Genomic DNA, 113532 nt, shown 5'->3' with positions numbered 1-113532 from the left:
GAACCACGTTCACCACGCCTTCCGGCAGGATGTCGGAGAGCACCTTGGCGAGCTTCAGGGCGGTGAGCGGCGTCTGTTCCGAGGGCTTGAAGACGACCGTGTTGCCGGCGCCGATGGCCGGGGCGAGCTTCCAGGCCATCATCATCAGCGGATAGTTCCAGGGTGCGATGGAGCCGATGATGCCGATCGGGTCGCGACGGATCATCGAGGTGTGGCCGGGCAGGTATTCGCCGGCAACGGGGCCGTGCATCGAGCGGATCGCGCCGGCGAAAAAGCGCCAGCAATCCACGATGGCCGGGATTTCGTCGTTCTTCACCGCATTGATCGGCTTGCCGCAGTTCAGGGCTTCGAGGGCTGCAAAGCCGTCCGCATCCTTCTCGATCGCGTCGGCGATCTGCAGGAGATAGGCCGAGCGCTGGGCGGGCGTGGTTTGGGACCAGCTTTCGAAGGCCTTTTCCGCCGCATCCACCGCCAGATCCAGCTGGGAGATGGAGGCTTCGGCGATTTTCAGGATCGTCTCGCCCGTCTTCGGATTGAAGATCTGTTCTTCGGTCTCCGTGCCGGCTTCGAAGCGGGAACCGATCAGCATTTGGGTGTCCATGATATTCTCCCTTGGCATTAAGCGGATTCGTATCTTATTTGCCGCCACCGGCGATCTGGTCGCCGTCGCGGGTGAGGTAGTAGGCTGCGAGGATGGGCAGGAAGGTGGCGAGCACCACGATCATGGCCACCACGTTGGTCACGGGACGCTGACGCGGACGGATCAGCTCTTCCAGCATCCAGATGGGCAGGGTCGATTGCTGGCCACCGGTAAAGGTCGTCACGATCACCTCGTCGAAGGAGAGCGCGAAGGCGAGCATGCCGCCGGCCAGCAGGGCCGTCGCGATGTTCGGCAGGATCACATGGCGGAAGGTCTGGAAACCATCCGCGCCGAGATCGTAGGAGGCCTCGATCAGCGAACCGGAGGTCCGCCGGAAGCGGGCAACGGCATTGTTGTAGACGACCACGATGCAGAAGGTCGCGTGGCCGAGAATGATCGTCCACATCGAGAAGGGAATGTCGAGGAGCGAGAAAGCCGAGCGCAGCGCAATACCGGTGATGATGCCCGGAAGCGCAATGGGCAGGATGACCAGCAGGGAAATCGCTTCCCGCCCGAAGAATTTCGAGCGCGAGACGGCGGCCGCCGCGAGCGTGCCGAGCACGAGGGCGATGGCGGTCGCGATCAGGCCAACCTTCAGCGACAGCGTCAGGGCTTCCCAGACATCGGGGCGCTCCCAGGCGACGCCGAACCATTTCAGCGTGAAGCCCGGCGGCGGCCACTGGTAGCTCTTCTCCTCGGTGGTGAAGGCATAGGCGAAGATCAGCAGGATGGGCAGGTGCAGGAAGAGCAACCCGCCAATGGCGGCAGCCTTCAGGGCAACCGATGCGGATTGACGGTCAGAGCGCATCGAAAGCTCCCTTCTTCTTGGCGATCCAGAGATAGACCGCCATGATCAGGATCGGCACCACGGAGAAGGCGGCGGCGAGCGGCACGTTGCCGGCCGTGCCCTGTTGCGTATAGACCGCCTGCCCGATGAAGAGGCGCGAGGAACCGACGATCTGCGGAATGATGTAATCGCCGAGCGTCAGCGAGAAGGTGAAGATCGAACCCGCGATGATGCCGGGCAGGGCGAGCGGCAGGATGACGGTGCGGAAGGTCTGCTGCGGCGTCGCGCCGAGATCGCCGGCCGCTTCCACCAGATTGCCGGGCACTCGCTCAAGGGCGGCCTGGGTGGGCAGGATCATGTAGGGCAGCCAGATATAGACGAAGACGATGAAGGTGCCGATATAGCTGACCGAAAGGGAATTGCCCCCGACGACCGGCAGCGACAGAATGCCTTCCAGCAGCCAGGTAAGGTGCAGCTTCTCGAAGCCCCAGGTGAGGATCCCTTCCTTGGCGAGGATCAGCTTCCAGGCATAGATCTTGACCAGATAGCTCGACCAGAGCGGCAGCATCACGCCGAGATAGAACAGCGCCTTCCATTTGCCATGGGCGTAGCGGGCCGCATAATAGGCGATGGGGAAGGCGATGACCGCGGATGTAATCGTGACGAGACCCGCCATCACCACGGTGCGCAGGATGATGTCGAAATTGGCGGCCAGCAGCAGTTGCCGGTAGGTGGAGAAGGTGAATTCGTAGAGAACGAGGCCGGAAAATTCATCGATCGAGAAGAAGCTCTGCGCCAGAAGCGCCAGCAGCGAGCCGATATAGACAACGCCGAGCCAGAGCAGCGGCGGTGCGAGCATGAGCAGGAGCAAGAGGCCCGGCCTGCGCCAGAAAAGGTCGGAGAGGCGGGCGGCCAGCCCCTGCCGTCTCTCGAGAAGAGCGGTGGTGGAGGGGTTCGTCATGCCGCACCATCCATGTAATGGACATCGGCAGGGTTCCATGAAAGCCGGATGGCTTCGCCCGGTTCCGGCACCCGTTCACCGGCGGGCAGCATGACATGCAGCTTCATGCCCTCGGCTTCGGCGCTGAGACGGGTGGTGGAGCCGAGGAAATTGGTGACGAGCGTGGTTGCGCTAATCCCGCCTGCGCTGACGACGCGGATGGCCTCCGGGCGGATGCTCGCCCATTTGGCTTCGCCGCCGAAGCGCTGCATGGTGTCCGGGGAAATCACATTCGAGGAGCCGACGAAATCGGCAACGAAGCGGGTCTGCGGGCGCTTGTAGATATCCTCCGGCGTGCCCGCCTGGACGATCCGGCCATTGTTGAAGACCGCGACGCGGTCGGCCATGGAGAGCGCCTCGCCCTGGTCGTGGGTGACGAAGATGAAGGTGATGCCAAGCGAGCGCTGCAGCGTCTTCAGCTCTTCCTGCATCTGCTCGCGCAGCTTGAGATCGAGTGCGCCGAGCGGCTCGTCAAGCAGGAGCACGCGCGGCTTGTTGACGAGCGCGCGGGCAAGCGCGACACGCTGGCGCTGGCCGCCGGAGAGCTGGCCGGGCTTGCGGCTGCCATAGCCGGGCAGTTTCACGAGGTCGAGCGCCTGTTCCGCTTCCCGGTAGCGGGTCTGCTTGTCGATGCCCTTGACCATCAGCCCGTAGGCGACATTGTCGAGGATCGTCATGTGCGGGAAGAGGGCATAGTCCTGGAAAACCGTGTTGACGTTGCGCCGGTAGGGCGGAACGCCGCCTGCGGGCTCGCCGAAAATCCGGATTTCGCCGCCCGTCGGTTGTTCAAAACCCGCAATCAGGCGCAGGCAGGTGGTCTTGCCGGAACCTGACGGGCCGAGCATGGCAAAGAATTCGCCGGGCTGAACGGCAAGGTTGACGTCATCGACGGCGCGGACAGCACCGAAATGGCGGGACGTATGGGAGAATTCGACGGCGGGGGTCATTGTTGCTCCAGACGGGGCGGCTTGCCCCTAGCCAAACAGGGCAAGCGGTTGGTTTCTTGCGGCAAGGCGACGCTGTTTCCGTGGAAGCGCGCTTTCACGGAGGGAATGAACGTAGGACAATTCGCTATCCTGCCCTGCGGCAGGCCGTGGCCCCCGGTGACCGGGGGCCTTGTTGCGCGGATCAGCGGCCGCCGATGACGCCGATATAGTCGGAGACCCAGCGATGGTAGGGCACGCACTCACCCTGGCTTTCGCACTGAGCCTTCGGCGTACGCCAGAACTTGATCTTGTCGAAGTGATCGAAGCCGTTGGTGTTGCAGCCTTCGTCCGTCAGGAGCGCATTGCCCTTGCAGGCTGCCGGAACCGACGGAACCGAACCGAACCAGGCGGAAACATCGCCCTGGACCTTCGGCTTCAGCGAATGTTCCATCCACATATAAGCGCAGTTCGGATGGGCGCTTTCGGCGTGAAGCATGGTCGTATCGGCCCAGCCGGTCACGCCTTCTTCCGGGAAGGTGGAGGCAACCTTGGCCTTTTCGCCGGCCAGCAGGTTGACCTGGAAGGGCCAGGAGCCGGTGGCGACCACGCCTTCGTTCTTGAAGTCGTCGATCTGGATCATGGCGTCGTGCCAGTAGCGGGAGACGAGCTGGCGCTGGCCGCGCAGCAGGTCCAGAGCCGCCTTGTACTGGTCTTCGTTCAGCTCGTAGGGGTCCTTGATGCCCAGTTCCGGCTTGTGGGCCATGAGGTAGAGGGCCGCATCGGCAATATAGATGGGGCCGTCATAGGCCTGCACGCGGCCCTTGTTGGACTTGCCGTCCGGCAGGTTCATTTCCTCGAAGACCACGTTCCAGCTCTTCGGAGCTTCGCCCTTGAAGGCGTCGGTATTGTACATCAGGACGTTCGGACCCCAGACATAGGGCGTGCCGTAATGAACGCCGTCGACCGTATGCCAGGGGGCGTTCTGCAGGCGCTCGTCAATGCTCTTCCAGCTCGGGATCAGATCGGTGTTGATCGGCTGGACCCGCTTGCCGGCGATCAGACGCAGCGAGGCGTCACCCGAGGCAGTCACGAGATCGAAGCCGCCTTCGTTCATCAGGGCGACCATTTCGTCCGAGGTGGCGGCGGTCTTCACCGAGACCTTGCAGCCGGTTTCCTTTTCGAAGTCGGTCACCCAGTCGTAATTCTTGTCGGTCTCCCCGCGCTCGATATAGCCCGCCCATGCAACGATGGAGAGTTCGCCTTCGCCCTTGCCCAGTTCCTTCAGCGCGTCGGCGGCAACAGCCTGAGTTGCCAGGCTCATGACCGCCACGAGGCCGGTGCATGCTTTCAACAGCTTCTTCATTCTTGTTCTCCCGGTTGGCATTCTTGTGTGAGTTCCGCTCGGTGACAGAGTGGCGAAAAAGTGGCGCGTTCGCAAATTCATTTATCAGAAAGGCGGTATCGGAAAAACCGATTGATGCAGTTCAGCGCTGCCGTCCGCTGCGGAGCGTTTCGGCAATCCCGACGAAATCGCGGGCTGCCTGCGGCAGGCTCGAGCCCTTGCGCCAGACAATGCCCACCTGAACCACCGGGAGCGAACCGGACACGTCCCGGCTTTCGATCCGGTCGCCTTCGAGCGACCAGGGGCGATAGACGAGGTCCGGCAGCAGGGCGATACCCGCGCCGGTCGCCACAAGGCTGCGCACCGCCTCGACGGAGCGGGTGCGGAAGGCGACATGGGGACGGGCGCCGAGCGCGGTCAGCAGCTTGCCGGTATTTTCCTCGATTTCATCGATGGTGAGCATGATCAGCGGCTCGCGGGCAATGTCCTGCACGCTGATGATTTCGGCGCTGACGAGCGGGTGGCCCAGGGGCAGCCACAGCCGGTAGGGCGAGGTTTCGAGAATTTCCGCCTGCAGCGCCATCCGATCGCGCAGGTTGGAGATGACCATGACGGCCACGTCCAGCTCTCCGCCGATCAGCAGGTGTTCGAGATAGCTGCCATTATCCTCAATGGCGGTCACTTCCACCTCCGGGCAGGCGCGGCGATAGCGCGCGAGCAGGTCCGAGAGCACGTAACCGGCAACCAGCGAGGTCACGCCGATGTTCAGCGTGCCGGTGGACTGGCTGCGCTCCGTCTGGAAACTGTTGCGGGCATCGGAGACGGTCGCGAGGATCTTCGTCGCATGCCGCAGAAACTGATGGCCGTTATGGGTGATGGAGAGGCCGCGGGAATGGCGCTCGAACAATTCGACGCCGAGATCGCTTTCCAGTTCGCGGATCGATTCCGTTACCGAGGACTGGGAGATGGACAGGCTGTGGGCGGCGCGGGTCACCGATCCCAGTTCCGCCACCGCGACGAAATATTGCAACTGTCTCAGGGTGAAGGCCATCGAACCCCTCCGGGCGGCGCGCGCCTCACGTCATCACCGGTTCCGGACCCGGCGGTATGCTCAACGGGTTCTTCGCCGCCTCGTCCATCAGCCACTGGCGGAACTTGACCGCATCCGGATTGGGGCGTCGCTTGCCTTCGGTCGTCAGCAGATAGTGTCCCTGCTCGATGCTGACGGTGCCCGGCAGGCACCGCACCAGGCGGCCGGAGGCAAGGGCGCTTTCGGCGAGACAGGAGAGCACCACGGCCGGCCCGACGCCGGCGGCGGCATATTCCAGGGCGGCAATGGACGTGTCCGTGTTGAGGCCTTCATTGTTCGGCGGGTTGATACCGAGCGGCTTCAGAAAACGATGCCAGAGGTTCTCGTAGCCCGTGACATGAATGAGCGGCATGCGCCGGATCAGCTGCTCGATGCCATCCCGGCTCGACATCTCGGGCAGGAGGTCGGGATGACAGACGGCAATCGAGGACGATTGCAGCAGGAGATAGGCGGTGTAGCCCGGCCAGACGCCATCGCCCAGCCGGATGTCGATATCCGTCGCCTCGTCCGGGTCCGTATGGGACCAGACGACCGACACAAGGCGGATCGAAATGCCGGGATGGGCAGCCAGAAAGCCCGGAATCCGGCGGGACAGCCAGAGACCGAGAAAGGAGATCGGCGCCCTTATGGTGAGTGTCCGTTTCGAGGAGGTGCCGAACAGGCCAGCCGTCGCGGCGGCCAGCTCTCCAAAGGAACGGCGGAGCGGGGGCAGATAGGCCGCACCCATTTCCGTCAGCCGGAGACTGCGCGGAAGCCGCTCGAACAGGGTGACGCCGAGATGCTTCTCCAGCGAGCGCACCTGATGACTGACGGCGGCCTGGGTAAGGTTCAGCTCCTCGGCCGCGGCGGTGAAGCTCGAATGCCGGGCGGCCGCCTCGAAGGCGCGCAGCCAGGGGAGCGGCGGTAGATGGTAGCCGGACGATGTGACGGAATCGGACATGAGAAACGGTGCTGACTGTTTTGTCGTCATCTTAATCACAATTGTCGGGCGAGGGGAAGCGAACCCTTCCCCCCATCATGTCCGGTCTTCGAGGATCATGTCGCCGGCCTTCGCACCGACCATGATCGCCGCCGCATTGGTATTGCCCGAAATGACCGCCGGGAAAATCGATGCATCGGCGATGCGAATTCCCTTCAGACCATGGACCCGCAACCGGTTGTCCACCACGGATTTGGAGGAATCGGGGCCCATGCGGCAGGTCCCGCACGGATGGTAGACCGTGCCGGAACGGCGACGATAATCCTCCATCAAGGCCGCATCCTCCTGCACCGCCGGGCCGGGCGCCAGTTCCTCGTCGATGATGGACGCGAGAGAGGGCTGGCTTGCCAGACGGCGCAGAAGCTTCACACCTTCCAGCATGTCCCTGCGGTCCTCTTCCGTGCCGAAGGCGTTGGGACGGATCGAAGGGGCTTCGAAGGGATCGGGCGAGCGGGCGAGGATCGTGCCGCGGCTCGTCGGCCGGCAGGAGGAGAGGCCGAGATTGAAGCCCGGAAAGGGATCGGGCGTGAGCAGCGGCCGGGTGCCGACCTTGCCGGTAAAGGTGCTGATCGCCTGCAGGTAAAGCTGGATGTTCGGCCGCGAAAGCTCCGGCCGCGATTTGACGAAACCGCCGCCCTGATTGAGGCTGAGGCTCAGGGGACCGCGCCCGCGCAGCAGAAAATCGGAGCCGACGGCCAGCTTGCCCCACCAGGACCGAAGCAGCGCATTCAGGCTCTCGCCCTTTGCCCGATAGCTGTAATTGATGCCGAGGTGATCCTGCAGATGGTGACCGACCGCCGGGCTTTCATGCTGCAGGGAAATGCCTGCGGCCCGAAGGTCCTCGCCCCGGCCGATGCCCGAAACCTGCAGCAGATGCGGCGAGTTGACGGCGCCGGCGGCGAGGATAACTTCGCCGGTGGCCTCGATCGTCGCGTCCTGGCCCTGGCGCTTCACCGCAATGCCGGTGACCCGGCCCTCGGAGAGGATGAGCCGCGTCACCATGGTTTTCGCAAAGAGCGCCAGATTGGGACGCTTCAGGGCCGGCCAGAGGAAGGCGCGCGCCGAAGAGCAGCGCCATCCGCCCTTCGTATTGATCTGATAGACGCCGACACCTTCCTGGGATTTCCCGTTGAAATCCTGGTTATAGGGGAAGCCGGCCTCGATGCCTGCGCGGATGAAGCGCTGGGCCAGCGGATGCAGCATGGCGGAGGGATCGGTGATATGGACCGGGCCGCCCCGGCCACGCCATTCGTCGTCGCCTGCCTCGCTGTCCTCGATTTCCTTGAAGGTCGGGAGCACGTCGGCGAAAGACCAGCCCGGATTGCCTTCGGCTGCCCAGTCGTCATAGTCGGCGGCGGCACCGCGGATCCAGACCATGGCGTTGATCGAGCCGGAACCGCCGATCACCTTGCCGCGCGGCCAGTAATCCGACTGGCCGGCAAGACCGGGATCGGGCTCTGCCCGGTAGCCCCAGTTCAGCCGCCGGTCGTAGAAGGTCTTGCCGTAGCCGAGCGGCATCTGCACGAAGAAGCGCCGGTCGCTGCCGCCGGCCTCCACCACCGCGACGCGGATTGCCGGATTGCGCGACAGCTTTTCGGCGAGCGCCGAGCCCGCAGAACCCGCACCGACAATGACGTAATCGAAGCGGCCGAGCGAGGGCGCTGCCTTCGTGCTTGCCATCCCCTCAGGCCTCCAGTTCCGCCGGGAAGCCGGGGGCGCGAAGGTCCGTTCCGGTGGCGTCTTCCAGCAGCTTCACCACCTGGCTCGACCAGGCATCGCCCCCATACATGGCCTTGGCCCGCACGAAGGTCTGTTCCACGAGGCCGGCCAGCTCCAGCGGCACACCGAATTCGCGACCGAAGCCCAGCGCGAAGCCCAGGTCCTTGAGCGCCAGATCCATGGTGAAGTTGATGTTGTAGGAACCGTTGAGGATGACCTGCCCCTCTGTCTCGTGGACGAAGGAATTGCCCGATGAAGCCGCGATGATGTGGAAGGCCTGGGTGAGATCGATGCCGCCCTTCTTGGCCAGCATCAGCGCTTCGCCCGTGGCGCAGAGATGAATGAAGGCGAGCATGTTGGTGATGACCTTGATGACCGCCGCCTTGCCGAGATCTCCTGCGTGGAAAATGCGCTTGCCCATGGCCTGAAAAGCGGGGCGGTGCAGGTCGAAGAGGTCCTGATCGCCCCCGGCGATCACGGTAATCTCGCCGCTGGCCGCCAGATGCACGCCACCGGTCACGGGGGCCTCCATCATGCGGATGCCGCCATCGGCGGCGATTTTGGAAAGGCGCGTGACCGCATCCGTATCGAGCGTCGACATTTCGATCCAGGTCGCGCCCTTCTTCAGGCCTGCCAGGATGCCGTCCGGTGCCGTCAGCACATGTTCGGATACCTTCGGCGAAGGCAGGCAGGTGATGACCGCGTCGACGCTTTCGGCCACCTCCTTCGCGGAAGCCGCCCAGAGGGCACCCTTCTCGATCAGCTTTTCGCCGTTCTTGCGGTCGATATCCGTGATGGTGACCTTGAAACCGTTGCGCAGCAAACTGCCTGCGAGATTGCGCCCGAGATTGCCGAGGCCGATAAATCCGTAGTGCATTGGTTTTCCCTTTTTCCAATGAGCGAGATGGCCGGGATTGGGTGTCTTGCGCCCGCTATCCCTGTCGTTGCCGAAGGGGATAGCCCCCCTCTGCCCGCCAGGTCAGAGGGGGGAAGGCTGCGGCCTGCGCTACCCCAAGCGCGGCCGCAGGAATGGTCCTACTCTCCCCGTCCGACCGGTCCGAAGGTGGGCACCAGATGCAGGGCCTTGCCATCATAGGGGTGGGCGAGCGCGACCTCCTCGTTCAGCTCGACGCCGAGGCCGGGCTCCGAAGGCGGAATGACGTAGCCGTCTTCCCACTGAATGGGTTTCTTCAACAGGCTGGCCTGGAAACCGTCCCAGCGCTCGATGCTTTCGAGGATGAGGAAATTCGGGCTGCAGGCGGAGATCTGGATATTGGCGGCGCCGACGACCGGCCCGCAATAGAGGTGCGGCGCAATCTGCGCATAATGGGCTTCCGCCATGCCGGCGATCTTCTTCGCCTCCAGAAGGCCGCCGACGCGGCCGAGATTCATCTGGATGATCGAGGCCGCACCGAGCTGCAGCACCCGCTGGAATTCGTATTTCGTGCAAAGCCGTTCGCCGGCGGAAATCGGGATGGAGACGGCTCTTGCCACTTCGGCCATCTGTTCCGGCATTTCCGGCGGTGTCGGTTCCTCGAACCAGAGCGGCAGATAGGGTTCCAGCACCTTGCCGAGGCGGATCGCGCCCGACGTGGTGAACTGGCCATGGGTGCCGAACAGAAGATCGCAGGACGTGCCGACCGCCTCGCGGATGCGGGCGCAGAACTTCCGGGAAATCTCGATGCGCTCGAGGCTCGGCTGGCGCGGGTCGAAGGTGGAATAGGCCCCTGCCGGATCGAACTTCACGGCGGTGAACCCCTGCTTCACATAATGGAGGGCGCGCTCGGCCGCGGTGTCCGGATCGCTATAGGCCTTGCTGTCGGAATAGGCGTGCTCGCCGGCGGCAAAGTCCGGATAGATATAGGTGTAGCTTCTGAGCCGCTCATGCACCTTGCCGCCGAGAAGCTCATAAACCGGCTTGCCCGTCGCCTTGCCGACAATGTCCCAAAGCGCCATTTCCAGACCGGAGATCACCCCCATCAGCGAAATGTCGGGTCGTTGGGAATAGCCCCGTCCATAGGCATTGCGCCAGAAGGTTTCGATGCGGAAGGGGTCCGTATCGATGAGGTGATATTCGAAGACATCCCGGACCATCGCCTCGATAACCCTCGGGCTGAAGCTTGCGGCATAGACCTCGCCAAGCCCTTCGATCCCCTGATCGGTCTCGATCTTCACGAAGATGAAATAGCGCCCGCCCGCAAAGGGGGAGGGATTGCCGACGATGAAGGTCTTCAGGCCGGTGATTTTCATGGGTTTCGCTCCTCCTGGAATAGCGAAAATCTGTGCCAGCCGGGGCTTTCATGACAAGATCACGAAATTTGACCTATGGGGCGGTTTTGTTTGTGCGTGCGGCCGATTTCGACGGCTGAGGCGAAGCCCACAAATGAATCGTGGCCTATGCCTCCATTTCCTTTGTTTGCGAGGGCCTCCGGTGAAAGGCCAGATTACGGGCCTCGGGAGTGGCCTGACGAGGCGCTTCGGGACCGCGATGCAGACGCTGCGGCGCGGTCTTCAATCTCTAGAGACAGGCGAAAAAGGGTGCGGGGCATGGCAAAGGCGGTACCGTCGAAGGCGCGGGTGGTCATCATCGGGGGCGGCGTTTCCGGCTGCTCGGTCGCCTATCATCTCTCCAAGCTCGGCTGGACGGATGTGGTGCTGCTGGAGCGCAAGCAGCTGACATGCGGCACCACCTGGCATGCGGCCGGCCTGATCGGCCAGCTGCGCGGCTCGCAGAACATGACCCGGCTGGCCAAATATTCCGCCGATCTCTACGTCAAGCTCGAGGCCGAGACGGGCATCGGCACCGGCATGCGCCAATGCGGATCGATTTCCGTGGCGCTGACCAGCGAACGCAAGGAAGAGCTCTTCCGCCAGGCCTCGCTCGCCCGCGCCTTCAACGTGGATGTGCGCGAGATTTCCCCGCAGGAGATCAAGGAGATGTATCCGCATCTCAACACGTCCGACGTGGTGGCGGGCGTGCATCTGCCGCTCGACGGACAGTGCGATCCGGCCAATATTGCCATGGCGCTTGCCAAGGGCGCGCGGCAGAACGGGGCGCAGGTCATCGAGGGCGTGAAGGTGACCTCGGTGACCCATAGGGATGGCCGCGTCACCGGCGTGACCTGCGTGCAGGAGGGCGAGACCTATACGATCGAGGCCGACCATGTGGTCAATTGCGCCGGCATGTGGGCGCGCGATCTCGCCGGAACCTCGGGCGTCACCGTGCCGCTACATGCCTGCGAGCATTTCTACATCGTCACCGAGCCGATCCCGGGGCTGACCCGCCTGCCGGTGCTGCGCGTGCCCGACGAGGCGACCTATTACAAGGAAGATGCCGGCAAGATGCTGATCGGCGCCTTCGAGCTGAAGGCCAAGCCCTGGGGCATGGAGGGCATCCGCGAGGATTTCTGCTTCGACCAGCTGCCCGACGATTTCGACCATTTCCAGCCGATCCTGGAAGATGCGATCAAGCGCATGCCCATGCTGGAAACGGCGGGCATCCACACCTTCTTCAACGGCCCGGAAAGCTTCACGCCTGATGACCGCTACTATCTCGGCGAAGTGCCGGAGCTGAAGAATTACTGGGTGGCGACCGGCTATAATTCCATCGGCATCGTGTCCTCGGGCGGCGCCGGCATGGCGCTTGCCCAGTGGATGAACGATGGCGAGCCGCCCTTCGACCTCTGGGAAGTGGATATCCGCCGCGCCCAGCCGTTCCAGAAGAACCGCCGCTATCTGAAGGAGCGGGTCACGGAAACGCTCGGTCTGCTCTATGCCGATCACTTCCCCTACCGCCAGATGGCGACCGCCCGTGGCGTGCGCCGGACGCCGCTGCACGAACACCTGAAGGCCCGCGGTGCGGTCTTCGGCGAGGTGGCGGGCTGGGAGCGCGCCAACTGGTTCGCAAAGCCCGGCCAGGAGCGGGAATATCGCTACAGCTGGCAGCGCCAGAACTGGTTCGAGAACCAGCGCGAGGAGCATCTGGCCGTCCGCAACGGCGTCGGCTTCTTCGACATGACCTCCTTCGGCAAGATCCGCGTGGAGGGGCGCGATGCGCTTGCCTTCCTGCAGCGGCTCTGCGCCGGCGAGATGGACGTGGCGACAGGCCGGATCGTCTATACCCAGATGCTGAACGAGCGCGGCGGCATCGAATGCGATCTCACCGTCACGCGGCTGTCGGAAACCGCCTTCCTGCTCGTGGTGCCGGGTGCCACGCTGCAGCGCGATCTCGCCTGGCTGCGCCGGCATATTGCGGACGAGTTCGTCGTCGTGACCGATATGACCGCGTCCGAATCCGTGCTCTGCATCATGGGGCCGAAGGCGCGTGAGCTGATGCAACGGGTCAGCCCGAACGACTTTTCCAATACGGGCCATCCCTTCGGAACGGCACGGCAGATCGAGGTGGGCATGGGCCTCGCCCGGGCACACCGCGTGACCTATGTGGGCGAGCTTGGCTGGGAACTCTATGTCTCCACGGACCAGACCGCTCATGTCTTCGAGGCGCTGGAGGAAGCAGGCGCCGATCTCGGCCTCAAGCTCTGCGGCATCCATACGCTCGACAGCTGCCGGATCGAAAAGGCCTTCCGCCATTTCGGCCATGACATCACCGACGAAGACCATGTGCTGGAGGCGGGCCTCGGCTTTGCCGTCAAGACCGCAAAGCCCGGCTTCATCGGCCGCGATGCGGTTCTGCGCAAGCAGGAGGCCGGGCTCGACCGACGCATGCTGCAATTCCGGTTGACCGATCCCGAGCCGCTGCTGTTCCACAACGAGGCCGTGGTGCGGGACGGCAAGATCGTCTCGATCGTGACGTCCGGCAATTACGGCCATCATCTCGGCGGCGCGATCGGCCTTGGCTACGTGCCCTGCAAGGGCGAAAGCGAGGCGGATGTGCTGGCCTCGTCCTACGAGATCGAGATCGCCGGCCGTCGGGTGAAGGCCGAAGCCTCGCTGAAACCCCTGTATGACCCACGCGCCGAACGCGTGCGCGCCTGACCCTGTTGACCATTGAGGCCGGCCATGGCCGGCGAGTGAGGAGAGTGACCCATGTCCCTGGCTGAAGCCGATAGCGCGCCGAAGCGCCGTTCCGGTGGCCGTGCCGGCCGTATCGCCGTCCGTTCCGCACCGCTTGCAGAGAATATCCGTCCCGTCCGCCCCGGTCTTTCCGGGGGGCAGTACCGGCCCCTGACGGACCAGCAGGTTCAGCGGATCCATCAGGCGGCCCTCGATGCGCTGGAGCAGATCGGGCTTGCCAATGCACCGAAATCGGGCGTCGAAATTCTGACCGGCGCCGGGGCCATTCTCGGCGATGACGGTCGTATCCGTTTTCCCCGGGCGCTGGTGGAAGACATGCTGGCCAAGGCGGCGCGCGACATTACCCTCTTTGCCCGCGATGAGAAGCATGACCTCCATCTTTCCGGCTCGAAGGTGCATTTCGGCACGGCGGGCGCTGCCGTGCATGTGGTGGATGTGGAGAAGCGCGAATATCGCGACTCCACCTCCAAGGACCTGTTGAACGCCGCCCGTCTGGTGCACCACCTCGACAATATCCACTTCTTCCAGCGCGCCATGGTGTGCCGCGACGTGACCGACAATTTCCTCATGGATGTCAACACGCTCTATGCCTGCTGCGCGGGCACGACCAAGCATGTGGGCACCAGCTTCTCCGATCCCTCCCATGTGGCCGGATGCTTCGAGATGCTGCACATGATTGCCGGCGGGGAGGACAAATGGCGGGAACGGCCCTTCGTTTCCAATTCCAACTGCTTCGTCGTGCCGCCGATGAAATTCGCGGAAGAAAGCTGCATTGCCATGGAACACTGCATCCGTGGCGGCATGCCGGTGCTGCTTCTCTCGGCCGGACAGGCGGGCGCCACGGCCCCGGCACCGCTTGGAACGGCCATCGTGCAGGCGGTGGCGGAATGCCTGGCGGGCGTGGTCTATGTGAATGCCATGAAGCCGGGCGCGCCGGCGATCTTCGGCACCTGGCCCTTCGTATCTGACCTTCGCACCGGCGCCATGTCTGGCGGTTCGGGCGAGCAGGCGCTGCTGACGGCCGGCTGCGCCCAGATGCATCATTTCTATAACCTGCCGGGCGGTGCCGCGGCGGGCATCGCCGACAGCAAGCTGCCCGACATGCAGGCCGGCTGGGAACAGGCCATCTCGAATGTCATGGCGGGTCTTTCCGGCCTCAATATGGTCTATGAGGCGGTCGGCATGCATGCCTCGCTGCTCGGCTTCTGCCTCGAAAGCCTGGTGCTCGGCGACGACATGCTGGGCCAGGTGCAGCGCTGCATTCGCGGCATCGATTTTACCGAAGACAGCCTCTCTGTCGAAACGATCCGCTCGGTCTGCCTCGAGGGCCCCGGTCATTATCTCGGCCATGAGGAAACGCTGAGCGTAATGCAGACGGAATATATCTATCCCGCCGTCGCCAATCGTTCGAGCCCGAAGGAATGGGTGGAACTCGGTCGGCCCGATCTCATCGAGAAGGCCATCGAGCGGAAGAACCGCATTCTCTCGGAGGCTGCGGCCACCATGATCGATCCGGAGATCGACGCGGCGATCCGGCAGAAATTCCAGATCTATTGCTGATCCGGCGGGGTTTTCCCCAATCGACCCCGAACCGGTTGGCCGCGTGGGCTTCTCACGCGGCCCTTTTCTTATGAGTTCCTGACATTCGTATTGTCATAAAACATAATATGTATGTTTAAACATTCCGAAACGCTGCTCTTATAGGATGTAGAAAATCCCGATTGTAGTGCGTGGAGTGGGTTATGGCGGAGCAGAGAGCGTGAAGATCTCCCTGCGGATCTTCCGGTTGTCGCGGAAAGTGCTTTTCATCCTGTGCGGCGTTTTGCTGCTCGGCGGGGTGGCTGGCGCCACGGCGGTCTATATTGGCAAGGACCAGCTCCTCGGGACCCCCGAAGAGGATCACTCCGGTCTGGAATGCAAGGCGGTGCAGGTCATCAAGGACCAGCGCAACCATCAGGTCTGGCTGCGCAAATACATCAAGACCGATGCGGCGGATGGCCTGACCCGCGCCAAGACGGCCTTGCGCGTTGCCGCGGCGGTCTATGAAAAGGACAAGCCCGATCTGGTCCAGGTCGTCGTGCTTGCCGAGAACGGCCCGGACAAGCGTTCGGCAATCAACGGCCATGCGGTGGGTGCCGACGTCATCTACGTGCCCCAGCCGGAAAAGCTTGCCGATATCGGCGAGATTCCGGTCCTCCAGGTCAGCTATGTGGATGCCATGGCCACCGAAGCCGGCGAGTTCTATGGCACCAAGATGAAGATGCCGGAGGAAGAGGCGAGCCATATTCTGGCTTCCCTGCCGGAGAAACAGGATTGCGCCGACCCCGATGCGGAACTGCGGGCTGCCGCCGCTGCTGCCTCCGAAAGTGAGGGAAGCAAGGCTGAAGGCGAAGGCGCGAAGGCCGAAGGCGAGGGTGGTGAAGGCGAAAAGGCCAAGCCTGCCGAAGGTGGCGAGGGCGAAAAAGCCGCTGCCGAAGGCGAGGCCGGCGCATCGGAAGGGGAAGGCAAGGCCGCTCCGGAAGGTGAGAAAGCGGCGGAGGGTGGCGAAAAGCCCGAAGCAGACAAGGGCTGGTTCGCATCCGCAAAATCCATGGTGTTCGGAGAGGACAAGGCCGAAACCCCGAAAGAAGGCGAAGCCGCGGGCAAGGCCCCGGAAGGCGAGCCGAAGGGCGAAGGCGAAGCTGCCCCTGCCGAAGAACCTGCAGGCAATGCGGCAGACGCCGCCCCGACCGAGGGAGAGGCAAAGGCACAGGCCGACCATGCAGCGCCGAAGGGTGAGGCGCAGTCGGGCGAAGAGACCGCCGCTCCGGCAAGTGGAGATCAGGCAGCGCCGGCGGCGTCAGGGGCCGAGGGCGAGAACAAGGCCGCAAGCCCGAACAGTCATGGCTGACAGGCCATTGCCACCCCTTTGACAGACAATAAAAAACCGGCGGGGCAATCCGCCGGTTTTTGTTTGTGTCCGATGAGCGGGCTGCTCAGTCGGCCTTCTGACGGCGGGCCGGGAAGAGGATGACGTCGCGGATCGACGGCGCATTGGTGAGCAGCATGATCAGGCGATCGACGCCGATGCCCAGGCCACCGGCGGGCGGCATGCCCTGGTCCATGGCATCAAGAAACTCGTCGTCCAGCTGCTTTTCCTTTTCGCCGCGCGAATGGGCCTGCTCAAGCTGCTCGACCATGCGGGCGCGCTGCTCGACCGGATCGTTGAGCTCGGAGAAGGCATTGCCGATTTCCCAGCCGTTGCAATAGGTCTCGAACCGTTCCACGAGGCGCGGCTCTCCCGGCACTTCCTTGGCGAAGGGCGAGATGTCCTTCGGGAAATGGGTGACGTGGGAGGGCTGGATGAGCGAGGCTTCGACGGTTTCCTCGAAGATGAAGGCGAGGCATTCGCCCCAGGTCGCATCCTTCTCCACCTCGAAGCCCTTGGCCTTGGCGGCGGCGCGCGCCTCTTCGTCGGTCTTGAGGGCGAGGAAGTCGATCCCGGTCTTTTCCTTCACGGCATCCGGCATCGGCACCCGCTTGAACGGGCCCTTGAAGGAGATCTGCTTGTCGCCATAGGCGAATTCGGCGGTGCCGTGGATCTTCACCGCAAGCTCCTCGAAGAGGCGCTCGACGAGGTCCATGATGTCCTCGTAATCCGCATAGGCCCAGTAGCATTCCATCATGGTGAATTCGGGATTGTGCCGGGTCGACACGCCCTCATTGCGGAAGTTGCGGTTGATTTCGAAGACCTTGTCGGTCAGCCCCGAGACCAGCGTGCGCTTCAGGAAGAGTTCCGGCGCGATGCGCAGGTACATGTCGAGCTTCAGCGTGTTGTGGTGGGTCTTGAAGGGTTCGGCCGTCGCGCCGCCATAGACGGAGTGCAGCATGGGGGTCTCGACTTCCATGAAGCCGTCATTTTCCATGAAGCGGCGGATGCCGGAGACGATCTTCGAGCGCTGCTGGAAGCGCAGCTTCGATTCTTCGTTGGTGAGGATGTCGAGATGGCGCTTGCGGTAGCGAAGCTCGATATCGGCGAGACCATGATACTTCTCCGGCATGGGAAGCAGCGTCTTGGTCAGCATGGTGATCTCGTGCGCATTGATCGTCAGCTCGCCGCGCTTGGTGCGGCGAACGGCGCCCGTCACGCCGATGATGTCGCCGAGATCGATCATCGGAAGCAGCGCGCGGGCTTCTTCCGGTGTCGTATCCTTGTGGGAGAAGATCTGGATCTTGCCCGAAGCATCGTGCAGGTCCATGAACATGCCCGAGTTGCGCGAGGAATAGACGCGGCCCGCAACCGTCACGGTGTCGCCGGATTCCGTATCCGGCTCCAGACCGGCATATTTCTCCGCCAGTTCCGCATTGGTGATCGTGCGGTGGAAATGGGCCGGATAGACGTCGCCGATCTGATCGCGCAGCAGGGCGAGTTTCTGGCGGCGCACTTCCGTTGCATCGGAAGAAAGGGCGGTTTCGGTGGTCTTCTCAGTCATCTTCGCGTCCTGCAATCAGTTCTTCGGGCCGACCATGGAGGCGGCGACCTGGATGGCGAGCTTCAGCCGCTGACGCACGACCGAGCGGCCGAGCAGCGCCATGCTGTCGAAGAGCGGCAGCGAGCGCGAGCTTCCCGTCACGGCGACGAAGAGCGGCGCGACCACCACCTTCAGCTTCTTGCCGAGGCGATCGCTGACGGCGCGCAATTCGGCCTCGATGGAAGCGACGGTCCATTCCGTCATCTTTTCGAGATCGGCCTGAACGGTCGAGAGGATCTCGTGCAGCTCTTCGGGGGTCGACTTCACCTTGGCGAAATCGGCAGCCGTGAGGCCGAGTTCCGACTTCAGCAGGAAGCTTGCCAGATCCGGCAGCTCGCCGAGCTTGGTGATGCGCGAACGGGAGAGTTTCAGACCTTCCTTGAGACGGTCGTTCTCCGAGGCCCAGGTGAGGACGCGGGCGAGGAAGTCTTCCTCCGAGATCGCCTCGCGCAGCCAGCGGCCGTTCAGCCAGTCCAGCTTCTGGATGTCGAAGATCGCACCCGCCTTCGACAGGTTCTCCGGATCGAACTTGGCGGCAAGCTCGTCCATGGTCAGAAGCTCTTCGCCTTCTGCGATCTGGATGAAGAACAGGCCGAGGAAGTTCATCAGCGCTTCCGGCAGGTAGCCGAGCGCGGAATAGTAGGAGATCGAGGTCGGGTTCTTGCGCTTGGAAAGCTTCGACTTGTCGGCATTGCGCATCAGCGAGAGATGCATGAAGACCGGCGGTTCGAGGCCCAGATAGCGGTAGATGAGGATGTGCTTCGGCACCGATGCCAGCCATTCCTCGCCGCGGGCCACGTGGGTGATCTTCATCAGATGGTCGTCGACCACGTTCGCCATGTGATAGGTCGGCATGCCATCGGCCTTGAGAAGGACCTGCATGTCCACCGCGTCCCACGGAATTTCCACTTCGCCATAGACGCCGTCGACGAACTTGCAGGACCCTTCGGTCGGGATCTTCATGCGCACGACGTGGGGCTCGCCGGCCGAAACGCGGGCGGTCACTTCCTCGGCCTTGAGGTTCAGGCAGAGACCGTCATATTTCGGCGGCTTGCCGGACGCGCGCTGTTCCTCGCGCATCTTCTCCAGCCGCTCGGGCGTGCAGAAGCAGTTGAAGGCATGGCCATCGCGCACCATCTGGTCCACGAAGGGACGGTAGATGTCCTTGCGGTCGGACTGGCGGTAGGGGCCGTAGGGACCGCCGACATCGGGGCCTTCCGACCATTTCAGACCGCACCATTTCAGGGCATCCAGCACCTTCTGCTCGAATTCCGGCGTGGAACGGGTGGCGTCCGTATCCTCGATGCGCAGGATGAACTCGCCGCCATGCTTTTTCGCGAAAAGATAGTTGAACAGCGCGATATAGGCGGTGCCGACATGCGGTTCGCCGGTGGGGGAGGGTGCGATGCGTACGCGGACGCCGGAAGTGGTCATGATGCTTGCCCGTGCTGCGGTGAAGGGGCGATGCCGGACCTTGCGCGCCATGCGCTGGCGGGTCGCCTTCGTTCGTTCTGGATAGGACTGGCCTTAGGCCATATTCAGCCGGGTCCGTCAAGCAAAAGGCACTAATGGATCGGCCAGAACCAGAGAAGGGCCGGAATGCTGGTGACCGAGATGATGATGGAGAGCGGCAGGCCGAGCCGCGCATAGTCGCTGAACTTGTATCCGCCCGGGCCCATGACGAGCGTGTTGCACTGGTGGCCGATGGGCGTCAGGAAATCGCAAGCCGCGCCGATGGCGACCGCCATCAGGAATGCTTCGGGCCGATAGCCGAGCTGCGTGGCGAAACTGGCGGCAATCGGGCCCATGACCAGAACGGTCGCCGCATTGTTCAGGAAGGGCGTGACCGCCATGGTGGCGACAAGCAGGATGGCGAGCGCGCCATAGGAGGGCAGACCGCTGGCGACAGCGCCCAGCCAGTGGCCGATCAGTTCGGTCGCACCGGTGGTTCGCAGGCTGTCGCTGACCGGAATGAGAGCGGCGAGCATGACCAGGATCGGTCCGTCCACCGATTTGTAGACTTCGGTCAGCGGCAGAACGCGGAAGAGCACCATCATCACCGCGGCAGCGAAGAAGGCAACCGGCACGGGCACCCAGCCGAACGCGGTCACCGTCATGGCCAGCAGAAGAATGGCCAGCGGCACCCAGACATTGCGGGGCGTACCAAGCAGAATGGCCCGTTCGGCCAGCGGCAGCAGGCCGAAATCCCGCAGGAAGCCCGGCAGGCTGCGACGCGTTCCCTGCAGCAGCAACAGATCGCCGGCGCAGATATTGATGTCGGCCGTTCGATCGGAGAGGCGCTGGCCCTGGCGGTTCACCGCGAGCAGGCTGATGCCGTAATTGTTGAGGAGCGCGATTTCCCGGGCCGATACGCCGATCAGTCCCGAATTGACGGATACCGACACCTCGATGGCCGTCAGGTCCCCGGTGCTGTCCTGGACGGAGGCATTGGCGGCGGGAAGGGTGAGGCGTGCGCCTGCGATCAACCGGTCAAGCGCGGCGGGTGGACCTTCAAGCAGGATCGTATCGCCGGCCGCCAGGTGCAGATCCGGAAAGGGCGCGCGCCGCGCGACACCCCGGAGCACCCCGGTCGAGATCACTTCGCCATCGCCTGCCGCCAGCAGTTCGCGCAGCTCCTTGCCCTTCATCGGGCTCTGCTCGCCGACGATCGCTTCGGTGGAATAGGTTTCATTTTCGAGCGTTTCGTTCAGCGCGCCGGTCTGCGGCGTCCGGGTCGGAACCAGCCGCCCGAAGAAGACAAGGAAGATGAAGCCGATGGCCGCGAGCAACGAGCCGACGGGGGTAAAATCGAACATGGTGAAGGGCGTGCCGCCCAATTCCGCCTGGAGTCTCGACACCACAATATTCGGCGAGGTGCCGATCTGGGTCATCAGGCCCCCCAGCAGTGCACCGAAGGCCATCGGCATGAGGTAGCGGGAGGGCGAGCGGCCGGATTTACGGGCAAACTGGAATGCGACCGGCATCATGATGGCGAGGGCGCCGATATTCTTGATGAAGGCGGACAGCACGGTCACGACGCCAACCAGCAGGGCCAGCTGGGCGTGGAAGGAGGAGAGATTGGGAAAGAACCGCTTGATCGCCAGATCCACCACCCCGGAGCGCGCCACGCCTGCGCTGACGATCAGCGCACTCGCGACGATGATGACGATATCGTCGCTGAAGCCCGAAAAGGCCTTGTCGAAGGGGACGATGCCGATGCCCACCGCGATCAGCAGCGACAGGATCGCCACCATGTCATAGCGGAGCTTTTCGATCACGAAAGCGGCCATCATCAGCGCGATGAGTCCGAAGGCGAGCATTTGAGGTAGGGTCATGGCGTGCGGATCCCGATTTCCGGTACGCCAGTCGAAGACGGCGCCTTTGTGCCGATGCCGCTCCGCTGACGCCAGGCCGAGAATGCAGAAGGGGCATCAAAGGTTCCGGCCCGCTGCGCTCCCCTGCGGCGGGCCGGCGATGAGGTTCGGGCGCTTGTCAGTGCAGCGGCTTTTTCTTCTTGCGGCGGGCCAGCATGTTGAGGATTTCCACCAGCGCCGAGAAGGCCATGGCTGCATAAATATATCCCTTGGGCACGTGGAAGCCCATGCCATCGGCGATCAGGGTCATGCCGATCATCATCAGGAAGCCGAGCGCCAGCATGACGATGGTGGGATTGCGCTCGATGAAGGCCGAGAGCGGGCCGGATGCAACGAGCATGACCGTAACGGCGAAGATGACGGCAACCACCATGATCGGCAGATGCGGCGTCATGCCGACGGCGGTGATGATGCTGTCGATGGAGAAGACCAGGTCGAGAAGCAGGATCTGGCCGACAGCCGAGGCCAGACTGTTATTCACCGAACTGGCGATGAAATCCTCGCCCTTTTCCTCGGGATCGACACTGTGGTGGATTTCCTTGGTCGCTTTCCAGACAAGGAAGAGACCGCCTGCGATGAGGATCATGTCCTTCCAGGAAAATGCATGGCCAAACAGCTCGAAGACCGGTTCGGTCAGATGCACGATCCAGGCCGCGGTGCCCAGAAGGGCGAGGCGAAGAATCAGGGCAAGCGCGATGCCGACATTGCGGGCGGGCCGGCGCTGCTCTTCCGGCAGCTTGTTGGTCAGGATGGAAATGAAGACAAGATTGTCGATGCCAAGCACCACTTCCATGACGATAAGGGTGATCAGGGCGATCCAGGCGGACGGATCCTGGAGAAGGGCTGCAATGTCCTGCATGGGGGAGGCGTCTCCTGTAAGGGCGGCGTCTGCAGTGCCGGCGGGCACCACGCATGAAAAGGCCGGATAGCACAGGTTCGCTTCCGCGCAAAGCGCGACTCCGCCGATCAGGAGGCGGTCTTGCAACCATAAGCAGAAAGGAACACGTTGACCGCACTCGAAACCGTTCGGTCTATGTCTTCCCGAGGAACTTCCCGCTCGATGTTGCCGAACAGGCGCGGCTTGTACAGGCCCGCGGTGGAAAGCTCCATGAACTGCACGGCGGCGAGGGGAATATCGTCGATGACGAGCTGCCCGGAGGCGGCGCGGGTGGTGAGATAGGTTTCGATGACCGATCGGACGCTTTCCGGGCCGGTGGTGAAAAAGCGGCTGGCAAGCTGCGGCATGCGCTCGATCACGCCGATGACGGTGCGCATGGCATAGATGGAGCCGGGACTGAGCACATGGGTCGCCAGCGCCGTGCCGAAACGGGAAAGACTTTCCTGAACCGGGCCGTCGCCCGACAGCGCCTGTCGCATGGATGCGACCAAGCGGGACCGCTCGCGCTCGATCAGCGCGGCGAACAGGTCTTCCTTGTTGTTGAAATAGACATAGATGGTGCCCTTCGAGACCTGCGCCTCACGGGTAATGTCGTTCATGGTCGCCGCATCGAACCCGGCCTTCATGAAGACGCGCTTGGCGCCTTCGAGAATCTGGTCCCGCTTGCGCGGATCCTCGCCCGCCGCACGACGGCCCATTCCGGCAGACTCGGTGCTGGGGTGGATGGTCACCGGCGAAGACAGGGATCTATCAGACATGTTTTACCATTGATCAGAACTTTTCGAACCAGGCGGTTCGATTTCACTTGATATGAAGCTTTAATGACCTTATGTCAATCTTACAAATCAAACCGCGCGGTTCGATCATATTCTATTGATGGGCATTACGATGGCAGCCAATACCAGAGCAGGCAAGATCAGGGCGGTTGAGGCCGAGGCCTCCGAAGGCATCGAAGATCACGCACCCGAAGCCGAAGCCGTGCAGGCCGAGACGAGGGCCGAGGTGGAGGCTCCGAAGGCTCCCGTGGCGGCCGCTTCCGTCGCGCCGCCGAAGAAGAAGCGTCGCGGTTTCATTCTTCCTGTCATCCTGCTGGCCATTCTGGGAGCGGGCGGTTGGTACGGCTATCATTACTGGATTGACGGCCGGTTCATGGTGTCCACGGACGATGCCTATATCCAGGGGGACATGGCGACCATTTCGCCCAAGGTTTCCGGCTATGTGGAAAAGGTGAACGTCGTGGCGAACCAGCCTGTCAAGGCAGGCGATCCGCTGGTCACGCTGGATTCGGGCGACTATCGCATCGCCGCCGATCAGGCCAAGGCGCAGATTGTTTCCGCAAAGCTGTCGCTTGACCGGATCGACGCGCAGATCGTCGGAGCGGAAGCGCAGTTGAAGCAGGCGGAAGCCCAGCAGCAGGCGAATATCGCCCAGCAGCGCGGCGCAAGCCTCACCCAGAGCCGCGCCAAGGAGCTTTCCAGCCGCGCGGTCAGCAGCGCCGCGTCTCTCGATGCCGCAGAGGTCACCCTCGCTCAGGCCGATGCCGCCGTTCATGCCGGCGAGGCGGCGATTGCGGTCGCCAAGGCCAATATCGGGCTTCTGCATGCCCAGCGCGCCGAAGCCGAGAGCACCATCAAGACGATCGAGCTTTCCCTGCAGAAGGCCGAACGCGACCTGTCCTTCACCACGCTGAAGGCCCCCTATGACGGCATCATCGGCAATGTGTCCGTCCAGGCGGGCGATCTGGTTTCGCCAGGGGCCCGCCTTGCAGCCCTTGTGCCCGTCAACGATCTTTTCATCGAGGCCAATTTCAAGGAAACCCAGGTTGCGAAGATCGTGCCCGGTTCCAAGGTTCACATTCATGTGGACGCCTACAAGGACCAGGACATCCTCGGCACGGTCACCTCGATCTCACCCGCCTCGGGATCGGTCTTCTCCATGCTGCCGGCGGAGAATGCCACCGGCAATTTCACCAAGGTCGTGCAGCGTATTCCCGTCCGCATCGCCATTCCTCAGGACAAGCTGAAGGAAGGTCACCTGCGTGCCGGCATGAGCGTTGTGGTGGATGTGGACACGCGTACCGCACCCTGAGCCGGGCTCTCTCCCGTTGCATGGGGCGGCTCACCTTGTGCGGGCCGCCCGTTTCCCTCTATCCAACGCCTCGTGATCGCTGGCGATCACCGGGACAAGACGAGGCCTCGCCATGGCGGCCACCACAACCATGAATGCACCCGGTTCGGTCGCGGTTGCCCGCGAGAACGAACATATGGATCCGAAGCGGGTCATCGCCTTCTTCGCCATGGTGTTCGGCATGTTCATGGCCATCCTGGACATTCAGATCGTGTCCGCCTCGCTCGCCGAAATCCAGGCGGGTCTGTCCGCCGGCTCCGATGAAATCGCCTGGGTGCAGACGGCCTATTTGATCGCCGAGGTCATCATGATCCCGCTGTCGGGTACGCTGGCGCGGATCGTGTCCACCCGTGTGCTTTTCTCGGTTTCGGCTGCGGGCTTCACGCTCGCTTCGGCTGCGGCGGCGACGGCGACCAACATCGACCAGATGATCTTCTACCGCGCTATCCAGGGCTTTATCGGCGGCGGGATGATCCCTTCGGTCTTCGCGGCCGCCTTCACGATTTTCCCGCCGTCCAAGCGCCCGATCGTCTCGCCGCTGATCGGTCTCGTCGCGACGCTCGCGCCCACGATCGGCCCGACGGTGGGCGGTTATCTCAGCCATGCCTTTTCCTGGCACTGGCTGTTTCTCATCAATGTCATCCCGGGCATTCTCGTGACCACCGTCACCTGGACGCTGATCGATTTCGACGAACCGGATTTTTCCCTGTTCAAGAAGTTCGACTGGTGGGGTCTTGCCTCGATGGCCGTCTTCCTCGGATCGCTCGAATATGTGCTGGAAGAAGGCAACAACAAGGACTGGTTCAACGACGAAAAGATCGTGATCGGGACCGTTTTCATGACGGTCGGCGCCATCATTTTCTTCTACCGGGCGCTGACCCGTGCCTTCCCCGTGGTGGACCTGAAGGCCTTCAAGGATACGAATTTTACCGTCGGGTCGATCTTCTCCTTCATCATGGGGATCGGCCTTTACGGCCTGACCTATCTCTACCCGCTCTATCTTGGCCGCATCCGGGGCTATGATGCGCTGATGATCGGGGAAACGATGTTCGTGTCCGGTCTCGCCATGTTCATGACGGCGCCGGTGGCGGGGGCGCTTTCGAGCCGTTTCGATCCGCGCTTCATGATGGCCCTCGGCTTTTCGGGTTTTGCCTGCGGCACCTATCTGATGAGCAATCTGACCGCCGACTGGGATTTCTACGAGTTGCTCGTGCCGCAAATCCTGCGCGGCTGCTCGCTGATGATCTGCATGGTGCCGATCAACAACCTTGCGCTCGGTACGCTTCCTCCCGACCGCATCCGCAATGCATCCGGCCTCTTCAACCTCACCCGAAATCTCGGCGGCGCGGTGGGGCTGGCGGTCATCAATACGGAACTGACCAGCCGTTCGCGGGAGCATTTCGCAAGGCTTTCCGAGCATATCACCTTCTCCAACAAGGAGGCGATGAACTGGCTGAAATCGGTGGCCGGCAATTACCAGACCTACGGGCTCGACGGGAATGCGGTGGCGCTCAAGAAGCTGAACGGCATGGTGATGCAGCAGAGCTGGATCCTCTCCTTCATCGATATCTTCATGGGTCTGACGGTCCTCTTCGCCTCGCTGGTCGCCCTCGTCGCCTTCATGAAAAAGCCGAAGGCCGCCGCGCCGGCCGGCTCCGGGCACTAGTCTCACCCCTTTCAACCGCTTTGGAATGGCGCCTCCCGGGGCGCCATTTTTATGTCTGGATCAAATTCTGATTTACGTACCTCAAATTTCCCGCTAAGCAGGCGGCGGGAGATCAAGATGAAGCCGACCGTTCATGACATTGCCAGCGAAGCGGGCGTCAGCCTCGCCACGGTCGACCGTGTCCTGAACGGCCGTCCGGGTGTTCGGGCCCCGACCCGCGAAAGGGTTCAGAAGGCCATCGACAAGTTGGGCTTTGTGCGGGACGTGGCTGCTGCCAATCTGGCGAAGGGCCGCATCTATCCGCTCGTTTTCATCGTGCCTTCCAACGACAATTCCTTCATGGCCGCGCTGCGCAGCGAGATCGAGGCCCAGCAGGGGCGAGGGGCGCTGGATCGCACGACCATCACGCTGCGGACCGTTCCGGCTTTCGATGTGGGGGCGCTGGTTGCCGCGCTGGAAAGCTGCCGGGCGGAGAAGCCGGCGGGCGTTGCGGTCGTCGCGATCGATGCTCTTCCTGTCCGGGAGGCGGTTGGCCGGCTGGCGGAAGCGGGCATTCCCGTCGTCACCCTCGTCTCCGACCTTTCCGACAGCCAGCGCAGCCATTTTGCCGGCATCGACAACGACGCGGCGGGACGCACCGCGGGTTCGCTGATGGCACGCTTTCTGGATGGAAGGCAGGGCCGGATCGCCATCGTCGCCGGCTCGCTCGATGTGCGTGACCACCGGCAGCGGCTCGACGGGTTTCAGGCAGCCCTTGCCGAAAGCGGGTCCGCGCTCTCCCTTCTTGCGCCTCTCGAAGGCCGGGACGAACCCGACCGCGTGCATGCCCTCGTTTCGCGGCTGGTTCGGGAAGAGCCCGATCTTCTGGGCATCTACAGCCTGGGTGCCGGGAACCGGGGGCTGATCCGCGCTCTTGAAGAGCGACGGGCGGAAAAGTCGCTGCGCGTGATTGCGCATGAGCTGACCCCCCACACCCGTCAGGCGCTGGAAACCGGTCTCCTCGACATCGTGCTCAATCAGGATGCGGGCCATGAGGTGCGAAGCGCCATCCGCGTGCTGAAGGCGCGGGCCGACGGCCAAGCGGTGATCGCGGCGCAGGAGCGCATTCGAATCGATATTTTCCTCAAGGACAACCTTCCATGACCATTCCTGCAGCAAGGAGCTTCTGCCATGTATCTCGGGCTTGATCTCGGCACATCGGGCGTCAAGGCGCTGTTGATCGACGACCGGCAGCATATTGTCGGTTCAGCGAATGCGCCGGTATCGCTGAGCCGTCCGCATTCCGGTTGGTCGGAACAGGATTCCGCCGACTGGATCGGCGCCACCGAAGCCGCGATGGCTGCCCTGAAGGCCGCCCATCCCGCAGAGGTGGCCGCCGTTCGTGGCATCGGGCTTTCGGGCCATATGCATGGAGCCACGCTGATCGGCGCCGACGACAAGGTGCTGCGTCCCTGCATCATGTGGAACGATACGCGCTCGCATAAGGAAGCTGCGGAACTCGACGCCAATCCCGCCTTCCGGCGGATTTCCGGCAATATCGTCTTCCCCGGCTTTACCGCGCCGAAGCTTCTCTGGGTCGCGCGCAACGAGCCGGAAATCTTTGCTCAGGTGAAGAAGGTTTTGCTGCCGAAGGATTATCTGCGCCTCTGGCTGGCGGGCGAGCACCTCTCGGAAATGTCGGACAGTGCCGGTACATCCTGGCTCGATACGGCGGGGCGGAAATGGTCTTCCGAGCTGCTTTCCGCCACCGGCCTTCATGAAGGCCATATGCCCGGTCTGGTCGAGGGAACGGATGCGGCCGGCATGCTGCGACCCGAGCTTGCCGCCCGATGGGGCATGGCTCAGGGCGTGGTGATTGCGGGCGGCGCCGGCGACAATGCCGCTTCGGCCTGCGGCATGGGCACGGTTGCGGAGGGCCGGGCCTTTGTCTCGCTCGGAACGTCAGGCGTGCTCTTTGCCGCCAATGCCAGCTACCTGCCCAAGCCGGAAAGTGCGGTTCATACCTTCTGCCACGCGCTGCCCGATACCTGGCACCAGATGGGTGTGATCCTCTCCGCCACCGATGCGCTGAACTGGTATAGCGGGGTGACGGGACAGTCGGCCGCGGCCCTGACCGCCGAGCTGGGCGACGGTCTGAAAGCGCCTTCCTCCGTGGCCTTCCTGCCCTATCTCGCGGGCGAGCGGACGCCGCTCAACGATGCCGCCATTCGCGGCGCTTTCGTCGGACTGGGGCACGAATCCTCCCGCCCGGTGCTGACCCAGGCCGTGCTGGAAGGGGTGGCCTTTGCCCTTCGCGACAATCTGGAGGCGTTGCGCTCTGCCGGAACCGAGCTGTCCCGCGTGACCGCAATCGGCGGTGGCTCGCGCTCCCGCTACTGGCTGGCCGCGATGGCGACGGCGCTCGGCCTGCCCGTCGACGTGCCCCAGGACGGCGATTTCGGCGCGGCCTTCGGGGCAGCCCGTCTCGGACTGGTGGCGGCGACGGGGGCCGATCCGCTGAGCGTCTTCACGCCGCCGCAGACGGCCGAAACCATCGATCCCGATCCCGCGCTGGGATCCGCTTATGCCGAGGCCTACGGGCGCTATCGCGCGCTCTATCCGGCCCTGAAAACCCTTTCCCATTGATGTCCCAGAACAGACGACAGGAGTGAACGACATGAGCACCGGCTTTTTCGGCGATATCGCCAAGGTGAAATATGAAGGCCCCGAGAGCACAAATCCGCTCGCCTTCCGCCATTACAATCCCGACGAGATCGTCATGGGCAAGCGGATGGAAGACCATCTGCGCTTCGCCGTGGCCTACTGGCATACCTTCACCTGGCCGGGCGGCGATCCCTTCGGCGGCCAGACCTTCCAGCGTCCCTGGTTCAACGACAGCATGGAAGCCGCCAAGATGAAGGCCGACGTAGCCTTCGAATTCTACGACCTGCTCGGGGTTCCCTATTATTGCTTCCACGATGCGGACGTGCGCCCGGAAGGCCGGGATTTCCGCGAAAATACCCGCAATCTCGAGGAGATTGTCGACTACCTCGGCAAGAAGCAGGGGGAAACCGGCAAGAAGCTGCTGTGGGGCACGGCAAACCTGTTCTCGAACCGCCGATACATGTCGGGTGCCGCCACCAATCCGGATCCCGATGTCTTTGCCTTTGCTGCTGCCACGGTGAAGACCTGCATCGATGCGACCATGAAGCTCGGTGGCGAGAACTACGTGCTCTGGGGCGGTCGTGAAGGCTACGAGACCCTGCTCAACACCGATCTGAAGCGCGAGCTTTCCCAGCTCGGCCGCTTCCTGACGATGGTTGTCGACTACAAGCACAAGATCGGTTTCAAGGGCACGATCCTGGTCGAGCCGAAGCCGCAGGAACCCTCCAAGCACCAGTATGACTATGACGTTGCGACCGTCTATGGCTTCCTCAAGGAGTACGGTCTCGAAAAGGAAGTGAAGGTCAATATCGAGCAGGGCCACGCGATCCTTGCCGGCCATTCCTTCGAGCACGAGCTGGCGCTTGCCAATGCGCTCGGCATCTTCGGCTCGATCGACATGAACCGCAACGACTACCAGTCGGGCTGGGATACGGACCAGTTCCCGAACAATGTGCCGGAAATGGCGCTTGCCTATTATCACGTGCTGCAGGCCGGCGGCTTCACCACGGGCGGCACCAATTTCGACGCCAAGCTGCGCCGCCAGTCCATCGATCCGGCGGATCTGCTGATCGGCCATATCGGCGGCATGGATTGCTGCGCCCGCGGCCTCAAGGCAGCGGCAAGGATGGTGGAGGACGGCGCGCTGTCGAAGCCGCTCGACGACCGCTACAGCGGCTGGAACGGTCCGGAAGCCCAGGCGATCCTGCGCGGCGAGGTTTCCCTCGATGCGCTGGCTGCCCGGGTGGAAACGGGCAACATCAATCCGGAACCGCGCTCGGGCCGCCAGGAATATCTGGAAAACGTGGTCAACCGCTACGTCTGACAGCCCGCACGACCGTCATGCTCGGGCTTGTCCCGAGCATCTGCCTGTCAGGGTGGCTGGCGGTACGGTTGAGACTGACGAAACGACATCAGATCCTCGCCACAGGGGCGAGGATGACGGCAGACCGGTTTTGCCGGAAAACGAGCCTGCCGGCGAAGGGGATCAGCTCCCCATGTGCCTTTCGCCCCGCTTTTTGGCCAGTGCGATCTGGCGCTGGCGTTGGCGGTAGCGTTCGAGATCGGCGGCACTGCGGGTGCCGTGGCAATGGGGGCAGGAAACACCTTCCTCGAAGAGCGCCGAGGCGCGGTCCTCCGGTGTGAGGGGATAGCGGCAGGCATGGCACAGCGTATGCTCGCCCTGCTGTAGCCCGTGGGTGATCGAGACCCGTTCGTCGAAGACGAAGCAGGCGCCCTCCCAGAGGCTTTCTTCCGGCGGCACTTCTTCCAGATATTTCAGGATCCCGCCCTTGAGGTGATAGACCTCGTCGAAGCCATTTTCCTTCATGAAGGCGGTGGCCTTCTCGCAGCGGATGCCGCCGGTGCAGTACATGGCGAGCTTCGGCTTGTTATGCAGGCCGGGGTTCTGGCGCACCCATTCCGGAAATTCCCGGAAGGTCTTGGTGTTCGGGTCGACCGCGCCCTTGAAAATGCCGATGGCGGTTTCGTAGTCGTTGCGGGTATCGATCACGATCGTGTCGGGATCGGAAATGAGAGCGTTCCAGTCTTTCGGATCCACATAGGTGCCGACGACCTTCAGCGGGTCGATGGTCTCGACACCCATGGTGACGATTTCCTTCTTGAGGCGCACCTTCATGCGCAGGAAGGGCATCTTCGCCGCGCCGCTTTCCTTGTGCTCGAGGGCGGCGAATTCGGGCTGGGCGCGGAGGAAGGCCAGCACCCGGCGCAGGCCAGCTTCGGGGCCGGCAATCGTGCCGTTGATCCCCTCATGGGCAAGCAGAAGGGTCCCCTTCACGCCGTTCTCGTCGCAGATCGCCTGCAGCGGCGCCTGGAAATCCCGAAACCGGGGAAAGGGCGTGAAATGGTAGAGGGCGGCCACAAGGAAGGGGCCGTCCGTGATGGCGGGTGCGGTGTCGAGCGTCTGTGTCATGCTCCGGAAATAAGCCCTGGTGGCCTCTGGCGCAACCGCTTTCCGCATCGAGAAGCGCTTTGCCTTTTGTCAAAAGAGCTGGAATTGCGGGCTTTCCGTCCTCGCCCCGGGGGCTGGAACGCCCGGCACGGTGACCGGATCGACCCCCATGGCGGCGGCGATCAGATCGCAGTCGTGATCCGCCAGGGGAAGGAGGCCGAAGCGGAACGGATAGGCCCAGTTGGATTTCCCCCGCGTAAGCTCAAGCGCGTCGAGTATCGGCCGAATGGGCACCGGCCGGGAGGCTTTCCAGGCGACATCCAGCCGGAAGGGCACGAAGCCCTCACCCATATCGTGACGGTAAGGGGCGCTCCCGACCGCATGGCCGAAGGCGGTGAAGGACATGAGCCCGTCCTTCACCCCGAAGATTTGCGTCGGTGAGTAATAGATCACCCGGTCTCCCGGGCTGATCCGTCTCAGCGGCCCGCCCTTGCCGTGGCAGACCTGCATGAAGCCTTCCCGCCTGCCGATCGCGACATGATCGGCCGAGGCAATTGCGAGCCAGCTGGACATGGTCAGGCTCCCGGATGGAGTACGCGAAGACGCTGCGCGTCCGGTCCCTCCACGACGAAGGAGTAGCCGAATTCCTTGCGAACCGGCGGTTCGATGACAGAAAGGCCGGCCGACATCCACTTCGACAGCAAGGCATCCACGTCGCCGTCACCGGCCACATGCAGGACAAGTTCCGCACTCGCGCCGGCAAAGCGGGCAGCCGGTGTCACGGCCTCGCGTTTCCAGAGGCCCAGCTTCAGGCCGCCAGCCAGCAGGAAGAGCGCAAAGCCTGGCGAGGCTTCGGCCGGCGCCTGGTCGAGAAGGGCCGAGAAAAAGGCGGCGGATTGGGTGACGTCGCTGACGTAAAGGATGGTCATATCGAGTTGCATGTCTTCATCTCCTTGGCTTGTGATGAAGACGGTATGCCAGAGGTAACTGTCAAATTTTGTCAGTAGTAATTTTCACCGGCAGATAACGACATGCCTGCGGGCCTATCCTCCCGGTTGTTCCTGAATCTTGTTTTCCTGTCGCCATTCCTTCAGCAGAGCCTGACGGCGGCGGGGATAGCGCCGGCCGGTGCCCGAAAGACTGTCCACCCGGTCCACCCGGAAATGACGAAAGCCGTTGCGCAATTCGCACCAGGCAATCACCACCCGGACCTGCTCGAAGAAGCCAAGCGCAAAAGGCCATATGTGGCGCTCCGTCCCGTTTCCCCTTTCGTCCGAATAGCAAATGTGCAGGACTTCCTCGTGACGGATCGCGGTCCGGATGCGGGCAAGGTCGATTTTCTGCGGTTTGGCGAGGGGTGGTGAGCCGATCAGCAAATGGGTTGCGGCCAGATGATCCCGCAGATCGTCCGGCAGAACATGGGTTATCTTGGCCAATGCGTCGCTGGCTGCCTTGGCGAGGCCATCGTCCGTGCGTTTGGCCACCCAGCGGATGCCGAGAACCAATGCCTCGATCTCCTCCCGGGTGAGCATGAGAGGCGGCAGCATGAAACCCGGCCGCAGCACATAGCCCAGGCCCGGCTCCCCCTCGATATCGGCTCCTTGCGCCTGAAGCGTCGCAATGTCGCGGTAGAGGGTGCGTAGGGAAATGCCGAGCGTGTCGGCCAGGTGCTGGCCGGCGATGGGATAACGATGGCTGCGGAGCAGCTGCAACAGGCCGAGCAGTCTCTGGGCACGCGCCACGGCATCCTCCTGCCAAGTTTTGACAGCAGTATAAACCCAAACTTACAATTGTGAACGGAAAAGCGAGCCGGCATGCAGGATACTCGACAAGGGCTTTTCAAGCGTGTAGGCGTAGCGGCAATTCAATCGGTTTAATGGAGGTGCGACATGGCTGGTAAAACGGAGACACTTCTCTCGATCCTGCGGTTGCAACCCGTCGTTCCCGTTCTCATCGTCGATGATGCCAAGTCGGCAGTGCCGCTCGCACGGGCGCTGGTGGCCGGCGGTCTCCGGGCGATTGAAATCACCATGCGCACGCCGGCGGCTCTCGACGCGATCCGGGCTGTCGCCGATGAAGTCGAGGGCGCCTATGCAGGGGCGGGAACCATCCTCAATCCGGCCCATTTCGAAGCTGCGGAAAAGGCGGGTTCGACCTTCATCGTCAGTCCCGGCGTGACCCGCCCGCTGATCGATGCGGCCCGTCAGTCCGCCGTGCCGCTGCTTCCGGGCGCGGCCACGGCAAGCGAGGTGATGGCGCTTCGGGATGAAGGGTACGAGGTGCTCAAGTTCTTTCCGGCCGAGCAGGCGGGCGGCGCTGCCTATCTGAAATCGCTGGCCTCGCCGCTGGCCGGCACGCTCTTCTGCCCGACCGGCGGCATCAGTCTCAAGATCGCGCCGGATTATCTGTCGTCCCCGAACGTGGTCTGCGTCGGCGGGTCCTGGGTTGCGCCCAAGGACCTGGTGGCAAAGGGCGACTGGGATGGAATCACCAAGCTTGCCGCAGAGGCTTTCGCGCTCGGGAAGTGACCGGTCCAGGCGGAAAATTTTTCCAGCGCCATTTGTATCGCTGCCGCGGTGTAACTATGTTTGGCCCGAACCATTCGCCAACGGAGACACCCCGCCATGTTTGACGCAAAGCAGCTCCTCGATCAGTTTCTCGGCGCGCCGGTGCCCGGCACGAACGGTACCGTGAAGGAAAAGGCGGCTGATCTCACCAAGCTCGCGCAGGACAATCCGCTCGCGACCGGTGCGGTGGCAGCCGTGCTTCTCGGCACCGGTTTCGGGCGGCGGCTGACCGGCGAGGTGCTGAAGCTGGGCGGCCTCGCCGCCATTGCCGGCCTCGGCTATAGTGCCTACAAAAACTGGAAGGCCGGTCAGGAGCCAGCCGACGCGGCGGCGCCGGAAAGCGGCCCCGTGCTGGCCGCCCCGCCTGCAGATTCGGGGTTCTCGGCCGGTTCGCCCGCCAATAATGCGGATTTCGCGCTGGTTCTCGTCCGGGCCATGATCGCCGCAGCACGGGCCGACGGCCAGATCGACGATTCCGAACGGGCCATCATTCTCGACAAGATCCGGCTTTCGGGCCTCGGCGGCGAAGCGGAAAGCTTCATTGCCGAGGAGCTGAAACGGCCGCTTGATCTTGACGATCTCGTGTCCCGGGCGGAGACGGAAGAGCAGAAGGTGGAACTTTACACGGCCTCCCGCCTTACCATCAATCCCGAGACACGCTCCGAACGGGGCTATCTCGACATGCTGGCAGGTCGTCTCGGTCTGCCGGATGCGCTGGTTGCCCATATCGAGGCGACCGTGGCGACCGCCAACGCGTGAGCCCATCCATCAGGGAAATTCACTTGCCAATCACCCGATCCCGGATAGAGATCGGGTGAATGCGCCTCTGGAGACCGCCATGCAAGACCTGAAAAACTGGAAGCCCTGTCCGCCACCCGCAGGCGTGACCGTCAAGGGACGTTTCGTCACCATTGAAGGCTACGACCGGTCGAAGCATCTGCAGGCGCTCTGGGATGCCTTTGGCGGGCTCGCGGTGAACGGTCTGATGCTCTATTTCACCCAGAACGATTTTGCCGGTATCGAGGATTTCGACGCCTGGCTGACCTCCTGCCAAACCAAGGGTGGCTGGGTGACCGAAGTGTTTCGCGACAACAGTTCCGGCCGCATCGTGGGCATGGCGAACTACATGCGGGCCGATCCCGCCAATGGTGTGGTGGAAGTGGGTGGGGTCTGCCACGGGCCGGCCATGGCGCGCACGCCGCTGGCCACCGAGGCGCATTACCTGATGGCTCGGCATGTGTTCGAGGATCTCGGCTACCGCCGCTACGAGTGGAAATGCCACAACGAGAACAAGCCCAGCCATGCGGCTGCAAAGCGCTATGGCTTTACCTTCGAGGGCGTGTTCCGCCAGCACATGCTGTCCAAGAACGGCAATCGCGACACTGCCTGGTATTCGATGATCGACAAGGAGTGGCCGGTGATCGGTAGAGCCTTCGAGACCTGGCTTTCGCCGGAAAACTTCCATGCCGACGGCAGCCAGAAAAAGACCCTTGAAGCCATCCGCGCAGAGATTTCGGGAGCACAGGCGGCATGAGTGGCGGTAGCGAAAGGAACAATGCCATCGCTGCGCTCGTCATCCTTCTGGGGGCGGGACTGCTGTTCTATGCCATGCCCAAGATCATGCTGTGGATCGGCGGCTTTTCGCCGGCGCTGGCCGGCGTGTTCGGCGCGGCTGCCGTTCTTGCCTTCTTCGGTATTTTCTGGGTCCGCAGCCGTTTCCAGAATCGCAAATAGGCTCACGCCTGAAGCGAAGCGCCCAGAAGCAGAATTCCCATCAACAGCACAAATATCGCGCCGCCGATCTCGACCCCATGGCTGAGGATGCGGCCGGCGCGGCTTTCTGCGCCCGCCACCCGCAATGCGGCGCCCTTTGCCGTCACGGCAAGGGTGGCCAGTGCGGAGACGGTCATCGCCGTGCCGATGGACATGGCCATGACGGAGAGGATGCCGCCCAGCATCAGGCCGTTCAACATCGAGAAGCTCAGGACGAGCAGGGCGCCGGAGCAAGGGCGGAGACCGACTGCGATTATCGCGGACCAGGCTTCGCTTGGCCCGAAGCGGCTTCCGCCGAGGCTTGCGGGCGTTGCCACATGGGAATGGCCGCAGGATTCGCAGACGAAGCCTGCCGACGGCCCCTCCGCCGCGAAATCACCGAAGCCATGCCGGCAATCGGGGCCGTGAACATGCGGCTCAGCCCCGCCAGGTCCGAAAAGCGCGCCGGTTGCGGAGGCGCGAACCGGAAGGAGCTGCCTGATCTTCCGGAAGAGAAGCCAGGCGCCGAACAGGGCGATCAACGCAAAGCTTGCTCTCTCGAGCACGGTCGTGGCGCTGGTTAGCGAAATGCCCGTGCCGCGCAATACGAACCAGGCCAAGCCGATGGTAACGATTGCGCTCAGACCCTGGAAAAAAGCGGAGACGAAAGAGATGAAGATGCCGCGCCGAAGTTCGATCTCGTTTGCCACCATGTAGGAGGAGATGACGGCCTTGCCATGGCCAGGACCTGCCGCATGGAAAACGCCATACGCGAATGACAGGCCGATCAGGCCGGTCAGCCGGGCTGGGTCTTCCCGCATGGCCCTCAGCGCTGCGGTCAAGGCCCGGTAGAATTCCTGCTGGTAGGCATTCACCTTCATGAACAGACCGCCCAAAAGCCCCGTTGCGGGAATGGCGGGTTCGGCCGTGCCGATGCCGAGAGGGGACTGGGCATGGGCCATTCCGGCCATCAGCACGGCGCATGCCGCGAGCGACAGCGCCAGGGAACGAGTCCTCACGTTCAGCATGTCACCTCCAGCCGGGTCGCGAAGAGCTTGGACATGTTGGTGCCTGCCGGATCGTTGAAGAAGGCCTCGGTGAGACTGGCCTGATTCTGCTTCAGCACTTCGTCCGGGTCCGGGCGTATGACGGCCCGCTTGCAGCTCTTGAAGCCGTCTCCCACAGTGGCCATGTCCTCGTCCTTGGCGAAATCGATCGCCGTGTAGAGCGTGGGGTCATAGACACCGAAGGTCAGCTTGCCCTTGAGAGGCATGGGCGCCTCGGGCGTGACGGCGAAGAACATCAGGAGCTGCCCCTCCTGATAATCCACATGGATCGCATCAGGCGCCTTGACCTTCACCGGTTTGCCGTCGCCCGCCAGCGTCGTGTAATAGCTGTAATCGCCAAGCGAGGTCCGGACCGTCTTGCCCACCTCCTCCAGCTCGTCGGGATCGAGCGTGGCATTGCCGTTCTTGTCGAAATCCATGACCACGCTGGAGGAGAAGACATCGTCGAACCGCCAGACATTGCGCAGTTCCTGAATGAAGCCCTTGTCGTCGGCCACCACTTCCAGCCTGGCCTCCGCAAAGATGTGCGGATGGGCATGGGCTGCGCCGGGCGCAACGAGCATCAGGGCGGCGGCCAATGTGGTGCGCTTCATCGTTTCCCCCGGTTCGATCGGCGAATCACTGCCATCCGACTGGGGCAATTTTGCGAGCCTACTGCCGGAAGGGCTGGCACTGCTCGCTTTTCTTGAACCAGTTGGAGAGGTAGTCGACGAAAATGCGCACCTTGGCAGGCAGGTAGCGGCGATGGGGGTAGATGGCATAAATGCCCCGATCCTTGGGCACGGCTTCGTCGAACAGCGGCACAAGATCACCGGATTGAAGGTAATTCCAGGCAATGAAGTTTGGAACGACCGCAAGTCCCAGTCCCGCAATGGCGGCCCGGAGGCTGGCGCTGGGGCTGTTGACCTCGATCCGCCCCGAAATCGGGATGGAGATCGGCGCGCCCGTTTCCGATATCAGCTTCAGCGTGTTGTGGGATCGTGAATTGGTGTCGATGATGAAGGGCAGGGCGGAAAGATCCTGCGGGCTCTTCAGGGGTGGCTGGCTATTCAGGAATGCCGGCGTGGCGCAGATATAGACCTGGAAATCGGTCAGTTTGCGGGCGATCAGACCGGAATCCTCCAGCTTCGTGATTCGCACCGCCACGTCGAAACCCTCTTCGATCAGATCGACGAAACGGTCTTCCGCGACAATCTCCAGCGACAGGTCGGGATAGGCGGCCGCAAAGTCCACAAGAGACTGGCCGATCTCCGCATCCATGAAGGTGCGGGGCGCGGAGATGCGGAGCCGCCCCTTCAGATCCTGGTTATTCTCCCGAACCAGATCGGCAAGATTGTCGATCTCCTTCAAAATGTCGGCCGCCGTCCGATAATAGGTGTGGCCGGCCTCGGTCAGCGAAAACTGGCGGGTGGTGCGATTGATCAGCAGGGCGCCGATCTCGTCTTCCAGCTCCCGGACATATTTCGAAAGGAGTGCTTTCGAGCGCCCCACCTTGCGGGATGCAGCGGAGAAACCTTCCGCCTCGACCACATCGATAAAGGCCCGGATTCGGGTAAGGGTATCCATGGCAGTCTCCTGTTCATCGCTAGGGTGAACAATCGCCGCGCATCGTTCAATGTAAAATTTGATGAGGGGTGATTTTTCCGCTTGATTATGACAGGGAAAATTCCTATCTCCGCCTTGCCCAAAGTCGCACGTGCCTGTGGGTGTCCGCCGAACCCTCGATAAGGTGAGGAAATCGGTAAGGTACCTGGAATTAACCCCTCCAGTCGCTATTCCGGCCAACCGGGAAATGCGAGGACATCTTGAAGCAACGACGGTGCGGGCCTTTCTGGTGTCTGCCGGCTTTCCATCAGCCGGGGTTACTGTAGAGGCACACCCTCATTGCCGGACGTGCGGTCGGGTTCATCCCCCCAATCCAAGGCAGACAAAGCGGAACGTTACGCCCTGGCAGGCGTCGTTCCACCATACGCGCAGCTCGTGCGCATGCTTGGTTCCGGGGTCTCCACCGGCTGGTTCCAGAGCGTGTTCGCGTCTGCCCTTTGTCCTTCGGGTTTACCCGGAGATCTGACCATTGAAAGGGATGACCATGACCACTGCACGCATTCTCGACTTCATCAAGAACCGACGTCCCGAAGGCCCGTGCCTTGTTGTCGACCTCGACGTGGTCAAGGGCAATTACCATGCCTTCCGCCATGCCATGCCCGACAGCGCGATCTATTATGCGGTCAAGGCCAACCCGGCTCCGGAAATCCTCTCGATGCTCGCCTCTCTCGGCTCGAGCTTCGATTGCGCCTCTGTCGCCGAAATCCAGATGGCCCTCGACGCTGGCGCGACTGCTGACCGCATTTCCTTCGGCAACACGATCAAGAAAGAGCGTGACATTGCCCGTGCGCATGCGCTCGGCGTCAGCCTCTTTGCGGTCGATGCCCATGAGGAAGTGGAAAAGATCGCCCGTGCCGCTCCCGGCGCCCGCGTCTTCTGCCGCGTGCTGACCTCCGGCGAAGGCGCCGAATGGCCGCTGTCGCGCAAGTTCGGCTGCGTCCCGCAGATGGCTGTCGACGTGCTTGTCTATGCCCATCAGCTGGGTCTGGAATCCTATGGCGTTTCCTTCCATGTGGGTTCGCAGATGACGCAGGTCGATGCCTGGGATTCGGCGCTCGCCGATGCCAAGCGCGTCTTCGGTTCGCTGTCCAAGCAGGGCATCCACCTGAAGATGGTCAACATGGGCGGCGGCTTCCCGACCCGTTACCTCAAGGACATCCCGTCCGCCGAGGCTTACGGCAAGGCCATCACCGCAGCGCTGCGCAAGCACTTCGGCAACAGCATTCCGCTGACGATCATCGAGCCGGGCCGTGGCATGGTTGGCAATGCCGGTGTCATCAAGGCGGAAGTCGTGCTGATCTCGCGCAAGTCGGACAATGACGCCAACCGCTGGGTCTTCCTCGACATCGGCAAGTTCGGCGGTCTCGCCGAAACCATGGACGAGGCGATCCGCTATCCGATCCGCACCGTCCATGACGGGGGCGAGATGGAAGATTGCGTGATTGCCGGTCCGACCTGCGACAGCGCCGATGTTCTTTATGAAAAGAACATGTATCCGCTGCCGCTGTCGCTGACCATCGGCGACGATGTGCTGATCGAGGGTACGGGTGCCTATACCACGACCTATTCGGCCGTCGCGTTCAACGGTTTCGAGCCGCTGAAAGCCTATGTGATCTGATCACGGCCGCCCCGGCCTGCCGGGGCGTGCCCTTTTCACCATCATCGTCATTACCGGTAACGGATCGGGTACGGGAGGCCAAGATGGCCGCTGTTCTTCTGTCTGCGCGTGCGGCTGCACGCTCGTCCACCATTGTCATCTGCGAAGAGCGGGCCGGGGATGTTTCCGGGCGCGAAGCGCTGCTCGACCGCGCCATGGGCGAGGGCCGCAAGCGCAAGTCTTCGGAAAAGCTCCGTCGCAACCGGCTTCCGGCCGAGGGGCTTGCGCTTTGCGCCCGCAACGAGGAGGGCGATCTGGTCGGCACCGTGCGGCTTTGGCATGTCCATGCCGGCATGGATCGCGAGGGACGCCCGGTAGAGGCGCTGCTCCTCGGGCCGCTGGCGGTCGATCCGCGTGCAGAAGGAAAGGGTATCGGCTCGGCGCTGATGGGCGAAGCCATCGATCGCGCCCGCGCGGCCGGCCATGGCGCCATCCTGCTTGTTGGTGATGCGCCCTATTACGTCCGGTTCGGCTTCTCGGCGGACAAGACCGCGCATCTGGTGATGCCCGGTCCGTTCGAGCGCAACCGTTTTCTCGCGCTGGAACTGGTGCCGGGCTGGCTGGATGGAGCCGCAGGCCTGCTGACCGCGAGCGGCACGCCGGTGCAGCACGGATAATGGTGCGCTCCGCATTCTTGTGAGGCGTCGAGCGCGCGACAGCGCCCCTGCTCATCCGGGCAGGGGCGCTTTTTTCGTGCTGAACCCGAAAGGGCCGCCCTCCCGCTGGCCGCTTTTCGCAATCGTCAATTATCCCGTTGTTTTTTCGCCACAATCCCCCGTTCTGACGGCAAGGACCATTAGACAAAAATAATATATTGATCTGGCTCAACTCGACTCGTGTCTGCCGGTGCCATTCCAGTCCCGCGTAACAAGAAATGGCTCTTTAAGGAGAGAAGAGATGACCAAGACCCCGTGGATCGCTGCGCTTGCCGCTTCCACCCTGCTTTCGTTCGGCGCCTCCATGGCTGCCGCGGCAGATCTGACAGCCCAGCCCGATCCGGCACCGGTCGCGACGGAAATTGCCCCCGCGCTCAGCCCCTGGCAGATCCGTGTCCGTGGTCTTGGCGTGATCACCAATGACAGCGGCTCGGTCGACGGCGTTGCCGGCTCGGATCTTTCCTACAGCGACAGCGTCATTCCGGAACTGGATATCAGCTATTACTTCACCGACAATGTCGCCGCCGAGCTCATCCTGGGCACGACCTATGCCGATATCTACGGCGAAGGCAGCCTGGCCGGCCTCGGCCGCGTCGGCCGCACCTGGGTCCTGCCGCCGACCCTGACGCTGCAGTATCACTTCACCGATTTCGGCAACTTCAAGCCCTATGTCGGTGCCGGCGTGAACTATACGGTCTTCTACAACCAGGAGCCGGATGCCGCCAACAGCCTCAAGGTCAAGAACCAGCTCGGCGCCGCCCTGCAGGTGGGTGCAGATTACATGCTGGACGACCATTGGGGCGTCAACGTCGACGTGAAGAAGCTCTTCCTGGAGCCTTCCTTCGATGTGAATGTCGGCGGAACGGACCTGTCCGGCAAGGCCAATCTGAATCCCTGGATCATCGGTACCGGTATCACCTACCGCTTCTGATCGCATCGGCAAATTTCCGCGTCCCGATCGCCCTCCGCGTCGGGACATGCGGGGCGGCGGGCCTCCTTGGCAAGGTGGAGGTCCGCCTTTTTCTTGTTTGGCGATCCGATAAGGGGAAGGGTCAGGCGGAGATATCGATCACGCCGCAATCGCCCGCTTCTGACGCGAAGGCCAGCAGCTTGCCGTTGCCGCTCCAGCTCATGGCGGTGATGGCGCCCTTTCCGGGGCGGCGCAGCAGCGCTTCCTTGTTGTCGGCAAGACGGACGCCAAGCACCATGCCATCGATATAGCCAATCGCCAGAACCTCTTCCGCCGGGTGGAACGCTACGGACGTCACCAGAATGTTGGCGCGCGTGCCAAGCTCCAGCGGAGCCTTGCCCATCGGGCCATCCTTGCCGGAAAACGGCCAGACGATCGCGGCGGGGGCTCCGGTCGTCGCCAGCCACTTGCCCTTCGGCGACCATGACGTTCCCTTGACCTTAGTGGGGTATCCGGTCATGCGCATGTGTCGGGTGTCGGAACCCGGCTTGCTATCGAGCTTCCAGCCGTGCAGGGCATTTTCCTGCATGGTGGTCACGACAAATCGGCCATCGGGTGAGAAGGTGACGCCCGTATGAGCGCCTTTCCATTCGAGATCCACGGGCTGACCACCCGCGACCCAGTGCAGCGAGACGCCATTGTAGCGCGCAACCGCGAGACGCAGTCCCTTCGGCGCAAAGCCGAGCCCTTCCACCGTCCGTTCTTCGGCAAATTCCGCCCGCTTGCCATCGGGATGCAGCACGGTGCTGATTTTGCCATGCGCGAAGGCCGCAACGCCCGAGGGGCCAGCTGCAACGACCGTTATCCACTTGCGGCGGATATGCGCCAATTCCCGGGTGCTGCCATCGGGGTGGTTGCGAACGACCCGTCCGTCTTCGCCGCCGGTGATCAGCGTGCCATTGCCCGCGTCGAAAGCGGCGGAGAGCAGACCTTCATGGGCCTTTGCCGTCTGATGCCCCATGTCCAGGCGGTGGATCGTGCCATCGGCCCCGGCAAAGACCGGCACCTGCCCCAGAAACTGGGCGGTGACCACATGGCCATCGAGATCGAGCGGCGCGACAGTCGGCATCAGGCAGTCTCCACGATTTCCCGCTTGTCCCAGCTGAAGAGGCGGGTTTTCTCCATTGCGATGATTTTCATCTCGTCGTCGAAGGCGTAGCAGAACCAGCGGTTCCATTCGCGCTTCAGCCAGTCCATGCAGATCGACCGGGAGCCGCCTTTCAGCGAGTCCACCGGCAATAGTGCATAGACGAGGCCCGCCTTGTAGCCGGAGACGACCACAAGGCCAAGCCCACATTCTTCATCCAGCGGTTCGAAAACCATGAGATCGACCGGGGCAGAACCGGGGCCGAGATCGTAATTTTCCGGCAGGCGCAGGATATCGCCGGTGAAGAGAGCCTCCTCACCGTATTCCGTCAGAAAAGGCATGTATCAGGCGGCCTCGCAGGCCTTGAAGCTCTTTTCCAGCTTCTCGCGGTCCAGGTTGCGGCCGATGAAGACGAGACGGCTCTCGCGCTTCTCGCCCTCCTTCCACGGGCGCTGGTGATCGCCTTCGACAATCATGTGCACGCCCTGCACCACGTAGCGCTCGTCATCGCCCTTGAAGGAGATGATGCCCTTGAGACGGAGGATGTTCGGCCCGTCCGTCTGGGTGACCTTCTGGATCCAGGGGAAGAAGCGATCCGGGTTCATCTCGCCGCCACGCAGCGAAATCGAGCTTACCGTCACGTCATGGATCGGTGCCATTTCCGGCTTGTGATCATGGCCGTGGTGATGATGGTCATGGGTGCAGCCGGGACCGCATTCATGGTCATGGTCATGGTGGTGATGGTCGTGATCGTGGCCATGGGCGTGGTGATGATGATCATGGCCATGATGGTCATGGTGGTCGTGATCGCAATCAGGCCCGCAGACATGGTCCGGATGGTCGTGATCGAGGAAATGCGGATCGTTTTCCAGGGCGCGTTCGAGGTTGAAGGCGCCTTGATTGAGGACCTTGGACAGCTCCACCTTGGAGCGCTCGGCCCGGTGAATGCGGGCCGACGGATTGATGGCGCGGACCGTCGCCTCGATGCGGGCAAGTTCTTCCGGGGTCACAAGATCGGTCTTGTTGACGATGACCACATCGGCAAAGGCGATCTGGTCCTCCGCCTCGCGGCTATCCTTGAGGCGAAGCGGGAGATGGCGGGCATCGACGAGGGCGACGACGGCATCGAGCTCGGTCTTGGCGCGAACATCGTCATCCATGAAGAAGGTCTGGGCGACGGGAACCGGATCGGCAAGGCCGGTGGTCTCGACGATGATGCCATCGAAACGGCCGGGGCGGCGCATCAGGCCTTCGACCACGCGGATCAGGTCGCCGCGCACCGTGCAGCAGACGCAGCCATTGTTCATCTCGTAGATTTCCTCGTCGGACTCCACGATCAGGTCGTTGTCGATGCCGATTTCGCCGAACTCGTTGACGATGACGGCATATTTCTTGCCATGGCTCTCGGTCAGGATGCGGTTCAGGAGCGTCGTCTTACCGGCGCCGAGATAGCCGGTCAGCACGGTAACGGGTGTGGGTTTCGGAAGGGCTGCTTCGGTCATCGGAACCTCGATTGAACTGGCCGGCCACAAGGGACGGGAAGAAATGCTTGCGTTCATATAAGGGGTGACCGGTCCGACTTCAAAGGCTTTTGCTGCAGGACGGGCGCCGCGCCCGTGGAAAGGCGCGGCGCGGTAAGGGATCAGTTGGTCAGGGCCGCCTTGTTATCGGTGGCGTAGGTGCGCAGGCTGCGGGCGGGTTTGCCGGTCAGCTTCTCCACATCGCCCGATATGCCGGCCGTCCAGCCTTCGCGAACCGGATGGAAGATGGCGGCAAGGAAGTGGGCGTAATCGGAGGGAACGCCCGCGCCGGTGAGGATCGACACGAAGGTCTGGTCGTCCACCGGCTGGTAGGCAATCTTCTGGCCCGTGACCTCGCTGAGAAGGGCTGCGGCTTCGGCATAGGAAAGAGCTTCCGGGCCGGTCAGATTATAGGCGGCACCATCGAAGGCGGAGGAGGTGAGAAGGGCGACGGCGCTGTCGGCGATATCGCGGGTATCGATAAAGCTCGATTTGCCTTCGGCGGCAGGAACCGCGATGGCGCCATGGCGGATGCCCTCGCGCCAGTAGGTGTGGAAATTGTCCGAGAACCAGTTGGGGCGGATGATCCCATAGGGCGTGCCGGAGGCGATGAGCTTCAGTTCGAGCTGCCGGTAGGGAATGCTGTCATCGGCATCGACACCCAGGACGGTCATCAAGACGACCTTGATCTTGCGTGCCGCGGCGGCCTCGATGACGGGCGACAGCAGACCGACGGGATCGAGATAGCCGGCGGGGACATTGGCGAAAACCCGGTCGACGCCGTCAAGTGCTGCCTCGAGCGCCGCCGGGTTGGCGAGATCGAGCGCTACGGATTCTGCGCCAGAGACGGCCTTTGCGCTGCGGCTGACCGCCTTGACCTTTTCGCCGCGGGCTACGAGAGCTGCCGCCACCTTGCTGCCGATCGTGCCGGTGGCTCCGAGCACGAGAACTTTTCCTGCCATTGTCTTCTCCTCTGGTATCGTTTAGAAACCACGTTGATGGTGGAAACCAGATATGAAATATGCAGAAAGGTGTAAAGAAGGCACCTGGAAGTGACATGGTTACCGGGACGAAACCGGGACGGAGCGGATGATGGAATTCAATGTCTATGCGGAAAACTGCCCGACGCGCATGCTGCTGGACCGGCTCGCCGACAAATGGGCCATGCTGATCCTGAAGCGGCTTTCGGATGGAAAGATGCGGTTCAACCAGCTCCGGCGCGAGATCGAGGGGATTTCGCAGAAGGTGCTTTCCCAGGTGCTGAAGAAGCTCGAGCGGGACGGTCTTGTCACGCGCACGGTGTTTCCCACGGTGCCTGTGACCGTCGAATATGAAATCACGCCGCTCGGCCAGACGCTGAAATCCACCATCGGCGCCCTCACGCTCTGGGCAGAGGAAAACATGCCGCGCATTCTCGAAGCGCAGCGACGCTATGACGGGGTTGTGGAGAGCGAAGCGGCCTAGCGAAGCAGATCCGCATCAAACGCCGCCACATCGTGAAGAAGGGCGACCAGACCGGCCACCGCATGGTCGAGCAGTCGTTCGCCTTTTTCCGCCGTGGCCACCGCGGCATTTCCGGCGGCTCCTTGCGGATTGAGATCCCGCATCTTCCAGCCGAAGGCATGGGGTCCATAGGCGCGCAGATGGGCAAAGCGGCGTTCGAAATCGCGCTGCCGGGAAGGAAAATTCCGCGCCAGTGCCATGTGGACCCGGTGCGGCGCCAGGGCCAGCATGACCGAAGTCTCGATGTCGCCCGCATGAATGTCGATCGCCTTGTCGGCGGGCGCCATGAAGCCCTCCGGCACGCCGAAACGGGTCCAGCTCGTTGCCACCACCAACATGTCGAAACGGATGCGGGCTTCGGTCGCGACGATGGTAAGCAGCGGCGAATTGCCTCCATGGGCGTTGAGAAGGACGAGTTTGCGAATGCCGCGCTCTCTTTGGGCTGCGGCAATGCCGATCCAGCGTTCGATGGCCTCTGCATAGGTGAGGCTGCGCGTGCCCTCTACATCCATGTGCTCGATGGAATATCCAACCGGCTCGACGGGCAGAATGTCCACCTTCAGTTCCGGCGGCAGCGCGGCAGCCAATCGGGCGGCCACTCCGGCAGCGATGATCGTATCCGTCTCGAAGGGCAGGTGCGGCCCATGTTGCTCATGCGCCCCCAAGGGCAGGACAGCGATCGTTTCCTCAAGAGCCATGATGCTGATTTGCCTTTCTTTCTCTGGCGATTGTTTCTGGCCTCGTCTAATGTCCGCTCTGGTCGGATGGAATTCAAGCCACGGTCCGCTTGGGCGGCAGGGGAGAGGCTGCGTGGGAAAGAAAAAGGACGAAAAGAAGAAAAACGGCAAGGAGAAAGCGCCCATCGAGCAGGTGATGGCGGATATTCCGCAGGCCATTACCCAGGCTGCCCGCTCCATGCGTACGGTTCTGTCCCGCAACCTGCTCGATGCCGGTCTTTATGCCGGCCAGGACGGTGTCATGCTGGCACTCGCAGGCGAAGACGGCCTGACGCCCGGCGGTCTCGCCCAAAAGCTCGGGGTCAAGGCTCCCACCATGACCCGCACGATCGGGCGTATGGAGGCCCAGGGTTTCCTGATCCGCCGTGCCGATGGGGCGGACCAACGGCTGACAAAAGTGTTTCTTACCGATGCCGGCCGGGAGCGGCTCGAGAAAATCGCCCGCTCTGTGGAGACCTGCACCGCGCAGGCGCTGGCCGGTTTCAGCGGCAAAGAGATGCGCAACCTTCTAAAGCTTTTGAAGGCGGTGGATGAAAATTTGAAATCGGACGGTGAAATTGTTGCGCTTCAAGTTAACGACGATGAGGAATGAGACGGGGATTTAGCCCTCTACCCCAAAAGACAGATTGATTTTCAAACCACAACAAATTATTTAAATTGTTTAAATGGGCTCTGGCCCATGGGCGTTGTGTTTCGGGAGGGCGCATGGCTCAGAAGGTGAAGCTTTCGACGATTGCCGAATCGCTCGGCATTTCGACCGCAACCGTATCGCTCGCCTTGCGGGACAGCCCGCTCGTTGCGGGCGCCACGCGCGACCGGATCAAGGATCAGGCGCGGGCTCTCGGCTACATCTACAACCGGCGTGCGGCCAGCCTGCGAACATCCCGTTCGGGCATTATCGGTGTCGTGGTGCACGACATCATGAACCCGTTCTACGGGGAAATCCTCAAGGCGATCGAAAGCGAGCTGGATCGCAGCCGCCATACGTTCATTCTCTCGAACCATTATGATTCGGTCGAGAAGCAACGCACCTTCATCGAAACACTCCTCCAGCTTGGCGGGGACGGTCTCATCGTTTCGCCGGCCATCGGCACGCCCTCGGAAGACCTTCGCCTGTCGGAAGACAATGGCATGCCGGCCATCCTGATCGCCCGTTCCATGGAAGGCGTGGACATGCCGACCTTCCGGGGGGATGACAGCTATGGCATCTCGCTTGCCACCAACCACCTCATCGGCCTCGGGCATCGTTGCATTGCCATGATTGGCGGCACCGACCAGACCTCGACGGGTCGAGACCGCTACCAGGGCTATGTGAACGCGCTGAAGAAGGCCGGCATCGAGGTCGATCCCGATTTGCGCATCCCGGGCCCCCGCACCAAACAGGGTGGCTTCGAGGCGGCGGTGCATTTTCTGTCCCTGCCGCAAAAGCCGACCGCCGCCGTCTGCTGGAACGATCTTGTGGCCATCGGCCTGATGAACGGCATTGCACGCGCCGGGCTGGTGCCAGGGCGCGATATTTCCGTCACGGGTTATGACGATCTGGAAGAAGCCTCCATCGCGACGCCCGCGCTCACGACCGTATGGAACGGTCAGGCGGAGGTGGGACGGCTTGCGGCGCGCGCGCTCCTAGACCGGCTCGATGGCAGCCACGAGCCGGACGGTATTCATCTCATCAAGCCGGAAATGCGCATCCGCCAGTCAACCGGGCCGATCCGCAAGGATTAGCTCTCAGGCTTTTGCCCGGGTTGCGGCATAGGCGTGGACCGCCTTGCCGAAATCCTCGAAAAGGCGACGCGAAGGCGTGTCTGTTTCCGCCCAGTATTCGGGATGCCACTGCACGCCGACGGCGTAGCCCTTCGCGTCGATGACCGAAACCGCCTCGATGGTGCCGTCCTCTGCGGTCGCCTCGACCTGGAGGCGAGGGGCGATGTCCGATATCGCCTGGCGATGCAGGGAATTGACCTGAACTTCACCGGTGCCGAGCGCCCGCGCGATGCAGCTCCCTTCCTTGATATAGACCGGCTGGCGGATGGAATACATCACGTCTCGGTCAGGCGACACCGGCTTGCGGTGATCCCAGATTCCCGGCTGCTCCTGAATCTCGGAGGCGAGGGTGCCGCCGAGCGCCACGTTCAATTCCTGGATGCCGCGGCAGATGCACAGGAGCGGAACCGCCCGTTCTATGGCGCGACGGATGAGGGGCAGTGTCGTTGCATCCCGGGCGGGATCGAAGGGGCCATCTTCCGGTCTTGCCTCCTTGCCATAGAGCGAGGGATGCACATTTGTCGCGGAACCGGTGACCATGAGGCCATCGACGCGGTCCAGAATGTCGTCCGGGTGATTGCCTTCGAGCAGCGCGGGAATGATGAAGGTCTGCACATCGGCCACCTTCACCGCAGCGCGGACATATTGCAACTGCACCGCATGCCAATCCGTCCCGTCGAACGCCCTGATGTCGGCTGGAACGGCAATAATGGGTTTCGGCATGACAGGCTCCGCTTGATGTGATGCGATTTTGAGAAACCAGAAATGAAATCTTGTCAATGCCTTTCCGGGCCGCTTCAGCCAAAGCGGGGCAAGCGCGGTTCAAAACCGGAATTTCAGGGTATCGCACAGGTGTCTTTTCTCCTGCTGCCCGCTTGAAACCAAGGTCGCAATAAGGATAGTTTTTGTAGTGGTTTATAATGGCCGCAACGCGAAATTCGCATCCATGTTCAATAATATAAGGGGAGGTTGCTTTGGATCGTCGTACATTCTTTCGCAAGGCGGGGGCTGCCGGGATCGGTGCCGCCGCGGCCACTGGGTTGGCAGCGCCTGCCATCGCCCAGGAAAATCCCAAGATTGCCTGGCGCCTGACCTCCTCATTCCCCAAAAGCCTGGATACGATCTACGGCGGCGCGGAAGATGTGGCCAAGCACCTGGCCGCCGCCACCGATGGCAATTTCACCATCCAGACCTTCGCTGCCGGTGAAATCGTGCCCGGCTTGCAGGCCGTGGATGCCGTGACGGCCAATACGGTCGAAATGGCGCATACCTGCTCCTATTACTTCTGGGGCAAGGATCCGACTTACGCCATCGGTACGGCCATTCCCTTCGGTCTCAACGGACGTCTGCAGAACGCCTGGTTCAACCAGGGCAACGGCAATACGCTGATGAACGAGTTCTACGCGACGCAGGGCCTTTACGGTCTTCCGGCCGGCAATACCGGTGCCCAGATGGGCGGCTGGTTCCGCAAGGAAATCAATACTGTCGACGATCTGAAGGGTCTTAAGATGCGCATTGCCGGCATGGCCGGCAAGATCATGGAAAAACTCGGGGTCGTTCCCCAGCAGATCGCTGGCGGCGACATCTACCCGGCGCTGGAAAAGGGCGCGATCGATGCGGCGGAGTTCGTCGGCCCCTATGACGACCAGAAGCTCGGCTTCGAAAAGGTCGCCAAATACTATTATTATCCGGGCTGGTGGGAAGGCGGACCGGTGGTGCATGCCTTCATCAATCTTGAAAAGTGGAACAGCCTGCCGAAACATTATCAGGCCGCGCTGACCGATGCTTGCGCCTATGCCAACACCAACATGATGGCGCGCTACGACATGAAGAACCCGCAGGCCCTCAAGCAGCTTGTGGCCAACGGGGCGCAGCTGCGGCCCTTCAGCCAGGAGATCCTGGAAGCCTGCTATGAAGCGGCCCTTGGCGTCTATGCCGAAATCACCGCTGCGAATCCGACATTCAAGAAGATTTACGACGATCAGTTGGCCTTCAAGAAAGATGCCTATCTCTGGATGCAGCTGTCCGAATATACCTTCGATACGTTCATGATGATCCAGCAGCGAGCCGGCAAGCTGTAAGGCTTCGGAATTCTGCGTCGCGCGATGAGAAACCCGGCTCAAGGCCGGGTTTCTTTTTGACTTCAGATCTTGGGCGGCTGGCTGAGATCGATGGCCGGGGCGGGCGCGGCGCCGGGCTGCTGCGGTGCCGTGCCCGGCAGACCATTCAGCGACGGCAGACCGAGACCGGGCAGACCGTTCTTGGTGTCGCTTCCCGGCGGCGGAAGGGAAAGGCCGCCATTGCCGAAGGCCGGGATCTCGATCTTGATGGAGTTCGGATCGACCTTGGGCGAGTTGTCGAGCCAGTAGGTCACCGATTGCGGCCAGAAGATGACGATGGCCACCAGGATCAGCTGCATCGCCACCCAGGGGATTGCGCCCATGTAAATATCCGATGTTTTCACCTGATCGCGCGGAGCGATGCTGCGCAGATAGAAGAGGGCGAAACCAAAGGGGGGATGCATGAAGCTCGTCTGCATGTTGACACAGAGCAGAACCCCGAACCAGACGAGGTCGATGCCGAGCGACTGGGCGACCGGGGCCAGCATGGGGATGATGATGAAGGCGATCTCGAAGAAATCGAGAAAGAAGGCCAGGATAAACACGAAGATGTTCACGAAGACCAGGAAGCCGATCGGTCCCCCTGGCAGGCCCGAGAGCATGTGCTCGATCCATAGCCCGCCATTCATGCCCTGAAAGACAAGACTGAAGCAGGTCGAGCCGATCAGAATGAAGACCACCATCGTGGTGATGTGCATGGTGGTCTGCATGCCCTCGCGGACCAGTTTCCAGCTCAGGCGGCCATGCATGGCGGCGAGGAGCATGGCGCCGACCACACCCAGCGCCCCGGCTTCCGTGGGCGTGGCAAGCCCGATGAAGATCGTACCGAGAACAAGGAAGATCAGCACGATCGACGGGATCATGCCGGCAAGCACCTTGAAAACAAGGGCAACATCGAGCTTGCCACGGGCCTCGGCCGGAAGCGGCGGCATGTAGTGCGGTTTGAGGATCGAAAGAACCGCGATGTAGAGAATGAAAATGGTTACCTGAAGGATCGAGGGCCCGATGGCGCCAAGATACATGTCACCCACGGACCGGCTGAGCTGGTCGGCCAGCACCACCAGCACCAGGGACGGCGGAATGACCTGGGTAATGGTTCCCGAAGCCGCGATGACGCCGGTTGCCAGACGCTTGTTGTAGCCGTAGCGAAGCATGACGGGCAGCGAGATGACCCCCATCGTGATGACCGAGGCGGCGACCGTGCCGGTAATGGCGCCGAGGATCGCCCCCACCACGATCACGGCATAGGCCAGGCCGCCGGGAATGGCGCCGAAAAGCTTGCCCGTCCCCTCCAGCAGATCTTCTGCAAGCCCACAGCGCTCGAGAATGGCGCCCATGAGCGTGAAGAAGGGTATGGCCAGAAGCAGGTCGTTGGAAATGATGCCGAAGAACCGAAACGGCAGGGAATGCAGAAAGACCATGTCGAAATGACCGGTCGCCACGCCGACGAGGCCAAAGAACAGGCCGACCGCCGAAAGCGAAAAGGCAACCGGAAAGCCGTAAAGCATGAAGGCCACCATGCCGAGAAACATCAGCGGCGGCAGAATTCCAAAATCGAACATCAGAAATCCTTTGCGCTCTCGGTTTACTGCAGGGGCTTTTCATATTTGGTGTCGAGCGTGAGGTGGCCGGCAATGGCCGCGATCCGCTTGATCAGCTCGGACATGCCCTGAAGCGAGAGGAGGGCGAAGCCGGCAACCAGCACGAGCTTTACCGGCCAGCGGATCAGGCCTCCGGAATTCTGCGACATTTCTCCCTGATGCCAGGAAAGAGAGAAAAAGGGCCAGCACATCCAGGCCAGATACAGAGCCGCCGGAATGAGGAAGAAAAGAAAGCCGATGGCATCGATGAAAAGGCGCGTCCGCTCCGAAACGCTTCCATAGATCAGATCAACCCGCACGTGCTCGTTGCGCTGAAGCGTGTGGGACGCGCCCATCAGAACCACAAAGGCAAAGAGATACCATTGGATTTCCAAAAGCGCGTTGGAGCTATAGTTGAACATATAACGAGACACGGCATTGCCAGCGGAAATCAGGCAGCAGAAGAGCACCATATATTCCGCCACCCATCCAATGGAGCGGCTGAGGGCATCGATAAATGCGCTAAGTTTCAGGATCGTGGGCATGGCACCTCCCGTTGCCTTACGACTGGCTGCTCCAAAACAAATCGGATCAGCTTTTCTCATCCTGAAGTGTATCCAATCGAAATGCTACCCGGATGGCAACAGAACATTCCAGAATATATACAACCTCTAAAATATATAATGAGTTTATAAAGTAATCTTTGGTTATTTAAACTGCGGCTCGCAGCCGGGGGTTTTTGGGGAATTTCCCGTCTGAAGAATGGTTTTTCGGCAGTTTCATCAATCGGCTGTGAAGGTCTATTTCGAAGCGCTCTTTTTTATCAGATCTTGGAATAATAAACTAAAAATTGTGATTTGTTGAAATCATTCGTTAAAATCTTGCGGATAGATTTCTGCGCAGTCGAGCCTGTGGCGGGCTTGGCAAAAATCAGGCCCTACCGTTTGTCAGGCTCATCAGGACGCCCGGCTGGTGGTGGCTGGGGGGACTCCTCATGAGGATTCAGAGTCCGAACGCCGTTCCGACAGATGTCTATCTGTCCTTCGTCAGTTCGCTTTTCGGTAACCGGCAGACGCTGTTTACCGGCATGATCGTCCATATCCTGACCTATGCCGCTGTCTACGCCAAAACCGGCGACCGCTTTTACGTCAATCTGACGGCTGTGTTCGTTGCCGTGTGCATTTTCCGGATCTACTGGTTCCAGAAGTTCGATTCCACCGTAAAGTCCGGGCTGACCCATCGCGAGATATCCCTCTGGGAAAACCGCTATCTCTGGGGCGGCGTCACCACGACAGCCATTCTGGGCATCGGCAGCGCCTATGCCATTGCCTTTGCCCGTGACCAGTTCGCCATTCTCGCCTGTGTGGCCGTCACGCTCGCCTCCATGGTTTCGGTGGTCGGCCGCAACTACGGTTCTTCCAAGGCGGTGAACCTGCAGACCCTGACCGCATGCCTTCCGATCATGGTCGGATTTGCGCTGGTTTCCGATCCTTTCATGGTGGCTTTTGCCGGGCTGCTGATTCCCTTCCTGCTCACCACGCGGATGATGGCCAACGGCGTCCGCGAGTTCCTCTACAACAATGTGATCGCATCGCGCGAGAAGGCCGAGCTGGTCGACCGGTTCGACATGGCGCTCAACAACATGCCGCATGGTCTGTTCATGCTGGATGCCAACAACCGCATTCTGGTGGTGAACCGCAAGGCGTGCGAGTTGCTGAAGCTCGGTGATCAGGAACGTCTGAAGGATTGCGATCTCGAACTGGTGCTGCGCTATGGCGCCCGGCACACCTTTATCGATGGATCGCTGCCGACCCTCATTCAGAGGCAGCTCGCCCAGTTGGTGGATGGCACCCTGTCCCGCACGCTCATACAATATGCCGACGACCTGTTCCTTGAATTTTCCGCGAGCCGCCGTCCGGATGGTGTCGTCGTGCTTATTTTCGAGGACGTCACCGCGCGCGTCCGCGCCGAGCGCCGGGTTCTGCACATGGTGCGGTACAATGCGCTGACCGGCCTGCCGAACCGCGAATATTTCGCGGAACTGGTTCAGGAGCGCCTGGCCGCGCTTCCGGTCGACCAGTCCGTCGGTCTTCTGGTGCTCGATGTGGACGAGTTCAAGCATGTCAACGACATGAAGGGGCATGTGGCCGGCGACCGGCTGCTGTTCGAAATTGCGCAGCGGCTGGAAGATACGGCCGGATACGAGGCAATCGTCGGTCATCTCATGGGTGACCAGTTCGTCGTCTTCCTCAGCCAGCCTGCCGGTCATGACGCGCTGGAAGCCGCTATCCGCACTCTCCATGCATCGATGCGGGGCAGTTACGATGTCTTCGGGTCGCAGATGCGCATTTCCTTCAGCGCCGGTGCCCTCGTTACGCCCCGCTCGCAATTGCGGATGGAGGAATGGCAGATCAAGGTGGATCTCGCCCTTTTCGAGGCGAAGTTCAAGGCGAAAGGCACCTGCGCCTTCTTCGAACAGGAAATGGATGCGCGCTACATCGATCACCAGCGCCTGAAGGTAGAGTTGCGCGATGCGGTGGAAGAGGGCGCGCTCAGCGTTCTTTACCAGCCCATGTACCGGCCGGATGGCAGCATGGTGGATTGCGTGGAGGCTCTCAGCCGATGGATCCATCCCGAGCGAGGCGCCATTCCTCCGGGCAGCTTCATCCAGCTGGCAGAAGAAATGGGGATCGTTTCCGATATCACCCAGTTCGTCATCCGCCGCGCCTGCCTGGATTGCGCCTCCTGGGATGCGGATATTTCCGTCTCCATCAACCTCTCGGTTCATGACCTGCGCAACAATCGCATCGTCGGTGTGGTCGAGCAGGCCCTGGCCGAAAGCGGCCTCGATCCCGAGCGCCTGCATCTCGAAATCACCGAGACCTGCCTGGTCGAGGAGCCTGCCACGGTGCACAGCATCCTCACCACCTTCCGGAACCGGGGCATCACCATCGCCCTCGACGACTTCGGCACGGGATTCTCGAGCCTGAGTTATCTGGATACGCTGCCGGTCGACGTGGTGAAAATCGATCGGTCCTTCGTCCGCAATATCTGCGAGGATACGCGGCGGCTGAAATTGCTCCGCGGAACGGTCAATCTCACGCGTGAACTGGGCCTCGGCATCATTATCGAAGGCGTGGAAACCGAGGACCAGCTGGAGCTGATCAACCGTTATCGATGCGCGGATTTGATCCAGGGCTATGTCTTCTCCGTTCCCGTGCCGGCTGGCCATGTGGCCGCCCTGGCCGAGGAGCAGGCCCGGCGCCTGGCGCAGGCCGCCAACCGGGCCTAATCGCCTGCAAACCGTCTCCGGCGACGTTTTCCCCAGGGGGCTTCAACCTGTGAATGTTTTATTAACCATGTTTATTAACCATAAGAAGTAGAAATTAATTAAAAATATAATCAATAGTTGTCAATTTGTCGGCAAACTCGCATTAAGGCTTTGTTAACGAAGCGGAGATTGCGATGTTGGAGTCGGCGACGGTCGAAGGAAATTTTTCCCGCAAACTCATGGACCTTCTCGACCGCGTGGAATACCGCCGCATCGAGACGACGGAAGATATGGAGGAGGTCGCCCGTATCCGTTACAAGGCCTACAAGATGGCCGATATCCTGACCCTCAAAGGCACGACCCTGATCGACGATATCGACTTCGACAGTCACGCCTATAATTTCGGTGTCTATTTCGAAGAGCGGTTGATTTCGACGGTCCGCATTCACCACGTCACGCCCGATCACCGGGTGAGCTCGACGCGCAGCGTATATCCTGACGAGATCGATGCCTTCCTCGATGCCGGCATGTCGCTGATCGATCCCGTGCGCTTCGCGGCGGATCCCGCCATCATGCGGGAAATGCCCGCCATTCCTTATTTCACCTTGCGCATCGCAACCATGGCGACCGATTATTTCGATGCCGACCGCGTGTTGCAGCTCGTCAGTCCCCAGCATGCCGCCTTTTACAAGCGGGTCTTCCTGGCCAATACGATTGTCGAACCGCGCAAGAACTGCGGCAAGTACAATATCGAGCTCACGCTCATGTCGACGGATGCCAATGCCATTCGCAGCGGCCTCTACGAGCGCTATCCGTTCTTCCAGTCGGGAGCGGTCGAGCGACGCCTGATGTTCGGGCGCGGGCCCAATGCCGGAATGTCGCCACTGACGATTCTTCCGACGGCCCGTCTCGTCGCGCAGCAGGCGCGCATGCGCGGCGCCCTCAATGCAGCGCTCGGCCAAAGCCTCGGCACGGTCCGCGGGTGACCATGGACAGGATCAAAAGCCGCAGCCTCTCGGCTCACAATCCGACGGAAGCGGGATTGCGTGCCGCGCCGGGCTGCGCTATTTCCTGAAACAATAGCCAGCGGGTGGCTTGCGAGATGGGGCGTCCGCGGCAGGATTTGAATGGTCAGGTCAGGCAGGCCAACGGCCTGCTACCCCTCAGGGAGACGAGAGAATGAGCGAACATCACACTGGTCCGGTCGAAACGGGTGCTCCGATGGATTATCGCGAGCATGAACGGACTTATGCCGGTTTTCTGAGCGTCGCCAAGTTCGGCACCGCTGCCTGCATCGCCCTGATGGTGGCCATGGCCGCGGGCTTTTTCACGGCTGGCGGCTGGATTGGCGGCATCGCCACCTTCATCATCCTGTTCATCGCCAGCATCGTCGTCCTGCGCTGAATCGATTCTTTCGTATGTCTTTGGATCCCCGTGCCTCCCGCAGGCGCGGGGATTTTCTTTTTCTTGGCGGCACCAGCTCCATAACAAAAAAACCCGACCAGAGGCCGGGTTTCTCAATCGTAAGGATGCGGGAGCGATCAGCCTGAAACCTTGCCGCGGGTGCGGGCGAGGCCGTCCTTGGCGGGCTGGTACTTGGGATCCAGGCCTGCGGCATGGGCATAGGACTTGGCAGCCTTCTTCAGGTCGCCGCGACGCTCGTAGATAAGCGCCTGGTTCGCCCAGGACTCGGCAATCTTGTCATTCAGTTCGATCGCGTGGTTGAAGTCCGCGAAAGCGTTCTCATCGTCGTTCAGCGCCACATAGGAGATGCCACGGCCGTTGTAAGGCTCCGGCGAATTGGGAGAGAGCGAGATCGCCTTGGAGAAATCGTCGATTGCCTTCTCATGCTGACCGCGCTTCTGGAAAATCAGGCCCCGATTGTGGAACGCGCGACCATCGGTCGTGTCGAGCTGGATGGCCTGGTTGAAATCGTTGAAAGCTTCATCGATTCGGCCGGCCTGACGATAGATGTTTCCGCGGCCGATCAGCGCGACGTCATAGGATGGGTTGAGCTTCAACGCCATGTTGTAATCGTTCACCGCATCCGCCGGCTGTCCGATGTTGCGATAGGCAAGCGCACGGTTTGCGTAGGCCTGATAGAAGCGCGGGTTGATCTGAATCGCCTTCGAGAAATCGTCGACGGCAGCAGAGAAGTTGCCGGCGCGACCATAGGCGGAGCCACGGACATTATAGCCCTCGGGATCCTGCGGGTTCTGGTTGATCAGAGCGGTCAGGGAGGAGATGTTCTCGTTCGAGCCCTGCGCCTTCTCCACCCGGATCACATCATCGCTGGAAGTGGTGTTGCATCCCGTCAGTCCGATGGCGCCGAGGCCGAGAAGGGTTGTGACCAGCAGGGCACGGCCCGAGACGGCGGCGGAACGGGAAGGGGAGGCGGGCTTGAAGGTCATATCGGCCATTGGCGTTATCGGTTCCTTGGCTGCAATCCCGGCGGCCATCAGGGGCCCTCAGGGACATCATGCGGCTTTGCGTTTTCCTGCGGCGCGGAAGGCCGCGGGACGACCCCCATGGGTCAGAGGAGGTGTCTTCTCCAGCGATAGCGCATTTTCAACCGGCGAGGAAGAAAGCTTCAACCCTAAAGGCCTTTTTTGCTCCGCATCTCGCCTGAGAGGTGGAAAGCCGGACCGGTTCAAGCGGCGACCGCTCATCAAAAAAGGCGGCGGCGATTCAGATCGCCCCCGCCCGTGGTATGCAATGTCGTCGGCAAGACGATATCAGCGACCGGTACGACCACCGCTGATCAGGCCTTCGCGCTGCATGCGCTTGCGGGCCAGCTTGCGAACGCGGCGAACGGCTTCAGCCTTTTCGCGGGCGCGCTTCTGAGACGGCTTTTCGTAGTAATCGCGCATCTTCATTTCGCGGAAGATGCCTTCGCGCTGCATCTTCTTCTTGAGCGCCCGGAGGGCCTGATCGACGTTATTATCGCGGACGAGTACCTGCACGTGAAATCCCATTCCTTGTCTTGGTTGCTTGCCAGCTGCGAAAGCCCGCGGCAAATAAAAACACGTTCGTTCGGCGGGAAGGCCGATCGATTGGGGAACGGAAATAGCAGAAGCGTCCGATGAAGTCCATATGTCCCATGCGTCATCCCGCCAAAAAGTGATCCGCTTGGATTTCCGTAGCCATCGTGTCAAAACGCGCCATGCGGTTCGTCGCAAAACAGCCGTTGTCGTGGGCATGTTTTTGCCATTGCTATGGCCGATCCCCATAAGCAGGGCCTGATTGACAGGAGAATGACGCGTATGCGCAAATATTCGGTTTTTGCCGTTGTCCGTGAGGCAATGCGCGGCCACAAGGGCTGGGAAGCCCAGTGGGCCTCGCCAGAGCCCCGCAAGGAATATGATGCCATCATCATCGGCGGCGGCGGCCATGGTCTCGGCGCTGCCTATTATCTGGCCAAGGAGCACGGCATCACCAATGTGGCCGTGCTGGAAAAGGGCTGGATCGGTGGCGGCAATACGGGCCGCAACACCACCATTATCCGCTCGAACTATCTCTATGAAGAGAGCATGCATATCTACGAGCATTCTCTCAAGCTCTGGGAAAACCTTTCCCAGGACCTGAACTACAACGTCATGTATTCGCCGCGCGGCGTCATGATGCTGTCGCACAATGTGCATGACCAGCAGTCCTTCAAGCGTCACATCAATGCGAACCGGCTTTACGGCATCGACAACGAATGGCTGACGCCGGAGCAGGCCAAGGCCTATTGCCCACCGCTCGATATCTCGAAAACGGCGCGCTATCCCATAAACGGCGCAGCGCTGCAGCGCCGCGGCGGTACCGCCCGTCACGATGCCGTGGCCTGGGGTTATGCCCGCGCCGCCTCGGATCGTGGCGTGCACATCATCCAGAACTGCGAAGTGACCGCGATCCGCCGCGGGCCTGATGGCCGCGTGATGGGCGTCGAGACCAGCAAGGGTTTCATCGGCGCCAAGAAGATCGGCGTTTCCGCTGCCGGCCATACGTCGGTCGTCATGCAGACCGCAGACGTGCGCGTGCCGCTGCAGAGCCAGCCGCTGCAGGCGCTCGTCTCCGAGCCGCTGAAGCCGATCTTCCCCTGCGTGGTCATGTCCAACTCGGTGCATGCCTATATCTCCCAGTCGGACAAGGGCGAGTTCGTGATCGGTGCCGGCACCGACCAGTACAACTCCTACTCCCAGACGGGCGGCATGCAGATCATCACCCATACGCTGGATGCGATCTGCGAGCTGTTCCCCATGTTCCGCCGCGTGAAGATGATGCGCCAGTGGGGCGGCATCGTCGACGTGACCGTCGACCGCTCCCCGATCCAGGGCATCACGCCGGTTCCAGGCCTGTTCATCAATGCGGGCTGGGGCACGGGTGGCTTCAAGGCGACGCCGGGTTCCGCGAACCTCTTCGCTCACCTCATCGCCAAGGGCGAGCCGCACAAGCTGGCTGCCGGCCTGACGCTCGATCGCTTCCGCACCGGTCGCCTGATCGACGAGGCGGCTGCGGCTGCCGTGGCGCACTAATCCGGGAGATTTCACACCATGTTGCTGATTTACTGCCCCTACTGCGAAGAAGAGCGCAACGAGCTCGAATTCCGCAACGGCGGCGATGCCCATATCGCTCGTCCGACCAATATTGCCGACATCACGGATGAGGAATTCGAAGAATACTTCTTCATCCGCCAGAATCCGAAGGGCCTGATCTTCGAGCGTTGGCGCCACGTGCATGGCTGCGGCAAGTTCTTCAATGCCGCGCGCGATACGGTCAGCGACCGTTTCTACATGAGCTACAAGGCAGGCGAGCCGAAACCCGATCCTGCCACGTTCCTGAACACCGGTAATGATAAGGGAGCCTCGAAATGAGCGGTGCCAATCGCATTTCGGGCTGGGGGCGCCTGACCCCCGCCAAGACCGCGCGCTTCACCTTCGACGGCAAGTCCTATACCGCCCTCGAGGGCGATACGGTTGCCTCCGCGCTTCTCGCCAACGGCGTGCACCTGCTCGGCCGTTCCTTCAAGTATCACCGCCCGCGCGGCATTCTGTCTGCGGGCCCGGAAGAGCCGAATGCGCTGCTCGACGTCTCGCGTGATGCGGCCCGTCGCCAGCCGAACGTCCGCGCCACCGTGCAGGAAGTCTTCGACGGCATGGTGACGGCTTCGCAGAACCGCTGGCCGTCGCTCGCCTTCGATATCGGCGCCGTCAACGACATGATGTCGCCCTTCTTCGCGGCCGGCTTCTATTACAAGACCTTCATGTGGCCGAAGAAGGCCTGGGAAAAGGTCTACGAGCCTTTCATCCGCAAGGCTGCCGGTCTTGGCGAAGCGCCCAAGGAAGAAGATCCGGATCATTATGCCGGCCGTTACGCCCATACGGACGTGCTGGTCGTCGGCGCCGGCGTTGCCGGTCTCTCCGCTGCGTTGGCGGCTGCCAAGTCTGGCGTCAAGGTCATGCTCGTCGACGAGCAGCCGGAAGCCGGCGGCGCCCTCCACTATGACACGGGCGTCAAGTTCAACGGCAAGGACGGCTTTACCTGGGCACAGGAAACCGTGGCCGAACTGAAGGCCATGGACAATGTCACAGTGCTCAGCCGCACCACGGCCTTCGGTTACTATAACCACAACATGATCTCGCTCTGCGAGCGCGTGACCGACCACAAGGCAAAGCCGGGCAAGAACGAGCCGCGCGAGCGTCTCTGGCAGGTGCGTGCCAAGCGCGTCATCATGGCGACCGGCCAGATCGAACGCCACATGGTGTTCGAGAACAATGACCGTCCCGGCGTCATGCTCGCATCTGCCGGCCGTACCTTCCTCAACCACTTCGGCGTCGCCGTCGGCCAGAAGGTCGGTATCTATACCGCCCATGATTCGGCCTATGAAGCGGCCTTCGACCTGAAGCGTGCCGGCATTGCCGTGCCCGCCATCGTCGACAGCCGCGAGAAGCCGGGCGAGGCCGTTCTGGCCCAGGCCCGCTCCATGGGCATCGAAGTGCTGACCGGCCATGCGGTGCTGACCGTCGGCGGCAAGCTGCGCGTCAACTCCATGACCGTCGGCCGCCATGCCGGCAGCGCCACGCGCAAGATCGCCATCGACGCCCTGCTGGTCTCGGCCGGCTGGACGCCCTCCGTCCATCTCTTCTCCCAGTCCCGCGGCAAGCTGCGCTGGGATGCGGAAACGCAGCGCTTCCTGCCCGGCACCTATGCCCAGGATTCGCTCTCCGTGGGCGCCTGCAACGGCACCGACAGCCTGCAGGCCACCATCGAGGAAGCGCTTGCTGCCGGTGAACTGATGGCCAAGGCCGTCGGCGCCGAAGGCACGGGCAAGATCGAGATCACCGGCGAAGCTCCGTTCTCCTGGACCGGCGGCATGATCGGTGCGGCCGAAGGTGCCGGTCCCGACACGACCGTCAAGGCCTTCATCGACTTCCAGCACGACGTCTGCGCCAAGGACATCCGTCTGGCGGTGCGCGAAGGCATGCAGTCGATAGAGCACATCAAGCGCTTCACCACCAATGGCATGGCCTCCGACCAGGGCAAGCTTTCCAACATGCATGGCCTGGCCATCGCTGCGGAAATGCTCGGCAAGGACATTCCGCAGGTCGGTCTCACCACCTTCCGTCAGCCCTATACGCCTGTCACTTTCGGGACGATCATCAACCACTCCCGTGGCGAACTCTTCGATCCGGCCCGCAAGACGCCGATCCATCCCTGGGCTGTTGCCAAGGGTGCGGAATTCGAAGACGTGGGCAACTGGAAGCGCGCCTGGTATTTCGCCAAGCCCGGTGAAGACATGCATGCGGCCGTTGCACGCGAGTGCAAGACGGTTCGTGACGTCGCCGGTGTGTTCGATGCCTCCACCCTCGGCAAGATCGAGGTTGTCGGCCCGGATGCAGCGAAGTTCCTGAACCTCATGTATACCAATGCCTGGGACACGCTGAAGCCCGGCAAGTGCCGTTACGGCATCATGACCCGCGAAGATGGCTTCATCTATGACGACGGCGTCGTCGGCCGCATGGCGGAAGACCGTTTCCACGTGACCACCACCACGGGCGGTGCGCCGCGCGTGCTCCAGCACATGGAAGACTATCTCCAGACCGAATTCCCGGATCTGAAGGTATGGCTCACCTCCACCACCGAACAGTGGGCTGTCATCGCGGTTCAGGGTCCGAAGGCCCGCGAGATTATTGCGCCGCTCGTCGAGGGCATCGATATCTCCAACGAAGCCTTCCCGCACATGAGCGTCGCCGAAGGCAAGATCTGCGGCGTGCCGACCCGGCTCTTCCGCATGTCGTTCACCGGCGAACTCGGCTTCGAAATCAACGTGCCGGCCGATTACGGTCAGGCCGTGTGGGAAGCCGTCTGGGCCCGTGCGGAACCGATGGGCGCCTGCCCCTATGGCACGGAAACCATGCACGTGCTGCGCGCCGAAAAGGGCTACATCATCGTCGGCCAGGACACCGACGGCACCGTCACCCCTGACGATGCCTCGCTCAACTGGGCCGTTTCGAAGAAGAAGCCCGATTTCGTCGGTATCCGCGGCCTCAAGCGCCCGGACCTCGTGGCTCCTGGCCGCAAGCAGCTTGTCGGCCTGATGACCAAGGACCCGAACGTGGTTCTGGAAGAAGGCGCGCAGGTGGTTGCCGATCCGAACGAGCCGAAGCCGATGACCATGCTGGGCCATGTGACCTCGTCCTACTGGTCGAGCAATCTCAACCGGTCGATTGCCATGGCTCTCATCGCCGATGGCAAGAACCGCAATGGCAAGACGCTCTACGTGCCCATGGCCGACCGGACCATCGCGGTCGAGGTCGTGACCGACATGGTATTCTTTGACAAGGAAGGGGGACGCCTCAATGTCTGACCTGATGCAAGCAAAACGCCGCGGCGTTCTCGACGGCCTGCATGGCGGCTCCGCCGTCGCCCGTCTGACGCCGGCCGCTCCGGCGACCCGCATTTCGCTGCGGGCACCGGCGGCCTCTGTCGAGGCTCTTTCCGGTGCTCTCGGGGTCTCCCTGCCGGTCAAGCCGAAGACATCTTCGTCGGCCAATGGTCGCCACGCGCTCTGGATCGGTCCGGACGAGTGGCTGATCATCGACGAGAATGGGGCCGATCTGGTGGCCGAGTCGGCCAAGTCGGGTGCGCTGCATTCGGCCGCGGACGTCTCCCACCGCAACACAGCGGTGATCGTTTCCGGCCCGAAGGCCGATGTGGCGATCAACGCCGGCTGCTCGCAGGACCTGTCGCTGGCGATCTTCCCGGTAGGCGGCTGCTCACGCACCCTCGTCGGCAAGGCGGAAGTGGTGCTCTACCGTACGGCAGTCGATACGTTCCGCGTCGAGGTCTGGCGTTCCTTCGCGACCTATGTTTTCGGCCTGATCGCCGAAGGCGCCGAGGATGCGGCGCTTTAACAAGGTTGAATATTCGTGTATTTTGGTTCACGTCCGGGGCTTAACGGCTCCGGGCGTTTCTTATTATGCTTATTGTATCTATTTGGATACGTGCTAATGTACGAGATCAGAAAAACGGTGCAATTCGAGTCTTGGATGCAGGGCTTGCGCAGCGAAGCAATTCAGGTCCGGATTGCTGCCCGGTTCCAGTATCTTGCAAGAGGTAACTTTGGCGACTGGAGGCCTGTGGGACAGGGCGTTTGCGAGCTTCGATATCACTTCGGTCCCGGATACAGGGTCTACTATACCCGTCGGGGGAACAGCATTATCCTTTTGCTGGCGGGTGGGGACAAAAGCTCTCAAGCGAAGGATATCGCGGCCGCGATCAACATGGCGAAGAATGAGATGGATGATGGCTGAAAAACTCATGACAACCCGATTTGATCCTGCGGATTACATCGTTTCCGAAGAGGGTGAAATAGAGTATCTGAAGGCTGTCTTTGAGAACGAGGAATTCGATGCTGACATATTTCTCTCGGCTCTCAACGACATCGCGCGCGCACGCTCCATGGCGAAGATTGCCGAGGCGACGGGACTTGGGCGGGAAAGCCTCTACAAGGCGCTTCAGCCGGGCTCGAAGGTTCGGTTCGAGACGATCCAGAAGGTGCTGGCCGCTCTCGGGCTCAAGCTGACGGTGGAACGGCTCCGGCCGAAATCATCCGCGGCCGAATGATCAGGCATCTTCCGGGCGGTCCTTCGGATCGAACTGAACCACGGTGATCCAGTTGGCGGTCAGAGCCGGTTTGCGCTCGTTCTCGATTTCCATGGTGACATCGTAAATTGTCATGAGCATGCCAGCACCGCGAAAGCGGGCTTCCCTGAGAACGAATTGGCCTCGCACCCGCGCACCGCATTTTACCGGGGCCACAAAGCGCAGTTTTTCGAACCCGTAATTGATGGCCATGGTCTGCTCGCGGATTTTGGGCAGACAGTCGAAGTTCATGGCCGAAAGCAATGATACGGAGAGAAAACCATGGGCAATGGTGCCACCAAAGGGGCTTTCGGCCGCGGCCCGGACAGGATCTGTATGAATAAACTGGTGATCCTCGGTTGCATCAGCGAAGTGATCGATCCGGTCTTGGGTGACTGTGAACCATCGTGACGTGCGTATCACCCCAATTTCCTGTTTCACTTCGGCAAGCGATATATCTATGGGCATCGTATCCATCCAGCGAACCGCATGATTTTGTTCAATTCATAGGGGAGGGTGCAGCGCGCTGCAATCACCCTTCCGCAATTTTGCCGATGAGGAAAACCACGGTCCGGGCAGGCACACGCGTCTCCCGTCCAATCAGGGCACTGTCGCCGGAAGCCAGTTCGTGCCAAACCCCCTCGGGAAGCTGAAAGGTTGCCGCTTGCCATTCCGGGTTGAAGAGAACGGCCAGCCATCCCTCCATCCCGGTCAGCGTGTCCTTCGTTTTCAGCAGCATGGCGAGCCGCCTGTTGTCTGGCGCCTCCCAATCTGCCGGCTGCATGTCGTAGCCGTTCGGATGCAGCCATCGAACGTCTCCATCGCCGGTCAGGAACGATGTTGCTGAAAAGACAGGAAAGCGACGGCGCAAGCCGGCGAGAAATGCCGTATAGGCGAGCAGGTCTTCGTCTGCGTCCGACCAGTCCAGCCAGGTGATCGGGTTGTCCTGTGCGTAAGCGTTGTTGTTGCCGCCTTGGCTCCGGCCCATCTCGTCCCCGGCGGTCACCATGATCGTGCCGCGGCAGGCAAACAGTGTCGAAAGGAGCGCCTTGATATCGCGCTGTCGGGCTGCCCTTATGTTCAGATCGGTCGTTTCGCCTTCAAAACCGTTGTTCCAGGAATAGTTTTCATTGTGCCCATCCCGGTTTTCCTCGCCATTGGCCTCATTGTGTTTGTGTTCATGGGAAACGAGATCCGCGAGCGCGAAGCCGTCATGGGCCGCCAGGAAGGTTACGCCGCGCGCCTTCTGCCCGGCGAAAACATCCGAAGACCCTGCAAGGACCGTCGCCAGACTGCCGGTCAGGCCCGGATCGCCTCGCCAGAGGCGGCGGAGCTGGTCACGCGCCCGGTCGTTCCATTCAAAAAAGCGCTCGGGAAAGTGGCCGAGCTGGTAGCCGCCCGGCCCGATATCCCACGGCTCTGCAATCAGGATGCGGTCAGCAAGAACCGGATCGGACAGCATGTCGCGTGCAAGCGCGCCGTCAGGCTCGAAGCCCCTCGCTGAGCGGAAAAGGATCGGGGCAAGGTCGAAACGGAAGCCGTCGACGCCCGCATGCATCACGAAATGGTGCAGGCTTTCCAGGATCAAATGCCGCATGACGGGGTGGTCGCAGGCAAGCGTGTTGCCGCAGCCCGTATCGTTGACCAGGACCGCCGGCTGATCGGGCAGGTGCCGATAGGCGGTCCGGTTGTCCAGTCCGCGGAAGGAAAGCGTTGCACCGAAGCGGTCGCTTTCGCCCGTATGGTTGAAGACGAGATCGAGAATGACCCCGATGCCTTCCGCGTGCAGGGCACTGACCGTTTCGCGCAGTTCGGCAACGCCGCCGGGGACGAGGCGCGGGTCGAGTGCCATCAGGGCGATGGGATTATAGCCCCAGCCATTGGAAAGTCCGAGCGGCGGCAAATGCCGTTCATCGATCCAGGCGGTGATTGGCATGAGTTCGACGGCCGTCACCCCAAGACGCTTGAAGTGCGCGATCATGACGGGGTGGGCAAGGGCTCTGAGTTTTCCGCGGTCCGCGTCCGGAATTGCGGGGTGGAGCATGGAGAAAGGCTTGACGGCCACCTCATAGACCAGCCCACCCGGCACGAAACGCGGAGGCGCAGGGGGCACGGTCGAATGCCGGCGCAGGATGGCCCGCGGCACGAGATCGTCCGTTTCTGCCCCGTGGATGGTCAGCCGCGGGTCATGGCGGAAGGGACGGTCAAGTTCCGTCGCATAGGGATCGACGAGCAGCTTGGCCGGGTCGAACCACAGGCCGCGGTCAGGATCATAAGGCCCTTCCGCGCGCAGACCGTAAGCCTGACCATCCTTCAGGCCCTCGACATACAGATGATGCCAGTCGCCATCGCGCATGAGGGGCAGGCGCGCCGTTTCAGCACCCGTCCGGTCGAAAAGGCAAAGATGGACGCGGACGGCATCGGGAGCGTGGAAGCGGAAACATGCCCCTTCCGCCTCGAGATGGGCGCCCGGCCTCTCGGCCCTATGGCCTGCGCTGCCGCTCAGGTGATCACGCTCGGCGTATCGCGGCCCGTACGGGCGCGAATGTCAGCCAGGCTTTCCGCCGCGGCAATCAGGTCCGCCAGGGCTTCCTGCGTATCGAGGTCGTGTCGCATGCAATCGTCCTCGTAGCGTTCGATATAGACACGCAGCGTTGCGCCCGACGTGCCGGTGCCCGAGAGACGGAAGACGATCCGGGATCCCCCTTCGAAGAGGATGCGGATACCCTGGTTCTTGGAAACCGAACCGTCGATCTTGTCATGATAGGCGAAATCGTCTGCCGCTGTGACTTTCAGATGGCCGACATGCGATCCGGGCAGCGTATCGAGCCGGGACCGGAGGGAATCGATCAGGCCGTTTGCAGCAGCAGAATCCACTTCCTCATAGTCATGACGCGAGTAGTAGTTCCGGCCATAGGTGGCCCAGTGCTGGCGGACGATATCGGCCACGCTCTCGCCACGAACGGCGAGGATGTTCAGCCACAGAAGCACGGCCCAGAGACCGTCCTTCTCGCGCACGTGGTTCGAGCCGGTGCCGGCGCTTTCCTCGCCACAGATCGTGACCAGGTCCTCGTCCAGAAGATTGCCGAAGAATTTCCAGCCGGTCGGGGTCTCGAACATATGGATGCCCAGACGGGCGGCGACGCGGTCCGCGGCTTGGCTGGTCGGCATGGAGCGGGCGATGCCCGTGATCCCGGACGAGTAGCCGGGCGCAAGATTTGCATTGGCGGCAAGGATCGCGAGGCTGTCGGACGGGGTGACGAAGATGCCTTCGCCGAGAATCAGGTTGCGGTCCCCGTCGCCATCGGAAGCGGCGCCAAAGCCCGGGGCGTTGTCGCCCATCATCTCGTCATAGAGTTCCTTGGCATGGACGAGGTTCGGGTCCGGGTGATGTCCGCCGAAATCCGGCAAGGGCACGAAATTGCGCACCGAGCCGAGAGGCGCGCCGAGACGGTTCTCGAAAATTTCCTTGGCATAGGGGCCGGTGACGGCATGCATCGCATCGAACACAATGCGGAAGCCGAGGTTGAGCAGATTGCGGATCGCCGGAAAATCGAACAGCGTTTCCATCAGGTTGGCGTAGTCTTCCACCGGGTCGATGACGGAAACCGTCATGCCGGCCACGGTCTGGCTGCCGATTCGATCCAGATTGATGTCGGCGATATCGGCAATCTTGTAGGCTTCGATCACCTTGGAGCGGACATAGATCGCATCCGTGATCTTTTCCGGTGCCGGACCGCCATTGCCGATATTGTACTTGATGCCGAAATCTTCGGTCGGACCGCCGGGATTATGGCTGGCCGAGAGGATGATCCCGCCAAAGGCCTTGTACTTGCGGATGATATGGGAGGCGGCAGGGGTCGACAGAATCCCGCCCTGACCCACCATGACCTTGCCGAAGCCATTGGCCGCCGCCATCTTGATCGCCGTCTGGATGACCTCACGGTTGTAATAGCGGCCATCGCCGCCGATCACGAGCGTCTTGCCCTGATAGCCGTCGAGCGAATCGAAGATCGACTGGATGAAGTTCTCCGCATAATTCGGTTGCTGGAAGACCGGCACCTTCTTGCGAAGGCCCGAGGTGCCCGGCTTCTGGTCCTGATAGGGAGTCGTTGGAACGATCTTGATCATGATTGCTCACGCGGTTCTTGATATGAGGCTGGAATAGAGATCGGCGTAACGGCCGGCGCTCCGCATCCAGGAAACGTCCGCTTTCATGCCCTGCTTTTGAATTTGCGTCCAGAGCTTCCTGTCTGCATAGAGGCGGAAGGTTCTGTGGATGGCCTGGCGAAAACCGTCCGCTGTGACGGGCGAAAACTGCACGCCGGTGGCGCATTTCGCCTGAAGCGCGGCATGATTGGCATCGATGACCGTGTCGGCCAGGCCGCCGGTTCGTGCCACGACCGGCACGCAGCCATAGCGCAGGGCATAAAGCTGGGTAAGCCCGCAGGGCTCGAAGCGCGACGGTACGAGAATGGCATCCGAACCCGCCTGCAGCAGATGGGAAAGTTGTTCGTTATAACCGATGGTAATGCCGATCCGGCCCCGATTTTGTGCGGCCGCGTTGAGCAGCGCCCCCTCCAGGGCCGAATCGCCGCTGCCGAGTATGGCGAGCTTGCCGCCATGGACAAGAATATCCTCCAGCACCTCGGGAATGAGATCCATGCCCTTTTGCCAGGTCAGGCGGGAAACGATGGAAAAAATCGGGCCGTCGTCGCGGTTCAGGTTGAAGTGTGCCGCCAGCGCTTCCCGGTTCGCAGCACGGGCTTTCAGCGTCGCGGCGGAATAATGGGCGGGGATCGATTCGTCCGTCGCGGGATCCCAGGTTTCCGTGTCTATGCCGTTGACGATCCCGTGGAGCACCGATTCCCGGGCGGCGATCACCCCTTCGAGACCCATACCGAAGGCGGGCTGCAGGATCTCCCCCGCATAGGATGGACTGACCGTCGTGATCGCTGTCGCCGACTGCAAGCCGCCCTTCAAGAAGCCGATATCGCCGTAATATTCGATGCCGTCCATGGCGAAGGCGTGCGGCGGAAGTCGGAGTTCGGAGAAGATATTGAAGCCAAACTGGCCCTGGAAAGCGATGTTGTGAATGGTCAGGACGCTCGGAACAGCATGCGCCCGGCCATATCGCTGGTAGACGGGGGTCAGGGCCGCTTGCCAGTCATGGGCGTGAACGAGGTCCGGTTGAAAATCGTCGAGCAGGCCGCCGGCAATTTCCGCCCCGACCCAGGAAAGCGCCGCAAAGCGCTTCCAGTTGTCGGCATAGTCATGTCCGGTGGCGTCCAGATAGGGGCCGCCAGCCCGGTCGTAGAGGGCCGGGCAGTGCAGAACCAGAAGCTCCAGCCCCTCCACCGTCGCCTCGATGAGGCGTGCCTCGTGCCCCAGCACATCCGGTAAAATCAGCCGCTCGGATGCTGTCGCCAGCTTCTGCATCACGGCCGGATAGCCGGGAATCAGCGTGCGGGTGCGGATGCCCAGGCCCTTGAGCGCGAGCGGGAGCGCCCCCGCCACATCAGCGAGCCCGCCGGTTTTGACCAGCGGGTAGATTTCGGACGCGACCGAAAGGATGTTCATCAGCTCATATTCCAAGCTTGTCGATCATGGATTGGGTGATCAGGCAGATCCCGTTTTCGGATCGGCGGAATCGCTTTGCATCGAGCTCTGGATCTTCTCCCACCACCAGCCCCTCCGGAATGGTCACGCCATGATCGATCACGACGTTCCGCAACTGGGCGCGGCGGCCGATCTTGACGCTCGGCAGCACCACGGCGTTTTCGAGCCTCGAATAGGAATTCGCCCGGACGCCCGTGAAGAGCAGCGATTTCTGCAGGGTCGCACCGGAGATGATGCAGTCGCCCGAGACAAGCGACGAGACCGCCGAGCCCCGGCGGTTTTCATCGTCATGGACGAATTTTGCCGGCGGGGTGATTTCCGCATAGGTCCAGATCGGCCAGGACTTGTCGTAGATGTCGAGTTCCGGGACGATATCGGTCAGGTCGATATTCGCCTGCCAGTAGGCGTCGATCGTTCCCACGTCGCGCCAATAGGGCTCGCGCTCGAAATCCGACCGCACGCAGGAGCGGGCAAAGCGATGGGCGACGGCTTTGCCGTGCTCGACGATGTAGGGGATGATGTCCTTGCCGAAATCGCGGCTGGAGGAGGGGTCTGCCGCATCGCGGCGCAGGCAATCCAGCAGGAATTTCGTGTGGAAGACGTAGATGCCCATCGAGGCAAGCGCCAGATGTTCGGCACCCGGGATGCCCGGCGGGTCGGCGGGCTTTTCCACGAAATCGATGATCTCGTCCTTCTCGTTCACGTGCATGACACCGAAACCGGTCGCTTCCATGCGCGGGACTTCCAGGCAGCCGATGGTGACGTCGGCACCGGAATCCACATGCTGCTGGAGCATCAGCTCGTAGTCCATCTTGTAGATGTGGTCGCCTGCCAGGATGACCATGTATTCGGGGCCATAAGGCTCGATGATATCGATGTTCTGGTAGACGGCGTCGGCCGTGCCTTCGTACCACTGGGTTTCCGAAACGCGCTGGCTTGCCGGCAGGATGTCGAAGCTTTCGTTTCGCTCCGGGCGGAAGAAGTTCCAGCCGCGCTGCAGGTGGCGGATCAGCGAATGCGCCTTGTACTGGGTCGCCACGCCGATGCGGCGGATGCCTGAATTCAGCGCGTTCGACAGCGCGAAATCGATGATGCGGGCCTTGCCGCCGAAATAGACCGCGGGCTTGGCGCGGCGGTCGGTCAGCTCCTTGAGGCGGCTGCCTCGCCCGCCCGCCAAGACATAGGCCATGGCATCACGGGACAGGGGTTGTATGCGCTTTTCGACCATGTTTTCCTCCCGAAATAATCACGCTTCCAGTTCGAGCATCAGCGTTGCCAAAGGTGGCAGGACAAGCTGTGCCGATATGTCCCCATTGGCGGTCTTGCGGGCTTCTACGTGGCCCTGATTGCCCATGCCGGATCCGCCATACAGTCCGGCATCGGTGTTCATGATCTCCCTCCAGCGGCCTTCTGCGGGCATGCGCAGCCCATAGGCTTTCTGGGGTACCGGGGTGAAGTTGCTCACCACCACCACCGGCGGCTGGTCCGGAGCGCGGCGTACCCAGGCATAGACGGAATTGGCCGCATCGTCGGCCTGCAGCCATTCGAAACCGTCGCCCTCGCAGTCGCGCGCGTGAAGGGCGACGTGACTGCGATAGGCGTGATTGAGGTCCTTCACGAGCTGTTTCATGCCGGCATGCGGGCCTTCCGATAGCAGGTGCCAGTCGAGCCCGCGCGCCTCGCTCCATTCGCGCCACTGGGCGAATTCTTGGCCCATGAACAACAGCTTCTTGCCGGGATAGCCCCACATGAAGGCGTAGTAGGCGCGCAGCGTCGCGAATTTCTGCCAGGTATCGCCGGCCATTTTCTGGATGAGGGATCCCTTGCCGTGCACGACCTCGTCATGGGACAGCGGCAACACGAAATTCTCGGAGAAGGCATAGACCATCCCGAAGGTCATCTCGTTGTGATGATATTTGCGGTGAACGGGGTCGCGCTTCAGGTAGGAGAGGGTGTCATGCATGAAACCCATGTTCCACTTGAACCCGAAGCCGAGCCCCCCGGTATTGGTCGGGTGGGAAACTTTCGGCCAGGAGGTGGATTCCTCGGCAATCGTCATGATGCCCTGATGGGTGCCGTAGACGCGGGCGTTCAGCTCCTGCAGGAAGCGTACCGCTTCGAGGTTCTCTCGCCCGCCATGCTCGTTGGGAATCCATTCCCCCTCTTTGCGCGAATAGTCGAGATAGAGCATGGAGGCGACTGCATCGACGCGCAGACCGTCCAGATGGAACACTTCCCGCCAGTAGAGCGCATTGTTGATGAGGTAGGAGCGCACTTCCGTGCGGCCGAAATTGTAGATCGCCGTGTTCCAGTCCGGATGGAATCCCTTGCGCGGATCGGCATGTTCGTAAAGCGCCGTGCCGTCGAACCAGCCGAGCCCGTGCGCATCGGTCGGGAAATGGGCGGGCACCCAGTCGAGGATCACGCCGAGACCGGCCTTGTGGCAGCCATTGACGAAACGGGCAAATCCTTCCGGCTCGCCGAAACGGGCGGTGGGCGCATAGAGCCCGGTGGTCTGGTAGCCCCAGGACGGATCGAAGGGGTGCTCGGTGATGGGCAGGAATTCGATATGGGTAAAGCCCATGTCGATGCAGTAGGGGATCAGCCGATCGGCCATTTCGTCCCAGGACAGGAACGTTCCGTCGTCACGGCGCTGCCAGGAGCCCGCATGCACCTCGTAGATCGAAATCGGCTGGCGGCGGGCGTCCAGATTGGCCCAGTGGCGCATATGCGCCTCGTCTTCCCAGACCTGTGCGATATCGGGCGTGGTGATCGACGCGGTTTCGGGTCGGAGTTCGGCCTTTCGCGCAAAGGGATCGGCCTTCAGGGGCAGGGCCACGCCATTCGGACCGACGATCTCGAATTTATAGGGCTCGTTGGGCCCGATACCGGGAATGAAGATTTCCCAGATGCCGCTGTCCCGCCGGGCGCGCATGACATGCACTCTTCCATCCCAGCGATTGAAATGGCCGACCACCGATACGCGGCCGGCATTGGGAGCCCAGACCGCGAAATGACATCCTTCCGCGCCCTCGTGCTGTCGGATATGCGCGCCCATCTTTTCATGCAGGCGCACATGCGATCCCTCCCGAAGGAAGTAATCGTCCATCGGGCCGAGAATGGGGCCGAAGCTGTAGGGATCGGGCACGGTCCACTGGCTGTCTCCCCGCATGGCCCGATACCGGATCGGGCGGCGGTGTAGCAGATGCACCGGACCGCGGAAGAAGCCCTGGTCATCCAGCCGATCCAGCGCGCCGATGGCGGTTCCGTCGAGAAGCTCGGCCTCGACCCGCTCGGCGCCCGGAATGAAGCAGCGGGCCTCGAAGCTGTTGCCCGTTTCATGAATGCCGAGCACGGCAAAGGGATTGCCGTGCCTGCCGTTGAGAATGGCCGCAATATCCGTGGCAAGCGGCACTGGCGCCGTTTTGTCTGCTGCGGATTTCTGCGGTTCCTTCGTCATCCAGCTCTCCAGATTTCCTTGGCATATTGACGGATGGTGCGGTCCGAGGAGAACCAGCCCATCCGGGCGGTGTTGCGGATGGTCTTCGCGTTCCAGCTGGCCGGATTGGCCCAGAGGCAGTCGACCTCGCGCTGTGCCTTGGCATAGGCGTCGAAGTCGGCGGCAACCATGAACCAGTCGTGACTGTAGAGACCGTCCACCAGGCTGGTGAAGCGGCTCCGGTCATCCGGAGAGAAGACCCCGGAGGCTATAGCGGCGAGCGCCTGGGAAAGTTCCCTCGATCCCTCGATAATCGGACGGGGGTCGTGTCCGTCCGCGCGCTTCTTGGCCACCTCCTCGGCGGTCAGGCCGAAGATGACGATGTTGTCCTCGCCCACCCAGTCGCGCATTTCCACATTGGCGCCATCGAGCGTGCCGATGGTCAGCGCGCCATTCAGCGCAAACTTCATGTTGCCGGTGCCAGACGCTTCCATGCCGGCGGTCGAGATCTGCTCGGAGAGGTCGGCGGCCGGAACCATCATCTCGGCGAGCGAGACATTATAGTTCGGCACGAAGACCACCTTGAGCAGGCCGCGCACGGACGGGTCGTTGTTGATCACCCGAGCGACGTCATTGGCGAGCTTGATGATCAACTTCGCGTTGTGATAGCTCGGCGCCGCCTTGCCGGCGAAGAGCTTGACGCGCGGCGTCCAGTCCAGTTCCGGGTGGGAGCGGATCTGGTCGTAAAGCGCGACCGCTTCGATGATGTTGAGCAGCTGGCGCTTGTATTCGTGGATCCGCTTGATCTGGATGTCGAACATGGCCGCCGGATCGATCCGGACGCCCATGCGCTTGCCGATGAGGTTTGCCAGCGCGTCCTTGTTCTTCCGCTTGATGGCGGCGAATTTCTGCTGGAAGGCGCTGTCCTCGGCAAAGGCATCGAGTGCCTTCAGCTGTTCGGCCTCATCGAGGAAGCTGTCGCCGATTGCCTCGCGGATCAGGGCGGTGAGGCCCGGATTGCACTGCATCAGCCAGCGGCGCGGGGTGATCCCGTTCGTCTTGTTGTTGATGCGGGTCGGATAGAGCTTGTGGAGATCGGAGAACACCGTCTCCTTCATGAGCTCCGTATGCAAGGCCGAAACGCCATTGACGCTGTGCGAGCCGGCAAAGGCGAGGTTGCCCATCCGCACGCGGCGGTCCCCGTTCTCGTCGATCAGCGAGATCGACCGGATCTCGTTGTCGGTCATGTCCTTGCCCTTGCGGGCATCGACCAGGATGTGAGCATTGATCGCGTAGACGATCTGCATGTGGCGGGGCAGCAGGCGCTCGAAGAGCGGCACGGGCCAGCTTTCCAGCGCTTCCGGCAGAAGCGTGTGGTTGGTGTAGCTGAAGGTGCGCCAGGTGATATCCCAGGCCTCGACGAAATCCAGCCGGTGCACGTCCATCAGAAGGCGCATCAGCTCGGCGACCGAAACGGCCGGATGGGTGTCGTTCAGCTGGATCGAGACCTTGTCCGGCAGCGACTTGAAATCCGGATACTGCTGGAGGTGGCGGCGGAGAATGTCCTGCAGCGAGGCGGAGGAGAAGAAATATTCCTGTCGCAGCCGCAATTCCTGTCCGGCCGGGGTGGCATCGGCCGGGTAAAGAACGCGGGCCAGCGCCTCGGCCTTGTTGCTTTCCCGCAGCGCGCCGATGTGGTCGCCGGCATTGAAGGCGTCGAGGAGGATGGGATCGATGGGCTGGGCGGTCCACAGGCGCAGCGTGTTCACCCGCGCCGCACGCCAGCCGACGACGGGCGTGTCATAGGCCATGGCGATGACCCGTTCCGCCGGCTTCCAGATGTAGCGCGGGGCCTCGTCATAGGAGCCGACCGTTTCCACGGCGCCGCCGAAGCCGACTTCGTAGGAGCTTTCGCGCCGCTCGAATTCCCACGGATTGCCATGGGCGAGCCAGGTTTCGGGCAGTTCCACCTGCCAGCCATCCGCCATCTGCTGGCGGAAGAGGCCATGCATGTAGCGGATGCCATAGCCATAGGCGGGAATGTCCACGCTGGCCATGCTTTCCATGAAGCAGGCGGCGAGCCGGCCGAGCCCGCCATTGCCAAGCGCCGCATCCGGCTCCAGCTCGGCAATCACGTCCAGATCGACGCCGAGCGAGCCAAGCGCTGCGCGGACATCGTCCATCATGCCGAGATTGGAGATGGCATCGCGCATCAGGCGACCGATCAGGAATTCCAGCGATAGATAATAGACCCGCTTCGAATTGTTTTCGTAGGCCTTGCGGGTGGATTGCATCCAGCGGTCGATGATGCGGTCGCGAACCACCAGAATCGTGGCCGTCAGCCAGTCGTGGGGCTTGGCTACCTTGGCATCCTTGCCGATCCGGTAGGTGAGCGTCTCGATGATTTCGCCGGCGAGAACTTCGGGGCTGGAAACACGGGGTGCTGGCGAGGGAATGTCGTGTTTGGACGGGGAATTCATGGAGGTCTGCTCTGTTACTCGGTGCATCTGAATCGCGACGTTAGACCAAGACTGCGCGGATTAAAACCGATTAAATGCAATCTTTCTTGAGCCTAAAGGGCAACGCACAGCTCAAAGTAAAATGCCCGCCGGGCTTGCCGGCGGGCTTGTCGCGGGTGCTACAGGCCAGCGATCAGTTGGTCAGCAGCGTCATCTGTTCGGCAGCCTTGTCGCCGATGGTCTTGAATGCCTGGACCAGCTGGGCCGTATCTTCTGCTGCGAAATAGTGGTTCGAGTCGGTGGCACAGTATTTCAGCAATGCCTGCCCCTTGCTCGGCGCCATGAAGGCAACGGTGAAGACTTCGATCTTCTTGTTTTTCGCGTCGTCGCAGGCCTGCTTCGTATAGGTGTCGTCCGATGCGTAGTTGTTGTCACCGTCCGTCATGAACACGATGTATTTGGACGGAACCTGCCCATTCTTCGCCTTGTGGGCGCTGTCTTCCGTCGAGGCCGTCAGACTGGTGACCGCCTGCTTGAAAGCATTGGTCGAGCTGGTGCCGCCGTTTGCCGTCAGCGCATTCACGTAGGACTGAACGCCCGATACACCCCAGTTGATCGCCTGCGGCGTCAGCATGTAGAGATCGTAGGCCACGCTGCCCGTCCGGACATACTTGGTCTGCGGATCCGCCGTGGTCAGCTGGCCCAGAAGCGAAGCCACCGCCATCTTCAGCGAGTCGATCTTCGTGTAATAGGCCGTGCAGCTATAGGGACGGTTTTTCCTGTCGTAGCAGGTCGTCTGGTAGGTGGTGTTCGTACTGTCGGCCATGGAGCCGGAACGGTCGAGCACGAAATACATCGACAGGGCGTTTTTCGTCTCCGTCGAGCTTTCCGATGTGCTTGTCACCGAAACTCTCGCGGTAGAGAAGCCCAGAACAGCTGCCAGCGGGCTGAGAGGCACCGTATAGCTGGTGTTCATCGTCACGGAAAACTTCTTTCCGGTGACATTATAGGCCGATTCCGTAATCGATACCGCTGGTTCAGCCACCGCTTCGGGATAGGTGGAGGCATTCTCCGCCGTTTTCCCCGCGTTGATCTGGCCATAGAGGAATTGCAGGGACAGGGCTTTGGCATCCTGCGCCGTCTTGGCTTTCGAAGCCAGGGAGGATGCGGCAGCCAGTGTGGCCGTGTCGGCCGCCACCTGCAGCTTGTTCTTGAACATCAACAGGCTCGCCGTATCAATGGCCATGCCCACGACGCCGATCAGAACCGGAATCACGAATGCGGTGGTAATCGCAAAATTACCCGACTTATCCCCCGCCAGCCGCTTGATGCGGTTCAGGGGCGAATGCGACGCCATCATTGCGCCTCTCCCATATCATTCAGGATATGAAAGTTTTAGCGCATAGTTATTTTATCTAAGTTTCTTGAAACGATAAGATTTTAGCGAACAACGCGATTTTCATGCGGCGACGCAACCGAAATGTCGACGCGCTGGAAAGCGCTCTGTCCGCCGAGCCCTTTCAAAGTCCCGGCGAGCGGCGCGATGTCGGCATAGTCCCTGCCATAGCCCGCGACAATGTGGTCTTCGCTGGCCAGAACCCCGTTGGTGGGGTCATATTCGATCCAGCCCGCATCCGGTCCGCACCAGACGCGAACCCAGGCATGCATGGCATCGGCGCCGACCAGCCTTGGCTTGCCGGGCGGGGGAAGCGTCCGCAGGTAGCCGCTGACATAGCCTGCGGGTATGCCAAGCGAGCGGAGAGCCGCGATCATCACATGGGTGAAATCCTGGCAGACGCCTCGCTTGAGACGAAAGGCCGCCTCGGCGGGCGTATCCACATCCGTCGCTTTCGGGTCGTACTTAAAATCGCGGTGGATCCGGTGCATGAGGGACTGGGCAAGCGTATGGACGGCCGCGTGACGATCGGCGGCCTCCGCCGCATAGGAGGCTATGGCCTTAGAGACGGCGGGCAGGCGAGGGCTTGCACCGAGGAAATGATGCGGGCTTTCCGGGCCGACGCCGGCAATGGCGCGCAGCGCCTCCGGAAGATCGGCGAGGGAGACGGCGGCCGCGATCCGCCAGGCGGGGGCGGTCACGTCGAGGCGGGCGCGAAGGGCGGCCTTCAACTGCTGGTGGGGTTGTCGCACCACGAAGCCGGTTGCGGCGCCACCGAAAAATCCGCGAAAGTCGCGTCTGCTCTCCGGTTCAGGTTCGATGGCAAGGGAGAGCGACAGGACCTGCTGTCGGCCCGTTATCTCCAGTGGCTGGACGCGCAGCACATGGCGTCCGGTGGAGACGGGATGGGCATAGTCGGAGCCGATTTCGAGCGAGAGATCGTACAGCATGGCGTCAGGTCAGATAGGCGAGCGCGAGAGAATCGGAAAAGCGTTCCAGCTCGGCTTCCACCGTCTTGAAGCGGGACCAGTCCACCTCTCCCGATTGCTGCTGCGCCAGGTCCTCCTCCAGACGATCCATGTCGCGGCGCAACCGGGCCCGGTTTTCCGCGCTGTTCGGCAGCTGGCGGACCGAGCGGGCGATTTCGGTCACCTGAAAAAGCACGGAACGGGGATTGTAGGGGTCGAGACCCATGAGATCGATGACGCTCGCGGTCGAGGTGTCGACGCTGTAATGGCGGCGGTGGGTCATCACGTTATCGCCGATATCCAGCACGAGGTCGTCTGCTCCTTCCGGCGCATCCGGGCGGGTGAAATGCGCCAGCAACAGGGTCATGTGCAGGCCCCGCTCCAGATGCCGCCCGATCGTCAGGAAGCGCCAGCCCATGAAGCGATACATGTTTTCATGCACCAGACCGGCAAAGCCGGCAAGCTTGCGCAACAGGATGGTCATGGCATGGGCCGCATCGTCGCCGGGGGACACTTTTTCCCGGAAACGGTGCACGGTCTTCTGCAGGTCCGTAAGGGCCAGCCAGCCATCCGGCGAGAAGCGGTCGCGCAGGTTACCGGCGGAATAGACGGCGCTGTCGATATTCGCGATCAGCATCTCAGGGACGGGCTCGGCCGTATCGATTTCCAGTTCGGCAAGGTAGGCGGTCAGCGATTTCAGAAGAGGCAGGTCTGCATTGCCGGCCTCGGCCAGACGGGCATGATAGGCCCTGAGAATGCGAAGCGCACCTTCCGCCCGCTCGATGTAACGTCCGAGCCAGAACAGATTGTCGGCCGCGCGACCGGGGAGATTTCCGCCTTGCCGGACCACCGGATGGTGATCGCCGGCCGACATCAGCGAGACCGGGGACACGGGCTTCGATCCGATGATCCAGAGATCTGCGCTGCGGCCCCCCTCGCGGAAGGCCAGGGGGCCATCTTCATCCAGTGCGGCGGTTCGCGCAAAGCCGCCCGGCATCACGGTCCAGCCGTCGCCGGTTCGCGCCACATAGGCCCGGACGATCAGCGGGCGCGAGACGAGCGCACCGTCCTCGAAGACGGGGGTGCGGGAGAGAGCGATCGCTTCCCGTGCCACGAGATGCGGCTTGTCCGCCACGTCCGCCGGGCTGCCCGCGCGAAAGCCGCTGTTTTTCTCGAAGGGAGGCAGTCCGGAGTAAGCGGAACCGATGAGATAGGCGTTCCCCGCTGCCGTTGCCGCGCCTGCCCCCCAGACTGTCCGGGCGGCGGAAAGGGCAAGGTCACGGCCAAGCAGCCTGCGGGCAAGATCGGGCAGATGCGCCGCGACGATGCCGGTTTCGAGAATGCCCGACCCGAGGGCATTGACCATGGTGACGGTTCCCGCCCGCACCGCCTCTACCAGGCCCGGCGTCCCCGCCAGAGAGCTTTCGTCGAGCTCGAGGGGATCGGCCCGGTTGGCGGCCATGCGACGCCACAGCGCGGCGACCGGTTTCGGGCCGGAAATGGTGCGGACCATCAGCTCGCCGTCGAGGACCGTCAGATCCTCCCCCTCCAGCAGCGTGAAGCCGAGATAGCGGGCCAGATAGGCCTGTTCGAAATAGGTCGGATCCTGCCGGCCGGGCGTCAGCACCGCCACCCGCTCGTCGCTGTCACCCAGCCTTGCCCGCAAGCTGTCGCGGAAGCCGGCGAAAAAGGGGGCGAGGCGCTCCACCGTGCTGCGGTCGTAAAGGCCGGCGAAGGCCCGTGTGGTGGCAATCCGGTTTTCGAGCGCAAATCCTGCCGCCGATGGCGCCTCGCTTCTGTCGGAGAGGACATGCCAGTGTCCTTCCCGGTCACGCCCGAGGTCGAAGGCCAGAAAATGCAGGAACTGACCGCCGCGCGGCGGAATCTGGACGAGCGGTCTGAGAAAGCGCGGATTGCCCGCCACCGCCAGCGGCGGGAGGCACCCTTCCGCCACGAGACGGTTCTCGCCATAGATATCGGCGACCACCGCTTCCAGAAGGTCGGCCCGCTCGACAAGGCCCTTGCCGATGACGGCCCATTCCGCTTCCGGCAGCAAGACCGGAAAGGGGGAGAGCGGCCAGGGGCGGGGCGAGGTCCCGCCGCCATAATCGCGATAGTGGATGCCGGCATCACGCAGATAGCGTTCGGCCCGGGCAAAGCGCTCCACGTGCTCCAGTGCGGTTTCGGAGGAAAACGCTTCTGCCAGCGGTCGCCAGACATCGCGGATGGCGCCAGGAGAGCCGACCATTTCGTCGAAGATGCCGGGCCGGGGATGATAGGCAAAGGGCAGGCCAAATCCGTGGCCCGTGCCTTCTTTGCCCCCCTTTTCGTCCGCCATGCGCCCGCTTCCGTTCCCGCATCCTGTTTCAGCGAGGGGTAAAGGCATTTACCGGCTGCTTCAAGGCCTTGCGCCTGCCGTTTGACGGAAATCGACAGGCGGTTCGCGGGACCGATGACGGCTGGCAGCCTGTCTTCACTGACGGCCGAATTCATCCACGATACGGATGATGTCGTCTTCTCCGAGATAGGATCCGGTCTGCACCTCGATCAGTTCCAGCACGATCTTGCCGGGGTTGGCAAGCCGATGCACCTCTCCCTGGGGAATATAGACCGACTCGTTTTCACGCAGCATCCGGACCGTATCGCCGATGGTCACTTCCGCAGTGCCCTTCACTACGATCCAGTGTTCGGACCGGTGGTGATGCTTCTGCAGCGACAGCTTCTTGTCCGGATCGACGAAGATCCGCTTTACCTGGAAACGGTCGCCGTTGAGCACCGATGTATAGCCGCCCCAGGGGCGATAGCTGGTGGGATGTTCACGGGTGAGTTTCTCCGTGGCCGGGCTGGCAGCAAGGGTTTTCACCAGCGTACCGACAGATTGCGCCTCATCGAGGCGGCCGACGAAAACGGCATCTTCGCTGGCGATGACCGCGACATTGTCCATGCCCTGAACGGCAAGATGGCCATTGTGGGAAATCACCAGCGAGTTGCGGGTGTTGACGAGAGTGGCATTGCCGTCGCTGACATTGCCGTTTTCGTCCCGTGCGCCGAGCTTCCAGATGGAATCCCAGGACCCGAGATCGGACCAGGCGAAGGACGACGGAACCACCGCCCCGCGCGCCGTCTTTTCCATGATGGCATAGTCGATGGAGACATCCGGGCTGGCCGCGAAACAATCCGCGTCGAGGCGGGTGAAATCAAGATCGCGCGCGGATTTGGAAACGGCCCGCTCGACCGCATTCCATACTTCCGGCGCCTGGGCTGCAAATTCCTGGGCCAGCGACGGTACGTGGAAGACGAACATGCCCGAGTTCCAGAAATAGCCGCCGGACGTCAGCATGTCGCGGGCCTGCTCGACCGGGGGCTTCTCGATGAAACGGTCGATGGCATTGGCGCCCGGCGCCACGGCTTCGCCGGCCTTGATGTATCCGTAGCCGGTCGCAGGCTCGGTCGGCTGGATCCCGAAGGTGACCAGCCGGTCTGTCAGAGCGACATCGCGGGCCACATGCACGGAACGGAAGTAGCTCTCATCCGCAGTGATTTCGTGATCGGATGCGAGGATCTGGATCAGGGCCCGGTCTCCGAACAGCTGTCGGGCGATGATGGCGGAAGCGGCCACGGCCGGCGCGGTGTTACGGGCCATGGGTTCCAGCACGATTGCGGAGAGTTTCACACCCAGCTGGCGGGCCTGTTCCGCCACCAGAAACCGGAATTCCTCATTGGTGACGATAATCGGCGCTTCATAGAGCGCGGCATCCGAAACGCGGTTCAGCGTGCGCTGAAAAAGTGTATGCTCCCCCAGAAACCGGATGAACTGTTTGGGCGCCTGCGCCCTCGAAAGCGGCCAAAGCCTCGTTCCCTTACCGCCCGCCATGATGACAGGAACTAATTTCTGGCTCATCTCAGCTCTCCTTTTGTCGCGCCCGATCGAAGGCATCCTAGGCCCGGCATGATCCACGCGAGGTTGTTTTTCGCGACCTATAGACCACATCTCCGGTTAAGGGCCTGTGGAATTTCTTGCTTCACGAAACGTGAATTGTGCCGGGAACGAACAAAACAGATGACGCGAAGCGAAGTTCCGCAGTAGAGAGCCCGCGATTGGCCATCAGCAGGAACCGGAGCAAGCGGCATGAGGCACATACTGGTCGTGGGTATCGGCACCGGAAACCCCGAGCATCTGACCGTTCAGGCCATCAATGCGCTCAATCGGGCCGATGTGCTCTTCGTGCCCACCAAGGGACGGAAGAAGGCGGATCTCGCCGAAGTCCGCCGCGATATCATCGCCCGCTACGTCACCAATCCCGCCAGCCGCACGGTGGAATTCGCCCTGCCGGTGCGGGAGGCGGAGGGCAAGTCCTATGTCGGCCGCGTCGATGACTGGCATGCGGCGATTGCGGAAACCTATGTGCGCCTGCTCATCGAGGAGGTAGCGGAGGACGGAACGGCCGGCTTGCTCGTCTGGGGCGATCCGATGCTGTATGACAGCACCCTTCGCATTCTGGAGCGGGTGAAGGCGACCGGAAAGGTGGCTTTCGACATCGAGGTCATTCCGGGCATCACGTCCATCCAGGCGCTCTGTGCCAGCCATCGCATTCCCCTCAATCTGGTCGGAAAGCCGGTGGAAATCACCACCGGGCGGCGTCTGCAGGAAAGCTTCCCGCACCGGTCCGAAACCAGCGTCGTGATGCTTGACGGCGAGCAGGCCTTCACGCGGGTCACCGATCCCGAGGCAAAGATCTACTGGGGAGCCTATCTCGGGACCAAAGACGAGGTGATCCTTTCGGGCCGGGTTGTGGACTGCGCCGCCGAGATCGAGCGGCGCCGCGCCGAGGAGCGGGAACGCCATGGCTGGATCATGGACATCTATCTTCTCCAGAAGGGTGCCGATTTCGACGACGAATAATGCCGTTTCAGCGCGGGTGAGGGTCGCCTGTTGATCCAACGCAATGACGGTTGCATGATAAAAGCCTTTCTGGCCGGCGGTAAACACGCTGCTGCGGTCTCTTCCGCCTGCCTCCAGGATCGATGTCATGAACGCCATTCAACCGCTTTTCCGCACCGCCGACGACCAGCCGGTCCAGTCGAGCCGACGCGGTGTCTGCCCCTCTCTCAGCCGGCCCATGCAGACGGGCGACGGGCTGCTGGCGCGGCTGCGTCCCGCGACCGGCGGCTTCCGCCCGGCCGATCTCAAGGCCGTGGCACAGGCAGCGCGGGCCTTCGGCAACGGCCTTCTCGAAGTCACGGCGCGAGGCAACCTTCAGGTCCGCGGACTGAAGGCCGAGACGGTGGCGCCGCTGACCGAGGCGGTGTTTGCCACGGGCATGGATATCGCGACCGGCCTGGCCGTCGAAACGCCGCCGCTCTCGGGTATAGACCCTTCGGAGCTGGCTGATGTGCGTCCGCTTGCGGCAGCAATCCGGGCACGGGTCGCATCCGCCACGCCTGCCCTCAAGCTTGCTGCGAAACTCTCGGTGATCGTCGACGGGGGCGGAACCTTCAATCTGGATGCGATCGTCGCCGATATTCGCCTCAAGGCCGTGCGGACGGGCAGGGGGCTGAATTACGCGCTTCTTCTCGGCGGCAATGCCGCGACCGCGCGGCCTGTCTGTCTTCTCGAAGTCCATGAGGCGGTCGATGCCGTGATGACGGTGCTGGAAATGCTTCACCGGATGGGCAACGAGGGGACGAAACCGGCCCGGGGCAAGGATGTCGATCCCGCCACGCTGCCGCTGCCGGGCACGGCGCTTGCCCCATCGGAACGTCCGGCGCCCACGGGTCGCCGGCCCGCAGGCCTGCACCGGCTCGCTCCCGATCTGTGGATTGCCGGCCTTGGGCTGACCTATTGCCAGGCCCATGCGGAAAGTCTTGGCGCGCTATGCGAAAAGGCTGAGGCGCTCGGGGCGGCGGAAATCCGGCTTGCTCCCGAACACGGTCTTCTTCTGCCCTTCGCCCGCCAATCCGACGCCGAGACCCTGTTGGCATTTGCCCGGGAGCATGGCTTCCTGACGGAAGAACATCTTCCCGCCAATCACGTCGCCCTTTGTGCGGGCACGGCCGGATGTGCCTCGGCCTATTTCGACACGCATGCGGTGGCAGAACTTTTCGTGCGCGAAGGCGCCGATCTGCTCGACGGATCCTTCACCCTGCACCTTTCGGCCTGCCCGAAGGGGTGCGCCCATCCGGCCGCGACGCTTTTAGGCCTGTCGGGTGCGCCATTAGGCTATGGTCTTGTCGTAAATGGGTCCGCATCGGCCTCGCCAGAAGCCTACATCGCTGCTAATGACGTGGCGTCTGCAGTGGAACGGCTTGCCGCCCTGATGCGGACCGAGAAACAAGCTGGCGAATCGACGCGTGATTGCCTGAGCCGCCTGGGGGCGGAGCGGGTCGCCAACGCCTTGCGACGGAAAGATTGATGCCTGACTACGATTACATCCGGGATGGGAATGCCATCTACGAAAAGTCCTTCGCCATCATACGCGCCGAGACCGACCTTTCCCGCTTCACCGAAGCGGAAGCCGATGTCGCGGTGAGGATGGTGCATGCCTCCGGCTATGTCGGAGCAGCGGAATTCTTTGAATTCCATCCGGATTTCGTTTCAGCCGCTCGCGCGGCTCTTCAGGCCGGCGCACCGATCTTCTGCGATGCGAACATGGTGGCCCATGGGGTGACGCGCGCACGCCTGCCTGCCAATAACGAGGTGATCTGTTCGCTGACCGATCCGCGTACGCCCGAGATCGCGAAGGAAATCGACAATACGCGGTCTGCGGCACAGATGCGGCTGTGGCTGGATCGTCTGGCGGGCTCGGTGGTGGCTATCGGCAATGCACCGACAGCGCTCTTCTACCTGCTGGAAATGTTGCGTGACGGGGCGCCGAAGCCGGCGGCCATTCTCGGCATGCCGGTCGGCTTCGTCGGAGCGGCGGAAAGCAAGGACGCACTGGCCGAAAATTCCTATGGCGTGCCCTATGCCATCATCCGCGGCCGTCTCGGCGGCAGCGCCATGACGGCGGCAGCGCTGAACTCTCTCGCGAGGCCGGGCCTTTGAGCGGCGCGGGCAAGGGACGCCTGATCGGCGTGGGAACCGGCCCCGGTGATCCGGAGCTTCTGACGGTGAAGGCCGTGAAGGCGCTGGGGGAAGCGGACGTGCTTGCCTATTTCGCCAAGGAAGGCCGGCGCGGCAACGGACGCACCATCGTTGATGGCATTGTCCGCGAGGGTATGGCGGAGCTGCCGCTCTACTATCCCGTCACCACGGAGATCCACAAGGATCACGACGATTACAAGAGCCAGATCACGGCCTTCTACGACCGGTCTGCGGAAGCGGTTGCCGCCGAACTGGAGAAGGGCCGAACGGTAGCCATCCTTTCGGAAGGTGACCCGATGTTCTACGGTTCCTACATGCATCTGCATGTGCGGCTGGCGCATCGCTACCCGACCGAGGTGATCCCCGGCATTACGGCCATGTCCGGCTGCTGGTCCATGGCCGGCCTGCCGATCGTGCAGGGCGATGACGTGCTGAGCGTGCTGCCCGGCATCATGGACGAGGACGAGCTGATCCGTCGCCTGAAGGATACGCAGGCCGCCGTGATCATGAAGGTCGGCCGCAACCTGCCGAAAATCCGCCGTGCATTGGATGCTGCCGGCAAGCTTCACCGTGCCGTCTATGTGGAGCGCGGCACGATGAAGAATGGCGGCATGATCCGGCTCGCCGACAAGGGCGACGATGCCGCGCCCTATTTCTCGCTGGTTCTCGTGGCGGGCTGGGAAGGCAAGCCTTCCGAGGATTGCGAATGACCGGCATTCTCTACGTGATCGGCACCGGGCCGGGTAACCCGGACCAGATGACGCCGGAGGCGCTGAAGGCGGTCGAGGACAGCACCGCCTTCTTCGGCTACTTCCCCTATGTGGATCGTCTCCACCTGCGTCCCGACCAGCAGAAGATCGCCTCCGACAATCGCGAGGAGATCGATCGCGCCAAGGCCGCGCTGATCCGCGCCGCTGCCGGCGAACGGGTCTGCATGGTGTCCGGTGGCGACCCCGGCGTGTTCGCCATGGCGGCCGCGGTCTGCGAGGCGATCGATGCGGGTCCCGACGAATGGAAGACTGTCGAGCTTGTCGTGACCCCGGGTGTCACGGCCATGCTGGCCGTTGCCGCGCGCATCGGCGCGCCCCTCGGCCATGATTTCTGTGCGATTTCGCTGTCCGACAATCTGAAGCCCTGGGACGTCATCACGCGTCGCCTGCGGCTGATGGCGGAAGCGGGCATGGTGATTGCGCTCTACAATCCGATCAGCAAGGCGCGGCCCTGGCAGCTCGGTGCCGCCTTCGACGTGCTGCGCGAGGTTCTTCCAGCCACCGTGCCGGTCATCTTCGGACGGGCCGCAGGGCGTCCAGACGAGCGCATGCTCGTCATGCCGCTTGGCGAAGCGGATGCGAACCGGGCGGACATGGCCACCTGCGTGATCATCGGTTCGCCGGAAACCCGCATCATCGCGCGTCCCGGCCGGCAGGACCTCGTCTATACGCCCCGCTTCCTCTCTGCGGAGAAGAGGTGATCCATATGGGCGAGCGCGGCCTCGACCGTCGGCACTGCCGGCACGCCGGGCGGCTCCTGGCGGTCCACCATGATGACGGGAATGGCAAGCGCACGCGCCGCTTCAATCTTGGCATGGGTGGCGCTGCCGCCACTGTTCTTGGCCACGATCAGCCCGATTTTTTCGCTTCGCAGAAGTTCCAGCTCGTCTTCCAGCCCGAAAGGGCCGCAGGCGAGCACGTAGCGCGCATCCGGAACGTCGAGCGGCGGCGTGACGGGATCGACGCTGCGGACCAGATAGGCATGTTCGGGTCTGGCGGAAAACTGGTAGGCCTCCTGCCGCCCGATCGCCAGAAAGACGCGGCTCGGCGTGTCTGGAAGCCGCTTCACCGCCTCGGCGACGCTGGACACGCGAATCCATCGGTCACCTTCACGACTCTCCCAGGCCGGGCGACGCAGCGCGACCAGCGGGACACCGGAGATCGCCGCGGCTTCTGCCGCGTTGCGGGAAATGCGGGCGGCGAAGGGATGGGTCGCATCGATCAGCAGATCGATGGCCTCGGCCTGAAGATAGCGGGCAAGACCCTCCGCGCCGCCGAAACCGCCCACCCGGACCGGAACCGGCTGCTCGCGCGGATCGGCGGTTCGCCCTGCGAGCGAAAGCATGGTATCGAAGCGGTCATCGCCGGCAAGGCGTGCCGCCAGCCCGCGCGCTTCCGTCGTGCCCCCCAGAATGAGTATCCGGTGCTTGTCCATGGTTGATCAGGTTTCTCCGCCGGCTGAATGCTGGCTCACTGTTATCGGGCTCGGCGAGGATGGTCCAGACGGTCTCGGCGACGAGGCGAAACAGGCAATCCGCGCCGCGGCGGTGGTCTGCGGTGGCGCGCGTCACATCGAGCTGGTCGATGGACTGGTCACGGGCGAGCGGCATGTCTGGCTGAGCCCTTTCGAGCGCTCGATGCAATTCGTCGATTCCCGGCGCGGAGAGAAGGTGGTGGTGCTCGCCTCCGGCGATCCCTTCTTCTATGGCGTCGGCGTCACGCTCTCGCGGCGCATGCCGCGCAATGAAATGCATGTGATCCCCGCGCCGTCCTCCTTCTCGCTCGCCGCCTCGCGGCTGGGCTGGGGCCTGCAGGATGTGGAATGCGTCTCGCTGCATGGGCGTCCGGTCGATCTCATCCGCCCGCATCTCCATCCCGGTGCCCGAATCATCGCGCTGACGTCCGATGAAAAGGGGCCGGCGGAACTGGCCGCCACGCTCGTCGCCGCCGGCTTCGGCGAGACCGACATGATCGTGCTCGAAGCGCTTGGCGGTCCGCAGGAGCGGGTGACGGGCCAGGTGGCCAGCCGTTTTGCCATGTCGGGCATCAACAGCCTCAATGTCTGTGCCCTCGAGGTGAAGGCGTGGGCCGGAGCGCGCATCCTGCCCTATGCGAACGGGCTTTCGGACGCGCTCTTCGAGAGCGACGGACAGCTGACCAAGCGCGAGGTTCGGGCCGTTACCCTTTCGGCGCTGGCGCCGCGCCATGGCGAGCTGCTGTGGGATATCGGCGGTGGCTCCGGCTCGATCTCCATCGAATGGATGCTCGGCCATCCCTCGCTTCGCGCCATCGCCATCGAAGGCGTGCCCGAACGGGCGGCGCGGATCAGGCGCAATGCGGCTCAATTCGGGGTGCCCGGCCTTCAGGTGGTCGAAGGCATGGCTCCGTCGGCCCTCGACGGCCTGCCGCGGCCCGATGCCATTTTCATCGGTGGCGGCGGGAGTGAGGAGGGCGTGATGCAGACGGCAGTCCGCGCCTTGCCGAAAGGCGGGCGGCTGGTTGCCAATGGCGTGACGCTCGAAATGGAAGCCGTCCTGCTGCATTGGCAGGCCCGGCTTGGGGGCACCCTCACGCGGATCGACATTGCCCGGGCCTCGCCCGTCGGCGCCATGCAGGGCTGGCGCGCGGCGATGCCGGTTACCCAGTGGAGCTGGGTCAAGGAACAGGAAGACACGGAATGACGGTACATTTCATCGGAGCAGGGCCGGGCGCGGCCGATCTCATCACGGTGCGCGGGCGAGACCTGATCGGCAAATGCCCGGTCTGCCTCTATGCCGGCTCGATCGTTTCGCCGGAGCTTCTGCAATATTGCCCGCCGGGCGCCCGTATCATCGATACAGCGCCGATGTCGCTGGACGAGATCGAGCGCGAATATCTCCTGGCGGCTGCCAATGGCGAGGATGTGGCCCGTCTTCATTCCGGCGATCTCTCCGTCTGGAGCGCGGTGGCGGAACAGATCCGCCGGCTGGAAAAGCATGGCATCGATTACACGATGACCCCGGGCGTGCCTTCCTTCGCGGCAGCCGCTTCCGCGATCCGCCGGGAGCTCACCATTCCCGCTGTCGCCCAGAGCCTCATTCTCACCCGTGTGTCCGGCCGGGCCTCGCCCATGCCGGAGAAGGAAACGCTCGCCAATTTCGGTGCAACCGGCGCGACACTCGCGATCCACCTCGCCATTCATTCGCTGCCTGACATCGTGCGGGAGCTGACCCCGCTCTATGGGGCCGACTGCCCCGTGATCGTTGTCTTCAAGGCGAGCTGGCCGGAAGAACGGATCATCAGGGGCCGGCTTTCCTCCATCGAGGCGGAGGTGGCCAAGGATCCGATCGACCGCACCGCGCTGATCTTCGTGGGTCCCGGCCTTGGCTCGGAGGATTTTCGCGAGAGCTCGCTCTACGATCCCGATTACCAGCGCCGCTTTCGCGGGCGGGACGGCTTCTTCGAGTGATCAGAGCTTTCCGTGGCTCGCCATGAAAGCCTCACGCGCCGCTTCGATGGCGGCGCGGTTCTCTTCCGCCCAGACCCAGACGCCGCAAAAGGCGTAGCTCAGTCCATGCCCCATCCTGGTCAGCGTGTAATCCACATGCGGCGGGATGACCGGGTGAATGCGCCGCTCCACCAGCCCGTCATATTCCATCTGGCGTAGCGTCTTGGTCAGCATCTTCTGGCTGATATCAGGCACGCGCTTGCCGATTTCCGTGAAGCGCAGCGTTCCGCCCTCTTCGAGAACCTCCAAAATCAGCATGGTCCATTTGTCAGCCACCTTGCCGATAATGTCTTCGACCAGTCTGTCAACCGCCGGATCGGTCTCCACGGACCGGCATGATTGCAGATGTCCGTCGGAGGTGGACGTCTTAACATCTTGATTCATAATCACTCTCTTTTTGGTAAGTATAAATCTTTTCAGCGCCTACTTACCAATCGAATGTAAGCTTCATAGGTTGTCCGGGCAATCCCAAATTATGGAGCGAAACTCATGAAAATGACCGGCAACACCCTTCTCGTCACAGGTGGCGGCACCGGCATCGGCCGGGCCATCGCCGAAGCCTTTCACGCGCTCGGGAACAAAGTCATCATTTCCGGCCGGCGCGCCGAACCGCTCGAAGCCGTGGTCAAAGCCAATCCCGGCATGGCCTACCGCATCCTCGATGTCGCCGATGCCCAGGCTATCCCGTCATTCACCGCCGAACTCACGGCCAGCTTTCCCGATCTCAACGGGGTGATTCACAATGCGGGCATCATGAAGCCCGAAACCCTGAAGGATGCGCCCGCCTATCTGGCCACGGCAGAGGAAACCATCGCCATCAATCTTCTGGGGCCTATTCGCCTGACGGCGGCACTGCTGCCGCATCTCCAGACGAAGCGGGACGCCGCCATCCTGACGGTCAGTTCCGGCCTCGCCTTCGTGCCTCTGGTGCTGACGCCCACCTATTCTGCCACCAAGGCGGCGATCCACTCCTATTCGCAGACCCTGCGCCAGCAGCTCAAGGGTTCCGGGATCGAGGTCATCGAAATCGCTCCGCCCTATGTCCAGACGGAATTGATGGGCCCGGCACAGGCCGTCGACCCGCGCGCCATGCCGCTTGCCGATTTCATCCGCGAAGTCATGGAGATTCTCGGCCGCGGCGCCGTGGAGGAGGTGATCGTGGAGCGGTGCCGTTTCCTGCGCGATGCGGAGGCGGAAGGGCGCCATGCGGCCGCTTTCGAAGCGGTCAACAGCCAGCATTGAGCGGAGAGGGGGGGCATCGCACCCCCCTTTCAATCCAGGAGAAAGGCTCCGTCGCCACCCGGGGCGGCTGCAAGCTCCATCGTGTCGCGATAATAGCGGGCCAGACGGACATCGGCGCCGGGCATTTCCGTTCGCGAGGCAATCCAGCCCACATAGGTCAGGGCGCGCAGCGTCATGAACAGGGGTAGCGTGGCGATTTCCCTTTCAGCGAGAGGACGGATGCCCCGATAGCCGGCGATCAGATTGTCGCGCAGGCCGGCAAAATCGGGTTCCAGCCGGTTTTTCAGAAGGGCCGTGGCAAGCTCGAACATGCGATATCCAAATCCGGCATCGTCGAAATCGATGAAGGCAACGGCGCCCTCGTGGACGAGAATGTTTTCCCGCACGAGATCCGCATGGATCAGCCCATAATCATAGTGCTGATTTTCCAGCGTTTGCATCACGCGGTCGAGATGATGCTTGAGAGCGAGCAGCTTCTCCCTTTCGGAAGGCGAGAGCAGAGGGCAATCCCAGAACCGTCCCCAGACCGGATTGTCTCCCAGGAGCCCTTGACGGTTCCATTGGGGCCGATGGAATTGCTTCGGCGGCTTCCAGCCGTCGGATGCAAGATGCAGCCGCGCGGCCGTCGCGCCGATCTGGAAGAAAAGGGTTCTGGCCTCTTCCGGCGTCCAGTCCAGAGGGGTTCCCGTCTGCCCAAGGGGTATGCCCGGAAGCCAGTGCAGAAGATCCGCATACTGGACGTCCTCACCCTCATCGGTGGGCAGGGCGACGAGCAGGGCGCCATCGCTGGTTTCAATGGGTTCGGGAACCGGCAGGCCCTCCCGAAACATGGCCTGCAACCATTCCAGCTCGGAGCGCAACGCATCCTGATCATGGTAACCGGGACGATGCAGACGCAGCCCGGCAAAGCTGCCCGTGCCACGCACCACGCGGAAAACCGCGTTCTCCCGGTACTTGATCAGCAAGGGCACCCGGGGTGGCAAGCCCCACCGTTCCAGGCAGTCGCCAGCGCGCTTCTCAAGCTTGCCGATCAGTTCGAGGGGGAGAAGGTCAACCATGATCAAAGCCCCGCCAGCACGTCGTCAAGGGTGGAAAGCATGTGGTCGGCATGGGCCCGACTGAAGGGCATGGGCGGGCGTATCTTCGTGGTACACTGGTGAATTCCGAGCTTGCCCATGAGCACGCCACGCTCGCGCATGCCATTGATGACCTGGCTGGCAAGTTTGGCATCCGGTTCCTTGGTGGCGCGGTTCGTGACAAGTTCCGCGCCGAAGAACAGGCCCGCGCCGCGCACATTGCCGATTGCACCATGCTTTTCTGCCAATCGGTTCAGTCCGGCCAATGCATAGGCTCCGACATCGCGGGCATTGGCCATCAGGTTTTCCTGCTCGATCACGTCGAGGACGGCCATGCCGGCAGCGCAGGAAACGGGGTTGCCGCCGAAGGTGTTGAAATAGCGAAAGGCCTTCCGGAAAGCATTCAGCGTATCCGTATGGGCGATGACCCCGCCGATCGGGTGGCCATTGCCCATCGGTTTGCCGAGCGTGACGATATCGGGAACAATGCCGGCCCGCTGATGGCCCCAGAAATGCTGGCCGGTCCGGCCGAAGCCCGGCTGGACTTCGTCGGCAATGACAAGGCCGCCTGCCTTGCGTACAGCCGCCACCGCCCGGTCGAGGAATCCCGAGGGCAGGTCGGGGAAGCCTTCGTTGGCAAAGAAGGGATCGATGATCAGCGCGGAAAAGCCGAAGGGGCTATCCTGCAGCGACTCGATTGCGGCTTCCACCTGTTGCGCGAAGGCGATGGCAAAGGCTTCGCCGCCTTCGCCCCCCAGAGGCCGGTAGCTGTCCGGCGCCGATACGTGGCGCACATGGCCGCCAAAGCCGCCGACGGGCGGCATTCGGGTGGAGAGCTGGGACACGGCGGTCGTATTGCCGTGATAGGTGTGGTCGGTGGCGATGACCCCGGTCCGTCCGGTGACCGCTTGGGCCATGCGCAGCGCCACATCGTTCGCCTCGCTGCCGGTGCAGGTGAGGATCGCCGAGTTAAGGCCTGGATCGAAGGTGGATGTCAGCCGCCCGACGTAGTCCAGAATTCCCTCGTGCAGGTAGCGCGTATGGGTATTGAGCAGGGACGCCTGACGACAGATTGCCTCCACCACATGGGGGTGGCAATGGCCCACATGCGGTACATTGTTATAGCAATCGAGATACTGGCGGCCCTCCGCATCGAAGAGCCAGACGCCCTCGCCCCTCACGATGTGGACGGGATGGTCGTAAAACAGGGACATGTTCTTTCCGAGCAGGCGCTCGCGGCGGGCGATGAGACGGGTCTCGTCAGACATACAGGGCCTCCATGGCAAGGGGCGGGCATCAGGAAATGGTCAGGCTGGTCAATTCGTCCTGCAGGGCAGGGGCGGGCTGCGATGTCTTGCGGCGCGGCTGCGCGACGTCGGCCCGCTCCGGGCGGGGATAGAGCGCCCGGGACAGCGCGGCCGCGGTTTCCACCACGGAAGCGCCCAGCGTGCGAATGCTGAGGTCGTCGACCCTCACCAGCGGTGCGGCGATCGCGACGGCCCCGACCGGCGGCTTGTGCGGGGCAAGAATGGGAGCGGCCACGCTGATCATTCCCCCTTCCAGACCCTGGCGGTTCACGGAGTAACCCAGGCGGCGGGTTTCCTCGAGGAGCGCCCGCAGCGGTTCGCCCTCCACGATCGTATGGGGCGTGAAGCGTTCCAGCGGGCGGGACAGGTAATCCTCGATCAGCAGATCGGGAGAGAAGGCAAGATAGGCCAGCCCGGAGGCGCTGGCATGCAGCGGCAGCAGGGTGCCGACCTTGACGGTGACCCGATGGGCACGGAAGGATTCTTCCGCGTGGATGGTCGACAACCTGCCGGCTGTGAATTCCGACATATGCACGGTCTCGCCGCAGCTCGCCGCCAGTCGCCGCAACATCGGGACGCCGTGCTGCAGAAGCGGCAAGCGGGCCTCGCGAATCTGTGCAAGACGCAGCGGTGCGGCTCCTATCCTGTATTTCCGGCTTTCGGCGTCCTGCTCCAGAAAACCGAACCGCTCCAGCTGCACCAGGAAGCGGCGCGTGGTCGCCTTGTCGAGGCCGCCCAGACGGGCAAGCTCGCTGAGGCCCGCCTCATGCGGCAGGCCGGCAATCAGATCCAGCAGTGTCAGAGCCTTGCCGATGGTGCTCATGTCCTCTCCCTCCGGTCGATCCTGAACCGGCAAATTTACTTAACGTGCTAAGTAAATCGCACGCTCTCCCGGCTATTGCAAGAGAGAAATAGCAAGTATGGTTCTAATAGTGAACCGAATAATTGACCGGGAACCGGGGCGTCGCGTGCCTGCTTACCCGCGCCAGTTTCTTTTTCTGCTTTTCCTCAACGGCAGTAAACGCCGGCGATCTTGCTATCTGCTCCTCCATCGAGCCATTATTTAACGTGTGAAATATGTTGACTCACTTTTATCCCTGTTGCATGTTTCCCGGGAGAGAGGGTGCAGCGGTTCAACAAGCGAACCGTTGGGAGGAGGAGAATGATGGCCGTTGCCAAGGCGGAGACGCCTGATCGTATTTTCGTGAATGGACGCATCTTTACCGCTGAGCCCAACAGAAGCTGGGCGGAGGCGCTTGCCGTCCTGAACGGGCGCATCCAGGCGGTGGGCAGCAATGAGTCCATCCGGGCTCTGGCTGGCCCTGGCACCGAAACGGTGGATCTTGAGGGCCGCATGGCGATGCCGGGCTTCGTCGACGTGCACAATCACGTGCTGATGGGCGGTACGGCCGAACTCTTCGAGCGCCGGTTTCCGGGCTCCGCCTCGCTGGACGAAATCTGCGCGGAAGTACGCGCCGCAGCCGAGACGGCCGAACCCGGCCAATGGATCTTCGGCAGCCAGTGGGGTGCCGATCGCATCGCCGAACTGAACACGGTCGAGGCCCTTTCAAAGCTCGACGCGGCAAGCCTCGGGCATCCGGTTCTGCTGAGAGACGAAACGGCCCATAATCGCTGGGTGAATTCCGAGGCGCTTCGCCTCTGCGGGCTCTCGGACGCCAGCACCGACCCGGCAGACGGGGCGCTCGGACGCGATCCGTCGAATGGAAAGCTGACGGGGATCCTGATCGAATCCGCCGCCGGTATCGCCGAGCGGGTGGCCAACCAGTATTTCACCTCCGCCATGGCGGAAGCTGCCGTGGCGCAGGCGGTCCGGACGCTGAACAGCTACGGCATCACCGCCTTTCAGGATGCGGCCTCCGTCCTCTCCATTCTCGAAGCGCTGAGGGCTGTGGAAGACAAGGGGCAACTGACGGCATGGGCGGTGACATCCTTGCCGCTGATCGAGCCGAGCTTCATGTTCGGTGTTTCCGGCGAGGCCTTGCTCGCCCGCCGCGACGAGTTCGTCAGCCGGCTGGTGCGGCCGAACTTCACCAAGATCTTCCTCGATGGCGTGCCCGGTGCCCGGACGGCCTTTTTCCACGAGCCTTACGTGGATGATCCGGCCTTTCCGCACGGCCACCGCGGCCATACGCTGGTCAGCACGCCGGATCTCGTGCGCTACATCGATCTTTCCGAGAAGATGGGCATGGGCCTGAAGATCCACTGCACCGGCGATGCCTCTGTTTCGCAGATGCTGGATGCCGTCGAGGCGGTGCGCCATTTCAACGGTCCGCCCAAGGTGCTGCACCATATCGCCCATGCGAGCTATGTGCGCGACGAGGATATCCCCCGCTTTGCCAAGCTTGGCGTCGTTGCCGATCTCTGCCCGATGATCTGGTTCCCGACGACCTTCCTGGAGGGGCATCGGCAGGTGATGGGCAAGGAGCGCGCGGAGCGTTTCTGGCCGAACCGGGCCTTCCTCGATGCGGGCACGCTGGTGGCCGGCGGCTCCGACTGGCCGGTCAGCCCGTTCCCGGCGCCCTTCAGCGGGATCGAGGGGCTGGTAACGCGCGAGAACCCGGAAGGCGCCTTCCCGGGCGAAAAGCTCTGGGGCGAGCAGGCGATCACGCTGGAAGAGGCGCTGTCCGTCTACACCCTCAATTCCGCCAAGGCCGCGGGTCTCGGCGAAGAGACCGGCTCGCTGGAGCCCGGCAAGTCTGCCGATTTCATCGTGCTCGACCAGAACCTCTTCGAGGTCCCCGCGAACCGGATTTCCCATACGCAGGTTCTGACCACTTATTTCGAGGGCCGCCCGGTTTTCGAACGCTGATGCATGCCCCCGGAGGAGGAAGTTCGGGGAGAATAACAACACAATGAAAAGGGGTATCGTGATGCTGAAAACCATCTCCCGTCCGGTTCTGACTGCCGGTCTCGCGCTCGCCGGAAGCCTGCTTGCCGGCACCGCCATGGCGGCGCCCACCTGTGAGGGGGGCGCCATTCAGGTCGGTTCCGTCTCGACCATTACCGGTCCGGTGGACTTCTCCGACGGGCCGAAGGGCGCGAAGGCGGTCTTCGACCAGATCAATGCGGCCGGCGGCATTTCCGGTTGCCAGATCGAATATACGATGGCGGACGACAAGGCCGATCCGCAGGTGGCTGCGCAGGCTGCGCGCGACCTCATCGACAACAAGAACGTTGTTGCCCTTGCCGGCGGCGCGAGCCTTCTCGACTGCGCGGTCAATGCCGCGACCTACAAGCGCAACGGCGTGCTCTCCGTGCAGGGCGTCGGCGTCGACCCCATGTGCTTCAATGCGCCGTCCGTCTCGCCCGTGAATGTCGGCCCCTACACGCTGACCACGGCCATGCTCGACTATGGAGCCAAGGAGTTGAAGGACGAAAAGCTCTGTGCCTTCTTCATCATCCTCGGCGGCACCCAGGAAGCCTATGCGGCGGCCGTTGCACGATGGGAAAAGATGAGCGGCAAGAAGATCCACCTCATCGACATGACCCTGCCGCTTCAGGGCGACCTGACGCCCTATCTCATCAAGGCGCGCGACAATGGCTGCGATGCGGTGCTGACCAACCAGGTCGAGCCGGGCGTCGTGCAGATGATCAACACGGCGGACGCCCAGAAGATCGAGGGCATCGACTGGCTGTTCCTCGCCTCCGGCTACACCGAAGGCGTGGCCAAGGCCCTGCCGAACACCAAGCAGCCCGTCTATCTCGGTACCGAATGGGAGCCCTATACGGAAACCAACGAGGCCAATGGCGACTGGATGAAGACCATGGAAACGGCAGGCCTGCCGAAGACCGCCTTCAGCCAGGGCGGCTATCTCGCCGCCAAGGTTCTGGCCGATACGATCGCCTCCATCGAGGGGCCGGTGACCCGTGAAAGCGTCAGTGCCAAGCTGATGGAAGGCAAGGCGATGAAGTACCCGATTGCGGGCAGCGACTATGTCTTCGGTGACGCCGCCAAGCATGCGCCGATGCAGGCCACCAAGGTCATGAAACTCAATGCGGGCAAGTGGGAGCCGATCTCCAAGGATTGGTACGTGCTTCCCGCCGCCGAGTAACAGGTCCCGGCGGACCTGCCGGACGGCGCCGTAAAACCCTCCCGGGCGGCGCCGTCCGGTTGTTTTTCAAGACTGTTGGCGACAGGAACCCGTCCCATGAATTCTCTCCTGACCTCAGCCGTGGCGGGCCTCTCCGCAGGCGGGGCCTATGCGATCCTCGGGGTCTGCGCGATCTTCACCTATCGTCTCGTGGCGGTGGTGAACTTCACCGGCGCGGCCATCGGCGCAACCGGCACCTTCATCATGGTGGCCCTCTATGAAAGCGGCGTTCCGCTGGCGCTTGCCGTTCCCGCCGGCATTACGGCCGGCGCACTGGCGGCCCTTGCGGTCGGCCTCATTATGGCCACCTGGTTTTCGGGTGCGGCCGCCTCCACCAAGGCGGCGGTCACGGCGGCCCTTCTCGTCGGCATCATCGCGGTCGGGCTCCGCCTCACCGGCGGGCAGCATCCGCATAACTTCCCGGATCTCATTCCCGGCTCCGCCTTCCGGCTTGCCGGCGTGGAAGTCACCTGGGCGGCGATCGTCACCATCGCCATTTCCGTGCTCTTCACCCTTGCCACCGAGCAGTTCCTCGCCCGCACCCAGACCGGTCTCGAGCTTCGGGCGCTCTCGCAGCGGCCGATGGCCGCTGAACTGATCGGTATCCGCGTTAAACTTCTGGCGCTCAGCGTCTGGGCGGTTATGGGCGCGGTCACGGCCTTTGCGCTGATGGTGATTGCGCCGCAGCGCGCCCCGGATTTCATGTCGCTCAGCCTGCTCGTGGTGCCGGCGCTCGCTGCAGCCCTGATCGGCGCCTTTGCCAGCTTCCGGGCAGCTCTCTTGGGGGGCATGGCCATCGGCATCATCGAGGGGCTGGCCAGCGGGCTCGATACGTTCAGCCAGTATCGCGGCGCCATTCCTTTCCTCGTCATTCTCGCCGTTCTCATGTGGTCGCAAAGGGGGGCCCGATTCGATGAAGCACGCTAGTCTCAGGGCGGCGGTCCGAACCGCGCTTACCCTCGCCATTCTCTCGGCCGTGCTTTACCTCTTGCTGCCGAAATACTGGATCTTTCTGGTCACCGCCGTCTTCATCACCGGGATTGCGCTGCAAAGCCTCGGGCTTGTGACGGGCCGTACCGGCATGATCTCGCTCTGCCAGATGTCTTTTGCCGGTGTCGGTGCCTGGGTTACGGGCTATCTCAATGTCGCGGAAGCGCCGGGCGGGCTCATCGTCTGGGTGTTGCTCGGCGGTTTGGCTGCGGTGCCCGTCGGTGTCGTCATCGGCCTTCCGGCGCTCCGCTTGCGCGGCATCAACCTCGCCATCGTGACGCTCGGTTTTGCTGCGGCCTTCGATACGGTGCTGGCCACCATCACCTTTCCCGGCCAGACCGCCTTCATCCAGGTTCTGCGCCCTGCATGGTTCGAGAGCGATGGCGGCTATTTCGCGCTCGTGATGATCGTCTATGGCGCGATTGCGGTCGGGCTCGAATTCCTTAACCGCTCGCGCCTCGGAGCCTCCTGGCTTGCGGTGCGCCATTCCGAGCGTGCGGCAGCCGCCCACGGTGTCAGCGTGCCCATGGCGAAGCTCTCGGCCTTTGCGATCAGCGCCTTCATCTCGGGCGTGTCGGGCGGGCTTCTTGCGGGCTATCTCGGCACGCTGGTCGCCGAGAACTTCAGCATGATGCAGTCGCTGGCTCTGTTTGCGGTGGCGAGCATGGTGGGCGCGCACTTTACCCTCGGGGCGGTTGCCGGCGGGGCGATGATCACGCTTTTTCCCGAACTGCTGCGTCGCCTTGGCTTGCCGCAGGATATCGGCAACGTGTTCTTCGCCGTTGGCGCGGTGCAGGCGATGAGCACGGGCGAGACGATCAGCGAGACCTGGGTTCGCCTGGGGTCCAAACTCGCCTCCCGTTTCCGCCGGAAGCCCGGTCTGGTCGTGGCCCATACGCCCGCATCGGCGAAACCTCTCGGCGCACCCGCGGTCCATCAGCCGGGCGTGGCGCTGGAGGTGAGCAATCTCACCGTCCGCTACGGTAACGTGCTCGCGCTCGACACGGTCTCGCTGAAGGTGCCCGCCCGGACCGTTGTCGGCCTCATCGGGCCGAACGGGGCCGGCAAGTCGACCACTGTCGACGCGATTGCCGGGTTCCTGCCGCGTTACGACGGTCGTGTTTCGTTGCAGGGCCGGCCACTCGAGGGGCTGCTCGCCACCGAACGCGCCCGGCTTGGCATCCGCCGTACCTGGCAGACCACCCGCATTGCGCCGGAACTGACCGTCGGCGACTATATTCGCCTTGCTGCCCCGGGCATCAGGCCGTCGGAAATCGAGGCGGTGCTGGAATGGTTCGACTGTCCGCCGCCCGAGGCGGTCATCACCACCGTCGATGCGGGCTCGCGCCGGCTGATCGATGTGGCGGGCGTTGTCGCCGCCCGTCCGCCGGTGCTGCTGCTGGACGAGCCGGCTGCCGGACAATCCTATGCCGAAGCGCTCAAGCTCGGCGACCGGATTGCCGCAATCCCCGAGACCTTTGGCAGCGCTGTGCTGCTGATTGAGCATGACATGGATCTTGTCCGCAAGGCCTGTTCCGACATCACCGTCTTCGATTTCGGCCGGGTCATTGCCAATGGTGCGCCGCAGACGGTGCTGGCCTCGCCCATCGTACAGAAGGCCTATATGGGCGTCGAACTGGAGGAGCAGGTGGCATGACCGAGCTCACGATCAAGCAACTCGTCGTCGCCCGCGGCGGCATCCCGGTGGTGCGCGGCATCGATCTGACGGTCCGCTCGGGGGAAATCAGCGTCGTGCTCGGCTCCAACGGGGCGGGCAAGACCACCTCGCTCGAAGGCCTGTCCGGGATCATCCCGGCCAAGGGGTCGATCATTCTCGATGGCGAGGATATTTCCGGCCAGCCGGCGGGCATCCGGGCCCGCAAAGGGCTGCGCCATGTGGAGCAGGGCCGCACCGTCTTCCCCGACATGACGACCGAGGAAAACCTCAAGGTTGCGCTCGCGCCGGGTGCCAGCCTCGACGAGGCTTACGGCCTCTTCCCGGAACTTGTGCAGCGGCGCGACGTGAAGTCGGCCATGCTGTCCGGTGGCGAGCAGCAGATGCTTGTCATCGCCCGGGCTCTGGTTGGCCGGCCGAAGGTGATCCTGATCGACGAGATGTCGTCTGGACTTGCCCCCGTCATCGTCAGCCGCCTGATGGAGGCGGTGCGCAAGCTCGCCGATGGCGGGATGGCGGTGCTGCTGGTCGAGCAGTTCGCCAATCTGGCGCTCGGCGTCGGCAACCGGGCCTATGTGCTGCGGCGCGGCGCCGTGGTCTATAATGGCGGTTGCGAGGCGCTGCTCAAGGACCCGGCCCGCCTGCATCATCTCTATCTGGGGGATGTGGCGGATCAGGTGGCTTGACGGCGAGGGGGGCTGCCGGCTCTTGACCGGCGGGCCGCATCTGCCGATGCTTGGAGCCGGACCCTTTTCTGTTGGGAGGCATGAGATGGAACCGCTGAGCACGACCAGTCTGGTGAAGCGCGATTTTTCCGCGCAGCCCTACGAGACGTTCCGGCATGATCTCCGCAGCATCTGCGGGTCCTTCAATCCGCATCTGGTGCAGAAGGATGACACCGTGTTCGGCGCGGCCCGAAGCATCGATGTCTGTGGCATGGATTTCGCCCATATCTCCACCGATCTCGACTATGTGCACCGGGACTGGGACGATATCCGCCAGGATGCGGCCGAGCATCTCTTCCTGATCATGCAGATCGAGGGCAGCTGCGGGCTCGACCATTCCGGCCAGCAGAATGTGCTCGATGTCGGCGAGTGCATCCTGGTCGACAGCACGCGGCCGACCACCTTCTATTTCAACGGCCGCTTTTCGAACCACCTCTCGCTGCACCTGCCGCGCCAGCTGATGTATACGGAAAGCAAGGTGGATTTCGACATTGCCCGCAAGCTTGCCGCCGACGATCCGATGGCGCTGATGCTGCGCGCGCTGGTCGCCAAGATCATGACGACGCCGGAGAACCAGAGCGGCGCGCCGCATCTGCGTGAACTCATGTATAACGCCACCCGTCAGGCCTTCCTTTCGACCGGGGCGCGGGACGAGCCCCTGCATGCGCTGCCCGACAGCGCTACCAAGCGGATGCAGATGGTGGATCTTTTGATCGACCGGCATCTGACGGAAAGCGATCTTTCCGCCCGCTGGCTGGCAACCCGGCTTGGCGTGTCGATCCGCACGCTGCAGCAGGATTTTCAGGGCATGGGGGTGACCTGCACCACCGTCATCCGCGACCGGCGGCTGCGTTTTGCGCGGCAGAAGATCGAGCAGCTGAAGACCGAGAAGAACTGCGGGACGATTGCGGAAGTCGCCTATTCGGCCGGTTTCAACGACATTTCCTATTTCAACCGCTCCTTCAAGGACCTGTTCGACTGTGCGCCGACCGATCTCTTGAAGACCGGCGCTGCGGAAAAAGCTGACAAAACGTAAATTCTGCGTTCGGGTCCAATTCGCGGCGCGTTCCCGCCCAAGACCGACCCGGCAGACCTTGGCCATACTCCTCCCAGAAGCTACGGGAGGAGCAAAACGTGAAGCAGTATACCCTGCTGATCGGCGGCGAGCGTGTCGCCACCGAACATCATGCCGATATCCGCAATCCGTCCACCGGCGACATCGTCGGGCAGATGCCTCTGGCAACGGCAGCCGATCTCGACCGCGCCGTCGAGGCTGCCGGTGCGGCCTTCAGGCTGTGGTCGCTGGTGCCGGATGCAGAGCGGGCGCAGGCCTGCCGCGACATTGCGGAAAAGATTGCCGAACATTCCGAGGAAATCGCCCATCTCCTGACGCTCGAACAGGGCAAGCCGCTCAACGGTCTCGGCTCGCGCTTCGAACTCGGCGGGGCGCTTGCCTGGACGCGCCATACGGCCGAGCTCTCCCTGCCGGTCGAGGTGCTTCAGGACAACAACGAAGGCCGGGTGGAGCTTCACCGCAAGCCCGTCGGCGTCACCGGGTCGATCACGCCCTGGAACTGGCCGGTCATGATTGCTTGCTGGCACATGATCCCGGCAATCCGCGCCGGCAACACGGTCGTCATCAAGCCATCGCCGCTGACGCCGCTCTCCACGATCCGCCTCGTCGAAGTGATGAACGAGGTGCTGCCGCCGGGCGTCGTCAACGTGATCACCGGCGAAAATGCCATCGGGGCGGCGCTTTCGTCCCATCCCGGCATCGCCAAGATGACCTTTACCGGCTCGACCGAAACGGGAAAAAAGGTCATGGCCTCGGCGGTTGCGACGCTGAAGCGCCTGACGCTGGAGCTCGGCGGCAATGATGCCGGGATCGTGCTTCCCGATGCCGATCCGGCCCGCATTGCCGAAGGCCTGTTCTGGGGTGCCTTCATCAACAATGGCCAGACCTGTGCGGCGCTGAAGCGGCTTTACGTGCATGACAGCCTCTATGATCAGGTCTGCCAGGCGCTTGCCGATTATGCGGCGAAAATCCCCGTCGGTGACGGTCTCGATGAGAAGAGCGTGCTCGGCCCGGTCCAGAACGCCATGCAGCTCAACAAGGTGCGGGCGCTTGTCGATGACGCGAAGGCGCGGGGCGGGCGCGTCCTGATCGGCGGCGAGCCGCAGGAAGGGCCCGGTTATTTCTACCCCGTCACGCTGGTGGCCGATGTGGATCACGGCGTTCCGTTGGTGGACGAGGAACAGTTCGGTCCCGTCCTGCCGATCATCCGCTATTCGGATGTGGACGAGGTGATCCAGCGGGCGAATTCCAGCCCCTTCGGGCTTGGCGGTTCGGTCTGGTCGGCGGATCCGGAACGGGCGAAGCACTATGCGCTGCAGCTCGAATGCGGCTCCGTCTGGATCAACAAGCATGGCGCGATCCAGCCCAATGCGCCCTTCGGCGGGGTCAAGCAGTCGGGCATCGGCGTCGAATTCGGTGCCGATGGCCTCAAGGAATTCACCGTGTCCCAGACCGTGCTGAGCTGACGCCATGCAGAGCTTTGATTACATCGTCGTGGGAGGAGGCTCCGCCGGATGCGTTCTGGTCAACCGCCTCTCGGAAAACCCTCAGAACCGGGTGCTGCTGATCGAATCCGGCCGGCGCGATTCCGATCCGTGGATCCATATTCCCGCCACCTTCTTCAAGGTGATGGGCAAGAACATCGACCTGCATCCCTATGCCTCCAGTCCGCAGAAGGGGCTGAACGGGCGACCGAGCATCGTGCCGCAGGGCAATGTGCTGGGCGGCGGCTCCTCGGTGAACGCGATGATCTATATTCGCGGCCATCGCAACGATTACGATAGCTGGTCGCAGATGGGCTGCCAGGGCTGGTCCTATGACGAGGTGCTGCCGGTCTTCCGCAACCTCGAAAACAATGAGCGGCTGAACGGTCATTATCACGGGCAGAAGGGCACGCTGTCGGTCTCCGATCCGCGCCATCGCCATCCGCTGACGGAAGCCTTCGTGAAGGCGGCCATCGAGGCGGGTCTGCCGGCCAATTCCGATTTCAACGGGGCCGAACAGGAAGGCGTCGGCTTCTACCAGAGCACCACGAAGGGCGGGCGCCGCTGGAGTTCGGCGCAGGCCTTCCTGCGGGAGGCCGAAAAACGGCCGAACGTGACCGTGCTCACCGAGCGGAAGGTCGCCCGCGTTCTCTTCGAGGGCAAAAAAGCGGTCGGCATCGAACTTCTCGACGGCATGGTTTACCGGGCGACCCGGGAAATCGTGCTGTCTGCCGGGGCCATCGCCACGCCGCGCCTTCTCCAGCAATCCGGCATCGGCCATGCGGACCATCTCGGCGGGCTCGGCATCGATGTGGTCTCGCATCTTCCCGGCGTCGGCGAGAATTATCAGGATCATCTGGAAGTGCCTGTCCAGGCGGAAACCAGGGATCCGATCTCCATTCTCGGACAGGACCAGGGCGTGAAGGCCGCCATGCACATGCTGCGCTATCTGGCGACGCGGCGCGGGCTGCTCTCGTCCAACGTGGTCGAGGCCGGCGGCTTCATCGATACCGCAGGCACCGGCCAGCCGGACGTGCAGTTCCACGTGATCCCCGTACTGATCGGCTTTTTCGACCGGGAACCGGAGCCGGGCCATGGCCTCTCCATCGGCCCCTGCTATCTCCGGCCCCGCTCGCGCGGCTCGATCCGCATCACCTCGAAAGACCCGAAGGCGCCGGTCGATTTCGATGCCAATCTTCTGTCCGACCCGGCCGATATCGAAACGCTGGTGCGCGGCGTCGAGGCGGCAATCCGCATTCTCGACCAGCCCTCGCTTGCCCGGATCGTCAAGCGCCGCGTGCTGCCGAAGCCGGGCGTCGAGAAGGACCCGGAGGCGCTCCGGGCCTATATCCGCCAGACCGCCAAGACGGTCTTCCACCCCTGCGGCACCGCCCGCATGGGCCGCGCGGACGATGTCCAGTCGGTCGTGACGCCCGATCTCAAGGTCAAGGGCGTCGAGGGGCTGCGCGTTGCGGATGCTTCGATCATGCCGACCCTCGTGTCGGGCAATACGAATGCCCCCTGCATGATGATTGGCGCGAAGGCCGCGTCGCTGATGACCGGACGGCCGATTGCGGGGTGAAGGAAATCCGGCGGCGGGAACCGCCGGCATACATGGAGGACGGCGCGGGCAGGCAAGCTTAGCGTCCATTTTGGAGGAGAATGACATGCTGAAAACCCTGAGGGTGATGGCCGCCGGCCTCACCTTGAGCCTTTTTGCGGCCTTCAGTGCCCATGCAGCCGCATCCTGCGGCGACGGATCGGGCAAGGCTGCCGAAGGCGAGCCCATCGTCATCGGCGCAATCACCGGCAAGACCGGTCCCGACGACTTCTCGAACTCGACCAAGGCGGCCAAGGCCTATTTCGACTGCCTGAACGCCAATGGCGGCATCAAGGGCCGCCCGGTCAAATATGTGATCGAGGACGACCAGTGGAACCCGGAAACCGCAGCCCAGCTCGGCGCGAAGCTCGTCAATGACGAGAAGGCCGTGCTGATGGTCGGTAATTCCAGCTATGTGGAATGCGGTGCCAATGCCGAGTTCTACAAGAAGTCGGGCATCCAGGTGATTGCCGGCGTGGGCGTGCCGCGTGAGTGCTTCTTTGCCGAGAATTATGCGCCGACCAATGCCGGCCCGCGCGTTTCCATGCTCGGGGCCATGGGCTATGCGCTCGACAAGCTGAATGCGAAGTCGGTGGCCTGCATCGGCCCGAACATTCCGAATGTCGGCACCTGGTCCTGCGAGGGCGTGGAGCTGCTCGCCAAGGAAAAAGGCTTCAAGGCCGAGACGATCCTGATGGATCCGGGTTCGGCCGATGCCACCTCGATCATCCTGCAGGCTGCCGCCAACAAGCCCGATGTCATCGTGCTCGGCATGTCGAAGGGCGTGGCGATCCCGCTCCTGACCGCTGCAGAAGAGCAGGGCCTCAACCAGTCGATCACCTTCCTGTCGGCCGCTTCTGCCTATGACCTTTCGGTGCCCGCCACCATCGGCTCGGGCTGGGATGGCAAGTTCTTCGTCAACATGGAGTTCAACGATCTCGAAGCCACCACGCCAGACAACCAGAACTGGCTCGCCGTCATGAACGAATATGGCCAGGAAAGCGATCCGCGCGATACTTTCGCCCAGGCCGGGTACCTCGCCGCCCGCATTGCCGAAAAGGCGCTGATGACGCTCGATCCTGCCAACATCACCCGCGAAACGGCCTCGGCTGCGGTCCGTCAGGTGAAGGGCTTCGAGAGCGATATCTTCTGCGCCCCCTGGTATTTCGGCGATGGCCAGCCGCGCCACAATGCCAATTCCACCACCCGCATGGCGGTGTCGGAAGGCGGCAAGTGGAAGGTGGTTTCCGATTGCGCCCCGTCGCCCGATCCGGAGCTGAAGGACATCCGCGCCTTCGAAGCAACGATGAAGTGATCACGCTCCCAAGCGCCTGACCACGCGGCGGCCCGTTTCGGCGGGCTGCCGGCAAGTGCCCGCCCGAGCGGGCCGACGGAGGGGAGGAAAACCGTTGAATCTTTTGCCATTTCTGATTTCCGGTCTCGGCATCGGCGCGGTCTATGCGCTGTCCGGCGTCGGCCTCGTCATTCTCTATCGCTCGACCGGCGTGCTCAATTTCGCCTTCGGTGCCATCGGTGCGCTCGGCGCCCATGTGGCCTGGCAGCTTCTGCAATGGAACCAGCCTCTGGCGCTCGCCATCCTCGCCGCCGTCGTGGTGTCGACCGCCGTCAGCTTTCTCTACGGGCGGGTTTTCGCGCCGCTGCTGTCTCACCGGGATACGGTGGTGCGGGCCGTCGGCACGCTGGCGCCCGCGCTCTTCCTCATTGCGCTGATGGGCGTGATCTGGGGCGAGCTGCCGCGCCGCCTGCAATTCCCGACCGACCAGATGTTCCTGACGGTCTTCGGCGTACGCCTTACCTTCACCCGTCTCATCGCGCTGGTGCTGGCGGTGCTCATGGTGGTGGCGATCACGCTCCTGCTGAACCGCACCCGCCTCGGCCTCGACATGCGGGCGCTCGCCAATGACCGGGATCTTTCGGCCATTCTCGGCGTGCGCATCCTCCATACGGAAACCGCCGCCTGGGTGATAACCGGCATCTTTGCCGGCCTTTCCGGCCTGCTGCTCGCCGATCTCGTACGCCTGCAGGGGACCTTCCTGACCTTCCTCGTCATCCCGGCAATTGCGGCGGCCATTCTTGGCCAGCTTCGCTCGCTGACCCTCACGGCCATTGCCGGCCTTTCGGTGGGCGTTGCGGAAGCGGTGCTAACGCCGCTTGCCTGGATCTCCCCCTATCGTGCCGCCGCCCCCTTCGTCATCGCGCTTGCCGCCGTGATGATCCTCGGCAGCACGTCCCGCGCCGCCCTGAGGGACCGATGAACGCCAATCCCGCTCCCCAGACCTTTTCGGAAAGTGCCATGGCCCCCTCCGTTTACCGGCCGAGCCCTTCGGCCAAGCTCATCCCGATCGTGCTCGTCATGGCGGTCTTCTCTGCCATCGTGGCACTCGGCGCCAATTCCTTCTGGCTGTCGGCGGCCACTTCCGCCGTGGCGCTGTCGCTCTCGGTCATCGGCCTTGCCGTGCTCTACGGCCAGCTTGGCCTCGTATCGCTCTGCCAGTTCGCGCTGGTCGGCGTCGGCGGCTGGGTGACGCTCCGGATCGGCCATGCCTATCATCCGCCCTTCGAGGTCAGCATGCTGGCCGGTGGCATCGTCGCGGCGCTGGTCGGGCTCATCTTCGGCATTCCGGCGCTGCGTCTGCGCGGCCTTTACCTCGCGCTCGTCACCCTGATGCTCGCCGGTGCTTTCCAGACGATCATCAGCGCCTGGGGCTTTCCCGATGGTGGTCCGGGCTTTCTCGGGCGGGCGAACGGGGCAGGGCGGGCCATGCTGGCTCGACCTGCACTGGCGGACGGGCCGGTTGCCTACTTCCTCTATGTCTGCCTGATGGCCACCTTCGGCTTCGTGATCGTGCAGTGGCACAAGGTCGCCAAGCCCGGCCGTGCCTGGGCGCTTATCCGCAAGGGCGAGACGGTGGCGGTCGCCTCGGGCGTCAACGTGCTGACCTACAAGGCCTGGGCCTTCGCCCTTTCCGGCTTCTTTGCAGGCATTGCAGGCGCGCTTCTGGCCGGCAATGTGGGCCAGCTTGATGGCCGTGCATTCTCGGCCTTCGAGAGCCTCAATCTCTTTGCCCTCACCATCGTCGGTGGGAGCTACCACTGGTATGGCGCGCTGATCGCCGGGCTGCTCCTGCGGGCGGTGCCCGCGCTTCTTACCGATCTCGGCATCGACGGCTATGTGACCATCGGCATTTTCGGTGTGGCGCTCTTCCATGCGCTGGCCACCGCGCCGGCGGGCATTGCCGGGCAGATCGCCGGGCTCGTCAATCGTCTGCCGCCTGCCTTCCGGGGAGGGAACCGGACATGATCGAGATTTCAAACATCACCGTCCGCTTCGGCGGCATCAAGCCCATCGATCAGCTCACCGCCACGCTGACCGCGCCCGTTGCCGGCCTGATCGGCCCGAACGGCGCTGGCAAGACGACGTTGCTCAACGTCTTCTCGGGCTTCGTCAAACCCATGGAGGGCTCGATCCTCCTCGCCGGAGTTCCGCTCCTCCCGCTTTCCCCCCTCAGACGAGTGGAGGCGGGGCTCCGGCGTTCCTTCCAGACCGAGCAGGTGGTCGAGGATCTCACCGTTTACGACAACCTCATGGCAATTGCCGATCATGTGGTGCCGGTGGGCGAACGGGCTCATGCGGTAGACGCGGCTCTGTCGCAGGTGCGGCTGACCGAGGTCGCGGATCTCCCGGGCCACCGGCTCAATCTCTTCCAGCGGCGGCTGGTGGAGCTCGGCAAATGCCTTGTCGGCCAGCCGAAGCTGATCCTGCTCGACGAACCGGCGGCGGGCCTGACGGACGAGGAGGGGGCGACCTTGCGCGATCTCGTTCTCGGCATTCCCGCAGCCACCGGCGCACAGGTGCTGGTCATCGATCATGACGTGGACCTGATCCGCGCCATGTGCAGCGAAACCATGGTGCTCGACTATGGCAAGCTTCTGGCTCAGGGGCCGACGGCGGAGGTGCTGGCCAATGACAATGTCCGCCGTGCCTATCTCGGAGAACTCTGACATGACCGCATCGCTCTCCATCGAAGTCGAGAACCTCACCGTCGATAGGGGCGGCAAGCGGGTGATCCACGGGATCAGCTTTTCCGTTCCATCGGGCGAAATCACCGCCCTACTCGGCGCCAATGGTGCCGGCAAATCCTCGACCGTCATGGCGCTTGCGGGCGCGATCCCGGCCGCCGGTGGGGCGATCCGGCTCGGTGGCCTGATGCTCGACGGGCTCGTGCCCGACCGGATCCGGCGCGAAGGGGTGGCGCTGGTGCCGGAGGGGCATCGGGTCCTCGGGCAGATGACGGTCGAGGACAACCTCCTGGTCGCCGCGCTGGACCGGACGGCTGCGGGCCGAAAGGCCGGGCTCGACCGGGTCTATGCGATTTTCCCGGAACTGAAGGAACGCCGTCACCAGCTCGCCTCGAACCTCTCCGGCGGGCAGAAGCAGATGGTGGCGATGGGGCAGGCCTTCATCGCAAAACCACGCTTCATGATCGTCGACGAATTGTCGCTCGGCTTGGCACCCGCTGTCGTAAAGCGGCTCGGCGAGGCGCTGACGCTCGCGGCGGGCGAGGGGATCGGCGTGCTGCTGATCGAGCAGTTCGCCAATCTGGCGCTCGGCCTTTCGAGCCGCGCCATGGTGATGGAGCGGGGGCGGCTTGTCTTCACCGGGACGTCGGCGGCGTTGAAGGCCAATCCCGAGATCCTGCACGGCGCCTATCTCGCCCAATGAGGAGGAAGGATGATGGCCCAGTTCTCAAGCCCCGCTGCCTTGCCCGCGGTCGAACGGGCCGCCGGTGCGGAGTTCCCCCGGATGGCGCGGCGTCTCTTCGGCAATGTCAGGCTCGATTTTACCGGCACCGGCACCCGTGAAAGCCGGCTCGTTTCGGCCATGCTCGGACCCTGCCGGCTCAGCCGTCTCTCCGCCGACCGGCATATGGTGCATGGCGAGCGGGTGATCACCGGTGCTGCGACCGACATGGTCAAGCTGATCATCCAGACGGAGGGCCATTCCACCCTGCATCAGGGCGGGCGCCGCTTGCCGGTGGGCCCAAGCTCCGTCGTGCTCTACGATCCTGCCAACCCATATGTGCTGGCCAATCCGGAGGCGGTCGATCTCCTGATGCTGCAAGTGCCGAGGGCCGCTGTCGCGGGGCTCGGCGGCGGCATCACAAGGCCGCTGGCGGCGGCCCTGATCCCCGGCAGTCTGCACCGGGTGTTGTCCTCGATGATGGAATCGACGATCCGGGAAATCGAAACGCTTGACGATGCGGAGCGGGCGCAGCTCGGTCAGACCATGCTCGAACTGGTTGCCACCATGGCGGGCACGGCGGCGGAGCCGCAGCGGTCCGGCTCCCGGTCGCTCGAACTGCTGAAGGAGCGGATCAAGGATTACATTGCCGCCCATCTCTCCCGGCCGGACCTCTGTGCGGCCGAGATCGCCCGCAAGATGGGCTGCTCGCTGCGCTATGTGTATCGGGCCTTCGAAGGCGAGGACATCACGCCGGCGGATTACATCTGGTCGGAGCGGCTGAAGAAAGCGCGGGACCTGCTGGCCGCGAGGCCGATGGAACCGGGGGTCATCGGTGATGTGGCCTTCAGCCTCGGCTTTTCCTCCAGCGCCCATTTCTCGCGCGCCTTCCGCAGCCATTTCCAAGAGACGCCCTCTGCCTGGTGCCGTTCTGCCCGTGCCGGACAATAAACTTGCAAGAGGAAAGGCCCGGAGCGATGTTCCGGGCCTTTCGGTCTTCAACGCATCGCTTCCGCCACACGCAATGTATCGGTGAACTGTTCGAAGCGGCGGATCTTGTCGTCCTTCACGCCCCAGACATGGGCGACGCGGGCGCTGAAGTGCTTGCCCGTGCCCTTGTGGGTTGCCGTGTAATCGCCGAGCGCGACCACATCGTCGCCGGCATCGAGCAGGCGGTCCAGCGTGAAAGTATACCCGTCGAATTCCTTGCCGAGGGCGGCAAAGACGTTTTCGAAGATCTCCTGCCGGCCCACATAGGTGCCGGCGCAGGGGAAGCCGTCCATCTCCGTCCAGCGGCAATCATCGGCGATATCGGCCAGCATGCCCTCGAGGTCATGGCGGTCGTTGGCGTCGTAATGGGCTTTCACCACGTCATAGGCTTTACGCATAGGTTGATCTCCTCAGACCGGGTCCTGGCCCGGCAGGTAATAGGTCATGGATGCCTTGCGGATGAAGGCACCGGCAGGGCTGTTCTGGATCCGGCCTTCGCCGGTGATGCCGAGGAACTTGCCGGTCGAGCGCATGTCCCCGAAATTGTAGAAAAAGGTGGAGGCAACCGGGATCTTGAACTCGCGGAAGGTGAAGACATACTGGTCTTCGGCAAATTTCCAGGTGGAGGCGAGATCCACGTCGCCATGGCCGCGCTGGACGCCGACGAGGCACTGCCAGGCATAGCGCTGAGAGGACAGGTAGGTGTGCTCGTAGGTATGGTTCGGGCTGTAGGTGAAGTGGGCGCGCAGTCCGACGAGATCGCGGGTTTCGTGCGGCACCATGCCGGAAACCGTGCCGCCCTCCAGCACGCCCGGCCGGAAGATCTGGCCGACCTGCGGCTCGCCCACCGTCTCTTCCTTCGGGCGGACGACGGACAGGATCGAGAGAGCCCGGCGGGTCTCGGTGTTCACGATCACCGTTTCCGCCTCGGTCGGCTTGCCGGCAAAGATGATCTCGATGAAGAAGGTGGACGGGGCAACCTCGATGACTTCCGCCAGGTCGTCCCCGGAAGACGTCCCGTCCGACCACCGCACCTTCCCCTTGTCGAAGGCGAGGGTGAGGGTTCGGCCATCCTCGAAACGGATGGTGTGGGTGGAGCCGGCCAGCGCATCGGTGGCCGGCAGGCGGTTTGTGTCGATGCCATAGGCGAACTGGTCGTAGGTCTTCCAGTCCTTCGGATTTTCAACGGCCATGGGATGTTCCTTATTCAACGAAGGCGAGGGTGGGGAGGTCGACGGTGCCCGCACCGCCATCGACGGTGAGGATCGCGCCATTGATCATCGAGGCTTCCGAAGAGGCGAGGAAGCAGACGGCATTGGCCACTTCTTCCGCGGTCGCGGCGCGGCCGAGCGGCACGTCTTTGGTGACGAGCCGGTAGGCTTCCTCGACCGAGGAAAGGCCGAATTTCTCGATCAGGTGCTCCATCTGCTCGTCCGCCATGGCGGTCGTGACCCAGCCGGGGCAGACCGTGTTGGTGCGCACGCCCTTGCGCCCGTAATCGCGGGCGAGCGACTTGGCGAGGCCGATGCAGGCATGCTTCATCGTCACGTAGCCCGCCGCATCCGGTCCGGCGAAGAGGCCGGCGATCGAGGCCAGCACGACGATGTTGCCCTTGCGCTCGATCAGCTGGGGCAGGGTTTCGCGGGCGCTGACGAAGGCGGTGTTGAGGTTGAGACGGACGGATTGTTCCCACGTCTCGTCGCTCATCGAGATGGTCGGGCCGACGCCATGGCCACCGGCATTGGCGATCAGGATGTCGATCCCCCCGAGCTGTTCGACGATGGCCGCAACGGCCTTCTTCATGCTTGCGGTATCGGCAGCGTCTGCTGCGAAGATCGCGCCGCCGGTTTCTTCGGCCACTGCCTTCAGCGGTTCGGGCCGGCGTCCGATCAGCGCCACCTTGCCGCCTTCGGCGCTGATGCGGCGGGCAACCGCTGCGCCGATGCCCGTTCCGCCGCCGGTGATGACGGCTATCCTGTCCTTGAAACGTGTCATTGGGGTCCTCCTTGATGGGATGATCATCGGCAATTGCCGGGATGACGTCCTGTCTCGCCGTGCAATTCCTTTTGACTGAACGTGCAAAATCGCCTGCCATGAAAAAGGGCGGCCCGAAGGCCGCCCCGAAGTGGCGAAGAGCTGGGGGGCCGTCAGCCCTCCGCGCCGGAGTGCAGCCCCCAATCGGTCCGCCGGGCGAGCAGTGCCGCATAGTAGAGCCCGCCGAGAACCATCATGGCGAGCGTTGCGCCAAGGCTTGGGCGGCCAATGACCGGATCGAGGAAATTCTGCCAGGCCACGTAGATCAGTGCGAGCAACGCTACCACGGCGGGAACGGGGAAGAAAGGCATGCGGAAGAAGCCGTCCTTCGTCTTGCCCGTCTGCCGGCCGACAATGACGGCAATGCAGAGCAGCGCATAGATCGCGACCAGAGACGTGCCCGACACAACGAGCAGGATCTCGAAGGGGATGAAGCAGGCAATGGCGCCGAGCACGCCGGCGAGCAGCGTGGCGAACCACGGCGTGTTCCAGGAGCCGTGGACGAGCCCGAGTGCGTCGCTTACCGGCTTCGCCCAAAGGCGGTCCCGACCGGATGCAAAGAGCAGGCGGGCGGTCTGCAGCACGATGGCGATGACCGCATTGAAAATCGCCAGAGCAATGGCAAGGCTGATGCCCACAGTCCAGCCGTGTCCCGCGGTCGAATCGATAAAGTATTCGATTTTCTGGGGGGCGGAGAGCAGCGCCTGCATATCCGGCGCGCCGACCAGAACGGCGGCGAGCGGCAGGATTTCGCAGAGTGCCGTGATGACGAGCGCCCAGATGATGACCTTGGCCATGGTGGAGCGCGGATCCTTGGTCTCTTCCGCGAAATAGGCCGCCCCGCCATAGCCGTTGAGGGCAAAGAGCGCCACGGCAACCGCCGCAAGGGCTGCGCCATAGGGCGCGGCGGTCAGGGCGCCGGCGGCATCAACCATCTGTGGCGCGGTGAAGATTTCCCCCAGCGAACGCTGCGGATCAAGGAAGCCGAAGCCGACCAGGAGCAGGACCGCGATCATTTCCACCGCCAGGAAAAGCCCGGTAATCCAGGCATTGGTGCGGATGTTGAGCACGCCGACACCGGCGGCCACCAGGATCGCCACCACGGCGGCC

Annotated in this window: 102 protein-coding genes (2 of these 102 cut by a window edge); 50 read left to right on the top strand and 52 right to left on the bottom strand. The window is 62.7% G+C overall.

What is annotated here, in order from left to right; genetic code table 11:
* The 10 genes from ACT54B_RS05005 to ACT54B_RS04960 form a co-directional block, all read right to left on the bottom strand.
* A protein-coding gene (locus ACT54B_RS05005) for a gamma-aminobutyraldehyde dehydrogenase (protein ID WP_476043260.1) crosses the window boundary here: on the bottom strand, positions 1-601 show its start. 827 nt of this gene lie to the left of the window's left edge; only the first 601 of its 1428 coding nucleotides appear in the window; its start codon is at positions 599-601; its stop codon lies beyond the left edge, outside the window.
* 34 nt (positions 602-635) lie between these two features.
* Positions 636-1448, bottom strand: a complete 813-nt coding sequence (locus ACT54B_RS05000; protein WP_476043258.1) for an ABC transporter permease — start codon at positions 1446-1448, stop codon at positions 636-638.
* Complete coding sequence (locus ACT54B_RS04995; RefSeq protein WP_476043256.1) at positions 1438-2388, bottom strand: ABC transporter permease; 951 nt, start codon at positions 2386-2388, stop codon at positions 1438-1440. Before ACT54B_RS04995 ends, ACT54B_RS05000 begins: the two co-directional genes overlap by 11 nt.
* Complete coding sequence (locus ACT54B_RS04990) at positions 2385-3374, bottom strand: ABC transporter ATP-binding protein (RefSeq protein ID WP_476043254.1); 990 nt, start codon at positions 3372-3374, stop codon at positions 2385-2387. The genes ACT54B_RS04995 and ACT54B_RS04990 overlap by 4 nt, the downstream gene beginning before the upstream one ends.
* A 181-nt stretch (positions 3375-3555) precedes the next feature.
* Positions 3556-4716 carry an ABC transporter substrate-binding protein gene (locus tag ACT54B_RS04985; protein WP_476043252.1) on the bottom strand — a complete coding sequence of 387 codons (1161 nt, stop codon included), beginning with the start codon at positions 4714-4716 and terminating at the stop codon, positions 3556-3558.
* Between the two features lie 121 nt (positions 4717-4837).
* Positions 4838-5746 carry a LysR family transcriptional regulator gene (locus ACT54B_RS04980; RefSeq protein ID WP_476043250.1) on the bottom strand — a complete coding sequence of 303 codons (909 nt, stop codon included), beginning with the start codon at positions 5744-5746 and terminating at the stop codon, positions 4838-4840.
* A gap of 25 nt (positions 5747-5771) precedes the next feature.
* Positions 5772-6725: a LysR family transcriptional regulator gene (locus tag ACT54B_RS04975; RefSeq protein ID WP_476043248.1), complete on the bottom strand. Its 954-nt coding sequence runs from the start codon at positions 6723-6725 to the stop codon at positions 5772-5774.
* Positions 6726-6800: 75 nt separating this feature from the next.
* Entirely contained in the window at positions 6801-8444 is a 1644-nt protein-coding gene (locus tag ACT54B_RS04970; protein ID WP_476043246.1) for a GMC family oxidoreductase, read from the bottom strand.
* Positions 8445-8448: 4 nt separating this feature from the next.
* Positions 8449-9360: an NAD(P)-dependent oxidoreductase gene (locus ACT54B_RS04965; protein ID WP_476043244.1), complete on the bottom strand. Its 912-nt coding sequence runs from the start codon at positions 9358-9360 to the stop codon at positions 8449-8451.
* Positions 9361-9518: 158 nt separating this feature from the next.
* Entirely contained in the window at positions 9519-10733 is a 1215-nt protein-coding gene (locus ACT54B_RS04960; protein ID WP_476043242.1) for a mandelate racemase/muconate lactonizing enzyme family protein, read from the bottom strand.
* Between the two features lie 297 nt (positions 10734-11030).
* Between ACT54B_RS04960 and ACT54B_RS04955 the strand changes: the two genes are divergently transcribed.
* The 3 genes from ACT54B_RS04955 (at position 11031) to ACT54B_RS04945 (ending at position 16407) form a co-directional block, all read left to right on the top strand.
* Complete coding sequence (locus tag ACT54B_RS04955; RefSeq protein WP_476043240.1) at positions 11031-13478, top strand: GcvT family protein; 2448 nt, start codon at positions 11031-11033, stop codon at positions 13476-13478.
* Between the two features lie 51 nt (positions 13479-13529).
* Positions 13530-15077 carry a trimethylamine methyltransferase family protein gene (locus tag ACT54B_RS04950; RefSeq protein ID WP_476043238.1) on the top strand — a complete coding sequence of 516 codons (1548 nt, stop codon included), beginning with the start codon at positions 13530-13532 and terminating at the stop codon, positions 15075-15077.
* A gap of 199 nt (positions 15078-15276) precedes the next feature.
* Positions 15277-16407, top strand: coding sequence for a hypothetical protein (locus ACT54B_RS04945; RefSeq protein WP_476043236.1), 1131 nt, complete (start codon positions 15277-15279; stop codon positions 16405-16407).
* 85 nt (positions 16408-16492) lie between these two features.
* On the opposite strand, the gene lysS is transcribed toward ACT54B_RS04945, so the two are convergent.
* The 5 genes from lysS to ACT54B_RS04920 all read right to left on the bottom strand — a co-directional run bounded on the left by lysS (position 16493) and on the right by ACT54B_RS04920 (position 23058).
* Positions 16493-17989: a lysine--tRNA ligase gene (gene lysS, locus ACT54B_RS04940; RefSeq protein ID WP_476043234.1), complete on the bottom strand. Its 1497-nt coding sequence runs from the start codon at positions 17987-17989 to the stop codon at positions 16493-16495.
* A gap of 15 nt (positions 17990-18004) precedes the next feature.
* Positions 18005-19462 (bottom strand): glutamate--tRNA ligase, encoded by a 1458-nt coding sequence (gltX, locus tag ACT54B_RS04935; RefSeq protein ID WP_476043518.1) that lies wholly within the window; start codon positions 19460-19462, stop codon positions 18005-18007.
* Positions 19463-19593: 131 nt separating this feature from the next.
* On the bottom strand, positions 19594-21363 hold the full coding sequence (locus ACT54B_RS04930) for an SLC13 family permease (protein WP_476043232.1): 1770 nt from the start codon (positions 21361-21363) through the stop codon (positions 19594-19596).
* Positions 21364-21520: 157 nt separating this feature from the next.
* Positions 21521-22261, bottom strand: a complete 741-nt coding sequence (locus ACT54B_RS04925; protein ID WP_476043230.1) for a TerC family protein — start codon at positions 22259-22261, stop codon at positions 21521-21523.
* A 107-nt stretch (positions 22262-22368) separates the two neighbouring features.
* Entirely contained in the window at positions 22369-23058 is a 690-nt protein-coding gene (locus tag ACT54B_RS04920; protein WP_476043228.1) for a TetR/AcrR family transcriptional regulator, read from the bottom strand.
* A 130-nt stretch (positions 23059-23188) separates the two neighbouring features.
* On the opposite strand from ACT54B_RS04920, the gene ACT54B_RS04915 reads away from it, so the two are divergent.
* From ACT54B_RS04915 to xylA, 5 genes are all read left to right on the top strand, one after another.
* Positions 23189-24388 (top strand): HlyD family secretion protein, encoded by a 1200-nt coding sequence (locus ACT54B_RS04915; RefSeq protein WP_476043227.1) that lies wholly within the window; start codon positions 23189-23191, stop codon positions 24386-24388.
* A 112-nt stretch (positions 24389-24500) separates the two neighbouring features.
* Positions 24501-26093 carry a DHA2 family efflux MFS transporter permease subunit gene (locus tag ACT54B_RS04910; RefSeq protein WP_476043226.1) on the top strand — a complete coding sequence of 531 codons (1593 nt, stop codon included), beginning with the start codon at positions 24501-24503 and terminating at the stop codon, positions 26091-26093.
* A 117-nt stretch (positions 26094-26210) separates the two neighbouring features.
* Entirely contained in the window at positions 26211-27236 is a 1026-nt protein-coding gene (locus ACT54B_RS04905; RefSeq protein ID WP_476043224.1) for a LacI family DNA-binding transcriptional regulator, read from the top strand.
* Between the two features lie 27 nt (positions 27237-27263).
* Positions 27264-28718, top strand: coding sequence for a xylulokinase (gene xylB / locus ACT54B_RS04900; protein ID WP_476043222.1), 1455 nt, complete (start codon positions 27264-27266; stop codon positions 28716-28718).
* A 31-nt stretch (positions 28719-28749) separates the two neighbouring features.
* The gene (gene xylA / locus ACT54B_RS04895; RefSeq protein ID WP_476043221.1) at positions 28750-30060 is read left to right on the top strand and encodes a xylose isomerase; all 1311 of its coding nucleotides are present in this window, start codon (positions 28750-28752) and stop codon (positions 30058-30060) included.
* Between the two features lie 162 nt (positions 30061-30222).
* On the opposite strand, the gene trhO is transcribed toward xylA, so the two are convergent.
* The 4 genes from trhO to ACT54B_RS04875 form a co-directional block, all read right to left on the bottom strand.
* Complete coding sequence (gene trhO / locus ACT54B_RS04890; protein WP_476043220.1) at positions 30223-31167, bottom strand: oxygen-dependent tRNA uridine(34) hydroxylase TrhO; 945 nt, start codon at positions 31165-31167, stop codon at positions 30223-30225.
* Positions 31168-31236: 69 nt separating this feature from the next.
* Positions 31237-31719, bottom strand: a complete 483-nt coding sequence (locus tag ACT54B_RS04885; RefSeq protein WP_476043219.1) for an EVE domain-containing protein — start codon at positions 31717-31719, stop codon at positions 31237-31239.
* 2 nt (positions 31720-31721) lie between these two features.
* The gene (locus ACT54B_RS04880; RefSeq protein WP_476043218.1) at positions 31722-32087 is read right to left on the bottom strand and encodes a VOC family protein; all 366 of its coding nucleotides are present in this window, start codon (positions 32085-32087) and stop codon (positions 31722-31724) included.
* Positions 32088-32189: 102 nt separating this feature from the next.
* Positions 32190-32888, bottom strand: coding sequence for a helix-turn-helix transcriptional regulator (locus ACT54B_RS04875; protein ID WP_476043217.1), 699 nt, complete (start codon positions 32886-32888; stop codon positions 32190-32192).
* Positions 32889-33035: 147 nt separating this feature from the next.
* Between ACT54B_RS04875 and ACT54B_RS04870 the strand changes: the two genes are divergently transcribed.
* The 4 genes from ACT54B_RS04870 to ACT54B_RS04855 all read left to right on the top strand — a co-directional run bounded on the left by ACT54B_RS04870 (position 33036) and on the right by ACT54B_RS04855 (position 35447).
* A complete protein-coding gene (locus ACT54B_RS04870) occupies positions 33036-33674 on the top strand; it encodes a 2-dehydro-3-deoxy-phosphogluconate aldolase (protein ID WP_476043215.1) in 639 nt (212 codons plus the stop codon).
* A gap of 96 nt (positions 33675-33770) precedes the next feature.
* The gene (locus ACT54B_RS04865) at positions 33771-34472 is read left to right on the top strand and encodes a tellurite resistance TerB family protein (RefSeq protein ID WP_476043213.1); all 702 of its coding nucleotides are present in this window, start codon (positions 33771-33773) and stop codon (positions 34470-34472) included.
* 79 nt (positions 34473-34551) lie between these two features.
* Positions 34552-35247 carry a GNAT family N-acetyltransferase gene (locus ACT54B_RS04860; protein WP_476043211.1) on the top strand — a complete coding sequence of 232 codons (696 nt, stop codon included), beginning with the start codon at positions 34552-34554 and terminating at the stop codon, positions 35245-35247.
* Positions 35244-35447: a hypothetical protein gene (locus ACT54B_RS04855; protein WP_476043209.1), complete on the top strand. Its 204-nt coding sequence runs from the start codon at positions 35244-35246 to the stop codon at positions 35445-35447. Before ACT54B_RS04860 ends, ACT54B_RS04855 begins: the two co-directional genes overlap by 4 nt.
* 2 nt (positions 35448-35449) lie before the next feature.
* Here ACT54B_RS04855 and ACT54B_RS04850 read toward each other — a convergent pair whose 3' ends face one another.
* The 3 genes from ACT54B_RS04850 to ACT54B_RS04840 are packed head-to-tail and all read right to left on the bottom strand — an operon-like array spanning position 35450 to position 38098.
* Entirely contained in the window at positions 35450-36493 is a 1044-nt protein-coding gene (locus ACT54B_RS04850; RefSeq protein ID WP_476043208.1) for a nickel/cobalt transporter, read from the bottom strand.
* Positions 36487-37125 carry a DUF1007 family protein gene (locus ACT54B_RS04845; RefSeq protein WP_476043207.1) on the bottom strand — a complete coding sequence of 213 codons (639 nt, stop codon included), beginning with the start codon at positions 37123-37125 and terminating at the stop codon, positions 36487-36489. The genes ACT54B_RS04850 and ACT54B_RS04845 overlap by 7 nt, the downstream gene beginning before the upstream one ends.
* Positions 37126-37183: 58 nt before the next feature.
* A complete protein-coding gene (locus ACT54B_RS04840; RefSeq protein ID WP_476043206.1) occupies positions 37184-38098 on the bottom strand; it encodes a LysR family transcriptional regulator in 915 nt (304 codons plus the stop codon).
* A 523-nt stretch (positions 38099-38621) separates the two neighbouring features.
* On the opposite strand from ACT54B_RS04840, the gene odc2 reads away from it, so the two are divergent.
* The 3 genes from odc2 (at position 38622) to ACT54B_RS04825 (ending at position 41381) form a co-directional block, all read left to right on the top strand.
* Positions 38622-39755 carry an ornithine/lysine decarboxylase gene (odc2, locus tag ACT54B_RS04835; RefSeq protein ID WP_476043205.1) on the top strand — a complete coding sequence of 378 codons (1134 nt, stop codon included), beginning with the start codon at positions 38622-38624 and terminating at the stop codon, positions 39753-39755.
* A gap of 83 nt (positions 39756-39838) precedes the next feature.
* Positions 39839-40411, top strand: coding sequence for a GNAT family N-acetyltransferase (locus ACT54B_RS04830; protein ID WP_476043204.1), 573 nt, complete (start codon positions 39839-39841; stop codon positions 40409-40411).
* Positions 40412-40691: 280 nt separating this feature from the next.
* Positions 40692-41381 (top strand): OmpW/AlkL family protein, encoded by a 690-nt coding sequence (locus ACT54B_RS04825; protein ID WP_476043202.1) that lies wholly within the window; start codon positions 40692-40694, stop codon positions 41379-41381.
* Positions 41382-41502: 121 nt separating this feature from the next.
* On the opposite strand, the gene ACT54B_RS04820 is transcribed toward ACT54B_RS04825, so the two are convergent.
* The 4 genes from ACT54B_RS04820 to ACT54B_RS04805 form a co-directional block, all read right to left on the bottom strand.
* A complete protein-coding gene (locus tag ACT54B_RS04820; protein WP_476043200.1) occupies positions 41503-42489 on the bottom strand; it encodes a WD40 repeat domain-containing protein in 987 nt (328 codons plus the stop codon).
* A complete protein-coding gene (gene imm45 / locus ACT54B_RS04815) occupies positions 42489-42848 on the bottom strand; it encodes an Imm45 family immunity protein (protein WP_476043199.1) in 360 nt (119 codons plus the stop codon). The genes ACT54B_RS04820 and imm45 overlap by 1 nt, the downstream gene beginning before the upstream one ends.
* A gap of 3 nt (positions 42849-42851) precedes the next feature.
* On the bottom strand, positions 42852-44009 hold the full coding sequence (locus ACT54B_RS04810) for a CobW family GTP-binding protein (RefSeq protein ID WP_476043198.1): 1158 nt from the start codon (positions 44007-44009) through the stop codon (positions 42852-42854).
* A gap of 140 nt (positions 44010-44149) precedes the next feature.
* On the bottom strand, positions 44150-44989 hold the full coding sequence (locus tag ACT54B_RS04805) for an SDR family oxidoreductase (protein ID WP_476043197.1): 840 nt from the start codon (positions 44987-44989) through the stop codon (positions 44150-44152).
* A gap of 130 nt (positions 44990-45119) precedes the next feature.
* Here ACT54B_RS04805 and ACT54B_RS04800 point away from each other — a divergent pair, with 130 nt between their 5' ends.
* A complete protein-coding gene (locus ACT54B_RS04800; RefSeq protein ID WP_476043517.1) occupies positions 45120-45491 on the top strand; it encodes a winged helix-turn-helix transcriptional regulator in 372 nt (123 codons plus the stop codon).
* Here ACT54B_RS04800 and ACT54B_RS04795 read toward each other — a convergent pair.
* Entirely contained in the window at positions 45488-46228 is a 741-nt protein-coding gene (locus ACT54B_RS04795; RefSeq protein ID WP_476043196.1) for a creatininase family protein, read from the bottom strand. The two genes, ACT54B_RS04800 and ACT54B_RS04795, sit on opposite strands and share 4 nt — an antisense overlap.
* A gap of 112 nt (positions 46229-46340) precedes the next feature.
* On the opposite strand from ACT54B_RS04795, the gene ACT54B_RS04790 reads away from it, so the two are divergent.
* Both ACT54B_RS04790 and ACT54B_RS04785 read left to right on the top strand, forming a co-directional pair.
* A complete protein-coding gene (locus ACT54B_RS04790; protein WP_476043516.1) occupies positions 46341-46859 on the top strand; it encodes a MarR family winged helix-turn-helix transcriptional regulator in 519 nt (172 codons plus the stop codon).
* Positions 46860-46972: 113 nt separating this feature from the next.
* A complete protein-coding gene (locus tag ACT54B_RS04785; protein ID WP_476043195.1) occupies positions 46973-47992 on the top strand; it encodes a LacI family DNA-binding transcriptional regulator in 1020 nt (339 codons plus the stop codon).
* A 3-nt stretch (positions 47993-47995) separates the two neighbouring features.
* Here ACT54B_RS04785 and ACT54B_RS04780 read toward each other — a convergent pair whose 3' ends face one another.
* Complete coding sequence (locus ACT54B_RS04780; protein ID WP_476043193.1) at positions 47996-48754, bottom strand: gamma-glutamyl-gamma-aminobutyrate hydrolase family protein; 759 nt, start codon at positions 48752-48754, stop codon at positions 47996-47998.
* Between the two features lie 251 nt (positions 48755-49005).
* Between ACT54B_RS04780 and ACT54B_RS04775 the strand changes: the two genes are divergently transcribed.
* A complete protein-coding gene (locus ACT54B_RS04775) occupies positions 49006-50112 on the top strand; it encodes a TRAP transporter substrate-binding protein (protein WP_476043192.1) in 1107 nt (368 codons plus the stop codon).
* A gap of 62 nt (positions 50113-50174) precedes the next feature.
* Here ACT54B_RS04775 and ACT54B_RS04770 read toward each other — a convergent pair whose 3' ends face one another.
* Complete coding sequence (locus tag ACT54B_RS04770; RefSeq protein ID WP_476043190.1) at positions 50175-51713, bottom strand: TRAP transporter large permease; 1539 nt, start codon at positions 51711-51713, stop codon at positions 50175-50177.
* A gap of 23 nt (positions 51714-51736) precedes the next feature.
* The gene (locus ACT54B_RS04765) at positions 51737-52276 is read right to left on the bottom strand and encodes a TRAP transporter small permease subunit (protein ID WP_476043189.1); all 540 of its coding nucleotides are present in this window, start codon (positions 52274-52276) and stop codon (positions 51737-51739) included.
* Between the two features lie 449 nt (positions 52277-52725).
* On the opposite strand from ACT54B_RS04765, the gene ACT54B_RS04760 reads away from it, so the two are divergent.
* The 3 genes from ACT54B_RS04760 to ACT54B_RS04750 all read left to right on the top strand — a co-directional run bounded on the left by ACT54B_RS04760 (position 52726) and on the right by ACT54B_RS04750 (position 56406).
* Positions 52726-55023 carry a putative bifunctional diguanylate cyclase/phosphodiesterase gene (locus ACT54B_RS04760; RefSeq protein WP_476043187.1) on the top strand — a complete coding sequence of 766 codons (2298 nt, stop codon included), beginning with the start codon at positions 52726-52728 and terminating at the stop codon, positions 55021-55023.
* Between the two features lie 173 nt (positions 55024-55196).
* Positions 55197-55988: an N-acyl amino acid synthase FeeM domain-containing protein gene (locus ACT54B_RS04755; protein ID WP_476043186.1), complete on the top strand. Its 792-nt coding sequence runs from the start codon at positions 55197-55199 to the stop codon at positions 55986-55988.
* Between the two features lie 193 nt (positions 55989-56181).
* On the top strand, positions 56182-56406 hold the full coding sequence (locus tag ACT54B_RS04750) for an aa3-type cytochrome c oxidase subunit IV (protein ID WP_476043185.1): 225 nt from the start codon (positions 56182-56184) through the stop codon (positions 56404-56406).
* A gap of 137 nt (positions 56407-56543) precedes the next feature.
* Here ACT54B_RS04750 and ACT54B_RS04745 read toward each other — a convergent pair whose 3' ends face one another.
* Positions 56544-57422, bottom strand: a complete 879-nt coding sequence (locus ACT54B_RS04745) for a tetratricopeptide repeat protein (protein WP_476043183.1) — start codon at positions 57420-57422, stop codon at positions 56544-56546.
* Positions 57423-57737: 315 nt separating this feature from the next.
* Entirely contained in the window at positions 57738-57965 is a 228-nt protein-coding gene (rpsU, locus tag ACT54B_RS04740) for a 30S ribosomal protein S21 (RefSeq protein WP_183364897.1), read from the bottom strand.
* A 300-nt stretch (positions 57966-58265) separates the two neighbouring features.
* Here rpsU and ACT54B_RS04735 point away from each other — a divergent pair, with 300 nt between their 5' ends.
* From ACT54B_RS04735 to ACT54B_RS04710, 6 genes are all read left to right on the top strand, one after another.
* On the top strand, positions 58266-59519 hold the full coding sequence (locus ACT54B_RS04735; RefSeq protein WP_476043180.1) for a sarcosine oxidase subunit beta family protein: 1254 nt from the start codon (positions 58266-58268) through the stop codon (positions 59517-59519).
* 18 nt (positions 59520-59537) lie between these two features.
* Positions 59538-59858: a sarcosine oxidase subunit delta gene (locus ACT54B_RS04730; RefSeq protein WP_476043179.1), complete on the top strand. Its 321-nt coding sequence runs from the start codon at positions 59538-59540 to the stop codon at positions 59856-59858.
* Positions 59855-62851 carry a sarcosine oxidase subunit alpha gene (locus tag ACT54B_RS04725; protein ID WP_476043177.1) on the top strand — a complete coding sequence of 999 codons (2997 nt, stop codon included), beginning with the start codon at positions 59855-59857 and terminating at the stop codon, positions 62849-62851. Before ACT54B_RS04730 ends, ACT54B_RS04725 begins: the two co-directional genes overlap by 4 nt.
* The gene (locus ACT54B_RS04720) at positions 62844-63398 is read left to right on the top strand and encodes a sarcosine oxidase subunit gamma (RefSeq protein WP_476043176.1); all 555 of its coding nucleotides are present in this window, start codon (positions 62844-62846) and stop codon (positions 63396-63398) included. Before ACT54B_RS04725 ends, ACT54B_RS04720 begins: the two co-directional genes overlap by 8 nt.
* Positions 63399-63494: 96 nt before the next feature.
* Complete coding sequence (locus ACT54B_RS04715; RefSeq protein ID WP_476043174.1) at positions 63495-63797, top strand: type II toxin-antitoxin system RelE/ParE family toxin; 303 nt, start codon at positions 63495-63497, stop codon at positions 63795-63797.
* Between the two features lie 7 nt (positions 63798-63804).
* Positions 63805-64110 (top strand): addiction module antidote protein, encoded by a 306-nt coding sequence (locus tag ACT54B_RS04710; RefSeq protein WP_476043173.1) that lies wholly within the window; start codon positions 63805-63807, stop codon positions 64108-64110.
* On the opposite strand, the gene ACT54B_RS04705 is transcribed toward ACT54B_RS04710, so the two are convergent.
* The 11 genes from ACT54B_RS04705 to ACT54B_RS04655 all read right to left on the bottom strand — a co-directional run bounded on the left by ACT54B_RS04705 (position 64111) and on the right by ACT54B_RS04655 (position 81910).
* Positions 64111-64596: a MaoC family dehydratase gene (locus ACT54B_RS04705; RefSeq protein ID WP_476043515.1), complete on the bottom strand. Its 486-nt coding sequence runs from the start codon at positions 64594-64596 to the stop codon at positions 64111-64113.
* Between the two features lie 64 nt (positions 64597-64660).
* On the bottom strand, positions 64661-66634 hold the full coding sequence (gene glgX, locus ACT54B_RS04700) for a glycogen debranching protein GlgX (protein WP_476043513.1): 1974 nt from the start codon (positions 66632-66634) through the stop codon (positions 64661-64663).
* The gene (locus ACT54B_RS04695) at positions 66631-68259 is read right to left on the bottom strand and encodes an alpha-D-glucose phosphate-specific phosphoglucomutase (RefSeq protein ID WP_476043172.1); all 1629 of its coding nucleotides are present in this window, start codon (positions 68257-68259) and stop codon (positions 66631-66633) included. Before ACT54B_RS04695 ends, glgX begins: the two co-directional genes overlap by 4 nt.
* 6 nt (positions 68260-68265) lie before the next feature.
* A complete protein-coding gene (glgA, locus tag ACT54B_RS04690; RefSeq protein WP_476043170.1) occupies positions 68266-69708 on the bottom strand; it encodes a glycogen synthase GlgA in 1443 nt (480 codons plus the stop codon).
* A gap of 4 nt (positions 69709-69712) precedes the next feature.
* On the bottom strand, positions 69713-70975 hold the full coding sequence (gene glgC, locus ACT54B_RS04685) for a glucose-1-phosphate adenylyltransferase (RefSeq protein WP_476043168.1): 1263 nt from the start codon (positions 70973-70975) through the stop codon (positions 69713-69715).
* Positions 70976-70993: 18 nt separating this feature from the next.
* Positions 70994-73207 (bottom strand): 1,4-alpha-glucan branching protein GlgB, encoded by a 2214-nt coding sequence (glgB, locus tag ACT54B_RS04680; RefSeq protein ID WP_476043167.1) that lies wholly within the window; start codon positions 73205-73207, stop codon positions 70994-70996.
* Positions 73204-75666: a glycogen/starch/alpha-glucan phosphorylase gene (locus ACT54B_RS04675; RefSeq protein WP_476043166.1), complete on the bottom strand. Its 2463-nt coding sequence runs from the start codon at positions 75664-75666 to the stop codon at positions 73204-73206. The genes glgB and ACT54B_RS04675 overlap by 4 nt, the downstream gene beginning before the upstream one ends.
* A 172-nt stretch (positions 75667-75838) precedes the next feature.
* Positions 75839-77005 (bottom strand): vWA domain-containing protein, encoded by a 1167-nt coding sequence (locus ACT54B_RS04670; RefSeq protein WP_476043164.1) that lies wholly within the window; start codon positions 77003-77005, stop codon positions 75839-75841.
* A gap of 80 nt (positions 77006-77085) precedes the next feature.
* Positions 77086-77991, bottom strand: coding sequence for a transglutaminase family protein (locus ACT54B_RS04665; protein WP_476043163.1), 906 nt, complete (start codon positions 77989-77991; stop codon positions 77086-77088).
* A gap of 4 nt (positions 77992-77995) precedes the next feature.
* Entirely contained in the window at positions 77996-80347 is a 2352-nt protein-coding gene (locus tag ACT54B_RS04660) for a circularly permuted type 2 ATP-grasp protein (RefSeq protein ID WP_476043162.1), read from the bottom strand.
* Positions 80348-80482: 135 nt separating this feature from the next.
* Complete coding sequence (locus ACT54B_RS04655) at positions 80483-81910, bottom strand: mannose-1-phosphate guanylyltransferase/mannose-6-phosphate isomerase (RefSeq protein WP_476043161.1); 1428 nt, start codon at positions 81908-81910, stop codon at positions 80483-80485.
* A gap of 228 nt (positions 81911-82138) precedes the next feature.
* Here ACT54B_RS04655 and cobF point away from each other — a divergent pair, with 228 nt between their 5' ends.
* The 5 genes from cobF (at position 82139) to ACT54B_RS04630 (ending at position 86564) form a co-directional block, all read left to right on the top strand.
* Positions 82139-82912, top strand: a complete 774-nt coding sequence (gene cobF, locus ACT54B_RS04650; RefSeq protein WP_476043159.1) for a precorrin-6A synthase (deacetylating) — start codon at positions 82139-82141, stop codon at positions 82910-82912.
* Positions 82913-83039: 127 nt separating this feature from the next.
* Complete coding sequence (gene cobG / locus ACT54B_RS04645) at positions 83040-84422, top strand: precorrin-3B synthase (RefSeq protein ID WP_476043157.1); 1383 nt, start codon at positions 83040-83042, stop codon at positions 84420-84422.
* Entirely contained in the window at positions 84422-85054 is a 633-nt protein-coding gene (locus ACT54B_RS04640) for a precorrin-8X methylmutase (RefSeq protein ID WP_476043156.1), read from the top strand. The genes cobG and ACT54B_RS04640 overlap by 1 nt, the downstream gene beginning before the upstream one ends.
* The gene (locus tag ACT54B_RS04635; RefSeq protein WP_476043154.1) at positions 85051-85803 is read left to right on the top strand and encodes a precorrin-2 C(20)-methyltransferase; all 753 of its coding nucleotides are present in this window, start codon (positions 85051-85053) and stop codon (positions 85801-85803) included. The genes ACT54B_RS04640 and ACT54B_RS04635 overlap by 4 nt, the downstream gene beginning before the upstream one ends.
* Positions 85800-86564 (top strand): precorrin-3B C(17)-methyltransferase, encoded by a 765-nt coding sequence (locus ACT54B_RS04630; RefSeq protein ID WP_476043153.1) that lies wholly within the window; start codon positions 85800-85802, stop codon positions 86562-86564. The genes ACT54B_RS04635 and ACT54B_RS04630 overlap by 4 nt, the downstream gene beginning before the upstream one ends.
* Here ACT54B_RS04630 and ACT54B_RS04625 read toward each other — a convergent pair.
* On the bottom strand, positions 86528-87298 hold the full coding sequence (locus ACT54B_RS04625; RefSeq protein WP_476043152.1) for a cobalt-precorrin-6A reductase: 771 nt from the start codon (positions 87296-87298) through the stop codon (positions 86528-86530). The two genes, ACT54B_RS04630 and ACT54B_RS04625, sit on opposite strands and share 37 nt — an antisense overlap.
* On the opposite strand from ACT54B_RS04625, the gene cbiE reads away from it, so the two are divergent.
* On the top strand, positions 87297-88544 hold the full coding sequence (gene cbiE, locus ACT54B_RS04620) for a precorrin-6y C5,15-methyltransferase (decarboxylating) subunit CbiE (RefSeq protein ID WP_476043151.1): 1248 nt from the start codon (positions 87297-87299) through the stop codon (positions 88542-88544). The genes ACT54B_RS04625 and cbiE overlap by 2 nt on opposite strands.
* Positions 88541-89311: a precorrin-4 C(11)-methyltransferase gene (gene cobM / locus ACT54B_RS04615; RefSeq protein ID WP_476043149.1), complete on the top strand. Its 771-nt coding sequence runs from the start codon at positions 88541-88543 to the stop codon at positions 89309-89311. Before cbiE ends, cobM begins: the two co-directional genes overlap by 4 nt.
* Here the strand turns inward: cobM and ACT54B_RS04610 are convergent, their stop codons facing one another.
* Positions 89312-89734, bottom strand: a complete 423-nt coding sequence (locus ACT54B_RS04610) for a winged helix-turn-helix transcriptional regulator (protein ID WP_476043147.1) — start codon at positions 89732-89734, stop codon at positions 89312-89314.
* 105 nt (positions 89735-89839) lie between these two features.
* Between ACT54B_RS04610 and ACT54B_RS04605 the strand changes: the two genes are divergently transcribed.
* Positions 89840-90592, top strand: coding sequence for an SDR family oxidoreductase (locus ACT54B_RS04605; protein WP_476043145.1), 753 nt, complete (start codon positions 89840-89842; stop codon positions 90590-90592).
* 29 nt (positions 90593-90621) lie between these two features.
* Here ACT54B_RS04605 and ACT54B_RS04600 read toward each other — a convergent pair whose 3' ends face one another.
* The 3 genes from ACT54B_RS04600 to ACT54B_RS04590 are packed head-to-tail and all read right to left on the bottom strand — an operon-like array spanning position 90622 to position 93798.
* Positions 90622-91650, bottom strand: coding sequence for a phosphotransferase enzyme family protein (locus ACT54B_RS04600; RefSeq protein WP_476043143.1), 1029 nt, complete (start codon positions 91648-91650; stop codon positions 90622-90624).
* Between the two features lie 2 nt (positions 91651-91652).
* Positions 91653-92936 carry an aspartate aminotransferase family protein gene (locus ACT54B_RS04595; RefSeq protein ID WP_476043141.1) on the bottom strand — a complete coding sequence of 428 codons (1284 nt, stop codon included), beginning with the start codon at positions 92934-92936 and terminating at the stop codon, positions 91653-91655.
* Between the two features lie 28 nt (positions 92937-92964).
* The gene (locus ACT54B_RS04590; RefSeq protein WP_476043140.1) at positions 92965-93798 is read right to left on the bottom strand and encodes an IclR family transcriptional regulator; all 834 of its coding nucleotides are present in this window, start codon (positions 93796-93798) and stop codon (positions 92965-92967) included.
* Positions 93799-94137: 339 nt separating this feature from the next.
* Between ACT54B_RS04590 and ACT54B_RS04585 the strand changes: the two genes are divergently transcribed.
* The 14 genes from ACT54B_RS04585 (at position 94138) to ACT54B_RS04520 (ending at position 110349) form a co-directional block, all read left to right on the top strand.
* The gene (locus tag ACT54B_RS04585; protein ID WP_476043139.1) at positions 94138-95805 is read left to right on the top strand and encodes an amidohydrolase; all 1668 of its coding nucleotides are present in this window, start codon (positions 94138-94140) and stop codon (positions 95803-95805) included.
* A gap of 61 nt (positions 95806-95866) precedes the next feature.
* Positions 95867-97048 (top strand): ABC transporter substrate-binding protein, encoded by a 1182-nt coding sequence (locus tag ACT54B_RS04580; protein WP_476043511.1) that lies wholly within the window; start codon positions 95867-95869, stop codon positions 97046-97048.
* 96 nt (positions 97049-97144) lie between these two features.
* Positions 97145-98014, top strand: a complete 870-nt coding sequence (locus tag ACT54B_RS04575) for a branched-chain amino acid ABC transporter permease (RefSeq protein ID WP_476043137.1) — start codon at positions 97145-97147, stop codon at positions 98012-98014.
* The gene (locus tag ACT54B_RS04570) at positions 98001-99734 is read left to right on the top strand and encodes a branched-chain amino acid ABC transporter ATP-binding protein/permease (protein ID WP_476043135.1); all 1734 of its coding nucleotides are present in this window, start codon (positions 98001-98003) and stop codon (positions 99732-99734) included. The genes ACT54B_RS04575 and ACT54B_RS04570 overlap by 14 nt, the downstream gene beginning before the upstream one ends.
* Entirely contained in the window at positions 99731-100438 is a 708-nt protein-coding gene (locus tag ACT54B_RS04565) for an ABC transporter ATP-binding protein (RefSeq protein ID WP_476043134.1), read from the top strand. The genes ACT54B_RS04570 and ACT54B_RS04565 overlap by 4 nt, the downstream gene beginning before the upstream one ends.
* A gap of 85 nt (positions 100439-100523) precedes the next feature.
* Positions 100524-101513 (top strand): helix-turn-helix domain-containing protein, encoded by a 990-nt coding sequence (locus ACT54B_RS04560; RefSeq protein ID WP_476043133.1) that lies wholly within the window; start codon positions 100524-100526, stop codon positions 101511-101513.
* Between the two features lie 98 nt (positions 101514-101611).
* On the top strand, positions 101612-103018 hold the full coding sequence (locus ACT54B_RS04555) for an aldehyde dehydrogenase family protein (RefSeq protein WP_476043132.1): 1407 nt from the start codon (positions 101612-101614) through the stop codon (positions 103016-103018).
* Between the two features lie 4 nt (positions 103019-103022).
* A complete protein-coding gene (locus ACT54B_RS04550) occupies positions 103023-104618 on the top strand; it encodes a GMC family oxidoreductase (protein ID WP_476043130.1) in 1596 nt (531 codons plus the stop codon).
* Between the two features lie 85 nt (positions 104619-104703).
* Complete coding sequence (locus tag ACT54B_RS04545) at positions 104704-105951, top strand: ABC transporter substrate-binding protein (protein WP_476043129.1); 1248 nt, start codon at positions 104704-104706, stop codon at positions 105949-105951.
* Positions 105952-106045: 94 nt separating this feature from the next.
* A complete protein-coding gene (locus ACT54B_RS04540) occupies positions 106046-106912 on the top strand; it encodes a branched-chain amino acid ABC transporter permease (RefSeq protein WP_476043128.1) in 867 nt (288 codons plus the stop codon).
* A 38-nt stretch (positions 106913-106950) separates the two neighbouring features.
* The gene (locus tag ACT54B_RS04535; protein WP_476043127.1) at positions 106951-107958 is read left to right on the top strand and encodes a branched-chain amino acid ABC transporter permease; all 1008 of its coding nucleotides are present in this window, start codon (positions 106951-106953) and stop codon (positions 107956-107958) included.
* Positions 107955-108659, top strand: coding sequence for an ABC transporter ATP-binding protein (locus ACT54B_RS04530; RefSeq protein WP_476043126.1), 705 nt, complete (start codon positions 107955-107957; stop codon positions 108657-108659). The genes ACT54B_RS04535 and ACT54B_RS04530 overlap by 4 nt, the downstream gene beginning before the upstream one ends.
* A gap of 1 nt (position 108660) precedes the next feature.
* Complete coding sequence (locus tag ACT54B_RS04525) at positions 108661-109380, top strand: ABC transporter ATP-binding protein (protein ID WP_476043125.1); 720 nt, start codon at positions 108661-108663, stop codon at positions 109378-109380.
* 12 nt (positions 109381-109392) lie between these two features.
* A complete protein-coding gene (locus ACT54B_RS04520; RefSeq protein ID WP_476043124.1) occupies positions 109393-110349 on the top strand; it encodes an AraC-like ligand-binding domain-containing protein in 957 nt (318 codons plus the stop codon).
* Between the two features lie 47 nt (positions 110350-110396).
* Here ACT54B_RS04520 and ACT54B_RS04515 read toward each other — a convergent pair whose 3' ends face one another.
* From ACT54B_RS04515 to ACT54B_RS04500, 4 genes are all read right to left on the bottom strand, one after another.
* Positions 110397-110786 carry a nuclear transport factor 2 family protein gene (locus ACT54B_RS04515; RefSeq protein WP_476043123.1) on the bottom strand — a complete coding sequence of 130 codons (390 nt, stop codon included), beginning with the start codon at positions 110784-110786 and terminating at the stop codon, positions 110397-110399.
* A gap of 12 nt (positions 110787-110798) precedes the next feature.
* The gene (locus ACT54B_RS04510; protein ID WP_476043121.1) at positions 110799-111581 is read right to left on the bottom strand and encodes a MoaF C-terminal domain-containing protein; all 783 of its coding nucleotides are present in this window, start codon (positions 111579-111581) and stop codon (positions 110799-110801) included.
* A gap of 10 nt (positions 111582-111591) precedes the next feature.
* Positions 111592-112383: an SDR family NAD(P)-dependent oxidoreductase gene (locus ACT54B_RS04505; protein WP_476043119.1), complete on the bottom strand. Its 792-nt coding sequence runs from the start codon at positions 112381-112383 to the stop codon at positions 111592-111594.
* Between the two features lie 152 nt (positions 112384-112535).
* A protein-coding gene (locus tag ACT54B_RS04500) for an APC family permease (RefSeq protein WP_476043117.1) crosses the window boundary here: on the bottom strand, positions 112536-113532 show its 3' portion. Its footprint extends 386 nt past the window's final position; the window shows 997 of its 1383 coding nt (coding positions 387-1383); its start codon lies beyond the right edge, outside the window; the stop codon is at positions 112536-112538.

The sequence above is a fragment of the Gellertiella sp. DMC107 genome (assembly GCF_056313605.1).
This window is presented reverse-complemented; position numbering and strand designations above follow the sequence as displayed.

Excerpts from the sequence above, each read along its gene's own strand:
- ACT54B_RS04850 (WP_476043208.1), bottom strand. The coding sequence starts at position 36,493 with ATGCTGAACGTGAGGACTCGTTCCCTGGCGCTGTCGCTCGCGGCATGC.
- ACT54B_RS04785 (WP_476043195.1), top strand. The coding sequence starts at position 46,973 with ATGGCTCAGAAGGTGAAGCTTTCGACGATTGCCGAATCGCTCGGCATT.
- ACT54B_RS04560 (WP_476043133.1), top strand. The coding sequence starts at position 100,524 with ATGGAACCGCTGAGCACGACCAGTCTGGTGAAGCGCGATTTTTCCGCG.
- xylA (WP_476043221.1), top strand. The coding sequence starts at position 28,750 with ATGAGCACCGGCTTTTTCGGCGATATCGCCAAGGTGAAATATGAAGGC.
- ACT54B_RS04865 (WP_476043213.1), top strand. The coding sequence starts at position 33,771 with ATGTTTGACGCAAAGCAGCTCCTCGATCAGTTTCTCGGCGCGCCGGTG.
- ACT54B_RS04640 (WP_476043156.1), top strand. The coding sequence starts at position 84,422 with ATGCCTGACTACGATTACATCCGGGATGGGAATGCCATCTACGAAAAG.
- ACT54B_RS04605 (WP_476043145.1), top strand. The coding sequence starts at position 89,840 with ATGAAAATGACCGGCAACACCCTTCTCGTCACAGGTGGCGGCACCGGC.
- ACT54B_RS04870 (WP_476043215.1), top strand. The coding sequence starts at position 33,036 with ATGGCTGGTAAAACGGAGACACTTCTCTCGATCCTGCGGTTGCAACCC.
- ACT54B_RS04585 (WP_476043139.1), top strand. The coding sequence starts at position 94,138 with ATGATGGCCGTTGCCAAGGCGGAGACGCCTGATCGTATTTTCGTGAAT.
- ACT54B_RS04595 (WP_476043141.1), bottom strand. The coding sequence starts at position 92,936 with ATGTCTGACGAGACCCGTCTCATCGCCCGCCGCGAGCGCCTGCTCGGA.
- ACT54B_RS04765 (WP_476043189.1), bottom strand. The coding sequence starts at position 52,276 with ATGCCCACGATCCTGAAACTTAGCGCATTTATCGATGCCCTCAGCCGC.
- ACT54B_RS04915 (WP_476043227.1), top strand. The coding sequence starts at position 23,189 with ATGGCAGCCAATACCAGAGCAGGCAAGATCAGGGCGGTTGAGGCCGAG.
- ACT54B_RS05000 (WP_476043258.1), bottom strand. The coding sequence starts at position 1,448 with ATGCGCTCTGACCGTCAATCCGCATCGGTTGCCCTGAAGGCTGCCGCC.
- ACT54B_RS04720 (WP_476043176.1), top strand. The coding sequence starts at position 62,844 with ATGTCTGACCTGATGCAAGCAAAACGCCGCGGCGTTCTCGACGGCCTG.
- ACT54B_RS04855 (WP_476043209.1), top strand. The coding sequence starts at position 35,244 with ATGAGTGGCGGTAGCGAAAGGAACAATGCCATCGCTGCGCTCGTCATC.
- ACT54B_RS04660 (WP_476043162.1), bottom strand. The coding sequence starts at position 80,347 with ATGGCGGACGAAAAGGGGGGCAAAGAAGGCACGGGCCACGGATTTGGC.
- ACT54B_RS04520 (WP_476043124.1), top strand. The coding sequence starts at position 109,393 with ATGGCCCAGTTCTCAAGCCCCGCTGCCTTGCCCGCGGTCGAACGGGCC.
- ACT54B_RS04845 (WP_476043207.1), bottom strand. The coding sequence starts at position 37,125 with ATGAAGCGCACCACATTGGCCGCCGCCCTGATGCTCGTTGCGCCCGGC.
- ACT54B_RS04575 (WP_476043137.1), top strand. The coding sequence starts at position 97,145 with ATGAATTCTCTCCTGACCTCAGCCGTGGCGGGCCTCTCCGCAGGCGGG.
- ACT54B_RS04975 (WP_476043248.1), bottom strand. The coding sequence starts at position 6,725 with ATGTCCGATTCCGTCACATCGTCCGGCTACCATCTACCGCCGCTCCCC.
- ACT54B_RS04610 (WP_476043147.1), bottom strand. The coding sequence starts at position 89,734 with ATGAATCAAGATGTTAAGACGTCCACCTCCGACGGACATCTGCAATCA.
- ACT54B_RS04550 (WP_476043130.1), top strand. The coding sequence starts at position 103,023 with ATGCAGAGCTTTGATTACATCGTCGTGGGAGGAGGCTCCGCCGGATGC.
- ACT54B_RS04515 (WP_476043123.1), bottom strand. The coding sequence starts at position 110,786 with ATGCGTAAAGCCTATGACGTGGTGAAAGCCCATTACGACGCCAACGAC.
- ACT54B_RS04750 (WP_476043185.1), top strand. The coding sequence starts at position 56,182 with ATGAGCGAACATCACACTGGTCCGGTCGAAACGGGTGCTCCGATGGAT.
- ACT54B_RS04725 (WP_476043177.1), top strand. The coding sequence starts at position 59,855 with ATGAGCGGTGCCAATCGCATTTCGGGCTGGGGGCGCCTGACCCCCGCC.
- odc2 (WP_476043205.1), top strand. The coding sequence starts at position 38,622 with ATGACCACTGCACGCATTCTCGACTTCATCAAGAACCGACGTCCCGAA.
- cobF (WP_476043159.1), top strand. The coding sequence starts at position 82,139 with ATGAGGCACATACTGGTCGTGGGTATCGGCACCGGAAACCCCGAGCAT.
- ACT54B_RS04710 (WP_476043173.1), top strand. The coding sequence starts at position 63,805 with ATGACAACCCGATTTGATCCTGCGGATTACATCGTTTCCGAAGAGGGT.
- glgA (WP_476043170.1), bottom strand. The coding sequence starts at position 69,708 with ATGAACATCCTTTCGGTCGCGTCCGAAATCTACCCGCTGGTCAAAACC.
- cbiE (WP_476043151.1), top strand. The coding sequence starts at position 87,297 with ATGGTTGATCAGGTTTCTCCGCCGGCTGAATGCTGGCTCACTGTTATC.
- trhO (WP_476043220.1), bottom strand. The coding sequence starts at position 31,167 with ATGACACAGACGCTCGACACCGCACCCGCCATCACGGACGGCCCCTTC.
- ACT54B_RS04860 (WP_476043211.1), top strand. The coding sequence starts at position 34,552 with ATGCAAGACCTGAAAAACTGGAAGCCCTGTCCGCCACCCGCAGGCGTG.
- ACT54B_RS04965 (WP_476043244.1), bottom strand. The coding sequence starts at position 9,360 with ATGCACTACGGATTTATCGGCCTCGGCAATCTCGGGCGCAATCTCGCA.
- ACT54B_RS04805 (WP_476043197.1), bottom strand. The coding sequence starts at position 44,989 with ATGGCAGGAAAAGTTCTCGTGCTCGGAGCCACCGGCACGATCGGCAGC.
- ACT54B_RS04625 (WP_476043152.1), bottom strand. The coding sequence starts at position 87,298 with ATGGACAAGCACCGGATACTCATTCTGGGGGGCACGACGGAAGCGCGC.
- xylB (WP_476043222.1), top strand. The coding sequence starts at position 27,264 with ATGTATCTCGGGCTTGATCTCGGCACATCGGGCGTCAAGGCGCTGTTG.
- lysS (WP_476043234.1), bottom strand. The coding sequence starts at position 17,989 with ATGACTGAGAAGACCACCGAAACCGCCCTTTCTTCCGATGCAACGGAA.
- ACT54B_RS04820 (WP_476043200.1), bottom strand. The coding sequence starts at position 42,489 with ATGCCGACTGTCGCGCCGCTCGATCTCGATGGCCATGTGGTCACCGCC.
- ACT54B_RS04510 (WP_476043121.1), bottom strand. The coding sequence starts at position 111,581 with ATGGCCGTTGAAAATCCGAAGGACTGGAAGACCTACGACCAGTTCGCC.
- ACT54B_RS04985 (WP_476043252.1), bottom strand. The coding sequence starts at position 4,716 with ATGAAGAAGCTGTTGAAAGCATGCACCGGCCTCGTGGCGGTCATGAGC.
- ACT54B_RS04665 (WP_476043163.1), bottom strand. The coding sequence starts at position 77,991 with ATGCTGTACGATCTCTCGCTCGAAATCGGCTCCGACTATGCCCATCCC.
- ACT54B_RS04885 (WP_476043219.1), bottom strand. The coding sequence starts at position 31,719 with ATGTCCAGCTGGCTCGCAATTGCCTCGGCCGATCATGTCGCGATCGGC.
- ACT54B_RS04580 (WP_476043511.1), top strand. The coding sequence starts at position 95,867 with ATGCTGAAAACCATCTCCCGTCCGGTTCTGACTGCCGGTCTCGCGCTC.
- glgB (WP_476043167.1), bottom strand. The coding sequence starts at position 73,207 with ATGACGAAGGAACCGCAGAAATCCGCAGCAGACAAAACGGCGCCAGTG.
- ACT54B_RS04920 (WP_476043228.1), bottom strand. The coding sequence starts at position 23,058 with ATGTCTGATAGATCCCTGTCTTCGCCGGTGACCATCCACCCCAGCACC.
- ACT54B_RS04795 (WP_476043196.1), bottom strand. The coding sequence starts at position 46,228 with ATGGCTCTTGAGGAAACGATCGCTGTCCTGCCCTTGGGGGCGCATGAG.
- ACT54B_RS04695 (WP_476043172.1), bottom strand. The coding sequence starts at position 68,259 with ATGATCAAGATCGTTCCAACGACTCCCTATCAGGACCAGAAGCCGGGC.
- ACT54B_RS04745 (WP_476043183.1), bottom strand. The coding sequence starts at position 57,422 with ATGGCCGATATGACCTTCAAGCCCGCCTCCCCTTCCCGTTCCGCCGCC.
- ACT54B_RS04600 (WP_476043143.1), bottom strand. The coding sequence starts at position 91,650 with ATGGTTGACCTTCTCCCCCTCGAACTGATCGGCAAGCTTGAGAAGCGC.
- ACT54B_RS04960 (WP_476043242.1), bottom strand. The coding sequence starts at position 10,733 with ATGAAAATCACCGGCCTGAAGACCTTCATCGTCGGCAATCCCTCCCCC.
- ACT54B_RS04730 (WP_476043179.1), top strand. The coding sequence starts at position 59,538 with ATGTTGCTGATTTACTGCCCCTACTGCGAAGAAGAGCGCAACGAGCTC.
- ACT54B_RS04925 (WP_476043230.1), bottom strand. The coding sequence starts at position 22,261 with ATGCAGGACATTGCAGCCCTTCTCCAGGATCCGTCCGCCTGGATCGCC.
- ACT54B_RS04735 (WP_476043180.1), top strand. The coding sequence starts at position 58,266 with ATGCGCAAATATTCGGTTTTTGCCGTTGTCCGTGAGGCAATGCGCGGC.
- ACT54B_RS04760 (WP_476043187.1), top strand. The coding sequence starts at position 52,726 with ATGAGGATTCAGAGTCCGAACGCCGTTCCGACAGATGTCTATCTGTCC.
- ACT54B_RS04810 (WP_476043198.1), bottom strand. The coding sequence starts at position 44,009 with ATGACCGAAGCAGCCCTTCCGAAACCCACACCCGTTACCGTGCTGACC.
- ACT54B_RS04530 (WP_476043126.1), top strand. The coding sequence starts at position 107,955 with ATGATCGAGATTTCAAACATCACCGTCCGCTTCGGCGGCATCAAGCCC.
- ACT54B_RS04675 (WP_476043166.1), bottom strand. The coding sequence starts at position 75,666 with ATGAATTCCCCGTCCAAACACGACATTCCCTCGCCAGCACCCCGTGTT.
- ACT54B_RS04970 (WP_476043246.1), bottom strand. The coding sequence starts at position 8,444 with ATGGCAAGCACGAAGGCAGCGCCCTCGCTCGGCCGCTTCGATTACGTC.
- ACT54B_RS04545 (WP_476043129.1), top strand. The coding sequence starts at position 104,704 with ATGCTGAAAACCCTGAGGGTGATGGCCGCCGGCCTCACCTTGAGCCTT.
- ACT54B_RS04505 (WP_476043119.1), bottom strand. The coding sequence starts at position 112,383 with ATGACACGTTTCAAGGACAGGATAGCCGTCATCACCGGCGGCGGAACG.
- ACT54B_RS04570 (WP_476043135.1), top strand. The coding sequence starts at position 98,001 with ATGAAGCACGCTAGTCTCAGGGCGGCGGTCCGAACCGCGCTTACCCTC.
- ACT54B_RS04565 (WP_476043134.1), top strand. The coding sequence starts at position 99,731 with ATGACCGAGCTCACGATCAAGCAACTCGTCGTCGCCCGCGGCGGCATC.
- cobG (WP_476043157.1), top strand. The coding sequence starts at position 83,040 with ATGAACGCCATTCAACCGCTTTTCCGCACCGCCGACGACCAGCCGGTC.
- ACT54B_RS04840 (WP_476043206.1), bottom strand. The coding sequence starts at position 38,098 with ATGGATACCCTTACCCGAATCCGGGCCTTTATCGATGTGGTCGAGGCG.
- ACT54B_RS04535 (WP_476043127.1), top strand. The coding sequence starts at position 106,951 with ATGGCCCCCTCCGTTTACCGGCCGAGCCCTTCGGCCAAGCTCATCCCG.
- ACT54B_RS04670 (WP_476043164.1), bottom strand. The coding sequence starts at position 77,005 with ATGATGGCGTCGCATTCGCCCCTGAACCGCATCAAGCGGCTGGCGGGG.
- ACT54B_RS04770 (WP_476043190.1), bottom strand. The coding sequence starts at position 51,713 with ATGTTCGATTTTGGAATTCTGCCGCCGCTGATGTTTCTCGGCATGGTG.
- ACT54B_RS04930 (WP_476043232.1), bottom strand. The coding sequence starts at position 21,363 with ATGACCCTACCTCAAATGCTCGCCTTCGGACTCATCGCGCTGATGATG.
- ACT54B_RS04715 (WP_476043174.1), top strand. The coding sequence starts at position 63,495 with ATGTACGAGATCAGAAAAACGGTGCAATTCGAGTCTTGGATGCAGGGC.
- ACT54B_RS04990 (WP_476043254.1), bottom strand. The coding sequence starts at position 3,374 with ATGACCCCCGCCGTCGAATTCTCCCATACGTCCCGCCATTTCGGTGCT.
- imm45 (WP_476043199.1), bottom strand. The coding sequence starts at position 42,848 with ATGCCTTTTCTGACGGAATACGGTGAGGAGGCTCTCTTCACCGGCGAT.
- ACT54B_RS04830 (WP_476043204.1), top strand. The coding sequence starts at position 39,839 with ATGGCCGCTGTTCTTCTGTCTGCGCGTGCGGCTGCACGCTCGTCCACC.
- ACT54B_RS04825 (WP_476043202.1), top strand. The coding sequence starts at position 40,692 with ATGACCAAGACCCCGTGGATCGCTGCGCTTGCCGCTTCCACCCTGCTT.
- gltX (WP_476043518.1), bottom strand. The coding sequence starts at position 19,462 with ATGACCACTTCCGGCGTCCGCGTACGCATCGCACCCTCCCCCACCGGC.
- ACT54B_RS04590 (WP_476043140.1), bottom strand. The coding sequence starts at position 93,798 with ATGAGCACCATCGGCAAGGCTCTGACACTGCTGGATCTGATTGCCGGC.
- ACT54B_RS04630 (WP_476043153.1), top strand. The coding sequence starts at position 85,800 with ATGACCGGCATTCTCTACGTGATCGGCACCGGGCCGGGTAACCCGGAC.
- ACT54B_RS04755 (WP_476043186.1), top strand. The coding sequence starts at position 55,197 with ATGTTGGAGTCGGCGACGGTCGAAGGAAATTTTTCCCGCAAACTCATG.
- ACT54B_RS04995 (WP_476043256.1), bottom strand. The coding sequence starts at position 2,388 with ATGACGAACCCCTCCACCACCGCTCTTCTCGAGAGACGGCAGGGGCTG.
- glgC (WP_476043168.1), bottom strand. The coding sequence starts at position 70,975 with ATGGTCGAAAAGCGCATACAACCCCTGTCCCGTGATGCCATGGCCTAT.
- ACT54B_RS04955 (WP_476043240.1), top strand. The coding sequence starts at position 11,031 with ATGGCAAAGGCGGTACCGTCGAAGGCGCGGGTGGTCATCATCGGGGGC.
- ACT54B_RS04655 (WP_476043161.1), bottom strand. The coding sequence starts at position 81,910 with ATGAGCCAGAAATTAGTTCCTGTCATCATGGCGGGCGGTAAGGGAACG.
- ACT54B_RS04905 (WP_476043224.1), top strand. The coding sequence starts at position 26,211 with ATGAAGCCGACCGTTCATGACATTGCCAGCGAAGCGGGCGTCAGCCTC.
- ACT54B_RS04800 (WP_476043517.1), top strand. The coding sequence starts at position 45,120 with ATGGAATTCAATGTCTATGCGGAAAACTGCCCGACGCGCATGCTGCTG.
- ACT54B_RS04980 (WP_476043250.1), bottom strand. The coding sequence starts at position 5,746 with ATGGCCTTCACCCTGAGACAGTTGCAATATTTCGTCGCGGTGGCGGAA.
- ACT54B_RS04910 (WP_476043226.1), top strand. The coding sequence starts at position 24,501 with ATGGCGGCCACCACAACCATGAATGCACCCGGTTCGGTCGCGGTTGCC.
- cobM (WP_476043149.1), top strand. The coding sequence starts at position 88,541 with ATGACGGTACATTTCATCGGAGCAGGGCCGGGCGCGGCCGATCTCATC.
- ACT54B_RS04525 (WP_476043125.1), top strand. The coding sequence starts at position 108,661 with ATGACCGCATCGCTCTCCATCGAAGTCGAGAACCTCACCGTCGATAGG.
- ACT54B_RS04705 (WP_476043515.1), bottom strand. The coding sequence starts at position 64,596 with ATGCCCATAGATATATCGCTTGCCGAAGTGAAACAGGAAATTGGGGTG.
- ACT54B_RS04950 (WP_476043238.1), top strand. The coding sequence starts at position 13,530 with ATGTCCCTGGCTGAAGCCGATAGCGCGCCGAAGCGCCGTTCCGGTGGC.
- ACT54B_RS04880 (WP_476043218.1), bottom strand. The coding sequence starts at position 32,087 with ATGCAACTCGATATGACCATCCTTTACGTCAGCGACGTCACCCAATCC.
- ACT54B_RS04780 (WP_476043193.1), bottom strand. The coding sequence starts at position 48,754 with ATGCCGAAACCCATTATTGCCGTTCCAGCCGACATCAGGGCGTTCGAC.